This is a genomic window from Bradyrhizobium sp. CCBAU 21365, from assembly GCF_015291305.1.
Lineage (GTDB): Bacteria > Pseudomonadota > Alphaproteobacteria > Rhizobiales > Xanthobacteraceae > Bradyrhizobium > Bradyrhizobium elkanii.
In genome coordinates this window covers 6,626,461-6,740,651 of the sequence record NZ_CP030036.1, presented here as the reverse complement: position 1 = coordinate 6,740,651, position 114,191 = coordinate 6,626,461, and the positions used below count along the sequence as shown (strand labels likewise).

The following is a 114,191-nucleotide window of genomic DNA, read 5'->3' as shown; positions in this document are numbered from 1 at the left end:
GCGTTCTATTTCCTGCTTTCCGCAATCTGGCTCGTAGCCGCCGGCTATCGCCACGCCCGCGCTTAGGGTCAAAGCGAGAAGCCAGGGCTCCGTTCCGATTCAATCGGAACGGAGAGCTGTCCGGCAGCACCGGAGAGCGCGAGCCCGCCATCCGCGCGACGCGACTATTTGTTTTCTGGCGGCGCCGCACTCGCGGAGGCGGGCGTCGAGGCGGCGAGCAGCGGCATCGTCGGCGTGCTTTCGCCGGCGTCCTCGTCGAGGAATTGCTCCACGCCGGCCTGGATCGACGACTTCGCGCTGTCCGGGCCGCGGTCGCTGAGATCGTTGTGCTGGAATTCGGTTCTGACCACCTTGATGCCGAGTCTCGCGCAGGTCTCGTCGTCGGGCACGACGCCCGGATCGGCCTTGAACACCGGATCCCTGGAGCGAAACGAGAGGATCTTGATCCTGCCGTCGGTGATGAAGGGAACGCGCAGATTGTCCAGCGTGACGACCTTCTTGACCAGGTCGGGATGCTGCTTGGCGAAGAACATCGAGATGTCGCCGCCGTTGGAATGGCCGATCAACGTCAGCTGGCGATAGTTTGCGTTCGGATAGAGCTTCTTGAGCTCGTCGATCGCATACATGATGTTGAAGACGCCGCGATTGTACTGCATGCGGCGGCCGACATATTCCTCGCCGACCTTGGTGACCATCGGCGCGTCGGTGTCGAGATCATGCTGAATGCTGATCACGAGGTAGCCGCGCGACGCGAACAAATTGGTGAGGAACGAGTACTCGGTATTCTTGACGGTGTTGCCGTGGCTCAGGATCGCGACCGGCAGCTCGATCATCTCGGCCATCGCCTGCATTTGCCGGTCGCGGCGCACCGCGACCTCGACCGTGACGTTGCGGTCGTCGCGCAGAACGTCGTGGAACGTCAGCGTCGTGTGACGGATGGCCCATCTGTCCGTCGTGAAATAGGCGGCCATCGCCACGATGCACAGGCAAAGGACAATGATGCCCCGTTTCATGTCGACCTCTGATCTTGCCTACGTGACCCGCGCTTCTCGCCCTGATTTCATCGGGCATGCCGCGTGCATCGGCCTCCAGGGGCCAGGCGGGCGCTTGTGCCGCCGAATATCGGGCTAGTTTTACAATCAGATGACGACGCGACGACGGGCCCCGGCGCACGATGACGCGCACCGTTTGCGACGGTCACAAGCGGGTGAGGGGAGCGTGAACTGACGGCGCGCTGCCTGCGGCGCCGTCATTGGACCACGAGAGCGTCTCAGTCCTGATAGGTGTTGCCGTAAAAGCCGCGCGGCTGATAGGCGGGGCGCGGCTGGTAGTAGCCCTGCGGCGCCGGCGCGTAGCCCTGATTGCCGTAGTACTGCTGCTGCTGCTGGCCATAGGCCTGCGCGTCGTAGACGCGGCGACTCGACGGCGGTGCCGGATAGCGGCGATCGGTCGAGCTGCCGTCGGCCGGATAGATGTAGCCGTCGTCGGCGCGGGCCTGCGCCGGATAGTCGCGCGGCTGCGGCGTCAGCACGACCGGGTCGCCGGCGGCGGCGGTGCCGTACTGCTCGTCATATTGCTGCGGCGCGCGGCGGGCGACGGCGGTGCCGTTGCGCCCACGCGGATTGCGCGCCAGCGCGACCTGCGACGAGCCGGTCAGCGTCACGGTGGTGTTGAGCACGCCTTCCTTCTGGACCAGCGAGTAAAGCGTGGTTGCGTTGTCGCGCGACAGCCGCACGCAGCCATGCGAGGCCGGCGTGCCGAGACGGCTCACCGAGTCGGTGCCGTGAATCGCATGCCCGATCTTGGTGAAGAAGATCGAGTGCGGCATCGGCGCGTCGTCGAATTCCTTGGAATAGTGATCCTCTTCCATGCGGAAGGCGCGGAAGCTGCCGTTCGGCGTTTCGCGCGACGGGATGCCGGTCGAGACCGGCCAGTGATAGCGCGCGACGCCGTCGACCGCGACGGTCATCTGCTGGTTGTCCTTGTCGATGGTGATATCGACCTTGGCCTGTGCGGCGCCGGCGGTGAAGAGCATCACGGACGTGAACGCAATGAGGAACGAACGCATTTTACCTTTGGCCTCCAGGCCTGCTCGCGAAGCCGCGGCTCTCCGTCCCCGGCAACAATATGCACGGAATCCGAACTTGGTTCCAGTGGCGGGCCAAGGCCGTGATCAATCGCCATGGTTAATCCCGCGCGCGGCGCAAACAAGGCCGAAGCCGGGCCTGCCCTGTCACGGCGGGCTGACTTTTTCGCGAGCAGGCCGCGACGGCGGCCCAATTGGTCTCCGACGGGCAACCATTTGGCCGCATGGGCGTTTAACAAATTCCCGCTTGGCGGCGCGTTCGCGCCGCGCATCAAGGAATCCAGATGAACAACACCAAGGTGAAGACCGCGGCCGTCGTCCCAGCCGGCCTCTCCGCGCGGCTCCTGCTTGCGGCCGCAGCCCTCGCTTTGACGCTGGTTGCAGTCCCCCATACCGGCCATGCCCAGGGCATCGTCCGCGGCGCGCATGAGGGCGCCTATGAAGGCAACCGGGTTGCTGGGCCGGTGGGCGGCGTGGTCGGCGGCGCCGTCGGCGCCGGTGTCGGTGGCGCCATGGGCGCGGTCAAGGGCGTGTTCGGCATCCCGGATCGCGGCTACCGCCGTGGCCACCGCTGCCGCGGCTATTACCGCCACGGCCATTTCCATTGCTATTGATCGTTGAAGAACCTGTAGCCCGGATGGAGCCAACGGGTCGCGCGAACGCGCGCCCGATGACAGGCTCCGCGAAATCCGGGTTCTGCAGGTTTGGCGACAAGGTCCCGGATTGCGCTTCGCTCCATCCGGGCCACTGAAGCTTTTTCAGTTCTTCAGCCGGTAGCCGGTCCTGAAGATCCACGCCACGATGGCCATGCAGGCCACCAGGAATCCCACGGTCATGCCGAGGCTCAGCGGCACGCTGACATCGGCGATCTCGTAGAAGCTCCAGCGGAAGCCGGAGATCAGGTAGACCACAGGATTGAGCAGCGTGATGGTGCGCCAGCCCGACGGCAGCATGTTCACCGAATAGAAGCTGCCGCCGAGGAAGGTCAGCGGCGTCACCACCAGCATCGGGATCATCTGCAGCTTCTCGAAGCCGTCGGCCCAGATGCCGATGATGAAGCCGAACAGGCTGAAGGTGACCGCCGTCAGCACCAGGAATGTCAGCATCCACACCGGATGCTGGATATGCAAAGGCACGAAAAGCCCGGCCGTCGCCAGGATGATCAGGCCGAGGATGATCGACTTGGTGGCGGCGGCGCCGACATAGCCGATGACGATCTCGAAATAGGAGATCGGCGCCGACAGGATCTCGTAGATCGTGCCAACGAATTTCGGGAAGTAGATGCCGAACGAGGCGTTGGAGATGCTTTGGGTCAGCACCGACAGCATCACGAGGCCCGGCACGATGAAGGTGCCGTAGCTGACGCCCTCGACCTCGGTGATGCGCGAGCCGATCGCGGCGCCGAACACCACGAAATACAGCGAGGTCGACACCACGGGCGAGACGATGCTCTGCAGCAGCGTGCGCCAGGTGCGCGCCATTTCGAACAGATAGATGGCCCGGATTGCGCGGTAATTCATGGCGCCCTCACGAGGCTGACGAAGATGTCTTCGAGGGAGCTTTGTTTCGTATCGAGGTCCGAGATGCGGATGCCGGCATTGCGCAGATCGTTGAGCAGGCTGGTGATGCCGGTGCGGTCGCCCTTGGTATCGTAGTCATAGGTCACGGTGCGGCCGTCGTCGGACAATTCGAGATTGTAGGCGGACAGAACATCGGGAATGGCCTCGAGCTTGTTCTGCAATTGCAGCGTCAGCTCCTTCTTGCCGAGCTTCTGCATCAAGGTCGCCTTGTCCTCGATCAGGATGATCTCGCCCTTGTTGATGACGCCGATGCGGTCGGCCATCTCCTCGGCTTCCTCGATGTAGTGCGTGGTCAGGATGATGGTGACGCCGGAAGCCTGCAGCGTGCGGACCACCTCCCACATGCCCTTGCGCAATTCGACGTCGACCCCGGCGGTCGGCTCGTCGAGGAACAGGATCTGCGGCTCGTGCGACAGCGCCTTGGCGATCATCACGCGGCGCTTCATGCCGCCGGACAGCGTGATGATCTTGTCGTCCTTCTTGTCCCACAGCGACAGGTCGCGCAGCACCTTCTCGATATGGGCGGGGTTCTTCGGCTTGCCGAACAGGCCGCGGCTGAAGCTGACGGTCGCCCACACCGACTCGAACGCGTCGGTGTGCAGTTCCTGCGGAACCAGCCCGATCATCGACCGCGCCGCGCGATAGTCGGCGATGATGTCGTGCCCGCCGATCGTGATGCGGCCCTCGCTCGGATTGGCGATGCCGCAGATGATGCTGATCAGCGTGGTCTTGCCGGCCCCGTTCGGCCCGAGCAACGCGAAGATCTCGCCCTTGACGATATCGAGATTGATGCCTTTCAGCGCCTTGAAGCCGGAGCCATAGGTCTTCGAAAGATTGGATACGGAGATGATCGGCGACATGCAGGGCAGGGAGCGTGAGGGAGGGGCGCGCGCGGATTGGGCACGGGCGGAGCGGATGCGGGTCAAGCCGAGATAGGGACGCACGGTCCGTTCTGCAATCGCTCGGCGAGTGAGAAATTTATTCTGCGGTGTCCGCTCTCCCGGTTGCGGGCTTCTGCAACTGACGTGTCCACGTCGTCATGGCCGGGCTATCGAACGAGGCTGATAGCCTGCCGTGATGGGCGCACTGCCAAAATATCGAAAACAACCCCATGCAAAGGAGTCGGCGGCTGCCGGCGGGCACGGCAACTTGACTCGTCGGGCAAATCAGCGCTACTCTTCTATTATTCCGAAATCATGAGGGTGCCCCTCGCTCGGGGCCATCGCATATGGCATTTGGGGACTACCGCGACTGACGTGGTGTCATGGCCGGGCTATGGGACGTGGCCGACAGCCATATGCGATAGCCCTGCCCGCGCAAGCGGGAGTGGGGACGCAGTTCCGACGCCCTGCTATTTAATCCAATCAGTGCTTCTTCGCCGATTTCGCCGGCTTCTTGGCGGCGGCCGCCGGGGCGGGGTGCGCGGGCGGCTCGGCGTCGGCGAGCTTCGCGACCAGCATGATCTGCACCTGGCTGTTGACCGGCGCGTTGGGACGGGCGGGGTCGAGCAACTGCTCTTCGCCGAGCCCGACCGACTGCAGGCGTTTCGGCGCGATCTTGTAGGTGTTGACCAGGATGTCGCGGATCGCGTCGGCGCGCCGCTGGCTCAGCAGCACGTTGTTGTCGCGCCGTCCGCCCGATTCGATGTGGCCGACGATCAGGAAAGTGTAGGGCAGCAGCGCGGAATGCGTCAGCGCGTCGGCGATCCGTCCGACGGTCGCATAGGACTCCGGCATCACGATCGGCGTGTCGACGTCGAACCTGACATCGACATTGAACGCCGGCAGTTTGGTCAGGTCGGGGGCGATCGGCGGCCGGCTCGAGGGCGGTGGCTCGTTCCTCGATCGCGACTTCGATCGTTCCAGCGTCTGCAGGCGCAACGCCGGGACATCGATCGCGGCGTCGGTCTCGAAATGATTGAGCTTGGCGATGATGTCGTCGCGCGTGACGGCGGTCTGCGCCTGCATCGGCGAGAGCGGCATCGCCAGCACGAGCAGCGCGCCGAGCAGGCCCGACAGACTGATCTCGCGCGTGCCTCGTGCCGACAGCCGCATCATTGATACCCCGCGTCATTGATCGCCTGGGTGCAGTTGCGGCTGAGGCCCTTGGCGCTGACGAGGCAGGGCACCGACTTGCTGGTCTCCTTGGTCGAGCCGCCGCAGACCTTGACGATCTCGCGGGTGCAGGCATTCGCAACGGTGACGCGCGCCGCGATCCGCTTCTGGATCGCATCGAGAGTAGAGAAGTAGCTCTCCTTACACTGCGGCGAGATCACGTCGCGGTTGCGCGACAGGCATTCCTTGAGGCGGTTGGAGTCGAGATTGACGCCGCGGCAGTTGGCGGTGATGTCGGCGCCGCAGGCCTTGGCCAGTTGCGCTGCAGAATCGCCAAAGCTCATCGTCTCCGCGACCGCCAGCGACGGCGCGGTGAGCGCGATGACAAAAAAGAAAAACCTCCCCCGGACCATGGGGCCATCTCAACCCGTGAATTCAACCGGGGTCAAGGGCTACCAACAGAGAAGACCGCCAAAGAAGGTCGCTATGTCACACCCGTTCCACAAAGCTGTCGACCACCTTCTTCTCGCCGGCCTTTTCGAAGGCGATGGTCAGCTTGTTGCCGTCGATCTTCACCACATGGCCGTAGCCGAATTTCTGGTGAAACACCCGGTCATCCAGCGAAAAATCCGACGTCGTGCCGGTGGACTTCGCCACCAGCTCGCCCTCGATCACGACAGGGCCGCGCTTGCTGCGATTGAAGCTTTCGGAGGAAAAGGACGATTGCCGCTCCTCGAAGCCGCTGCCGCCGCGGCCCCCGCCGCCGCGGTTGCGGTTGGCCTGGGCGCGCTGCCAGCCCGGGGTCGAATAGCTCGAGCCGAATGATTCGAGGTTGTCGAAGCGCGATGCGCCATAGCCGCCGCTGCCGCCCCAGCCCGATCCGCCCTTGGATTCGGTGATCTCGACATTGTGCGCCGGCAGCTCGTCGAGGAAGCGCGAGGGGATCGTGGTCGACCAGGTGCCATGGATGCGGCGGTTGGTGGCGAAATAGATTTTTGCGCGGCGGCGCGCCCTGGTCAGCCCGACATGGGCAAGGCGGCGCTCCTCCTCGAGCCCGGCGCGGCCCTGTTCGTCCAGCGTGCGCTGGCTCGGGAACAGGCCTTCCTCCCAGCCCGGCAGGAACACGTTGTCGAATTCCAGCCCCTTCGCCGAATGCAGCGTCATCAGCGACACCGCCTCGTCGCCGGCCTCGCCGTCGCGGTCCATCACCAGCGAGATATGTTCGAGAAACCCTTGCAGGTTCTCGAATTCCTCCATCGAACGCACCAGCTCCTTGAGGTTCTCCAGCCGGCCGGCGGCATCAGCCGAGCGGTCCTTCTGCCACATCTCGGTGTAGCCGCTCTCGTCGAGCACGATCTCGGCGAGCTCGGTATGCGAGGTGACCTCGCGCTGGGCGCGCCAGCGGTCGAACTGCATGACGAGATCGCGCAAGGAGCCGCGCGCCTTCGGCTTCAGCTCGTCGGTCTCGACCACGGCGCGCGCCGCCTCGAACAGCGGAATGCGGCGCTTGCGGGCATGGTCGTGCAGCAGCTGCACGGTGGCGTCGCCGAGCCCCCGTTTGGGCACGTTGACGATGCGCTCGAAGGCGAGATCGTCGGCCGGCGAATTGATGGTGCGCAAATAGGCCAGCGCATCGCGGATTTCGGCGCGCTCGTAGAATCGGGGGCCGCCGATCACGCGGTAGGGCAGGCCGAGCGTGACGAAGCGGTCTTCGAACTCGCGCATCTGGAACGAGGCGCGCACCAGGATGGCGACGTCGTTGAGGTTTTCACCTGCGCGCTGCAGCTCCTCGAGCTCCTCGCCGATCGCGCGCGCTTCCTCCTCCGAATCCCAGGAGCCGGTGACGGTGACCTTCTCGCCGTCGACATCCTCGGTGCGCAGCGTCTTGCCGAGCCGGCCTTCATTATGCGCGATCAGATGCGAGGCCGCGGCGAGGATGTGGCCGGTGGAGCGATAATTGCGCTCGAGGCGGATGACCTTGGCGCCGGGGAAGTCGTGCTCGAAGCGCAGGATGTTGTCGACCTCGGCGCCGCGCCAGCCGTAGATCGACTGGTCGTCGTCGCCGACGCAGCAGATGTTCTTGAGAGCGGTCTGTTCCCTCTCCCCGTCCTTCACGGGGTCGAGACGAGCGGAGCTCGCTCTTAGAGGGTCGGGGTGAGGGGCTCTATCCTCGAGCTCAGCCCGCGGAGAGTCCCCCTCACCCGGCGCGCCTTGCGCGCCGACCTCTCCCCGCAAGCGGGGCGAGGTAAGCTCGCCCGGGATCACCGCCGAGAGTGGCTGGCCCGGCCGCGACGGCGCCTGCGACAGCAGCCGCAGCCACAGATACTGCGCGACGTTGGTGTCTTGATATTCGTCGACCAGGATGAACTTGAAGCGGCTCTGGTACTGCCGCAGCACGTCGGGATTCTCGCGGAACAGCCGGATGTTCTCGAGCAGCAGGTCGCCGAAATCGGCCGCGTTGAGGATCTTCAACCGCTCCTGATAGGTCGCGTAGATCTTGCCGCCCTTGCCGTTGCCGAACGAGGCGGCTTCGCCCGCCGGCACCTGCGACGGCGACAGGCCGCGGTTCTTCCAGCCGTCGATCAGGCCGGCCAGCATCCGCGCCGGCCAGCGCTTGTCGTCGATGTTCTCGGCCTGCAGCAATTGCTTCAGCAGCCGCACCTGGTCGTCGACGTCGAGCACCGTGAAGTTGGATTTGAGCTGCACCAGTTCGGCATGGATGCGCAGGATGCGGCCGCCGATCGAGTGGAACGTGCCGAGCCACGGCATGCCCTCGACCGCCTGGCCGAGCATCTGGCCGAGCCGCAGCTTCATCTCGCGCGCCGCCTTGTTGGTGAAGGTCACCGACAGGATCTCGTGCGGCCGCGCGCGGCCCTGGCTCAGGATATGCGCGATCCGCGTCGTCAGCACGCGTGTCTTGCCGGTGCCGGCGCCGGCAAGCACCAGCACGGGGCCGTCGAGCGTCTCCACCGCCTCGCGCTGCTCCGGATTGAGGCCGTTCAGATATTGCGGGCCGCCTGCCGCCGCCCGCGCACGCGCGGCGATGCCGCCAGCCGCCGGCTGGTGCTCGGGAACGCCGTGATGGGGCAATTTGCTCGGCTCGGTCATTGGCGAATCGTCTCGGCCCCACGATGGCACCGCGGGACGGTGAAGGGGAGCCTTCTTAACAGGGATTGAAGGCCATATAGGGCCTGATCGGCCGTTTTGACAGGTTTTATCGCGGCTGACGGGAACGCTTTTGGCAGCAGCCCACACTCAATCCTGGTTCCGGAAATCGGCGAAAATTTCGCGGTTTCACGCTCAGGAACATGCGTTTCCCGGCCGGATTGTTTCAACAGGTGCGCGCCGGACGGAGGTCCGCGCCAAGGAAACAGCAGGGAAACGAAGCGGAGTTTTGATCATGCTGAGCTGGGTCGTCACGTTCCTGGTCATCGCCCTGATCGCGGGCATTTTGGGCTTTGGCGGCATCGCCGGCGCGTCCGTCGAAATCGCCAAGGCGATCTTCTTCATCGCTGTCATTCTGTTCCTGGTGTCGGCGGTGGTCGGATTGGTGCGCGGCCGCACAAGGGTCTAGCGAGGCAATCGGTTGCGTGCCTGCCGCAGTGACAGCGCAAACCTCTCCCTCTGGGAGAGGTGAAGAGTCCGCGGCGAGATCTACTCCAAACAGCCTACTTCGAGGGCATCGCCACGTTGCGGCCGATGCCCTCGGGACGTGGTACACCCGCATAGCTGTCGACGGTCGCGCGAGCGCGGGCGCGGATATCGGGCGGAAACGGTGCCACCTTGCGCGCTTCCATGTCGATGTGCAGCGTGAGGTTTTCCGAGGTCGCGGAGAGCCAGCCTTCGGTGGCATGACGCAGCTCCTCGAAGGTGTGCAGCCGCTTTTCGTCGGCGCCGAGCAGGTAGACCTGGACCTGCACGGGATCGCCGAGATGAATCTCCCTGAGGTAGCGGACGTGGCACTCGGCGGTGAAGGTCGAGCAGTGCCGCGCCTTCATGTAGTCCGGCCCGATGCCGAGCTGCAGCCACATCTCGTCGATGGCGCGGTCGAACATCACGTTGTAGTACGCCATGTTGAGATGGCCGTTGTAGTCGATCCATTGCGGCTCGATCTGCATCACCGAGGATCTGAACGGGGCCGATGGAAGCGGCATCTCGCTGGTGGCAGTCGCTGAAGTCATGATCCATCCCCGGTTCGTTGGCGTTCGAGCATGAGCTTTTCTGTGACTCCGGCGTCCACTTTTTCAAGTCAGGCTCTCTTGACCCCTTATACAAGCTTTGCCACGGTCGGCTAAAGGTGGGAGGAAATTTGACGTGGCGACAACGATTTCGAGCAATGTGACGCGACCTGAGCCGCAGGCCCTGAAGCGCGCGATCGACGCGCTGGCGGCGCGGTTCGGCAACCGGCTCGTCACGTCGCAGGCGGTGCGCGAACAGCACGCCCATACCACCACATGGCTGCCGACCCAGCCGCCGGACGCGGTCGTGATGGCGCAGGAAACCGCCGACATCCAGGACGTGGTGCGAATCTGTGCCGCCAATCGCGTGCCGGTCATCGCCTTCGGCACCGGAACCTCGCTCGAGGGCCAGGTCAACGCGCCCGCGGGCGGCATCTGCATCGATCTGCGCGACATGAACAAGGTGCTCGAGGTGCATGCCGAGGACCTCGACTGCGTGATCCAGCCCGGCGTGACGCGAAAGGCGCTCAACGAGCATCTGCGCGACCAGGGCCTGTTCTTTCCGATCGATCCCGGCGCCGATGCCTCGCTCGGCGGCATGACCTCGACCCGCGCCTCCGGCACCAACGCGGTGCGCTATGGCACCATGCGCGAGAACGTGCTGGCGCTGAAGGTGGTGCGCGGCGACGGCGAGATCATCACGACAGGCACGCGCGCCAAGAAGTCGTCGGCCGGTTACGACCTGACGCATCTGTTCGTCGGCGCCGAAGGCACGCTCGGCATCATCTCCGAACTGACCATCCGCCTGCGCGGCATTCCCGACACGATCGCTGCGGCGGCCTGTTCGTTCGACACGGTCCGTGGCGCCTGCCAGGCCACGATCCTCGCGATCCAGACCGGCATTCCGGTCGCCCGGATCGAGCTGCTCAATGCCGCGCAGGTGAAAGCCTGCAACAGCTACTCCAAGCTGTCGCTGCCCGAGACGCCGCTGCTGCTGCTGGAATTCCACGGCAGCGAGGTCGAGGTCGCCGAGCAGTCGAAGAATTTCCGCGACATCGCCGCCGAATGCGGCGGCGGCGACTTCACCTGGACCACCAAGCCGGAGGACCGCACCAAGCTGTGGCAGGCCCGGCACGACGCCTACTGGTCCGTCAAGGCGCTGCGTCCCGGCGATAGCATCGGCGTCGTCGCGACCGATGTCTGCGTGCCGATCTCGCGGCTTGCCGACTGCGTCACCGAGACCGAGGACGATCTCAAGCGGCTCAATCTGCTGTCGCCGATCGTCGGTCATGTCGGCGACGGCAATTTCCACTGCTCGCTGCTCTGCGATGCCAACGACAAGGACGAGATGGCGCGCGGCGAGGAGTTCATGCACCGCCTGGTCGAACGCGCCCAGGCCATGGACGGCACCTGCACCGGCGAGCACGGCATCGGGCAGGGCAAGCAGAAATATTTGCAGGCCGAGCTCGGGCCGGAGGCGCTCGACGCGATGCGGGCGCTGAAGCATGCGCTCGACCCGCAAAACATCTTCAATCCCGGAAAGATCGTCCCGGCCGCCTGAGGCGTCGTCACGCCGCGCAGGGGCCGCGAACGTCCGCGCGTGCGTGTCACGCACGGAACTTTTCCGCCCGCCCGGCGTCTCTCTTGTGTTACCGCGACGTGTGCGGTGCGCGGAGGGAGGACGCCGTGATCGGACGGGCAATTGGAATTGCGGTCGTGGTGCTTGCGATGGCGCTGTCGGGCGACGCGATTGCCCGAGGCGGCGGCGGCGGGCACGGCGGCGGCCATGGCGGAGGGCATGGCGGCGGCCATGGCGGAGGGCATGGCGGCGGCCATGGACATGGCGGTGGCCATGGGCACGGTGGTGGCCATGGACGTGGCGGGCATGGCTTCGGCCACATGCATTTCGGCGGCGGCCATCATGGCGGGTTCGGCCGTTCGCATGCGATCTCGCGATCAGGCTTCGCCGGCCATGGCGCCTTCGCATCGCGCGGAGGCGGCAATTTCGGCCGGATGCGCAATGCCGCGATCGCACCAGGCCATATGCGCAATACGTTCAACTCGCTGTCGCGCAGCGGCGCATTGCGCAACGGCCGGCTGTTGAGCAACCCGGCGGCGCGCGCGCAGATCGCCGCGGCCGCGGCGCTCGCCGGCTGGCACGGCGGGGCGGTGGCCAACGGCTGGTGGCAGCATCCCGGCGGCGGCTATGGCTGGGTCGGCCCGCTGTTCTGGCCGTTCGCGTACAACGACATCTACGACTACGCGATCTGGGGCGACGACATCGGATTCTGGGGCTACGGCTATCCGGACATCTATGCCGGCATCTTCGGGCCTTATGGGTATGACGATCTCAGGGGCTATCTGCCGGAGCGCCGGACGGGCCGCCGTTACCGCGGCGGCGGGCGCATCGAGCAGATGTGCGGCAATGACAGCCGTTCGGTCGCCGGCCTGCCGGTGGATCAGATCGCGGATACGGTGCAGCCGACCGAAGCGCAATCAGCGGCGCTCGGCGAGCTCGGCAACGCGTCGCTCGCGGCTGCCCAGGTCATTCGCGCGGCATGTCCTGCGCAGGTGGTGTTGACGGCGCCGAACCGCCTCGCGGCCATGCAGCAGCGGATCGAAGCGATGGTCACCGCGGTCGGAATCGTGAAGTCTCCGCTGGAGAAATTCTACGGTCTGCTCGATGACGAGCAGAAAGCGCGGCTCAACGCGCTCGCCGAGAACCAGCGCAAGGAAGCCGCGGCCCGTGATCCGAACGCGACGGTCGCCCAGAGCTGCGGCGCCGCGCAGCCCGCGATGCAGGAATGGCCGACGGGCGAGATCGACGCGCGGCTGCAGCTCAGCGACACCCAGCGCGGTGCGCTTCAGGTGCTGCAGGACGCCAGCGCCGACGCCGCGCGGAAGCTGAAAGCCGCGTGCCAGACCAACGAGGCGATGACCCCGCCCGCACGTCTTGCCTTCGTTGCCAAGCGGCTCGACGTCATGCTGCAGGCGGTCAAGGATGTCCGCGCCGCGCTTGAGAATTTCTATGCCACGCTCAGCGATGAGCAAAAGGCGCAGTTCGAGGCGATCGGGCCGAAACGATCTGCGTAGAGTGCTGTCGGTTTGCGCGAAAACGCGGCAAGCGAGAGTCCAGCAGTCTCGGCTCTGACGCAATCAGAACCGAAACGGGCTTTATTCCATAAATTCGACATCGATTTGCGCGGGGATCGGCGGCCGGTGTGGCCGCCGGGCCATAGTGTGCACCTCTTGCTCGGCACCGAGTGGCCTCCGCGGTTCACAGGTTGCGCCTAAGCCAGCTATGCTTGCCGTGCTTTTTTCAAGGTGCGGCGATGTGGTGGTTCAACAAGGCCGGGAGCAAGGATATCTGGGACGATCCCGTCGAGCGTCCGCTCGGCGACATCGAGGCGGCGCAGCGGATTCGTGCGATCTGCCGCGATGCCGCCGGCTGTGCCGAGGCGGTCGGCTCGCCCGACAAGCGTCCTCCGAACAAGCAGCAGATCGAGCGTGATCGCTACGAGCGCGCCGCCAAGGTCGCGATGGAGACCGCGATGAAGATCTCCGACGAGCTGGTGCGGGATTCCGCGGTGCGCGAGATCGTCGGTCTCTGCATGAAGGCCAATAACATCAAGACGGGGCGGGCGCTGTTTCGTGCCATCCACGCCGGCTCGATCAAGGCGGAAGTTTTGAGGGAGCATCCGACGCTCGAGGGCGAGCAGGCCTGAGGTCGTCCAGTAGCCCGCATGAGCGAAGCGATATGCGGGAACGGTTTCCCGGGTATCGCTTCGCTCACCCGGGCTACGGACCGATCCCATCAATCTCTACGCCTGCCCGCCGAGCGTGCGGACCGCTTCGTCGACGCTGCGGAAGACGTGGTCCCGCGGCAACACCTCGTAGAGACCGAAGCGCTCGAAGGCGTCCTGCGCGCGCTCGGATTCGAGCCGCGCCACCGCCACCGTCACGCCGTCATCGCGGCATTCGCGGAACAGATCGCGCAGCGCCTGCGCCGCCGTGAAATCGATCTCGATCATGCCGCTGGCCTCGATCACCAGCAGCCGCGGCTTGGGTGTCGCCCCGCTGATGGCCTTGAGCACGCCGCTGTGGAAACTTTCCGCGTTGAGGAACGACAGCGGGGCTTGCAGGCCGACGACGGCAATCCCGGGCGTGCGCTCGCCTGTGACGTGCGGGCCCGTCGGCCACCAGATCGTGGTGCCGGGCACATGGACGAATTCGGCAAGCTGGCCGCGCGTCGTGGTCCAGATGCCGTGCAGCAGCGACAAGGCGATGCCGACGGCGACGCCTTGCTCGATCGGCAGCACGATGATCGCGGCCGCGGTCGCCACCACCAGCAGGAATTCATAGAACGACTGACGGAAGATTGCGACGATCTGCTCCACGCGGATGATGCGCAGCGCCACGAACAGCAGGACCCCGCCGAGTGCCGCGTCGGGCACGTGCCGCAGCAGCGTCGCGCCGAACGCGAGCAGCGCGAGCACGATGGCCGCGGCGAACAGCCCCGAGAGCTGCGTGCGTCCGCCGGTCTCCGAAACGATGCCGGTCCGCGGCGGGCTGGCGTTGACGGGAAAGGCGCCGAACAGCCCGGACAGCACGCTGCCGGCACCGGCGCCGAGGAAGTCGCGATCGACGTCGGCCGGCTTGTCCGGATCGGACAGGAACGAGCGCGTCGTCGCGGCGGTCTGCACCATGACGACGACCGCGATCAGGATCGCCAGCGACAACAGCTTGATCCAGCGCTCCGGCGCGATGTCCGGAAACGATGGCGTCGGCAGCGTCCCGGGCACGGTGCCGACCGCCTTGACGCCCTTGCTTTCGAGATGGCCGGCGATCACGGCGACGGTGGCCACGACAAGGCCGATCAGCGCGCCCGGAATGCGTGCGCTGATCTTCTCCGATCCGGCGACCAGCGCCAGCACGCCGAGGCCGATCGCCAGCGTGTAGAGATTGGTTTGGCCGATCTCTTCAGTGAGCAGCCCGAGCTTGTAGAGCGTCGGGCCGTCCGGCGTGGTCAGGCCGAGCACGCCGGGCAATTGCGAGACCAGGATGTGGACCGAGATGCCGGCGAGGAAGCCCACCGTCACCGGCGTCGACAGCAAATTGGCGATCCAGCCGAGCTTGAACAGGCTGCCAGCGATCATGATCGCGCCGACCATCAGCGCCAGCGCCATTGCCAGCGCCTGATAGTCCGGCGAGCCGGCGGTCGCCATCAGCGCGAGGCCGCCGGCGAAGATCGGCGTGATCGTGGAGTCGGCGCCGCAGGACAGGAAGCGGTTGGCGCCGAACATCGCAAAGCCGAGCGAGCCGGCCATGAAGGCGAAGAAGCCGATCTGCGGCGAGAAGCCGCCGAGCCGCGCGGTCGCCATCTGCTCGGGGATCGCGATCGCGGCGAGCGTCAGCCCGGCGATCAGGTCGCCCGGCAGGTCGCTTGACCGGAACGCCCTGAGCGAACTGAAGATCGGCCAGCTGGCGTGGGTCTGACGATCCTGGCCCATCGGTGTCTCATGAGGATTGCCGCGATTCCGCAATAGTCCGACATCGCGCGGCCAAAATCCAGCGGACGGCAGCCTGCGTCGGCGCGAAGACCTAGCCGATATTCTGCAGCGCCGGGAAGGTTTCCAGCAGCCAGACGCTGACGCTGGACACTGCGCCGGTCAGGAAGCCGATGCCGGTGACCACCATCAGCACGCCCATCACCCGTTCGACGGTGTCGAGATGGCGCTTCATCCGCGCGAACAGCGAGGAGAACTGCTTGACCATGAAGGCCGCGAGCAGGAACGGGATGCCGAGCCCGGCGGAATAGACCGCGAGCAGGCCGGCGCCTTTCGTCACCGTGGCCTCCGCGGCCGCGATCGAGAGGATCGCGGCGAGGATCGGCCCGATGCATGGCGTCCAGCCGAAGGCGAAGGCCAGGCCCATGACATAGGCGCCCCACAGCCCGACCGGTTTCGGCGCGGTCAGCCGTCCCTCGCGCATCAGCAGGCCGATCCGGGTCACGCCGAGGAAGTGCAGGCCCATGATGATGATGACGATGCCGGCCAGGATCGAGAGCTCGGCCGACCAGGCGCGCACCAGCCCGCCGACGAAGGACGCGCTGGCGCCGAGCGCGACGAACACGGTGGAGAAGCCCAGCACGAACATCAGCGCCGCCGTCATCACCGCGCGCTTGGAGGCCGCGGTGGCGCCGTCCTGGTTGACCTGCTCGATGGTCGCGCCGGTCAGATAGATCAGATAGGGCGGCACCAGCGGCAGCACGCAGGGCGACAGGAAGCTGACCAGACCGGCGATCAGGGCCGCCGGGATCGAGACGTCGTGCATCAATGAAACCTTCGCAGATAGCGCTCCTGTCTTGGCGTCTACGCCGCCAACAATCCAGAAGTTTCGTCGTCGCAGCCTTCAACTATGGTCACAGGGTCGTGTGCGGGAGGCCGGGACCCATGACCACCGCTGCACATGGTTGCGGCTGCGGCGTATGGGTCCCGGCCTTCGCCGGGACGACGACGGGGAGGGAGCTGCCCGCTCGCTACCGCTTGCGCGCGGGTCGGCTCGCCGGCGTCTCGAACTCCCGGCCGCGAATGCGCACCAGATCGTCGGCGGAATTTGTCAGCAGCACGACGGTAGCCGCGCGCGCCGTCTCCGCATCTCCGGCGGCGATCGCGTCCAGCACCGCGCGGTGCTCGCGCAGCGCCCGCGGACGGTGCGAGCCCGGCGCTGCGATCGTAAAACTCTGGCGCAGCGTGATCTCGAACATCTGCGCGATCGGCCAGAAGAATTCGTTGCGGGTGGCGAAATAGATCGCCTGGTGGAACGCGATGTCGGCGGCGACGAACTCCTCGTTGGTCTTTGCCGCGTCCATGCCGTCGCATCCAGCGCGGATGCGGGCGACGTCGACCTCCTCGGCATGGGTCGCCGCGAGCGCTGCCGCGGCCGGCTCGACCGCGGCGCGCAGCTGGAACAGCTTGGCGAGATAACGGTCGATCTCCGCGCTCTCGAGGTGCCAGCGCAGCACGTCGGGATCGAGCTGATTCCACTGCTCGGGCGGCCGGACCCGCGTGCCGCTCTTGGGCCGGGATTCGATCAGGCCCTTGCCGGTCAAGGTGCGGATCGCCTCGCGCACCACGGTGCGGCTGACGTCCATCATCTCGCAGATCCGGATTTCCGGCGGCAGCGTTTCGCCGACGCCGATCTCGCCGCGCACGATGCTGCTGCCGACGCGGTCGGTGACCTGGCTGTGCACGCTCCGACGCAACGCGTTGGATGTCTGGAACATCGAGGGCCTCGCTGCGGTTGCAGCCTGCGCCGCCGCCGAGCCGCGCCCTTGCACAACCGTATCCGATTTGTCATACATTATGACAAATCGGCTGCCAAGCTCACGCCGTCAGGCGGGCGGCCAACACAATAAAGATCCGTTCCCGGGAGGAGCTCCATCATGACGTCGAATCGCGTGAGCCGCCGCATTGTGCTGCAGTCGTCGGTCGCCGCGACCGCGTGGCTTGCCGCCGCGCCCGCCATCATCGGCCGCGCCGAGGCCGCGGTGATGAAGATGCGATGCTCGTCGTCGCTTCCGAACGATCCGAAATATGCCAATGGCCGCGTCTACTACGACAATCTGGTCAAGAGCCTGAAGGCGAACGGGCTCGGCGAGCAGATCGAGGTCACCTTCTTTCCCGACAACCAGCTCGGCCAGGAGATCGACGTCATCAACTCGGTGAAGCTCGGGGTGATCGACCTGATGGTGTCGGGCTCGTCGATCTCGGCGAATCTCGTGCCGCTGGTCGGCACCTTCGACCTCGGTTACCTCTTCACCAGCTTCCAGCAGCAGACCAAGGCGTTCGACGCCGGCGCGGCGAAGCCGATCGAGGCTGCGCTGCTCAAGGGCGCCGGCATTCACATCATCGGCTGGGCCTATAATTTCGGCGCGCGCAGCGTGCTGGCGAAGAAGCCGGTGAAGACGCCGGAGGATCTCGCCGGCCTGAAAATCCGCACCTTGCCCAATCCGATCATCACCGAGTGCCTGCGGCTGATGGGGGCCGCCGCAACGCCGCTGGCGTTCGGCGAGATCTACACGGCGCTGCAGGCCGGCGTGCTCGACGGCCTCGAGCACGATCCGCCGACCATCCTGGCGAGCAAGTTCTACGAGACGGCGAAACATTATGCGCTGACCCAGCACATCTTCTCGCCGCTCGCGGTCTATTTCAGCGACACCAGCTTCAACCGCATGGCGCCCAAGCTGCGCGAAGGCTTCCTCGACGCGGCGAACAAGGCCGCGACCGACACCCGCGCGCACGGCCTTGCGGTGGAGAAGGAGGCGCTGGCGGCACTGGTGGAGAAGGGCGTCACCGTCGTCGAATGCGACAAGGAGGCGTTCCGCAAGCGCGTGCTGCCGCAGACCGACAATTTCATCAAGGCGCGGCCCGAGGCCAAGGCCGTCGTCGACCTGATCCGCGCCACGCAGGCCTGAGGTCGGCGCATGTCAGTCGCCGCAGTCGAGGCGAGAAGCAGCGCCGATCGGATCACGGCGCCGCTGCTCGCGGTCAGTGACGCGATCGCCGCGGTCCTGCTCGCTGCCGATCTCGTCGTGGTGTGCGTCTCGGTGCTGGCCCGCTTCCTGTTCAACGCGCCGGTCGAATGGTCCGACGACGTCGCCCGCGGCCTGATGGTCGGGTCGAGCTTCTTCGGCGCCGCGAGCGCGCTCGCGCGCAGCGAGAATCTCGGCGTCGCCTTCTTCGTCAACATGTTGCCGCACGCCCTGCGGCGGATGGTCGACGCGGTCGGTGCGCTGCTCGTCACCATCATCGCCGGCTATGTCGCGTTCAACGCCGTCAAGATGGGCTGGCTGACCACCGGCCAGACCTCCGGCTCCGGCCTGCCGCTGGAATGGACGTTCTATCCGATGGGCGTCGGCGCGGCGTTCATGACGGTCTTCGCGTTCGAGACGTTCTGTGGCCGGCCGCTGCGCGACATGGCGGCAGCCATCGTCGCGACCGCCGTCATCGTCGGCCTTTATCTGGCCTGGGATGCATTCGCACCATCGTCCGTGCCGTCGTCGCAAACGTTGATGCTGATCGGCTTCTTCCTCACGCTGTTCGGCGGACTGCCGATCGGCTTTGCGCTGGCGCTGGCGGCGCTGATCTTCATCTGGGTCGAGGGCACGCTGCCCGGCGTGATCTTCGCCCAGCAGATGGCGCGCGGCATCGACAATTTCGTGCTGCTGGCGATCCCGTTCTTCATCCTGGTCGGCTACCTGATGGAAGCCAACGGCATGTCGGTCCGGCTGATCGAGCTGTTGCAGCGTGCGGTCGGACGGATGCGCGGCGGGCTCAACGTCGTGATGGTGATGTCGATGGTGCTGTTCTCCGGCATCTCGGGCTCCAAGATGGCCGACGTCGCCGCGGTCGGCTCGGTGCTGATCCCGGCGGCGCGGCGCTCGCGGCAGAACCCGGGCGGGGCCGTGGCGCTGCTCGCCGCCTCCGCTGTCATGGCGGAGACCATTCCGCCCTGCATCAACCTGATCATCCTCGGCTTCGTCGCCAACCTCTCGATCGGCGGACTGTTCGTCGCCGGCATGTTGCCGGCCGCGCTGATGGCGCTGGCGCTGATCGCGGTGTCGATCATCTTCGGCAAGCGTCCCGCCGCGAACGTGGAAGCCGAGCCGCGCGCCGCGGTATCGGGGCTCTGGACCGGTGCGATCGCCTCGTTCGGGCTGATCTTCATGATCTTCTTCGGCTTCAAGAGCGGCTTTGCCACCGCGACCGAAATCTCCGCCTTCGCCGCGGTCTATGCCATCGCCGTCGGCAGCCTGCTGTTCCGCGAGCTCGGTGTGAAGAGCCTCGCGCACTGCTTCGTGCAATCGGCTGTGCGTTCGGGGCTGGTGCTGTTCATTGTCGCCGCGGCGCAGTCGCTGGCCTTCATCCTGACGCTGCAGCAGGTGCCGCATGCCGTCGGCGACCTCATGCTGGCGATCTCCGGCAGCCACGGGGTCTGGCTGTTCATGCTGTTGTCGATCCTGGTGCTGGTGGTGATGGGCTCGGTGCTCGAAGGCGCCGCGGCGCTGATCATCTTCGGCCCGCTGCTGCTGCCGGTTGCCGTCAAGCTCGGCATCGATCCGCTGCATTTCGGCGTCGTCCTTGTGATCGCGATGGGGCTCGGGCTTTTTGCTCCGCCACTTGGCCTTGGGCTCTACGGCGCCTGCCTGATCGGCAACGTGCCGATCGAACAGACCATCAAGCCGATCGCGGGCTATCTCGGCCTGCTGTTGCTGTGCCTGCTGGTGATCGCCTTCGTGCCCGCCATCAGCACGGCCTTGCCGCATGCGCTCGGCTATTAGGGGAATGGAAACGTGAAGGTGCTGCTCGCCCATACCCCGCAGATGCGCCGCGATTATTACGGCGAGCGCAGCCTGAACGGTCTGCGCGCGGTCGCCGACGTCAGGCTGCACGAGGGCGAGGAGGCGCTCGACGCGGCCGCACTGGTCAGGGCCGCGGCCGATGTCGACATCATCGTCGCCGACCGCATGACGCAGGGGCGAGGGGAGATTTTCCCGCAGCTGCCGATGCTGCGCGCCTTCGTGCGCTGCGCGGTCGACATCCGCAATATCGACGTCGCCGCGGCCTCCGCCGCCGGCGTGCTGGTGACGCAGGCGAGCGCCGGCTTCGTCCAGTCGGTCGCCGAGCTCGCGCTCGGCTTCATGGTCGATCTGTCGCGCGGCGTCTCACGAGCAACCGCAGACTATCATGCGGGCAGGGCGCCCGAAATCATCATGGGCCGCCAGCTTGCGGGAAGTACGATCGGCATCATCGGCTATGGCAGCATCGGGCGCTATCTTGCCGCGATCGCAAAAGTGCTCGGCATGAATGTGCTGGTCGCCGATCCCTACGTAACGATCGATGATGCGGCGATCCGGCATCTGCCGCTCGACGATCTGCTGGTGCGCGCCGACTTCGTTGTCTGTCTCGCGATCGCCAACGCGCAGACCGAGAACCTGATCGGGCAGGCCGCACTGGCGCGGATGCAAAGGCACGCATTCTTCATCAACCTTTCGCGCGGAAACCTGGTCGACGAGGCGGCGCTGTCGGCCGCGCTGCGCGACGGCCGCATCGCGGGTGCCGCGATGGATGTTGGCCGCGCGCCGGACCAGATGCCGACGCCCGAGCTTGCGAAGCTGCACAATGTGATCGCAACGCCGCATGTCGGCGGCCTGACGCCGCAGGCGATCGAGCATCAGTCATCGGAGACGGTACGCCAGGTCGCGAAGATCGTTGCCGGCGAGATACCCGTCGGCGCGGCCAATGCCGGCCACTGGACGCGGCGGCCTCGGCCATGAAAGTTTGGCGAAGCCCAATGCCGTCCGCGGGGCTGGACAAGAGCTTCGCATCCGGCCCAGACTTGGCTCGCATAACCGCGGCCCCTGAGCGCGCGGACAATCAATGAACGGTCCCGCAACAAACGACGGGCGCCGAGAGGGAACAGGGAGGCATCACATGGCTATTTCACGCCGTGACGTTTTGTTGGGCAGCGCCGGTGCATTGGGCGCCGCATCATTTTCCTTCCCGGCGCCAGCCATCGCACAGTCAGAACCGATCAAGATCGGCTGTCTCGCGGCGATCACCGGTCCGAGCTCGGCGCCGACCGTCGGCTTCAACCGCGGGGTCAATTTCGCGGTCGACGCCATCAACGGCGCCGGCGGGGTGAAGGGCCGCAAGATCGAGCTCGTGATGCGCGACACCCAGGGCGATCCGACCAAGGCGGTGAACGCCACGCAGGAGCTGATCAGCCAGGCCAAGGTGCACGCGATCTGGGGCCCGCTGAACTCGGGCGAGGCGCTGGCGACGACGCCGATCATGGCGCGCGCCAAGATGCCGGACCTGCATCCCTGCGTGGTCGAGACCCTGATCGACCCGGTCAAGTTCCCCAACGCGTTCCGCATCGCGCCGTCGAACAACCAATGGGACGATGCCGTGCGCAATTACTGTCTCAAGATCCTCAAGGTGAAGAAGGTCGCGGTGATCGGCGACACCACCGGCTATGGCGTCACCGCGGTCGGCGCCTCCGTCGCGGCGTTCAAGAAGGACGGTGCCGAGGTGGCCTATCAGGCCAATATCGACGCCACGCAGCCCGACATGACGCCGGACATGCTTCGCGCCAAGAATGCCGGCGCGGAAGCGATCGTGGTGTGGAGCGTCTCGACCGGCATGGAGGCGCGCATGTTCAACACCCGCGCCGCGATGAACTGGGACGTGCCCTTTGTCGGGCATCCCTCGATGGCGTCGGGCGAGCTTGCGAGCCTGGTCGCCAAGCCGGAGAACTGGAAGAAGGTCTACGCGATCGGCTACAAGAGCTGCAGCTATGACGGCGCTGGCAAGCTGCCGCCGAAGAGCGCGGACCTGGTCGCGCGCCTGACCAAGGCCAACATCGCGCTGAACGACACGCTGTTGTGGTGGGTCGCGGGTGGCATCGATTGCATCGAGCTGATCGCCAAGGCGGTCGCCGAAAGCGGCTCCACCGACAGCGCCGGCATCATCAAGTACTGGAACACGCTGTCGACCTATCCCGGCTATTTCGGCAATTACCGCTTCTCGCCGACCGAGCACAACGGCTATTTGACCGAAGAGATCGTGATGTCGGAAGCCTCTACCGCCAAGGACGGCACCTTCGCGCTGGCGCCGGGGTATACATAGAAGGGCGGGGGCGCAGCCGATGCTGGCCTCGATCCTTGCATCCGGTCTCGCGGCGGGCGCGATCTACGCGCTCGTCGGCGTCACCTACAACACGATGTTCTCGACCTCGCGGGTGATGAGCTTCACCGCCGGACAACTCGCGATGCTGGGCGGCGTGTTCGGCTCGATGTTCACGCTGAAGCTCGGCCTGCCCATTGCCGTCGGCTTCGTGCTGACGCTGCTCTGCTGCGCGGTGATCGGAATCATCACCGAATTCGTCGCGGTGCGGCCGGTGCTCAAGAGCCTCGACCAGCATCTCTACGTGCTCTCGACCCTCGCGGTCGCGCTGATGATCCAGCAGATCACCGCGATCAAATGGGGCACCGAGCCGCAGCCGTTCCCGCGCATCGCAGGATTCGGCGAGGGCGTTCTCGATGAGAAGTTCTGGCTGCCGGTCCTCGCCTGCGCCGTCACCATCATCGGCCTCGAATGGCTCTACCGCCGCACCCTGGTCGGCCGCGCGTTCCTCGCCATCGCGGAGGATAATTTTGCGGCGCGGGCGCTCGGCCTGCCCGAGCGCAATCTGCGCGTCGCAAGCTACGCGCTCGCCGGCGTGGTCGGCGGCATCGCCGGATTTTCCGGCGGCCAGTTGCTGCTCGCCTTCTTCGCCAATGGCGCGCTGCTCAACTTCTACGGCTTCGTGCCGGTGGCGCTGGGCGGGCTCGGCAACAACAGAGGCGCGATCATCGGCGGGCTGGCGCTTGGTCTGTTCCAGCAGGCCGCGAACTTCCTGGTCGGCGGCATCTTCTCCTCGGTCGCGGTGTTCACGCTGTTCATCGTGGTGCTGCTCGCCGCGCCGCAAGGGCTGTTCGGCGCTTCGACCGCGCGGAGGGTGTGATGACCACGGTCGCCGCCGCTCCGTCCCGAACCGACAGCGGCGCATGGCGCGCCGCGCTGCCGCACGTCCTGCCGTTCCTCGGCATTCTGGTGGCGGCGGTGCTGCTGCCGTTCGTCAGCAACGATTACTGGGTGCTGATCGGCACCCGCATGGCGATCTACTGGGTGCTGGTGTCGGGCCTCAATCTGGTGGTCGGCTTTGCCGGCCATCTTGCGATCGGATATGTCGCGCTGCTGACGCTCGGCGCCTACACGACGAGCGTGCTGGTTGCCGGCAACGTGATGCCGGCGATTCCGGTGTTCGTCGCCTTGCCGATAGCCGGCCTGATCGGCGCGATCTTCGGTGTGGTCGTCGGTCTGCCCGCCCTCCGCCTGCGCACCTTCTACTTCGCCATGTCGACGCTCGGCTTTGCGACCATCGTGACCCAGATCGCGCTGGCCTGGCAGAGCGTGACCGGCGGCGGCATCGGCATTGCCGGTCCGGAATTCCCGGCGCCGTTCAACACGCCGTGGGGCTTCTACGCCCTCTGCATCGCCTTCGCCGCGTTGACCACCTGGATGAGCGCCAATCTCGCGCGCAGCCGGTTCGGCCGCGCCCTGATCGCGGTGCGCGACGCCGAGGTCGCCGCCGAGGCCAGCGGCATCTCCAAGCCGAAAATGCTGATCGCGATCTTCCTGTTCGCCGGCGCGCTGGCGGCGATCGCCGGCGGATTGTTCGCGACCCTGCAGACCTACATCACGCCCGATGCCTTCACCTTCGATCTCTCGGTGCTGTTCTTCATCGCGATCCTGATCGGCGGCCGCGGCTCGATCCTCGGCCCGATGCTCGGCACCATCATCCTGACCATCCTGCCCGAGATCGCGGCGCCGCTGGCGGCTTGGTCGACCTTCCTCTACGCGGTGCTGCTGCTCGTGATCGTGCTGGTGATGCCGGGCGGCATCGCGGCGTTGCTCGATTTCCGCAACCGCCGTCCGCTCGCCAGCAACCGCGCCATCGTTCCGCGCCCGGCTGCACTCGCCGACATCGTGCGCCGCAGGGACGGCGGCAAGACGCTGCAACTGCGCGGCATCGCGCTGAGCTTCGGCAATGTGAAGGCGATCGACGGTCTCGATCTCGATATCGCGCCCGGCGCGATCCACGGGCTGATCGGACCGAACGGCAGCGGCAAGACCACGACGCTGAACGTGATCTCGGGCTATTATGCCGCCAAAGCCGGCACCATGACGCTTGGCGGCGAAGTCCTGGCCGCGGGCCAACCGGTCAAGCGCGCCGCGTGCGGCGTCGCGCGCACCTTCCAGACGCCGCGGGTGATCGGCGAAGCCTCGGTGCTGGAGAACGTCATGATCGGCGGCTCGATCGAGGGCCGGGCCAATTTCGTCGAGGCGATGCTCGCACTGCCGCGCAACGGCGCCGACGAGCGTCTGCTCGCCGCCAAGGCGCACGCGCTGCTCGGCGTCGTCGGCCTCGAGGCGCTCGCCGACATACGCGCCGATCGCCTGCAGCACAGCGAGCTGCGCTTCATCGAGATCGCGCGGGCGCTGATGCTCGATCCGGACTTCCTGCTGCTCGACGAGCCCGCAGCGGGTCTTTCCAACGACGAGATCGAGCGGCTCGCCAGCCTGATCAAGGCGGTCTGCGGCCGCGGCACCGGCGTGCTGCTGGTCGAGCACCATGCCGATCTGATCTTCGACATCTGCCACCAGGTCACCGTGCTCAATCTGGGCCGGACGCTGGCGGCGGGAACCCCGGCGGAGATTCGCGTCCACAAGGAGGTCGTCAGTGCCTATCTCGGCGGCTGAACCGTTGCTCGCGGTCAATGGGCTGGAGTCCGGCTACGGCAAGATCCGTGTGCTGCACGGCATCGACGTCACGATTGCCGCCGGCGAGGTCGTGGCGCTGCTTGGGCCCAACGGTGCCGGCAAGACCACGCTGCTGCGCGCGATGTCAGGACTGTTGCCCGTCACTGCCGGGCAGGTCCGGTTCGGCGACCGCGACATGACCAACGCGACGCCGCGCGATGCCGCGCGGGCCGGGCTGGTGCATGTGATCGAGGGACATCGCGTGTTCACGCAGATTTCCGTGACCGACAATTTGCTGCTCGCAGGCTATGACCTGCCTCGCGCCGAGCGCGCCGTGCGCATCGAGGAGGCGTTGGCGTTCTTTCCCGAGATCGCCGAGAAGCGGCATGAACGCGGCGGCGCGCTGTCGGGCGGCCAGCAGCAGATGCTGACGGTGGCGCAGGGCCTGGTCCGCCGACCGCGGCTGTTGATGCTCGACGAGCCGTCCGCGGGGCTGTCGCCGGTGCTGGTCGATCGGGTCCTCAACGTCATCGGCCGGCTGCGCGAGCAGGGCACCTCCGTGCTGCTGGTCGAGCAGCTGCTGGAGAAGGCGCTCGCCTGTGCCGATCGCGTCTACGCGCTGGTGCAGGGCGCGATCGCGCTGGAGGCGCCGACCGGAGAGAGCGACCTCGCGCACCGGCTCGAGCGCGCCTATTTCGGTCATGAGAGCCACGCGTTGCAGACCTAGCCAATACAACCTGTGTGCTCGACGCCAGCAGCCGCGCAACTTGTGATCGGATGCGCGTCGGCTGCCATTGTGGCGCAATCTGCACGTGCGCCATAAAATGGCACGACAGGTGCAGGCGGCTTTGCTAAGCTTCACAGCGATACCCGATTGTGGATTATTGTCGCGTTGTTTTTAAGACTTGTTGCGGTTGCCTGCGTCTGCAGCTCTCTTCAAGAGGCCTACGATGCAATGTTTGCGTTGCGGTTGTCAGAACAGGGCGACCAATGAGTATTGCGAAGGGTGCGGCGCCTCTCTCGGAACTACGTGTGGAGCTTGCGGCCACCTCAACGGATCGAGCAGCCGATTTTGCGGAAAGTGCGGCGCTGCGCTGACGACGGCGATTGACGCGACCCAGGCTCAGCCGTCGCACGAGCATTCCCTGAGGAGCCTGCATGCCAAGGGCGGGGAGCGGAAGCGCCTCACGATTCTTTTCGCCGATATCAGCAACTCGACGGGCATCATCGATAGCCTCGGAGACCCCGAACTGGGCATGCGGCGTTTGCAGCCGGTGCTCGACCTGATGAACGAGGCGGTTCACCGCTACGGCGGCGTCGTCAACAAGGCCCAGGGCGACGGCGTCATGGCGATGTTCGGCGCCCCGCAGCCTCATGAGGATCACGCCGTTCGGGGCTGTCTCGCGGCGTTGGCGATGCAGGATGACGTCAAGCGGCTGCATGACGTCGATCTGCAAATTCGCGTCGGCGTCCACACCGGTGAGGTCGTCTTCCAGGCCATCGAGCACGGCATCTATCAAACCTATGACGCCGCGGGCGCGAACGTGCACCTCGCCAGTCGACTGGAGCACCTTGCCGAGCCCGGCACCATTCTGGTCTCGAGGGAAACCTACGCTGTCGCGAAACAGTTCGTGGAGGTGGAGGCACTCGGCGAGCAGGCCATTCGGGGGCTCGCGGCCCCCGTCGAGGTGCTCAGGCTGAGGGGCCTGCAGCATGCGCCGTCGAGCGGTGTATTCCGGACCGGACGACGGTTGAGCCCCTTGACCGGCCGCGCCGACGAGTTTGCGACGCTGACGGCCGAGCTCGAGAACACCCGCAAGGGAGATGGCCGGGTGATCGGCGTCGTGGGCGAAGCCGGCATTGGAAAGAGTCGCCTTTGCTTTGAATTTGCCGAGAGTTGTCGCAGCAAGGGCATCCGCGTCTTTGAGGCGCGTGTGCTCGCGCATGGCCGCGCAACGCCGTTTCAGCCGGTGCTGGCGCTGCTTCGGGATATTTTCGGCCTTCGCATCAAGGAAGAACCGCCGGACGTTTCGCGCCGCCGTGTCTTCGACCGGTTGGCGGCAATGCCCGTCTCCGATCATCTGGCACCCGTGTTGCTGGAATTCCTCGGCCTGGCGGACCCGCACCGGCCCGCGCCGAAACTGGATCCCAAGGCCCGCAAGGCCCAATTGCTCGATTTCGTCGGCGAACTGGTGCGCGCCGCACCTCGTGACAATGTGACGGTCGTCCTGATCGACGATCTGCACTGGATCGATCCGGCGAGCGAGGAGTTCGTCGAGGCACTTGCCGACGCCGTGGTCGGAACCACGACGATGCTCCTGGTCAATTTCAGGGCCGGATTGACCGCGCCGCTGATGCAGCGATCGCATTATCGCCAGATCAACATGGCTCCGCTTGGGCCGGCGGAGGCGCAATCGATTTTGCGCGATCATTTTGGTACCGACCCGTCGCTGGCGCTGTTGAGCAGGAACATCGTCGAGCGCGCGCACGGCAATCCGTTCTTCCTGGAAGAGCTCATGAGCGCCCTTGTCGAGCGCGGCGACTTCGAGGGCGAGAAGGGCGCGTACCGGCTGAAGGGCGGCATCGACACAATCCCGCTTCCGACGACCGTGCAGGCGGTGGTCGCGGCGCGCATCGATCGCCTCGACGAACACGCGAAACGAGCCCTCGAGGTCGCATCGGTAGCCGGGCGCGAAATTTCGCTACCCGTTCTCGACGCCGTTGCCGGACTGGCGAAGCCTGAACTGCTGGAAGCCGTAGGACATTTGCGACGCGCCGAACTGCTCTACGACGTGCCTCCCTTTGAGCAGCGGCTGATCGCGTTTCGTCACCCGCTGATCCAGGAAGTCGCCTATCTGTCGCTGTTGCACGAACGGCGCCGCGAGCTTCACGCCGCCGTCGCGCAGGCGATCGAGAAGCTGTTCAAGGATCGCGCCGAGGAACGGGCATCGCTTCTCGCCTACCACTGGGAGCATGCCGGCGAACATTTGAAGGCGGCGCAGCAGCACATGCGCGCGGCGGTCTGGGTCGGCGCGAACGATCCCAGTCAGGCTTTGCGAAGCTGGAAGAAAGTGCGTGAACTCCTGATGCACCAGCCCCCGTCGCAAATGACCGACTATCTGAAGATGATGGCCTGTGGCCAGATCGTGAATTTCGGCTGGCGCGAGGGAGTTTCCGCCGCCGATGCGCAGGTCTATTTCGAGGAAGCCCGCGGCCTCGCGCTCGCGATGGGGGACCTGCGCGCCAACACGCTGATTCACGCTGCCTACGGCCGGATCTTGGCGAATGGCGGCTCGGCCGACGAGTATGTCCAGCGAGTGCTGGAAGCCAAGGCGCTTGCCGACACCGGCACCGACACCAGCGTCCAGGTCACGCTGAAGGCCATTCTCTGCCACGCGCTCCGGCTCTCGGGCCGGATGTCGCAGGCGCTGCAGATGAACATGGAGGCGGCGGCGCGCGCCTCGGAAATCGTGAAGTCGGACCGGGAGACGCTTGGATTCGACGTCGAGATCTGGCTGACCGCCATGCGCGGGCAAACACTCGTGATGCTGGGGCGCGGGTCCGAGGCCCGGCCGCTGCTCGATCGCGTGCTGCAACTGGATGGCAGCCAGGTCGATGCCATTCACTACGTCATTCCGAGCCTCGCCTATGTCGACCTCGCCTGGTCCGAAGGCGACGTCGGACTGGCCCAGCACCACGCCGATCGCGCCTTCGCGCTCGCGGTCAAAAGCGGCAATCCATATCTGCGCGTCTACGCCCAGGCCAGCCGCGGCCTGTCCCATCTGGTTGCAGGCCGGATCACATCATCGATCGAGGATCTGTCGGCCGCGCTCGACTTCGCGCGAACCCGCAAGGCCGGCCTCGAAAACGAAGCACGGATTCTCGCCGACCTGGCGAACGCGTATCGGTTGAAAGGAGATGCGGCGGCGGCGTTGTCCGCCGTCAACGAGGCGATTGCGGTTGCGGTCAAGCGGCACGCGCGCATTCCGGAATGCCTTGCCCGATCGGTTCGCGCCGATCTGCTGTTGCGCTCCGGGCGCGGCGATGAGGCCGAGGAGGGCGCGAAGGAACTGGACCGCGCGACCGCGCTGCTTCACGAGACCGGCGCAATGATCTTCGCGCCCTTTGTCGGTGGCGCGGGAAAGACGGTCAAAGCGAGTCGAAGTTCGAACGAAGCCAATAATATTTGAGTTGCGAGTGAAATTTGTTCTGATCCCATTCGGATGATCTCATGTTGTTCGCGAACGCGATGGGCGAACCGGTCGGCAAGGGAAGCGCCCGCGCGTGCAGGCACGCGCTCCTTTGCGACATCCTGGCCGATTTCAGGCGTGCGTTTCCCGATCTGCTTTTCGAGCTCGACGAAGGCAGCGCAACCGTCAATGCTCAGGCCTTCATTCGTGGCAACGACCGCGTCGTGCGGATCTATGGCGGACTGGCTCACCACGCGGCGATGAACGCCGACGGCCTGGTTTTCGCCCTGCTTCACGAGGTCGGACACCATCTGTCGAAAGGCGGCCGGCTCGCCGCCAATTCCGAGCTCGGCTGCGAGTGCGCGGCCGACCGCTGGATTCTCGCCAAGGGCGCGGCCCGGCTGCGCAAGCAGACCGGGCGCACGCTCTCGATCGAGCGCGCGGTATCGAGCATCGAGCAATTGACTGCGCTTGCCGCCTGCGACCGGAGAGCTCGCAAGCGTGGCCCAAGCGTGTGCTGGGCCGATCATTGGCCAAGGCGCAAACATGTCCTGGTTCGACCGGAGGCCGCGCCGGCAATTCCGCGGTGTTATCTGTCCGAGTTTTTACGACTGAATCAAATTGCACAAAGGGAGACGACAAATGGGTGCTCTACTTCCCGTCGGCAGCGGTCCCGATGCTGAAATCGTGGACCGGCTGAACCAGCTGTTCAGCGGTACGGAGCTGGCGGCCCTTCGCAGGCACAACAAGAAGGAAAAGCTCTTTGATCCGTATCATCGATTGCGGCGCGTCGCGTTCCGCATCGGAGCTTACCCGAGCAGGGACTACGGCAACGATGACGCCAAGCGGAAATGGTTCTTCTTTCTCCATCATGTATTGCCAGAGGAAACGCAGGACGCGATCAAGAAGATCCTGGGCGATGCGATGACCCGAACCGCGATCAAGGCGGTGAAGTTCTCGGTCGAGGAGAACAGCCAGGTCCGTCATCCCCACCTGTTTCCGAGCAATAGCGAGCCGCTCACGAGTTACCTGAATGGCGCCGGCAATGCATATCTGGTCCATCTGGTCGTGCAGGGACCGATGGATGACAGCGCGGAGGATCCGCCTGGCGACAACGATACCGATAGCGGTGAACAGCCGATCGTCTGGCCGAAGCTTGAGCTCCGCAGGCCATCCTTCGGGCGGAGCAAATCGGGCGGCGCGAAGGGCGCTGCCAAGAAAAAGGCCGTCAGCAAGAAGAAGGTCGGCAAAAAGGCCGCCAAGCGTCCGCGCAAGCGTTGACGAGGCGATCACGGCGGTTGATTGTGGCGGCAAGGGTCGACGGATGCGTCGGCCCTTCTGTCTCCAGGTCGTCCTGAAATCTGGCTGGCGGCAGCGCCCGCTGCCGGCTGCCCAAAGTCCGCTACGGCGCCGGTCCAGCCTGTTCCGTTGCGGATGAAATGCTGCGTCCGATGCGACTTCCCTTTTTCTATGGCTGGATCATCGTCGCGGTGACCTTCGTCACCATGGCGATCGGCGTCAACGCGCGTACGGCGTTCTCGCTGTTCTATCCGCCGATCATCTCAGAATTCGGCTGGGAGCGCGGCATCACGGCCGGCGCCTTCTCGTTCGGCTTTGTCGCCTCGGCGATCGCAAGTCCGCTGATCGGACGGTTGATGGACCGCGGCGGTCCGCGCGCGGTGATGGAGCTTGGCGTGCTCTTGATGGGCTCGGGCCTGCTGCTGGCGCCGCTGACCACGCAGCCCTGGCACCTCTATCTCACGATCGGCGTGCTGGTCGGCGCCGGCAGCGTCTGCCTCGGCTATTCCGGACAATCGTTGTTCGTGCCGAACTGGTTCGTCCGCCGTCGCGGACTTGCGATCGGGCTCGCCTTCGCCGGCGTCGGTATCGGCTCGGTGACGCTGCTGCCATGGGTGCAGCACATGATCGAGCACACCGGCTGGCGCACCGCCTGCACCGCAATGGGGATCGTGGTGCTGGTCGTGCTCGCGCCGATCAATCTCTTGCTGCACAAGCGGCCGGAGGACATCGGCCTGCAGCCGGACGGCGATGCCGCGCCGACGGCGACGTCGGCCAGGCCGGCGTCGAATATCGTCGACCCGGTGTGGGCCGGCACCGACTGGACGCTGCCGCGTGCGCTGCGCACCGCGCGGTTCTGGTGGATCGCGATCGGCTATTTCTGCGGCCTGTACATCTGGTACGCGGTGCAGGTGCATCAGACCAAATTCCTGCTCGACATCGGCTTCAGCTCCAGCGTCAGCGTCTGGGCGCTTGGCGTCGTCAGCCTGCTCGGCATTCCCGGCCAGATCTGGCTCGGGCATCTCTCCGATCGCATCGGCCGGGAATGGGTGTGGGCGATCTCCTGCTTCGGCTTCGTGATCTGCTTCGCCGCGCTCGCCGCCTTGAAATACTGGCCGAACATGGCGCTGATCTATCTCATGGTCTTCACCCAGGGCGCGCTTGGTTATGGCCTGACATCCGTGATGGGACCGGTTGTGCTCGAGATCTTCCAGGGCAAGCATTACGGCAGCATCTTCGGCACCGTGATGCTGGCTGCGCTTGCCGGCGGCGCTGCGGGCCCCTGGATCACCGGCCAGCTCTATGATCTCTCGGGCAGCTACACCAGCGCCTTCCTGCTCGGGATCGCCGTCAGCCTGCTGTCGGCAGTTGCGATCTGGCAGGCCTCGCCCCGCAAGGTCCGCGCCGTCGCCGGACAGATGCACAAGGTCGCAAGCGCGGCCTGACGTGTCAGGCCGACGAAACCCCGATCGCGCGCTGCAGGTCGGTGATCGCGCGCAGGCAGCTGTCGGCGGGGGTGGTTTCCGGATCGATCAGGCGGTGCAGTCGGAAACCATCTTCCAGCGCCAGCACGATCGCTCCGGTCCAGTCCGGATCGAGTCTGCCGTTCCTGCCGCTATTCTTCTGCGCAGTCGTGACGATGTCGGCGATCAGCTTGCGTCGCGCGCGCAGGCGCTTGGCAAGCTCGGGCCGGCGCTTCTCGGCACGGGCCACGAACAGGATCATCTCCATGTGCAGGAGAGGGGAGCGGCCGAGCGGATCCTGCCGGCTGCGATCCATGGTGCGCAGCGCCTCGAGGAAGTCGGCCAGGTTCCTGTGCCGGGCGAGCAAATCGAGATTGCGCCGGATCGATTGCTCGACGTGATCCTCGAGCATCGCGAAGATCAGCTCGTCCTTGCTCTTGAAGTTCGAATAGAAGGCGCCGCGGGTGAAGCCCGCCGCGGCCGCGATCGCCTCGATGCTGGCGCCGCCGATGCCCTGTTCCTCGAACACCCGCGCCGCCGCCTCGAACAGCTTCTCGCAGGTGTCGTCCCGTGTCGGTCTGGTTCGAACCCTTGACATCGGCGCATTTTAGGGCAGAATGCAACTCGATACAAGAGTGTATCGAATTGCATTCGAGAACCAGAACAGCCGCATCCGTGATGATGCGGTCTTGAGGATGACACCAGGGCGCGCCAAGCTGCATGCACCGGCGTAGCGAGCGAACGAGGTCACCATGAACGAGCAAGTTCAGCCGGCGAGCGGCGAGCCGCTTTTCAATCCACTGGCGCCCGAATTCATTCGCAATCCCTATCCGTATTACGAGCGGCTGCGCCGCCTCGATCCGATGCATGTCAATGTGCACGGCGCCTTCGTCGCCAGCCGGCACGCCGAGGCGAGCCTCGTGCTGCGCGACAAGCGGTTCGGCAAGGATTTTGCCGAGCGCTCGATCCGCCGCTACGGTCCGAAGATCATGGAAGAGCCGGTCTTCCGCAGCATGAGCCACTGGATGCTGCAGCAGGATCCGCCCGACCACACCCGCCTGCGCGGCCTTGTCGTCAAGGCCTTCACCGCGCGCCGGGTCGAGGACATGCGTCCGCGCATCCAGCATGTCGTCGACGAGACGCTCGACCGCATCATTCCGCAAGGCAAGATGGACCTGATCGAGGATTTCGCGTTCCGTCTGCCGGTCACGATCATCTGCGACATGCTCGGCATCCCCGAGGAACACCGCGAGGCCTTCTACAACGGTTCGCGCGATGGCGGTCGCATCCTCGAGCCGGTGCCGCTGACGCCCGAGGAAATCAAGCAGGGCAACACCGCCAATGCGATGGCGGCGATGTATTTCCATCAGCTGTTCGAGCTGCGCCGCAAACAGCCCGGCGACGACCTCACCACCCAGCTGGTGCAGGCCGAAGAGGACGGCCAGAAGCTCACCAATGAGGAGCTGACCGGCAACATCATCCTGCTGTTCGGCGCCGGCCACGAGACGACCGTGAACCTGATCGGCAACGGCCTGCTGGCGCTGTTCCGCAACCCGGACCAACTCGCGCTGCTGAAGGCCAATCCCAGCCTGATCATCAATGCGATCGAGGAGTTTCTGCGTTACGATTCCTCGGTGCAGCTGACCGGCCGTGTCGCGCTGGAGGACATCGACGACCTCGGTGGCAAGCGCATCCCGAAGGGCGAGAGCGTGCTGTGCCTGCTCGGCTCGGCCAATCACGACGAGGCTGTTTACCCCGATCACCCCGAAAGGCTCGACATCCGGCGGCCGAACGTCAAGCCGCTGTCGTTCGGCGGCGGCATCCATTTCTGCCTCGGCGCCCAGCTGGCGCGGATCGAGGCCGAGATCGCGATCTCGACGTTGCTGCGCCGGATTCCCGACCTGCGGCTCGATGACGCGGAAAATCCGGAGTGGCGGCCGACCTTCGTCCTGCGCGGGCTGAAGCGGCTGCCGGCGAGTTGGTGACGTTCCCGCGGGACAGCGATCCGCGGCGGGGCCGGCACACGCACGCTTGAACGGGAAATCCACTATCTGTCCGAAGTCCCAGCAGTAAACCGGCTGTGACTTCGCCGTACTTGTCTCTATATTTGGGGCGCTCCGGCCAGAGGTTGGCAAAGGGTTCAGCATGAGGAGGCTGCCGCGGAGCTGGCTCAAAGGGAGACACCGTGCAGACAACGCTGCTCGGCCTGGCAATTGCCTTCATTCTTGCACTGGTCGCGGCGCTGGTCGGTCCGTATTTCGTTGACTGGAACCAGTTCCGGCCGCAGTTCGAGGCGGAGGCGTCCAAGATCATCGGCGTGCCGGTCCGCGTCGCCGGCAATCTCGACGCGCGTCTGCTGCCGGCACCCTCGCTGCGGTTGAAGACCGTCACCGTCGGCGGCGCCAACGACCTCGGCAAGGTCCGGGCCGCCAATCTCGACGTCGAGCTCAGCCTGAGCTCGCTGATGCGCGGCGAGTGGCGCGCGAACGAGCTCACCATCAACGGCGCGTCGCTCGATCTCGGGCTCGACCCGAAAGGGCGGATCGACTGGTCGCCGTCGAGCGGGAGCTTCAACCTCGCTTCACTGGCGATCGACCGGCTCAACCTGACCGGCCGCATCGCGCTGCATGATGCCGCGAGCCGCAGCACGCTCGAGCTGAACGACATTGCCTTCAGCGGCGACGTCCGCTCGCTTGCCGGCGCGATCCGCGGCGACGGCAATTTCATGTTCGACGGCAACCGCTACCCGTTTCGGGTCTCCTCGGGGCAAAGCGCCGATGGTAGCGGCACCCGTCTGCACTTCAGCATCGATCCCGGGCAGCGGCCGGTGTCGGCCGATCTCGACGGCATCCTGACCTTCGAGGCCCGCGCGCCGCGGTTCGAGGGCACACTGACGCTGGCGGGTGCGCCCGGCCAGCGCGGCGGCGATGCGCCGCCATGGCGGATCGCCGCCAAGGTGAAATCGGATTATTCGGCGGCGCGGCTCGACCAGATCGAGGTGAGCTATGGCGCCGAGGATCGTGCGCTGAAGCTCGCTGGCAATGGCGACCTGCGTTTCGGTGCGTCGCCGCTGCTGCGCGCCTCGCTTACGGCGCGGCAGCTCGACGGCGACAAGTTCGCCGCCAAGGATAGCGCCAAGGACAGCAACAATGGCAATGTCGAGCCGGTCCGCGTGCTGCCGGCCATGCGCGTGGTGTTGTCGGGTCTTCCGCAAAGCCCGATACCGGCGCAGGTCGAGCTGGCGTCCGAGCAGATCATGCTCGGCGGCCGTCCGTTGCAGGACATCTCGGCGGAGCTGCAATCGGATGCGAAATCCTGGACAGTGCGCCGGCTGGAATTTCGCGCGCCGGGATCCACGCGGGTCTCGATGAGCGGTGCCAGCGCGCAAGCCGGAGCCGCGAATACCTTCAAGACCGCGCTCAACATCGAATCGTCCGATCCCGACGCGCTGATGACCTGGCTGCAGGGGCGCGGCGACGTCACCTATCGCAGCCAGAGGCCGCTGCGTTTGCGCGGCGACGTCATGGTGTCGCCATCAGGCTTTTCGATCGACGCGATGAAGGCGGAGATCGAAAGCGGCACGCTCGAGGGCCGCGTCGCAGTTACGCACCGCGAGGCAACCAGCGGCTCGAAGGTCGAGGCGCAGTTGAAGGCGGATCGGCTCGACCTCGACGCGACCGCGGCATTGATCCGCTCGCTGGCCGGTCCGCAAGGCGAATGGCCCGACGAGGCGCAGCTGTCGCTCGACGTCGGGCGCGCGGTCTCTTCCGGGCAGGAATTGCGGCCGCTGCTGGCGAAGATCGCCTATAGCCCGAAGAACATCGTGCTCGAGCGCGTCAGGATCGGCCAGCCCGACAATGTCACGCTGGACGGCAGCGGCAATTTCGACCGCGCCAATTCGACCGGCAAGCTTGCCGTCGACGCGACCGCCGCGTCGCTCGGCCGGCTGACCGCTGTGGTTCAGCCGTTCGCGCCGGCGCTGGCCGCGCGGCTTGGCGTGCTCCGCGCGGATGCCGGCCCGGTCCGCGCCAAGTTCGCGCTCGACCTCGGCAAGGGCAAGGCTGCCGATCGCGTCAGCGCGCGCGCGACGCTCGATCTCGACACGCCGCAACTCAAGGGCAATACGGTGATCTCGGCGACGCCGCAGGTGGCTGCGATCCGTGGGCTGGATTTCGATGCACTCCGCAGCAACGAGGTTACAGCGGAGACGAAATTCTCGGCCGGCGATGGCAATGCTTTGCTGGCACTGCTTGGGCTTGACCATGCGGTCGCAGCCGGTGCCGGTTCGACGCAATTCGAGGGCACGGTGATCGGCGCGTGGCGCGCGCCGTTGCGGCTGAAGGCAAGGCTCTGGGGCGCAGGGCTCGACGCGGATGCCGAAGGGACCGCGGAGCCTTGGACCAGGGACGGGGCCAGCGAGAGCAAATCGAGCATCAGCCTCCGCGTTCGCAGCGCCGACATCAGTCCGCTGCTCAATCTGAAACCAGCCGATCCGGTCGCAAACATCCGCCTGTCGTCGAAGCTGACGCTCGCGGGCGACAGGCTGAGCTTCGACGATCTCGACAGCATCATCGCCGGTTCACGGCTGCGCGGCCATCTGGCGCTGATGCTCGCCGATCAGAAAAGCGTCGACGGCGAAGTCGGTCTCGATCAGATCACGCTGGCGCCGATTTTCGCGGCCGCGATCGGCGCGGCCGGTCACGATGCGACGGAGCCGCTCGGCCAGGGGCTCACGAGCGCCTGGCGCGGCAAGGTCACGTTCGAAGCGTTGCACGGTCTGCTGCCGGGGGGCGCCGAGCTGCAGCCGGTCCGCGGCACCATCAGGTCGGACGGGCAGTCGCTGACCTTTGACGGCATCAAGGGCAAGATCGGCGGCGGCGAGGCGACTGCCACCATCGATGCGCGACAGGGCGCCAACGGACTTGCGCTCAGCGCCAATGTGCAGCTGTCCGGCATCGACAGTTCAGCCTTGCGCTACCGCAGTCTCGCGATGCCCAAGGGACGCGCCTCGATGCAGATGACATTGTTGACGCAGGGCCGCAGCGCCTCGGCGTTGACCGGCGCGCTGTCCGGCAGCGGCACCGTGACGCTGGAGGGGCTGAGCCTTCCGGGTCTCGATCCGCGCGCCTTCGAGGTTGCGATCCGCGCCAGCGATTCCGGGCAGGCGACCGACGACACGCGGCTGCGGCAGATCGTCGAACCGGCGCTCGCGGGTGGCGCGCTGTCGATTGCTTCGGCGCAAATCCCCTTCAACATCCGCGACGGCCGCCTCCGGGTCGGCGCCACCACGCTCGCGGCGAACGGCGCCAATGCGATCGTATCCGGCGGCTACGACATTCCGGCCGACCAGGCCGACATTCGCGCCGCCCTGGCATCGACGCAGGTCGGCACGGCCAACAGCCGACCGGAGATCCAGCTGCTTGCCGTGGGTACGCCCGACGGATTGTCGCGCAGCATCGACATTGCAGCGCTGTCGTCGTGGCTTGCGGTGCGCGCGATCGACCGGGAGACCAAGCGGCTCGACGCCATCGAGCGCGGCGAACCGGCGCCGCCGCCGACCCCGACGGCTCTTCCGCATCCGGCCGAGCCGGCGCCGGATGCGTCCAACCCAAATTCGACAGGATTGCCTTCCGCCAACTTGCCGGGGCCCGGCCCCGATCCGCGCCGCGTGCCGGCGAAGCCGAAGATCGTTGCGCCGCGGCCGCCGACTGTCCCGCCGGTCGCCACCGCGCCCGCCATTGCGCCGCCCGCGTCGGTTGCGAGCCAGCCGCAGCTGGCGCCGCTGCCGCCGCCGATCGAGGTCAAACCGGTGCCCGGCGCAGCCAAGTCAAGGCCGCTGCGACCGCCACTGTCGTTGACGCCGCAGGTCGCCAATCCGCCGCCGCGGCCAGCGATGCAGAACTAAGGCATGATCCGGAAAAGTGCGAAGCGGTTTTCCCTCGCGACAAACGCGGGACGCGTTTGCGCGGAGATCATGTTCAAACAAAGAGCTAAAGCGCGATGACGATTCAGCCTAATCACATCGCGCTTTAAACACGCCTTCAAGGGAAGTGGGCATCGGTTCGCCTCGAGAAAGCGCGCCAAACGAAGCGCTGGCTCACGATCGGTGCTCGAGAATATTGATCAGCTTGCCGAAGGGATCGCGGACGAAGAAGCGCCGCACGCCCCATGGCTCGTCCGCCGGTCCGTATTCGATCGCGATGCGGGCTGCCTTCATTCGGCGCAGGGCCTCGTCGAGATCATCGACCTCGATCGAGAGATCAGGTACCGGCGTGCCGGAGCCACCTTCGGAAGCGAAGCTGATTTGAGCCTGCATTGTTTCGGATGAACCGTAAGTCGCAAACCAACCGAAATCCATCAGTGGCTCGAGGCCGAGCAGGTCCCGATAGAACGACCTCGCTGCCGCTGTGTCCGATGCGGCAACGTTCGCGACGATCCGACCTTCATGCTGAAGCCCGCGCGTCGGAACGACCGTCTGCCGATGGCGACGGTCGGAGAGGCCGTCAGGCCTGCTGTCGCGTGTCGACCTGTTGCGGCCTGACATCCGCGGGCACCGCCGGCGTGGCCCGCGAGCGGAAGTAGTCGAGCACGAAGAGCCGGATCGCGGAGGACAGATTGCCCTGCTGACGGTTGTTGTCGATCTCGCCGACCAACTCCGACAGCGTCATGTTCCGCAGACCGGAAATCTCCTTCATGCCATTCCAGAAAGCTTCTTCGAGGCTGACGCTGGTCTTGTGTCCGGCGACGACGATCGAGCGCTTGACGACGGGAGACTTCATGATGCGTCTCCGTTTTCGATGCGGTGCTGATCGAGCACGCGCGCGTTGCGCTCGCCGAGAAATTCGTCACGCGCTCGTTCGGATTTGGTGCGACCGAATAGCGCACGATTGGCTTCGGCCTGCTTCGCTGCTTGTTCGCGCTCACCGCGCTTCTTGAATCGTTTCAGGTTGACCACGTCGCCCATGCTCGTCGTCCTCATCGTCCCCAGAGCGGAATTGGTGATGCATCGTGACGAAAGCAAGAGCGACTGCACTACGCGCCCGGCTCGATATTCATCCCGAATCCCCATTTGATGCTCTGATAGCATCAAAGAATCCGTTTCGCTCTGCGAAAACTAGACGTCTGTACCACGCGCCAGCGCAGAGCTCATAGGTAACGCGCCTTAGTCTTTAGGCGTTATGATCCATAATTATATCACGCGCGCTGACCGTAATTATCCGGACAATGCGCGCTTCGCTTTAGCCCGGGTGTGTCATTTTGTCCGGCTGCACGAGGCGATCGAACTCATCCGCGGAAACAAATCCGAGCCGCAAAGCCTCCTCCTTCAGCGTCGTTCCGCGCGCATGCGCCGACTTGGCGACCTTGGCTGCGTTATCGTAACCGATCTTCGGCGCGAGCGCCGTGACCAGCATCAGCGATCGCTGCATCAGTTCGTTGATGCGCTTTTCGTCGGCGCGTATTCCGACAACGCAATGCTCGGTAAATGAGCGGACAACGTCAGACAGCAACTGAATGGAATTTATCATACAATATGCCAGCACGGGCTTGTACACGTTCAGCTCGAAATGGCCCTGGCTGCCGGCGACGGTGATCGTGGTCTGATTGCCGAACACCTGGCAGCAGACCATGGTCATGGCTTCGCACTGGGTCGGATTGACCTTGCCCGGCATGATCGACGAGCCCGGCTCGTTCTCGGGCAGGATCAACTCGCCGAGGCCCGAGCGCGGGCCCGAGCCGAGCAAGCGGATGTCGTTGGCGATCTTGAACAGGCCGGTCGCCACCGAGTTGATCGCGCCGTGCACCAGCACATAGGCGTCGTTGGAAGCCAGCGCCTCGAACTTGTTGGCCGCGCTGGTGAACGGCAGCTTGGTGATCTTGGCGACGTGGCGCGCGAAGGTTTTCGCAAATCGCGGCTTCGAGTTGAGGCCGGTGCCGACGGCGGTGCCGCCCTGCGCGAGCGGAAACAGATCCTTCACCGCGACGCGCAGCCGCGCGATGCCGCTCTCGACCTGCGCGGCGTAGCCGGAGAATTCCTGGCCGAGCGTCAGCGGCGTCGCATCCTGGGTGTGGGTGCGCCCGATCTTGACGATCCCGGCAAACGCCTTCTCCTTGTTGCGCAACGCGCGATGCAGTTCGGTGAGTGCCGGAATCAGATCGGCGACGATGCGGCTCGCTGCGGCGATATGCATCGCGGTCGGAAACGAGTCGTTCGACGACTGACTCATGTTGACGTGATCGTTCGGATGTATCGGCTTCTTGGCGCCAAGCTCGCCGCCGAGCATCTGGTTGGCGCGGTTGGCGATCACCTCGTTCACGTTCATGTTGCTCTGCGTGCCCGAGCCGGTCTGCCAGACCACCAGCGGGAAGTTGTCGTCGAGCTTGCCTTCGATCACTTCCTTGGCTGCGCGGATGATGGCGCCGGCGCGGCGCGCATCGAGCTGGCCGAGCTCGCGATTGGTCTCCGCGGCCGCAAGCTTCACGATGCCGAGTGCATGGACGATCGCGATCGGCATCCGGTCGTGGCCGATCTTGAAATTCTGCCGCGAGCGTTCGGTCTGCGCGCCCCAATAGCGGTCGGCGGGAACGTCGATCGGACCGAAGCTGTCGGTCTCGCTGCGGGTCTTTGCCTTGGAGGGGATCGTCGATCGAGCCATCATGCTTTCCGTGGATGCTTGCCGTTGCGTCATCAAAATGTGGCCCACCGCGGCAACGCGACAGCGTCCGCGCGAAGAGCACGTTGATGCAGAAGGTAGGCCGGGATGACGATTTGTCATCCCGATCCCGGCAAGCATCCTACAAGGTCGAGGCGTGATCTGCGCTTAGATTATTTCTTGCGGAAGCGGTCCAGCCGCACGACCTCGGCGCCTTCGCTGGGCTTCGCGGGCTCCTGCTCGGTCTCGGCGCTCTCGGCCGTTGTCTGGGCCGCAGGGGCGGGCAGGGGAGAGGCCGGCGCCGTGGCGGGAGGGGCTTCTTCGGACAGTGCGTCCGAGACGTCGAAGCGCAAATCGAACGGCGCGGACGGATCGAGGAAGCGCGTCACCGCGGCGAACGGCACGGTCAGCCGCTCGGGAATCCCGCCGAACGACAGGCCGACCTCGAAGCGATCCTCGGTCACCACCAGATCCCAGAACTGGTGCTGCAGGATGATGGTCATCTCCTCCGGATACTGCGCGAGCAGCCGGGGCGACAGCTTCACGCCGTCGCCGTGCGACAGGAAGGTGATGTAGAAATGGTGTTCGCCCGGCAGGCCATGTTCGGCGGCGTCGGACAACACCCGGCGCAGCACCCCGCGCAGCGCGTCGCGCGCCAGCACGTCATATCGGATGTGATCGGTCGCCATGGTGATCCTGTCGCTTCGAAATGCCCGCCAGGGCGGCGCCGGACCGTCCGACTCGCCCTTCTCCCATGCTACCCTGCCGGGAGCCGGAAATCAGCAGGGCCGGCAGCTGAAATGCGGGCGGGCGCCCGATTGGGAAACAAGGGATAAAGTGGAGGCTTCTGTTGCCAGGTGCCTCCGAACCCCGCCTAGCGGAGCTTAACCCGCTAGGACTTTAAGATGGTCTTTCAAACTGCGTTACGCAGCCTGAGCAACCGGAGCAAAGTTGTCGTTGGCAACTATTGCATTGGCCCGATGTCGGCGGAACCATACCGAGAAAAAACACGCCCTTTACGCCCTCGTCGATCCTATTTCGCCCCCGCCGAAAGCCACCGCGACGGATGGGTTTTGGTGGAGGCGCCGGGTACCGCCCCCGGGTCCGAATGGTTTATTGCGACGGTCATTTATTTCCATAGCCGGCGAACCGGCACCCCCAATATAGCGACAAAGTCTTAGAAAAACAGAGCCGATTCAGGCCCTTTCGGCTGTGAAAACCCGCCGATTTGGGGTGGCCAGGCTTTTGGCCAGGAATCTTGGCTAGGAATCTTGGCGCTGTCCCGGCGCCGTTCTAGGTTCTGCCCATGCCCCCGGAATCCCCGCCGGTTGCCGCCCCGGCGCCGGACGCCTCCGCACCATCTCCGCCCCACCAGCCCGGCCTGCTCGAGCTGTTCCTGGCCTTTGCCAAGATGTCGCTGGCCGGTTTTGGCGGGGTTCTGGTCTGGGCCCGGCGCGCGATCGTCGAGCAGCACCGCTGGATGACCGCGGAGGAGTTCAACGAGGCCTTCGCGCTGTGCCATTTCCTGCCAGGTCCGAACATCGTCAACCTGTCGGTCGTATTCGGCTCGCGCTTTCGCGGCATAGCCGGCGGGCTCGCGGCCTTCGCCGGGCTGGTCGGGCCGCCGATGGTGATCGCGACCATCCTTGCCGCGCTCTATGCCCGTTACGGCGACATCGACGTGCTGCGCCGGACGCTCGCCGGCGTCGCCTGCGCCGCGGTCGGGCTGCTGTTCGCCGTCGTCTTCAAGATGATGATGCCGCTCCTGAAGCGGCGCGATGTCGCGGGCCTCGTCATTCTGGCCGCGGTTTTCGTCGCGATCGGACTGATCCGGTGGCCGCTCCAGATCGTGCTGCTGGTGGCGGTCCCGCTCAGTATTGCGACCACGGTCCTGGCCCGCCGCATGGTGCGGGCATGAGCCCGGACTCCAACCCGATCGCGGCGCTGGTCTGGACCTTCGGCCTGATGTCGCTGTTTGCGGTCGGCGGCGCCAATTCGGCGATTCCCGAAATGCACCGTGCCGCCGTCGACGTGCATCACTGGCTGACCGACAAGCAGTTCGCCGACGTATTCGCGATCTCGCAGCTCTCGCCGGGGCCGAACGTGCTGATCGTGACCTTGATAGGCTACTCGGTCGCAGGCGTCGCCGGGGCGTTGGCCGCGACGGTGGCGATGTGCGGACCGACCGCGCTGCTTGCCTATTATGTGAGCCGTTTCCTCGATCGCTCGCGCGACGCGCGCTGGCCGGCGATGATCCAGGCGGCACTGGTTCCGTTGTCGATCGGTCTGATGGCGGCCTCTGGCCTGATCGTGGCGCAGACCTCAGACCAAAGTTGGATCGCGGTCCTGATCACCATTGTCGCGGCCGCGCTTGCTTTCGCGACGCGGATCAACCCTTTGTGGATGTTGCTGGCCGGAGGCCTCTTGGGTTTCGCTGGCGTTATCTGACGAAAATCGCTAGCAAGGCTTTCGGTCAACGCACCACAAGCCAAGCCATTCAATCAAAACGGGCGGGACAGCCCTGACGGGGGAAGCGAAGTCATGAGCGATACGCCGAGCGAGGCGCCGGTCAAATCGATCTTGCCGAAATGGGTGCGCGGTCCGCAGGACTTTGTCGGCGGGCTCGCCATGATGGCGGTTGCGCTGTTTGCCTTGTGGGCCTCGAGCGATCTGCAGGGCATGCATGGATTTTCGTTCGGCGCCGGAACCGCGCCGCGCATGTTCGCCGTGCTGCTGCTGTTGCTCGGCGGTGGTGTCGCGCTGATGGGAGTTCTGCAGGCCGGCCCGCATATCGCGGCCTATTCCTGGCGCGGCCCGTTGTTCGTATCCGCGGCAATCGTGTTCTTCGCATTGGCGATCCGGCCGCTCGGGCTTGTGGTCTCCGCGTTTGCCGCCTTCATGATCGCGGCGATGGGCTCGCAGGAGACGAAACTGGTCGAGGCCGTCATTGTCGGCGCCTGTCTGACCGTCGGCTGCGCATTGCTTTTCCCCTATGTGCTGGGACTTCCGATGCCGATGTTCCCGCGTTTCCTGATCCAGTGAGGGCGTGATGGAACTGTTCGCCAATCTCGCCCACGGTTTCGCGGTCGCATTCTCGCCGATCAACCTTCTGATGTGCCTGATCGGCGCGCTGGTCGGCACGCTGGTCGGCGTGCTGCCGGGCATCGGCACCATCGCCACCGTGGCCATGCTGCTGCCGATCACCTTCGGCCTGCCGCCGGTCGGGGCGCTGATCATGCTCGCCGGCATCTATTACGGTGCGCAATATGGCGGCTCGACCACCTCGATCCTGGTCAATATTCCGGGCGAGGCGACCTCCGTGGTCACCGCGCTTGACGGCCACCAGATGGCCAAGCAGGGCCGCGCCGGCCCGGCGCTGGCGATCGCCGCGATCGGCTCGTTCTTCGCCGGCTGCGTCGCGACCGTGCTGATCGCCGTGCTCGGCGCGCCGCTGACCAAGCTCGCGCTGGCGTTCGGCCCGGCCGAATATTTCTCGCTGATGGTGCTCGGCCTGATCTTCGCGGTGGTGCTCGCCAAGGGCTCGGTGCTGAAGGCGATCGCGATGATCGTGTTCGGCCTGTTGCTGTCGATGGTCGGCTCCGACATTGAAACCGGCGCCTCGCGCATGGCCTTCAACATCCCTGAGCTCGCCGACGGCCTCGGCTTTGCCACCGTGGCGATGGGCGTGTTCGGCTTCGCGGAGATCATTCGCAACCTCGACCACGGCGCCGAGATGAACCGCAATTTGGTGCAGCAGAAGATCACCGGCCTGATGCCGACCAGGAAGGACATCGCGGATTCCACGCCGGCGATCCTGCGCGGCACCGTGCTCGGCTCGATCCTCGGCATCCTGCCGGGCGGCGGCGCGGTGATCGCGTCGTTCGCGGCCTATACGCTGGAGAAGAAGCTGGCGAAGGACCCGAAGCGGTTCGGCCGCGGCGCGATCGAGGGCGTGGCGGCGCCGGAAAGCGCCAACAACGCCGCGGCGCAGACCTCGTTCATCCCGCTGCTCACGCTCGGCATCCCGCCGAACGCGGTGATGGCGCTGATGGTCGGCGCGATGACCATCCACGGCATCGTGCCGGGTCCGCAGGTGATGCAGAAGCAGCCCGATCTGGTCTGGGGCATGATCGCCTCGATGTGGATCGGCAATCTGATGCTGATCATCATCAACCTGCCGCTGGTGGGCATCTGGGTTCGTCTGCTGCGCGTGCCGTACCGGCTGATGTTCCCCTCGATCGTGGTGTTCTGCGCGATAGGCATCTACTCGGTGAACAACGCGCCGGTCGACGTCGTGCTCGCCGGCGTGTTCGGCCTCGTCGGTTATTGGCTGATCAAGCATGATTTCGAGCCGGCACCGCTGCTGCTCGGCATGGTGCTGGGCCCGCTGATGGAGGAGAACCTGCGTCGCGCGCTGTTGATCTCGCGCGGCGACTGGAGCGTGTTCGTGTCGCGGCCGCTGTCGGCGGTGCTGCTGGCGATCGCGGCCGGTCTGCTGGTGCTTGCCGTGCTGCCGACCTTGCGTGCCAAGCGCGACGAAGTGTTCGTGGAGTCCGAGGGCTAGCGCATGATCCGGAAAGGTGTGGAGCGGTTTTCCGGATAGATCATGCGCAAACAGGGTGCGCCGGCCCTGCGTCGGCGCGCCGCAGGCGGAAGTCGAATCGACACTCGATGTCGCCCCGTGAAATGAAAATGCCGGCCGATTTGGCCGGCATTTTTATTGGTCAAACGTTCCGGGAGGAATTGAGATGATGTCCATTCGCTCGCTTGCGGGCGCATGCCTTTCGGCCATCGTAGCGCTCGGCGCATTCGCCGTGCCGGCGTCCGCGCAAAATTATCCGACCCGCACCATCACCATGATCGTGCCGTTCGCAGCCGGCGGCCCGACCGACGTCATCTCGCGCATCGTCACCGCGCACATGGCGCAGACGCTGGGACAGAGCATCGTGATCGAGAACGTGGTCGGCGCCGGCGGCACCACCGCGACGACGCGCGCCGCACGCGCCGCCAATGACGGCTATACGCTGATCACAGGGCATATGGGCACGCACGCCGCCTCCGTGCCGCTCTATCCGAAGCTGGCCTATCACCCGGAAAAGGATTTCGAGCCCGTCGCGCTGCTCGCCGGCACGCCGATCCTGATCCTTGCCCGCAAGGACTTTCCGCCGAAGGATCTCAAGGAATTCGTCACCTACGTGAAGGCCAATGCCGAGAAGGTCAACGCCGCGCATGCCGGCATCGGCTCGGTCTCGCACGCCTCCTGCGAACTCCTGAACTCGATCCTCGGCATCAAGCCGGTCGGCGTGCCCTTCAACGGCACCGGCCCGGCCATGAATGCGCTGGTCGCCGGCCAGGTCGATTACATGTGCGACCAGATCGTCAATGCGGTGCCGCAGATCAACGCCGGCACCATCAAGGCCTATGCGGTCGCGACCCCGGAGCGCAACCCGTCGCTGCCCAATGTGCCGACCACGACGGAAGCCGGCTTGCCGGCATTCCAGGCCCAGGCCTGGAACGCGATTTTCGCGCCGAAGGGAACTTCGCCCGCCATCATCGCCACGCTGAATGCCGCGGCCATCAAGGCGCTCGACGACGAGAACGTCCGCAGGCGCCTGCTCGAGCTCGGCAGCGTGATCCCGGCGCCGGCCAACCGCACGCCGGAGGCGCTCGCGACCCTCATCAAGAACGAGATCGCGAAGTGGACGCCGGTGCTCAAGCCGGCAACTTAATCCAGCACGATCAAGTGGATAGGACAGGGGCGGAACGCGAGTTCCGCCCCTTGTCGTTTGGCGCGGAGTGCTCACTTTTCAGGGTATAATCGGCGCGTTCAGCCGAATCAGCGTGCCGACCGGCGGCCTCGGCCGCTACATTGGCCGTTCTCTCGAAAGCCCGAAACAGACGCCATGAACCAGTATCACGACCTGCTCGAACGCATCCTCGCCGACGGCGCCGAGAAGCACGACCGCACCGGCACCGGGACGCTGTCGATCTTCGGCCATCAGATGCGCTTCAACCTCGCGGCCGGCTTCCCGATGCTGACCACCAAGCGGCTGCCGCTGAAGGCGATCGTGCACGAGCTGCTCTGGTTCCTCGCCGGCGACACCAACATCAAATATCTCAACGACAACGGCGTCACGATCTGGGACGAATGGGCCGACGCCAACGGCGACCTCGGTCCGGTGTACGGCTCGCAATGGCGGTCGTGGCCCGCGCCGGATGGCCGCAGCATCGACCAGATCGCTGGCGTGGTCGAGATGATCAAGCGCAACCCGGACTCGCGGCGGCTGATCGTCAGCGCCTGGAATCCGGCCGAGGTCGACAAGATGGCGCTGCCGCCGTGCCACTGCCTGTTCCAGTTCTATGTCGCGAACGGCAAATTGTCCTGTCAGCTCTATCAGCGCTCGGGCGACGTCTTCCTCGGCGTGCCCTTCAACATCGCCTCCTATGCGCTGCTCACCATGATGGTCGCGCAGGTGACCGGGCTCAAGCCCGGCGATTTCGTGCACTCGCTCGGCGACGCGCACCTCTACTCGAACCATCTCGAGCAGGCGCGCCTGCAACTGACGCGGCCGACGCGGCCGTTGCCGACGATGGCGATCAATCCGGACGTGAATGATATCTTCGCGTTCCGCTACGAGGACTTCAAACTCGAAGGTTACGACCCGCATCCGCACATCAAGGCCGAAGTCGCGGTCTGATGTCGCTCTTGATCCGCCGCGCGCGGCCCGATGAGGCCGGACTGGTGTTCTCGCTGGTCCGCGAACTCGCCGAATACGAAAAGCTTCTGCATGAGGTTCACGCCAGCGAGGCCGATATCGCCGACGCGCTGTTCGGCGCCAATCCGCGGCTTTATTGCGACATCGCGGAATGGAAGGGCGAGCCTGCCGGCTTCGCGGTCTGGTTCGTCAACTTCTCGACCTTCGCCGGCCGTCACGGCATCTATCTCGAAGACCTCTTCGTGCGTCCGGCGCTGCGCGGCAAGGGCATCGGCAAGGCGCTGCTGGTGCATCTGGCGAAGCAATGCCTCGCCAATGGCTGGTCGCGCCTGCAATGGGCGGTGCTCGACTGGAACGCGCCGTCGATCGCGTTCTACAAGTCGCTCGGCGCCGAGCTGATGGACGAATGGACGATTTGCCGCGTCTCCGGCGAGGCGCTGTCGACGCTCGCGGAAGGGGCGCGCTGATGGAGATCGTGCTCGTCGTTGCGGTCGCCGAGAACGGCGTGATCGGGAAGGACAACGCCATTCCGTGGCGGCTGAAATCCGATCTGCGCCGCCTCAAGGCGATCACGCTGGGCAAGCCCGTCGTGATGGGACGCAAGACCTTCGAATCCCTGCCCAGGCCGCTGCCGGGACGCACCAACATCGTGGTGACGCGCGATGCCAACTACCGTGCGCGCGGCGCCATCGTCACGACGTCGTTTGAAAACGCCCGCGCCATTGCGCTTGGTGACGCGCTGCGGCGTTTCGCCACTGAAATTGCAATCATCGGCGGCGCGGAAATCTATGCGCAGTGGATGGGCATCGCCGACCGGCTTGAGATCACCGAGGTTCACGCCCGGCCGGACGGCGATACATGGTTCGACAAAATCGATGCGAAGGCGTGGGAAGAGGTGGCGCGCGTGCGAAATCCGGCAGGGCCGGACGACAGCGTCGACTTCTCCTATGTGACATATCGTCGGCGCGGCCGGGGTTAACCAATGTTTGCATTGACAATTATGCCCCGGCGCATAGCTCGTCCGGCCAGGAAGCTTGCGTTGTAAGGGCCCTAGCGGTCCCCTATAACCGGGCCGGACATTCGAGCCCGGGCGTCCCGCCCGGACTTGCCGAGGAGATGTTTGATGCCGTGGAAAAATCAAGGCGGGGGGCCCTGGGGCTCGGGTCCGAAAGGGCCATGGGGCACCGGTCCGCAGTCAGCCGGGCCAAGGCCGCCGGATCTTGAGGATCTGCTGCGGCGCGGCCAGGACCGCCTGCAGCAGTGGCTGCCCGGCGGGCATTTCAGCGGCATGGGCGTCGCGCTGGTGCTGGTCGCCGCGCTGGCGATCTGGTTCGCGACCGGCATCTTCCGCGTGCAGTCCGAAGAGCTCGGCGTCGTGCTGCGCTTCGGCAAATATGTCCGCGATGCGCAGCCGGGCCTGCGCTATCACCTGCCATATCCGATTGAGACAGTGCTGCTGCCGAAGGCGCTGCGCGTCAACACGATCTCGATCGGCATGACCCTGATCGACGACCCCGCTCGCCGCGGCCGCACCATGCGCGACGTGCCGGAAGAGAGCCTGATGCTGACCGGCGACGAGAACATCGTCGACGTCGACTTCACCGTGCTGTGGCGCATCAAGCCGGGCGGGGCCGGCGCCTATCTGTTCAACATCCAGAATCCCGAAGGCACCGTGAAGGCGGTTGCCGAAAGCGCGATGCGTGAGGTGATCGGCCGCTCGCAGATCCAGCCGATCCTGACCGGGGCGCGCAACGTCACCGAGCTGAACGTCCAGGAGCTGATGCAGAAGACGCTCGATACCTACAACGCGGGCATCCAGATCACGCAGGTCCAGATGCAGAAGGTCGATCCGCCGGCGCAGGTGATCGACGCATTCCGCGACGTGCAGGCGGCGCGCGCCGACCTGGAGCGCAAGCAGAACGAGGCGCAGACCTACGCGAACAGCATCGTGCCCGGAGCACGCGGGCGTGCCGCGCAGATTCAGCAGGCCGCCGAGGGTTACAAGGAGCAGGCGGTCGCCGAGGCCAAGGGCCAAAGCGCGCGCTTCCTCAAGGTCTATGAAGAGTACAAGAAGGCACCCGACGTGACGCGCGAGCGCATCTATCTGGAGACCATGGAAAAAGTGCTCGGCGGCTCCGAGAAGCTGGTTTACGACGGCGGCCCGGGCCAGAACATCGTGCCCTACCTTCCGCTCGGCGAACTGACGCCGCGGCGTCCGGCGGCACCGGCAACGACCGGCCAGCAGCAGGGAGCCACCCGATGAGGTCTCCCGTCACCGGCATTGTGTCCCTGATCATCCTCTTCATTGTGCTCGCCGTCGGCTATAGCTCGGTGTTCACCGTGCAGCAGACCGAGCAGACCATCGTCTTGCGGTTCGGCGAGCCGGTCGACATCGTCACCGAGCCCGGCCTGCACTTCAAGGCGCCGTGGAATTCGGTGATCAACGTCGACAAGCGCATCCTCGATCTGGAAAACCCGTCGCAGGAGGTGATCGCCTCCGATCAGAAGCGGCTCGTGGTCGACGCCTTCGCGCGCTATCGCATCAAGAATGCGTTGCGCTACTACACCAGCGTCGGCTCGATCCAGGCCGCCAATCTGCAGCTGACCACGCTGCTGAACGCGGCGCTGCGCCGCGTGCTCGGCGAGGTCAACTTCATCACCGTGGTGCGTGACGATCGCGAGAAGCTGATGCAGCGGATTCGCGAGCAGCTCGACAGGGAAGCGGACGGATACGGCATCGAGGTCGTCGACGTCCGAATCCGCCGCGCCGACCTGCCGGAGCAGAACAGCCAGGCCGTCTACAACCGGATGAAGACCGAACGCGAGCGCGAGGCGGCCGAGTTCCGTGCCCAGGGCGACCAGAAGGCGCAGGAGATCCGCTCCAAGGCCGACCGCGAAGCGACCGTGATCGTCGCCGAGGCCAACTCGGCCGCGGACCAGACCCGCGGTGCGGGCGATGCCGAGCGCAACCGCCTGTTCGCCGAAGCCTATGGCAAGGACAAGGACTTCTTCGCGTTCTATCGCTCGATGACGGCCTATGAGAACGGCCTGCGTTCCAGCGACACGCGTTTCCTGCTGCGGCCGGACTCGGAATTCTTCAGATACTTCGGCGGTGCAAGTGGCAAGTTGCCTGAGGCGGCCGCCGCGCCGAAACAGTAACGTCACGACCTGAACATCAGGACTTGGCGGCGATGCGGATGACGCTTCGCCGCCGACCAAAAACAACAAGTATCGAGCGGGAGGCTGCCATCCGATGAAGTCCATAGCGTTCGGCGACTTCCTCATCGGGTTGGGAATCCTGTTCGTGCTCGAAGGCATCCTGTTCGCGGCAAGCCCGGCCTGGATGCGCCGGGCGATGAAGAGCGCGCTGGCGACGCCCGACAACATCCTGCGCATCGTCGGTATCGGCTCGGCGGTCGCCGGGCTTGTGCTGATCTGGGCGGTGCGAAGATAGTCGCCGTTCCGGAGCATGCGAAACATGACCGCCAATGCGCGGTGGCGCATCGGGGAACCTCGAGATTCCCAGGGCGCAATTGCGCTCCTGAGGTTCAGCCCTGTCGGGCTGCCCCGGAACGACAAGCAAGACTGAACATATCGTGAGCCTCTCGCAGCCGGTTTTTCGCCGAAATGCCGGGCTGAGATGCTTGCGCCGTATGCCCGTTCGGGCGCACTCTGTAACCAGCTCATTTGAACCCGTTTGCCTGGAGAAACTCCGACATGACCGCTGCCAGACCAGCCCTGAGCCGCCGCTTCCGCATGATGGGAGCCGCGATCTCGATCGGTGCTGCGAGCATGCTGAGCTCCGTGCCGGCGTTCGCACGCGGTCCTGAAGGCATCGCGGACATCGCCGAGAAGGTGATCGACGCCGTCGTCAACATCTCGACGTCGCAGACCATCGAGGCCAAGGACCGGACGATGCCGCAGCTGCCGCCGGGCTCGCCGTTCGAGGAATTCTTTGACGACTTCTTCAAGAACCGCCGCGGGCCGCCTGGCAAGGGCGGCGACAAGGGCGGCGAGTTCCAGCCGCGCAAGACCAACTCGCTCGGCTCGGGCTTCATCGTCGACACCGCGGGCATCGTCGTCACCAACAACCACGTCATCGCCGACGCCGACGAGATCAACGTCATCCTCAACGACGGCACCAAGATCAAGGCCGAGCTGGTCGGCGTCGACAAGAAGACCGACCTTGCGGTCCTGAAATTCAAGCCGCCGAAGCCGCTCACCGCGGTCAAGTTCGGTGACAGCGACAAGATCCGGCTCGGCGACTGGGTGGTCGCTATCGGCAACCCGTTCAGCCTCGGCGGCACGGTGACCGCGGGCATCGTCTCGGCCAAGAACCGCGACATCAGCCAGGGCCCGTACGACAGCTACATCCAGACCGACGCCGCCATCAACCGCGGCAATTCCGGTGGTCCGCTGTTCAACCTCGATGGGGAGGTGATCGGCGTCAACACGCTGATCATCTCGCCGACCGGCGGTTCGATCGGCCTCGGCTTCGCCGTGCCGTCGAAGACCGTGGCCGGCGTCGTCGACCAGTTGCAGAAATTCGGCGAGCTGCGCCGCGGCTGGCTCGGCGTGCGCATCCAGCAGGTCACCGACGAGATCGCCGACAGCCTCAACATCAAGCCGGCGCGCGGCGCGCTGGTTGCCGGTGTCGACGACAAGGGGCCGGCCAAGCCGGCGGGCATCGAGCCCGGCGACGTCGTCGTCAAGTTCGACGGCAAGGACGTCAAGGACCCCAAGGATCTGTCGCGCATCGTTGCCGACACGGCGGTCGGCAAGGAAGTCGACGTCGTCGTCATCCGCAAGGGCAATGAGGAGACCCGCAAGGTCACGCTCGGCCGGCTCGAGGACAACGAGAAGGTTCAGCAGGTCAACGCCAAGTCGAAGGACGACAGCGCCGAGAAGCCGGTGACCCAGAAGGCGCTCGGTCTCGATCTCGCGGCGCTGAGCAAGGACCTGCGCACCAAGTACAAGATCAAGGACAGCGTGAAGGGCGTCGTCGTCACCGGCGTCGACGGCAACTCCGATGCCGCCGAGAAGCGGCTGTCGGCGGGCGATGTCATCGTCGAGGTGGCGCAGGAGGCGGTATCGAGCGCCGCCGACATCAAGAAGCGCGTCGATCAGCTCAAGAAGGACGGCAAGAAGTCGGTGCTGCTGCTGGTCTCCAATGGCGATGGCGAACTGCGCTTCGTCGCGCTCGGCGTGCAGTAGGCGTGTCGTCCCGGCGAAAGCCGGGACCCATACGCCGCGGCCTCTCTTGTTGAGGAAGTGGGCAACGGCTTTTCTAGGTAACCGGCATCGGTGGTTGATGGGGTGGACGGCCCCCTACGGCATCAGTTGTGCCAGAATGAGGTTGTTGCAAATCTCAGACAAGGGAGCCGTCCGTGAGAGAGATTATCCGCATCGGTATGGATACGTCGAAGCATATTTTTGTGCTGCATGGGGTTGATGCGGCCGAGCAGGTTGTGTTGCGCAAGAAGCTGTCGCGGAAGCAGGTGCTGGATTTCTTCGCCAAGTTGCCGCCGACGGTGATCGGGATGGAGGCCTGCGGAGGCTCGCAGCATTGGGCGCGAGAGCTTGGCAAGCTCGGCCATGAGGTGAAGCTGATGGCCCCGCAACTGGTGAAGCCCTACGTGATGCGGAACAAGAACGACGGGCGGGATGCGGAAGGGCTGTGTGAAGCGATGGGCCGGCCGAGCATGCGCTTTGTGCCGGTCAAGACGGCCGAGCAACAGGCCGCGCTGATGCTGACGGGTATCCGCGATGGATTGATCGCCCGGCGCACCCAGCTTGGCAATACGATCCGTGGCCATGCGGCGGAGTTCGGCCTGATCGCAGCCAAAGGGGTCGACAAGGTCGAGCCGCTGCTGGCGCGGATTGCGCAGGACGAGACGCTTCCCGCCCTGGCGCGCGAGTTGTTTGTCGTGCTGGGCCGCGAGTACGCCAGGCTCGAGGGCGAGCTTGGGGAGATCGAAGCCAAGCTGATGGCCTGGCACCGATCCGATGCCACGGGTCGGCGTCTGGCGCAGATCCCCTCGATCGGTCCAATCATTGCGACGATGCTGGTGATGAAGACGCCGGATCCGCTTGCCTTCCGTTCCGGCCGGCACTTTGCGGCTTGGCTCGGCCTCACACCTCAAGACCATTCCACCGGCGGCAAGACCAGGCTCGGCAAGATTACGCGGGCGGGCGACGAGGACTTGCGACGGCTGCTGGTGATCGGGGCCACGGCGGTGATCCAGCAGGCCAGGCGGGGACGCGGTCATCACTCGCGCTGGCTGCTGGCACTGATCCAGCGCAAGCCGCCGAAGCTTGCGGCCGTGGCGCTCGCCAACAAGGTGGCCCGCATCGCCTGGAAGCTGATGGCAACAGGTGAGAGCTACGATGTGGCACGGATGAATCCCATTCCGGCCACCTAACAGATTGGCCGGCCGGCGGGCTCGCTCGCCGGTCGACCCGGAGCTGCAGGAGCAGATGGAGCGATCGATCGAGCAACGATGCGAGACAATCCGTGGGACCCATCGGCCGTCAACAGGTCGCCTGGTTGTTTGGAACTCGCATCGCGCAACCCATCTTGGCCAGCGATCGACCCGATCGCACTCAACAGGCCGGACATATGGATGCAAGCGATCCGATCTCACCAAAAAGCTCTTGTGCCACGGGGGCCGTCCACATATGGGTCCCGGCTTTCGCCGGGACGACGCCGAGGATCAATTCTCGACGAACTCATCCCGCCGATAACCCTGCGCATACAGCAGCGCGGTGAGATCGCCGTGGTCGATCCGGACTGCGGCTGCGGCCGCGACCGCCGGCTTGGCGTGATAGGCAACGCCGAGGCCCGCAGCCTGGATCATGCCGAGATCGTTGGCGCCGTCGCCCACCACCAGCGTGTCGATGTCGTCGAGATCGAAGGATTCGGTGAGCTCGATCAGGGTGGCGAGCTTGGTGGCGCGGCCGAGGATCGGCTCGACCACTTCGCCGGTCAGCTTGCCGCCCGCGACCTGCAACTGGTTGGCACGGTTCTCCTGAAAGCCGACCTTCGCCGCGACCACCTTGGTGAACAAGGTGAAGCCGCCCGAGATCAGGCAGGTATAGGCGCCGTGCGCGCGCATGGTCATGACCAGTTCGCGCCCGCCCGGCGTCAGCGTGATGCGCTTGTCGAGCACCTCGTCGACCACGCTGACCGGCAGGCCCTTGAGCAGCGCCACGCGCTCGCGCAGCGCGGACTCGAACTCGATCTCGCCGCGCATCGCGCGCTCCGTGATCGCAGCGACATGGGCCTTGAGCCCCGCGAAGTCGGCGAGCTCGTCGATGCACTCCTGGCCGATCATGGTGGAATCCATGTCGGCCAAAAAAAGCTTCTTGCGCCGGGCGATCCGAGCCTGCACGACAATGTCGATCGGCAGGTCGCCGCGGGCCTGGCGAAGGCGGTCCTCGATTGTCTTGATAGCGTCCCTGCTGCTGTCCTCGCTTTCGAACGGAATGTCGACGGCGACTTCGTTGAACAGCCACTGCGCCGGGCCGGGTGAGGGCAGCACGGCCCGCGCACCGTCGATGATGGTGGAGTCGAGCGCGGGGCTTGCAGGATTGCAGATCAGCGTGGCAACGAGGGACATGCAGGCGCATTCGGGATTGTTGAACAAGGCAGTGCTTATCGCAGGGCCGACCGCCAGCGGCAAGTCGGCGCTGGCGCTCGAACTCGCGCAGCGGACCGGCGGGGTCGTGATCAACACCGACTCCATGCAGGTCTATCGTGACCTCCGGATCATCACGGCGCGGCCGACCGCAGGCGAAGAGGCGCTGGTTCCGCACCGGCTCTACGGCCATGTCGACGCCGGCGTGAATTTCTCCGCCGGCGCCTGGGTGGCCGATGCCGCGAAGGTGCTCGGCGAGGTGCGTGCGCAAGGACGGCTGCCGATCTTCATCGGCGGCTCGGGCCTCTATTTCAAGGCGCTGACGCGCGGCTTGTCGGCGGTGCCGCCGATCTCGGCTGATGTGCGCGACGGCGTGCGCGCACGGCTTGAGCAGCACGGCGTCGAGGCACTGCATGCCGAGCTTGCCGAGCGCGATCCGGTGTCGGCCGAACGGCTGAAGCCGCGCGATCGTGCGCGCATCGCGCGGGCGCTCGAGGTGGTCGAGGCCACCGGCCGCCCGCTGCCGGACTGGCATCGCGAGGGCCTGCCGCCACTGCTGCCGCCGGGCGATTTTCATGCGCTGTTCCTCGCGCCGGAGCGCGAGACGCTCTATGCACGGATCGACGCGCGGTTCGGCTCCATGCTCGATGCCGGCGCGCTCGACGAGGTCGCGGCGCTGGCGGCCCGCGGGCTCGATCCGCTGCTGCCGGCGATGAAGGCCCATGGGGTGCCGGCGCTGATCCGGCACCTCAAGGGCGAGATCGGCCGGAAAGAGGCCGCCGAGATCGGCCGGGCCGACACCCGCCATTATGCGAAGCGCCAGTTCACCTGGTTTCGCCATCAGCTCCCTGAATTCGCCTGGGTCGAGCCGGATTCGGCCGGCAAATGGCTGCGAGAGCAAACCCCGTAGCCCGGATGGAGCGCAGCGCAATCCGGGGGACCGGCCCCTCCGCGCGGAGGCTGTCCCGGATTGCGCTGCGCTCCATCCGGGCTACCAGGCAGGCTTCCCGCACGCCCGTCAGCCATGCGCGTTCGCCTGCGCAAAAACACTCGCCGAACGAGCGGAACCTCGGTACAGTACGGAAATCGCGAAAGTGCTTGCCTTGCCTTGACATTCAGGCTTTGGCCGCTATGTTCGCGCAACCTTTGGGAAGACTGGGTCGTCTCGTGCGCAACATTATTACCAAACTGCTTATCGCCGTCGTACCCAGGCACACCGCCGGGGATGGCTAGCGGCCATCCAAATTCGGGCGGTGTGCATGGGGCCTCTGGGGCCCCTTTTTATTGCCCGAAGCCGAACTGACGAGAACTGACAAAAGCCGCGCAAAAACAAGCGCATCCGGAGCGAACCATGACCGACAAGAGCCACGATCCCAATCAGATGACCGGCGCCGCGATGATCGTGCGCGCGCTCATCGATCACGGCGTGCAGCATGTCTTCGGCTACCCCGGCGGTGCGGTGCTTCCGATCTACGACGAGATCTTCCAGCAGAGCGAGGTCGAGCACATCCTGGTCCGTCACGAGCAGGGCGCCGGCCATGCCGCCGAAGGCTATGCGCGCTCGACCGGCAAGCCCGGCGTGGTGCTGGTGACGTCGGGCCCCGGCGCCACCAACATGGTGACGCCGCTGACCGACGCGCTGATGGATTCGATCCCGCTGGTCTGCATCACCGGCCAGGTGCCGACCCACCTGATCGGCAACGACGCCTTCCAGGAGTGCGACACGGTCGGCATCACGCGGCCCGCCACCAAGCACAATTGGCTGGTTCGCGACGTCAACGACCTCGCCAGGGTGCTGCACGAGGCCTTCTATGTCGCCACCACCGGCCGCCCCGGCCCGGTCGTGGTCGACGTGCCGAAGGACGTGCAGTTCGCGACCGGCACCTATCATCCGCCGCGCAAGTCGGACGTGCACATCTCCTACACGCCGCGCGTCAAGGGCGATGCGACCCAGATCCGCAAGGCGGTGGCGCTGCTCGCCAACGCAAAGCGTCCGGTGATCTATTCCGGCGGCGGCGTGATCAATTCGGGTCCCGAGGCCTCGAAACTGCTGCGCCAGCTGGTGGAGGCGACCGGCTTCCCGATCACCTCGACCCTGATGGGGCTGGGCGCCTATCCCGCTTCGGGCCCGAACTGGCTCGGCATGCTGGGCATGCACGGCACCTACGAAGCCAACATGACGATGCATGATTGCGACGTCATGCTGTGCGTCGGCGCGCGCTTCGACGACCGTATCACCGGCCGTACCGATGCGTTCTCGCCGGGCTCGAAGAAGATCCACATCGACATCGACCCGTCCTCGATCAACAAGAACATCCGCGTCGACGTGCCGATCATCGGCGACGCCGGCAACGTGCTCGGCGATTTGCTGCAGGTGTTCAAGGCGGAAGCCAAGAAGCCGGACATCAAGTCGTGGTGGCAGCAGATCGCGCAATGGCGCGCGCGCAACTCGCTGTCCTACCGGAAGAACAACGATATCATCCTGCCGCAATATGCGATCCAGCGCCTGTTCGAGCTGACCCGCGGCAAGGACACCTACATCACGACCGAGGTCGGTCAGCACCAGATGTGGGCCGCGCAGTTCTTCGGCTTCGAGGAGCCGCATCGCTGGATGACCTCGGGCGGTCTCGGCACCATGGGCTACGGCCTGCCGGCCGCGGTCGGCGTGCAGGTGGCGCATCCGGACAGCCTGGTGATCGACATCGCCGGCGACGCCTCGGTGCAGATGACGATTCAGGAGATGTCGACCGCGGTCCAGTTCGAGCTGCCGATCAAGATCTTCATCCTGAACAACCAGTACATGGGCATGGTTCGGCAATGGCAGCAGCTGCTGCACGGCAACCGCCTGTCGCATTCGTACTCCGAGGCGCTGCCGGACTTCGTCAAGCTCGCCGATGCCTATGGTTGCGTCGGCCTGCAGGCGACCAAGCCGTCCGATCTCGACGGCGCGATCAAGGAGATGATCTCGATCAAGCGCCCGGTGCTGTTCGACTGCCGCGTCGCCGCGCTGGAGAACTGCTTCCCGATGATCCCGTCGGGCAAGGCGCATAACGAGATGCTGCTGCCGGAAGAGGCGACCGATGAGGCCACCGCGAAGGCCTTCTCCGGTGGCAAGGCGCTGGTGTGAGGTGAGGGCGGCTCCCATGTTTGATCTCAACGAGCTCGAGCGCGCGCACCGGATCGTCGGCACCGCAGTGCCGGCGACGCCGGCGCACGCCTGGCCGCTGCTGGCCGAGCGGCTCGGCGCCGAGGTCGTGGTCAAGCATGAGAACCACACGCCGACCGGCGCCTTCAAGGTGCGCGGCGGCCTGGTCTATCTCGAACGGCTGAAGCGTGAGCGGCCCGACGTGCCCGGCATCATCTCGGCGACGCGCGGCAATCACGGCCAGAGCCTGGCGTTCGCGGCAGGGCGTCACGGTGTGCAGGCGGTGATCTATGTGCCGCGCGGCAACTCGGTCGAGAAGAACCGCGCCATGCACGCGTTCGGTGCCGAGCTCGTCGAGCACGGCGACGACTTCCAGGCCGCGCGGGAAGAGGCCGAGCGCCGCGCCCAATTCGCCGGCCTGCACATGGTGCCGTCGTTCCACCCGGACCTCGTGCTGGGTGTCGCGACCTACGCGCTCGAACTGTTCCGTACCGCGCCCGATCTCGACATTCTCTATGTGCCGATCGGGCAGGGCTCCGGCATCTGCGGCTGCATCATGGCGCGCGACCTGCTCGGGCTGAAGACCGAGATCGTCGGCGTGCAGTCGACCGAGGCGCCGTCCTACGCGCTGTCGTTTGCGGCGGGAAAGATCGTCACCACCGAGACCAGCAACACCCTTGCCGACGGCATGGCGACGCGGATTCCGGACGCGGATGCGTTCGCGCTGATCCGCAAGGGCGCCTCCCGCATCGTGCAGGTCAGCGACGACGAGGTCGGGCAGGCGATCCGCGCCTACTGGACCGACACCCATAATCTCGCCGAGGGCGCGGGCGCCGCGGCGCTCGCGGCCGCGCTGCAGGAAAAGAACAGGCTCGCCGGCAAGCGGGTCGGTCTGATCCTGAGCGGCGGCAATATCGATTTCGATCTGTTCCGGACCTGGATCGGGACGGATGCTGCGCCGGCCGCCCAGCGGGCGGTGGCGTGAACAGAATGTAAGGGGACGACCATGAACCAGCCCGCATCCGCCTACTTCCTCGAAGAGCGTCACGATCCCAACGAGACGCATACGCTGTCCGTGCTCGTGCAGAACGAGCCCGGCGTGCTCGCGCGCGTGATCGGCCTGTTCTCCGGCCGCGGCTACAACATCGAGAGTCTCACCGTCTCGGAGACCGAGAGCCAGAAACATCTCTCGCGGATCACGATCGTCACCACCGGCACGCCGATGGTGATCCAGCAGATCAAGCATCAGCTCGACCGCATGATCCCGGTCTACCGCGTGGTCGACATGACGCTGACCGGCAGCTCGATCGAGCGCGAGCTTGCGATGGTCAAGGTGCGGGGCGGTGGCGATCACCGCGTCGAGGCGCTGCGGCTGGCGGACGCATTCCGCGCCCGGGTGATCGACGCCACGACCGAGAGCTTTGTGTTCGAGATCACGGGCAATTCGTCCAAGATCAGTCAGTTCATCGACCTGATGCGTCCGCTGGGCCTGGTCGAGGTGTCACGAACCGGGGTGGCCGCGATCACGCGTGGGCCGGAAGGGATGTGAGTCATGTTGGCGCGCGACTGGTATTACACGCAACGGCGGCAGGTCGGTCTCGATACCGCGGTGGCCTCGATCTATGATGTCAGCGAGGACAGCGATGTCCGTGCCCGCCAGGCGCTGTCCATGCTTGGCGTCAAGCCGGGCTGGCGGATCGCCGATATCGGCTGCGGCAACGGCGTGCTGGCCACCGAGGCGGCGCTGATGGGGGCCGAGGTCGATGCCATCGACATCTCGCCGGCGATGATCGGGCTTGCGGAAATCTATGCGCGCGACCGCAAGGCGAAGATCCGGACCCAGCCGGCCGGCCTGCTGTCGTTCGCCTATCAACCGAATTCCTACGACCTCATCGTCAGCGAGTTCACGCTGCACCATCTGCCGGATTTCTGGAAGGCGGTGGCGCTGTCGCGAATCTTCAACGCGTTGAAACCCGGCGCGAACTTCTATCTGCGCGACATGGTGTTCGTCGGCATGCCCGACGGCGTCGATCGCGATGTCGAAGGTTGGGCCGATTTCTCGATCAAGAATCACGGATTCGAGCGCGAAAGCGTGATCACCCATATGCGCGACGAATACTCGACCTTCGGCTGGGTGATGGAGCGCATGCTGACCGAGACCGGTTTCACGCTGGACTCCGTCGACTACCACGCGCCGCTGCACGGCACCTACCTGCTGCGCAAACCGAAGCCCGACGAACAGATCTAGATCCCGACCGAAACGGAAGCAAAAGAAGAATAACAATGAAGCCGGCCGATGTTGGCATCGCCGTCATGGTCGCGGTGATCTGGGGGCTTGCGTTCGTCGCAAGCCGGATCGCGCTCGATGAGTTTTCGCCGGAGCTGATGACGACGCTGCGCTTCGCCATTGCCGCGCTGCCGTGCCTGTTCCTGCGCAAACCCGGCGTTCCCTGGCCGCTTCTGATCGCGATCAGCGCCACGCTGTTCCTCGGCCAGTTCCTCGCACAGGCCTTTGCGATCGCGCATGGCGTTCCGGTCGGGCTTTCCAGCGTGATCGTGCAGAGCCAGGCGCTTTTCACCATCGCCTTCGCCGCGGTGGCCTTCGGGGAAATCCCGACGCGGACCCAGGCGATCGGCATCGCGATCGCCGCGCTCGGCTTGCTGATGATCTGCGGGACGGTCGGTTACGACTTCAGCGTCGCCGCCTTTGCGATCATCATGATCTGCCCGATCAGCTTTGCGATCGGCAATCTTCTGCTGCGGCAGGCGAACGGCGCGCCGATGTTCGATCTGTTCGCCTGGCTGTGCCTGTCCGCCGCGGTGCCGCTCACAGTGCTGACCTTGATCACCAACGGCCCGCAGCCGACCTGGCATGCGCTGACCCATATGTCGCTGACCGGGCTCGTCTGCATCCTCTGTCTCGGCGGCATCTCGACCAGCATCGCCTACTGGCTGTGGGGCCGGCTGCTCAGGGATTATCCGGCGGCGCAGGTGGTGCCGTTCGCGCTGCTGGTGCCGTTCGTCGGCTCCGCCGCCTCGAGCATCGTGTTCGGCGAGGCATTCGGGCGGCTGCGGTTGGCCGGCATGGTCACCGTGATCGCCGGCATCGCCGTGATGCTGCTGTCGAAGCGGCCAAAAGCTATGCCGAAAGTCGCGTGAGGGTGCCATGTCGAATTCGCTGCTGTTCGCCTTTGTCGTGTTCGCCGTCGTGATGTTCTTCACGCCGGGCCCCAACAACATCATGCTGCTGTCGTCGGGGCTGACCTACGGCTTCCGCCGCACGGTGCCCCACATCGCCGGCATCACGGTCGGCTTCGCCTTCATGGTCGGCGCGGTCGGCGTCGGGCTAGGGGCCGTCTTCCTCGCCTATCCGGTGCTGCAGACGATCCTGAAATATGGCGGCGTCGTCTACCTGATCTATCTTGCCGCCGTGATCGCCCTGGCCGAGCCGCCCTCGGCGGACAAGGACGACAGGGGCGGCCGCGGCCCGATGACGTTCTGGGGCGCTGCCATGTTCCAGTGGATCAATGCCAAGGGCTGGGTGATGGTGATCGGCACCATCACGGCCTATGCGGCGATTGCCGCCTTTCCCTGGAACATCGCGATCCAGGTCGGCTTGAGCCTGATCCTGGGCACGGTGTCCTGCGTCGTCTGGGCGCTGTTCGGGACCGCCTTGCGGCCGATCCTGACCTCGCCCCGGGCGATCCGCGCCTTCAATGTGGTGATGGCCATCCTGCTGCTGGCCTCGCTCTACCCGGTCTTCATGGACGCATGATGCCGCACCGCGCCATGCGAGATGAGGGTTTCCCCTGAGGGGAAAAATGCTCTAGACAACGCCGGAAATTCGCGGGCGCCCGGCGGTTCTGACCTTCCGAAAGCCTGATTCATCGGCCGATTTTGGCCCCCTTCAAACGAGGAAACCACGATGCGAGTTTACTACGATCGCGATGCCGACCTGAACCTGATCAAGGGCAAGAAGGTCGCCATCGTCGGCTACGGCAGCCAGGGCCACGCCCATGCGCTGAACCTGAAGGATTCAGGCGTCAAGGAAGTGGCGATTGCGCTGCGCAAGGGTTCGGCCTCGGCCAAGAAGGCCGAGAACGCCGGCTTCAAGGTGATGGAAGTCGCCGAAGCCGCCAAGTGGGCCGACCTCGTCATGATGCTGACCCCGGACGAGCTGCAGGGCGACATCTATCGCGAGCACCTGCACGACAACATGAAGAAGGGCGCGGCGCTCGTGTTCGCCCACGGCCTCAACGTGCACTTCAACCTGCTCGATCCGCGCGCCGACCTCGACGTGCTGATGATCGCGCCGAAGGGCCCCGGCCACACCGTGCGCTCGGAATACCAGCGCGGCGGCGGCGTGCCCTGCCTGATCGCGATCGCCAAGGACTCGTCGGGCAACGCCCATGACCTCGGCCTCAGCTATGCCTCGGCGATCGGCGGCGGCCGCGCCGGCATCATCGAGACCACCTTCAAGGAAGAGTGCGAGACCGACCTGTTCGGCGAGCAGGTGGTGCTCTGCGGCGGCCTGGTCGAGCTGATCAAGGGCGGCTACGAGACCCTGGTCGAGGCCGGCTACGCGCCCGAGATGGCCTATTTCGAGTGCCTGCACGAAGTGAAGCTGATCGTCGACCTGATCTATGAAGGCGGCATCGCCAACATGAACTACTCGATCTCCAACACCGCCGAATACGGTGAGTACGTCACCGGTCCGCGCATCGTCACGGCCGAGACCAAGGCGGAGATGAAGCGCGTGCTCGCCGACATCCAGGGCGGCAAGTTCGCCCGCGACTGGATGCTGGAGAACAAGGTCAACCAGACCTCGTTCAAGGCGACCCGTGCCAAGCTCGCCGCGCACCCGATCGAGGAAGTCGGCGCCAAGCTGCGCGACATGATGCCCTGGATCAAGAAGGGCGCGCTGGTCGACAAGAGCAAGAACTAAGGCGGAAGTTGCAGGGCGAGCGCGGTTCGCTTGCCCTGCACGCCAAAAGCAAAAAGGGTGGGCGCGTTGCCCACCCTTTTTCTTGTCGCAGTGGCGCGGAGGCCTAGCCGGCCGCCATCGGCTGCTTCTCGATCCTGTTGTGCAGCTGCCAGAACCGCACCGTGCGCTGCGCGGTTTCCAGCGAGAGCCGGCGGTAATCGCGCTGCGCGATCTCGAGCGTCGCATCGTCGAGCGGCAGCGGCAGCGGCCGCTTGCGCAGGATGGTTTCGACCGTCGGCCAGTTGAGCCGCGCCGAGCGGCAGGGGATCAGGATCAGGTCGGAGCGAAGGCCGAGCATCAGGCGTTCGATCATTGCGATCGGCATGTCGTTGAGCACGGCGAGCGCGACCGTGACCTCGTCGAGCTTGCCCTCTTCGGCGAACTTGTAGACGGCCGCATCGTCGAGCTCGTTCAGCTGCTTCATCAGCTTGACCAGCTCTTCGGCGATGCCGTAGTTGCGGCGCGGCGCCGCGGCCTCTTCCTGGGCGATGTCGTTCAGCACCTGGCTGATCTCCTCGCGCGCCCTGGGCGACGCGATCGAAAGCAGGCGGGCGCGCACCGTATCCTTGGCGCGCTGCAGCAGGTCGCGCAGCAGCTTGGCCGGAATGTCGATGCGCAGCCCGAGGATCTCGACCAGCTCGTCGTCGCCTTCGGCGCGGGCGACGATGCTGGAATAGCCGTTGTCGGAGAACTGCGCGCCGGCGTTCTTGGCGAGACGCCGGATCACCTTGTCCTCGCCGCGGTCGATGATCACGTCGGTGACGGAAGGCGGCAGGTTTTCCCGCGCGGAGATCGCGAACAGATGGTCCTGGCCCTTGCTGCTCGCGATCTCGCGCAGCGCGTCGTTCGAGAGGCGGCTGGAGTGGGTCAGCACGTCGCCGGCGACGCTGATGTCGTCGTCCCACGCGAGGTGCTGAATCACCTCGAACGGCGCATAGTCGAGCGGCGCGAGCCGCTTGCTGAGCTCGGCCCGCGCACGGGTCTCGACGCGCGCGACCAAGAGGCAGAGCACGTCGTCGAACACCTTGACCTGTTCATCGTTGAGGCGGTCGCCGTCGTTCAGGAACAGATCGGTGACCTGCCGCAGCGTCTGCACGCGCTTGGCTGATGTCCCGTCCCGGACCGCATCCTCGAGTTCGGCAATAATCGATTGTGACGCCTGTTGCGCCATCGATGGGCAACCTTGTTTTTGTTGAATGAACACCTGTCCGCGCACCATGCAGGGCCCGGTCTTACACCTGCGTTAAGGTGGAACCGGTGCAAATACGGTGTGCGTCGCATCCTTAACAGGCTGCGACCGGACTCGATTCAATGCGCGCTTTCGGCTCAGCGGAAGCTGAGGCCGGTGCATTTTAAGAGATCGTTCAGGACGATACGCGCCGCGCGACGCAAAAGATGTCGATCGACGCTGCACGTCCGCGCAATTGCGTCGAGCCGAGCGGCTCGACGACTAAATCCCGGTCCGGCGGCAGCAGGCGGAGCAGATCGCCCGATACCAGCAGCGGACGGCTGGCCTCCTTGCAATGCGCCTGCAGCCGCGCCGTGACGTTCACGCTGTCGCCGAAATAGGCGATCTGCCGCCGCGAGTCCCCGCATTCCGCGATGACGACCGGACCGGCATGCATCCCGGCCCGAAACGCGGGCACCACGCCGAACTCCTTGCGATATTGATCGGCCCGCTTGGCGAGGCGATCCTCGATCGCGAACACGCAATCGAGATACCGCCGCGATCGCCCGTCGGCATTGGCCGGCCAGGTCACGATCACTTCGTCGCCGACATAGGCGTGGACTTCGCCGCCGTGCGACACGATCGGCTCGTCGATGTCGAAGAAGAAGCGCGTCAGCAATTCCTGCACGCGCAGCTCGCCCATCGACTCCGCTAGCGTCGTCGAGCCGACCAGGTCGAGAAACAGCAACACGCGCTCCTCGCGCACCGGCTGCCGATAGCGTCCGAGCACGATGCCGAGCAGCGTATGCCCGCCGATCATCCGGACCAGCTCGTAGATCGTCGTGATCGGGATCGACAGCAGCAGGCCGACGCCAATGATCTTCAGAAAGGTTTCGCGCATCCACTTGGCTTCGAGCCCATGCCCGTAGAGCACGATTTCCAGCACGATCGCGGCGACCGCAACGATGACGGCGAGGATCACAGAGCGGCCGATCAGCTCGACGATGAGTGATTGCCGCCGCAGCCAACCGCCACGTGCGGCCAGACAGAGATGCGTCGCCCAGACGATCACCGTGAGGGCTGCACCGTCGAGGGCGCTGCGCACATAATTCGAGACGGAGGCCTCGTCGGACTCATCGAAGGCATAGCGAAACAGCCCACCGACGAGCAGGCCGAACATCGCCAAGATGATCACAGGCGTCACGGCGCGCCGCATGGTCCCTCCATGCATATGAAATATCCTGCGCGGACCGGGAAGGCCAGCCGCGGCGCGGCCGGCGGTGACGGGATGCATCGCGGCGGCACTCATGCCGCCGCCGACAAGCAGCGCGAACAGCTGCGCACCGCGCAGCGGCTATGGATACAGTATCGTGACGCCAACTGCCTGTATTACGACCTCGGCGAGGGCACTATCACCCGGCTCGATGCCGGCGAATGCATGCGCAGCATGACCGAAGCCCGCGCCAAGGAACTGGAGAATCTTGGCCATCAGTGAGCCATCTTCCGGAGTCAGGACCGAGGTCATGACTGATGGAAAGAGCCAGGACGAATTGACCCAGCTTGCGGATGAGGCGCTGCGCGCCCAGCCCGGCTGCGAGACCGCGCGCGTGCCGGCGATCGCCGCGCTGCCCGATGCGCAGATCGGGCGCAACTGGGAAATTCCGAACGTCGTGCTCGGCGACAGCCTGATCAGCGACGTCGACCGCGCGGTGCTGTCGGTTCATCGCCAGCTCGGCCGCAGGTTTCACCTGGTGTGAGTTGGCCCGATCTCAGCTCGCCCGCGCCTGACGTGGCGCAGGCCGCCCGGCCATGCTGATCATCCTGAGCGCGAACACCGCGGCGAGCGGCAACAGGAACAGCGCGTAGAGCGGCATCTCGGGAATTCGCTTGCCGAACGAGACCATGAACTGCAGCAGCAGATAGTAGCCGCCGATGAGGTGCAGCCTGCGCCAGGCGCACGAGCCCAGCATCGCAGCGGTGCGATCGAACGAGGTCGCGGTCAGCGCGATGATGAAGGCATAGCCGATGCCGCCGAAGATATAGGAGACCGCCGAGGTCGCGGCGGCGAAGCCGGGCGGATCGAGGATCGCGAAGGCTGCTATCGCGACCGCATGGATGGCGTGCGAGGCCGCGAAGGTGACGCCGAGGTAGCGGCGGTTGCGGCGCTGCCAGTGCGTCCATGCGTTCGGCCACAGCCGCGCCAGCGCCGCTGCGGAGAAGGCAAGGCAGAAGAACAACAGCGAGGTCCGCGCCGTGAAGCGGATCACCATCCGCACGCCCTCGACCTCGAATTGCCGCATCGCGGCGATCCAGATCGAAAGCCCGATCAAGGTGAGCGTGAGCAGGCCAAACAGCCGCCAGCCCTCGAACCAGTTGCGACGCGTCGCCATATCCCGCCTCCCGTTTATGTAATCACCAGTTACATTTCGAGCCCGCGCGCGGTCAATCCGTGTAATCACCGCTTACATTCACAAGCGGGTGATGCTAGTGGTGCGCCATGCGCCGCCCCGCCAAAAGCCCGCCCACCGGCCGCCGGCCCGCCAAGCCGCGTCCGGTCGCGACGGGGGCGCAGGCGGCCAGGCCTTATCACCACGGCGATCTCCGCCGGGTTCTGATCGATGCCGCCATGCAACTGGTCGGCGAGGGCGGGCCGGAGGCGGTCAGCGTGCGCGAGGCCGCGCGCCGGGCCGGGGTCTCGCCGGGCGCGCCATTCCGGCATTTCCCGAGCCGGGACGCCCTGATGAATGCGGTCGCGGAGGAGGCGCAACGCCGCTTCCGCGCCGAGATCGAGGCGGCGCTGGCCGAGGCGCCATCAGGCGATCCGCTCGGCCGCTTTCGCTATCTCGGGATCGCCTATCTGCGCTGGGCGATAAAGAACCCGACCCATTTCGAGATCATCTCCAGCCGCCGTTTCTTCGATCACGACCGCTCGGCCGGGGTTTCCAGCGACAATGCCGAGTTGATCGGCCTGACCGAGCGTACGCTGGCGGAGGCATTTTCAGCCGGTCAGCTTGCGACCCGCGACCTCAGGCAGGTCCAGATCGCCGGCCGCGCGCTGGTCTATGGCTTCGCGCGGATGCACATCGACGGCCATTTGCCGCGCTGGGGTGTCGGCGATGCGGAGGTCGAGCAGATGGCTGCCGACATCGTCGATCTCTTCATCACGGGCATCGCGAGCCACGCCGCGACGGCTGCCAAAGTTTAAGGCATGCGCGCTGCCAGCCGCGGCCAGGCTGGGCAAGGCAAATTCATTGCGCGTTCATGACGATTCAATTACGGTTTTGTGACGCGGCCCAGACACCGGCTGTGCCGCATGCCTCCTGGCCGTTGCCAGTCAAGGCGGTGGCATTGCGCCGGGTTGTATTGCGTCCCGCCCATGGCGCCCGCGCCTCAGCAAAACTCCTCCGTTGCCGCACTGGCCGGCGGTCTTGCCGCGCTTGGCATCTGGCGGTTGATGGCGGTCGCGGCACCGCATTTCGGCGCGCTGATCCTGATGCTGCGCACCGAGACCGATTTCGGCTCGCGGCTTTGCTTCCTGCTCACCTGGGGAATTCTGAACTTCCTGTTCATCGCGCTGCTGCGCCGGCCGGCGCTGTCGGGCGCGCTGTCGCTGACACTGGTCGTCGTGCTGGTGCTGTTGTCGCGGTTCAAGCACGACGTGGTGCAGATGACCGCGAACTTCGTCGACCTGATGGTGATCGACCGCGACACCGCGGCGTTCCTGCTGACGATCTTCCCAAGCCTGCGCTGGTCGATCATCGGCGCCGGCCTCGTCACGCTGCCCCTGATGTACGCGCTGTGGTGGCTCGATCCGTTCCGCATTCGCCGGCTGCCGGCTGCGGCGGCGTGCCTTGCCTGCACCGCGGCGCTCTCGGGCTATGCCTTCGCCTGGCCGGATGAAGCCTGGCGCGGCTATTACGACGACGGCTACCTCTCGAAGTTCGCGCGCTCCGGCGTCACGGCCGTGTCCGATTTCGTCGCCTACGGCTTTATGGAGTCGGATCCGGCCGCGAGCGACCAGCTCAAGATGCCCCTGGTCGATGCCTGCCATCCTGCCGGGCGGCGGCCGAACATCATCATGATCCATGATGAATCGAGTTTCGATATCCGCGCCGCCTCCGGCGTCAAGGTGCCGCCGGGCTATGGCGGCCAGTTCAAGTCCTATGACGGCGTCGAGCGCAAATTCCTCGCCGAGAGCAATGGCGGGCCAAGCTGGTTCACCGAGTACAACGTGCTTGCGGGATTGTCCTCGCGCTCGTTCGGCCGGTTCTCCTATTTCGTCACGCGCATTGCATCGGGACGCGTGGCGCGCGGCCTGCCGCTGGCGCTGCGCCGCTGCGGCTACGACACGCTGTCGCTCTATCCCGCATTCGGCGCCTTCATGAGCGCGCGCAACTTCCAAACCACGACCGGCATCCAGCGCTTCTACGACGCGCATGACCTGCACGCGAAGGACGTCGAGCCCGACAGCTTCTTCTACGACAAGGCGCTGAAGCTGATGGCCGAGCAGAAGACATCAGGCACGCCGCTGTTCGCCTTCGTCTATCTCGCCGCCAATCATTTCCCCTGGGGAACCAAATTCCGTCCCGAGTTGCTGTCGTCGTGGAAGCGGCCGGGCAACACGCCCGCGGTCGACGAATATCTGCGCCGGCAGGCGATGAGCGCCAACGACTATGCTGGCTTCGTCGCGGCGCTGAAGAAGAAGTTTCCGGCGCAGCCTTTCCTGATCGTGCGTTACGGCGATCATCAGCCGGAATTCTCGCCGCAGCTGCTCGATCCCGATCTCGACGAGGCCGGCATCGGCAAGAAGCTGATGGATTACGATCCGCGTTACTATGCGACCTACTATGCGATCGACGCCGTCAACTTCGAGCCGGTGAAGAGTCCGGCGGTGATGGACACGATCGACGCCGCTTATCTGCCGCTGGTGATTCAGGAAGCTGCGGGCATTCCGCTCGATCCGTCGTTCGAGGAGCAGAAGGCCATCATGCTTCGCTGCAACGGCGCGTTCTATTCCTGCAAGGACGGCGCAGAAGCGCGCCGCTTCAACCGTCTGTTGATCGACGCGGGGATCATCAAGGGACTTTGAGCATGCTTCGCCCGCCTTCAGTCAAGGCGGAAGCGATCCATTGTCGCCGATCGCAACTGCGCTGCGATTTCGTCGCGAGTTCCTTCTGACAATCGCTCCGCACATCAAAGCGATCGCATCCTGAACTAGACTAACGTCGGTAGACGAAGGTCGCCCGCGCGAAACCGCGCGCATTACTCATTTGTAATTACGTCGCCGAGATTTGGTCACGATTGGGTCGATGATCGGTCGCGCCGCTGCCACGGTCTTCATCAGCGCGCAGCGTCAAGTCAGCCAATCCCGCCCTTCTTGCAGGAGTGTTTGCCCATGCGAGCGCTCGATGTCGCGCGCCTTGTTGCCGCCTTCGGACTTGCTATCCCCCTTGCCATTCCCTCAGCCTCCGCCGCGGAGCCGCCTCGCGACATCAAGGGGCTCTACATGATGACGGACTATCCGGCCGTCACCATCAGGCCCGGCACCACCTCCAACATCTCGCTGCGTCTGCAGAATTACGATCTCGGCCCGCAGCGCTACAAGCTATCGGTCGAGGGCGTGCCGAGCGGCTGGACCGCGATGCTGCTCGGCGGCGGCCAGCCGGTCGCGGCCGCGATGCCGGCGCCCGACTCCAGCGTGCCGCTGCAGCTTCGGCTCGACGTGCCCGCCAACGCCTCGCTCGCCGAGCAGACCTTGACGGTGAAGGCCGAAGGGCAGGGCAGCGAGGCGACGTTGCCGATCGTGGTCGCACTCGCCAAGGAACTGCCGGCGAAGCTGACGGTGACGTCGAAGCTTCCCGAATTGCGCGGCAGCCCGAAATCGAATTTCGAATACACGCTGACCATCAAGAACGACAGCGGCCGGAACCTGGTCGCAAGCTTCGCCGCGGCGGCGCCGCAAAACTTCGAGACCTCGTTCACCGAGGCCTATGGCACACAGGAATTGTCGTCGATCCCGATCGATGCCGGGCAGTCGAAGGACATCAAGCTCAAGGTGCGGCCGCCGAGCGCGATCGATGCCGGGCACTTCCCGGTCAAGGTCACCGTCAACGCCGAGGATGCGTCGGCGCAGACCGAGGTGGCGCTCGACGTTGCGGGCCAGCCGCAGCTTCAGCTCTCCGGCCGTGACGGGCTGTTGAGCGCGCGTGCGGTCGCCGCCGAGCAGAGCACGATCCCGGTCGTGGTCACCAACAGCGGCACCGCGCCGGCCGACAGCATCGAGCTCGCCGCGACGGCGCCGAGCGGCTGGAAGGTCACGTTCCAGCCCGCCAAGATCGAGCGTCTGGTGCCCGGCAAGGATACCGAGGTTCAGGCGCTGGTGACGCCGAGCGACAAGTCGCTTGCCGGCGACTATCAGCTCGCGGTGCGCGCCACCTCGCGCGGCGAGACGGCGTCGAGCCAGTTCCGCGTCACGGTGAGTACATCCACCGTCTGGGGCATGGCCGGAGCCGGCGTGATCGGCGTCGCGCTGCTGCTGATGCTGGGTGCGGTTGCGAGGTTCGGACGACGATGAGCGAGCAGCAGCACCCCGACGCCGCGACGCGGCTCGAAACCGTCATCGCGGCACGCGATCTCTCCAAGCGCTACGGCAAGACCAGCGTCGTCGACGCCATCAACTTCGACATCGCCAAGGGCGAGGTGTTCGGGCTGCTCGGCCCGAACGGCGCCGGCAAGACCACGACCATCCTGATGATGCTCGGGCTCACCGAGATCTCGGCCGGCCGGGTCAGCGTGCTCGGCTTCGATCCGGCGCGGCAGCCCTTGCAGGTCAAGCGGCGGGTCGGCTATCTGCCCGATGCCGTCGGCTTCTACGATCACCTGACCGCGGTGGAGAACCTCGCCTACGCCGCCAAGCTGATGGGTCTGTCGATGGCCGAACGCTCGCGGCGGATCGCGGCGGCGCTCACCCGCGTGCGCCTGCTCGACGTCGCCGACAAGCGCGTCGCGACCTTTTCACGCGGCATGCGGCAGCGGCTCGGGCTCGCCGAGATCATCGTCAAACGCGCCGAGATCGCCATCCTCGACGAGCCGACCTCGGGTCTCGACCCGCAGGCGACGATTGAATTCCTCGACCTGATCAGGGAATTGAAGGCCGAGGGCGTTACCGTGCTGCTCTCGTCGCATATGCTCGACCAGGTGCAGCGGGTCTGCGATCGCGTCGCGCTGTTCCGGGCCGGAAAGATCGCGATGATGGGTTCGGTGGCCGAGCTCTCGGTCCAGGTGCTGGGTGCGGGCTTCGTCGTCGAGGTCGAGGCCGACGGCGCGGGGATCGCGCGGCGGCTTGCGGCGATACCGGGCGTCGGCAATGTCGAGACGCTCGCCGACGACCGCTTCCGCATGACCGCCGACCGCGACGTCCGGGCCGATGCTGCGCGCGCGGTGGTCGCGGCCAATGGCGCGCTGCGGCGGCTCTCGGTCGACGAGCCGAGCCTCGAGGCGATCTACGCCCATTATTTCCAGGCTACCCCGTCAGGAGGCGTGCGCGATGCGGCGTGAGGGTTCAGCATTCCAGGGCGTCGGTGCCGTCTTCGTCAAGGAGCTATCGGACAATATCTCGAGCGTCCGCATGCTGATGCTCGAGCTTCTGATCGTGCTGACCGCGATGGCGGCGCTCTATGAGGCGATCGCTGCGCTCCGCCAGAATACCGCGGAGGATCCGTTCCTGCTGCTGCGGCTGTTCACGGTGAGCCAGGTGCCGCTGCCGTCCTTCGTCGCCATCCTCGGCTTCCTGATCCCGCTGATGGCGATCGGGCTCGGCTTCGACCTGATCAACAGCGAGCACAACCGGCGCACGCTGTCGCGGATCCTGGCGCAGCCGATCTATCGCGACGCGCTGCTGCTCGGCAAATATCTCGCCGGGCTCGCGACGATCGCGATCAGCTTGACCGCGCTGTGGCTGCTGGTGATCGGCCTCGGCCTGATCTTCCTCGGCGTGCCGCCCGGCGGCGAGGAGATCGCCCGCTCGCTGGCCTTCCTGGTGATTGCGGTCTTCTATGCCGGGGTCTGGCTGTCGCTCGCGATGCTGCTCTCGATCGTGCTCCGCTCGCCTGCGACCGCGGCATTGGTGGCGCTCGGCATCTGGTTGTTCCTGACCGTGCTGTGGCCGATGCTGGCACCGGCGATCGCGCAGGCTATCGTGCCGCCCGATCCGCGCTTTGCCGCGCTCGGTCTCGATACGCCGGGCACGGCGATCTGGACCCAGCTGCTGCAGCGCTTCTCGCCGAATGATCTGTTCGGAGAGGCGATGCTGGCCGTGCTGTCGCCGACCACGCGCACGCTCGGCCCGGTATTCCTCGACCAGATCCGCGGCGCGGTGATGGGCGCCCCGTTGCCGTTCGGCCAGAGCGTGATGATCGCCTGGCCGCAGACGGTCGGCCTGATCGCCTGCACCATCGTGCTGTTCGTCGCCGGCTACGTCCTGTTCCAGCGCCAGGAGGTCAGGGCCTGAGGAGGAGAGCGCGGCCGTTCAGTGGGGCCCAATCTTGTCCCACAGCCAGCGCGCGACGGCGTCGGGCGACGATGATGCGTCATTGCCCGACGCGCGCAAATTCGCCTCGCGCATCTCGGCGATGCCGATTTTGCCGAGCAGCGACCGCAGCGCCGCCTTGAGAGCCTCGTCGTCGCGCCGCTTCGGCGACAGCAGCACGATGGCGTCATAGGGCGGGATGGCGTGCCTGTTGTCGGCGAGCGTGACAAGATCGTACTTCGCGATCAGTCCGTCGCTGGTGTAGCCCGCAATCACGTCGACCTCTCCGGAGGCAACCGCCGCATACATGAAATCCGGCTGCATCTGACGCTGGGCACGGAACGTCAGCCCATAAGCCTTCTGGATGCCGGCCCATTCCGGCCGCGAGAAGAATTCATAGTCGCCGGCGATCGACATCGTCGCGGCGCGCGACGCGAGGTCGGCGATCGAATGGATGTCGAGCTCTTCGGCGCGCTTCCTCGGCATCACCAGCGTATAGGCATTCTCGAAGCCGAGCTCGCCGAGCAGCGTGATGTTCTGCTTCGCCAGCGTCATCTGCAACTCGCCCAACAGCTCGGCGCGGGGTTTGATGTCGGTGTGGTGGAACTGGTTGGCCCACAGCGTCCCGGAATAGTCGACATAGACATCGATATCGCCGGCCGTGAGCGCGTCGAAGATCACGTTGGAGCCGAGGCCGGCGCGGGTCGTGGCCGGAAGCCCGGCCGCCTGCAGCCGCTGCGCGATCAACGCCGACAGCACATATTGCTCGGTGAACGTCTTGGCGCCGACGACGATGCCCGCATGCGGGCGCGCGATCGCGGGCACCAGCGTCGCCGCGATCAGGGCGGCAATACCAAGCCCGCCGAGCGCCGTCCGGATGCGGCCGCGATTGCGCAGGCCGTTCTCGATCAGCGCCAGCAATTGGTCGACCACAAGCGCGAGCACGGCCGCAGCGAAGCAGCCGAACAGCACGAATACCCAGTTCTGGGTCTGCAATCCCGCGAAGATATAATTGCCGAGGCTGGTCTGACCGATCGGCGTCGACAAGGTGGCGGTGCCGATCACCCATACCGCCGCGGTGCGGATTCCGGCCATCATCACCGGCAGCGCCAGCGGAAGCTCGACCATGATGAGCGATTGCCGCGGCGTCATGCCGACGCCCTGGGCGGCTTCCAGCACCGCCGGATCGACTCCCGACAGGCCGGTGATGGTGTTGCGCAACACCGGCAGCATCGAATAGAGCGCGAGCGCCAGCACCGCCGGCAGGAAGCCGAAGGCGGAGAAGCTGAAGCCGAGCCACGCCGCGGTCAACGCGGTGAGCGCCAGCAGCAGGGGATAGAACAACGCGAGCAGCGCGAGACCGGGCACGGTCTGCACGATGCTGGCAAGCCCGAGCAACGTCGTGCGCAGCACCGGCCGGTTGCGAGCGATGATCGCAAGCGGCAGGCTGATCACAAGCCCGAGCGCCAGCGCGGCGACGCTGACCCGCACATGATTGCCGAGATAGTCGGGCAGATGCGCGAGCGCCTCGCCCCAGCGCGGGTCGGATAATAAATTCATGCCGTGTCGCCCCGCGGCAGCAAAGCGCCCAGGCGTTCCGCCTGCCGCCGCGGCGTGCGCATCAGTTCACCGACATAGGCGTCGGTGCTGGCCGAGAGTTCCGCCGGGGTGCCCTGGGCCAGCAGCCTGCCGCCACGCATCACCGCGACACGATCGGCCAGCAGCAACGCCTCGGTCATGTCGTGAGTGATCATGACCGTGGTCAGGCCGAGCTCGTGGTGCAGCGTTCGATAATCGTCGCCGAGCGCGTCGCGGGTGAGGGGATCGAGCGCGCCGAACGGCTCGTCCATCAGCACGATTCGCGGCTTCGCAGCCAGCGCTCGCGCGACGCCGACGCGTTGACGCTGGCCGCCGGAGAGTTCGTGCGGCATACGCTCGCGATATTGTGAGGGGTCGAGCCGCACAAGGTCGAGCAGTTCGTCGACCCGCGCCGAGATCTCCGCCTGCGTCCAGCCGAGCAGATGTGGCGTGATGCCGATGTTGCCGGCGACGGACAGATGCGGAAACAGCCCACCGCTCTGGAAGACATAGCCGATGCGGCGCCGCAGCAGGATGGGGTCGACGCGGTTGACATCTTCACCTTCGACGGCGATCCGGCCGTGGTCGGCTTCGATCAGGCGATTGGCGAGCCTCAGCAGCGTCGTCTTGCCGGAGCCCGAGCCGCCGACGATCGCCAGGAATTCGCCCTCGGCCACGTCAAGCGAGACGTCGTCGACCGCCACCACGCGACCGCTGTCAAAACTCTTGCCGACATGCGCGTAGGCAATCAGCGGCGTTGCTGGCATTCCAGGGCGACCTCATGTCTCACCGTCGTGAACGACAGTGATAGCCCATAAAATGGACTTTGACTCGAGGCGCGCGCCTGCGCCGTGTGGTTTCGCAGGCTGTTCCGGTCGAAGCGGATCACCCCCGTCCGGGGCTGTGAGCACACATCACACTTCGTTCTTGGGTACGTACTTGCCCATGATGCATTTATAGCTCTGCAGGTGCCATTCGTGATACGGCCCCTTGGCGAGCCAATCGGCGATGCCGATTTGCGCATTCACTGCGCAGGCGCCCATGGTGATGCCGGATTGGTCACTCGTGGTGACGACCTTTTCCATGCAGAGTTGAGCATTGCAGAGGATGGCGACGAGCGTAACGAGCATGACGGCCTTTATCAGTGGGGTTAACCCGGTCTGACCCGAATCATGCAGGGTTCATGCCACTATCAGCAGCTTTGGCGCCACGGCCGACAAGACCGGGAAAGTACGGCCGGAGCGAATCGTCACGCCCGTCAGCGCGTAGCCGCACGCCCGTAGATACGCTATAGTCGCTGCCCAACTACGACGTGAGATCGGGGCGAGCGAGGAACGTTGCGCGGTCGGGGGCTGCATCGATGATGACGTTACCTGAGTTGGCGGCAGGTGCTTTGGAGAAGTTTCTCGCCACGCATGTCAGCCGCACCTTCGGGGCTTCGCAGGCGCGCTTTGGCGAACTCCTGCCGGCCGCGGCCCGCATCGCGCTGGAATGCATCGGCAACAGCGACGCGCTCTACCACAATGTCGAGCACACGATGCTGGTCACGCTCGCCGGGCATGACATCATCCGCGGCCGCGCGCTGCACACCCACGTCACCGCCGAGGATTACACCCACACCATCATCGCCTGCCTGACCCACGACATCGGCTATGTGCGCGGTCTTTTGAAAGGCGATGGACCCGACGGCTACGTCATCGATGCCTCCGGCAACAAGGTGGTGCTGCCACGTGGCTCGTCGGATGCCGGCCTGATGCCGTATCATGTCGACCGCTCGAAGCTGTATGTGCTCGACAGGCTCGAGGCTGTCCTTCCGCTCGATCGCGAGCGCGTCGCGCGCAACATCGAGGGCACGCGGTTTCCGGCGCCCGAAGGCCAGCAATATGACGATGAGGCGTCGATCGTCCGGGCGGCCGATTTCATCGGTCAGCTCGGCGATCCCAACTACATCAGGAAGGCCAACGCGCTCTATCACGAGTTCGAGGAGGTCGGCATCAACCGCCAGCTCGGCTATGAGTCGCCGGCCGATATCGTCGACCGCTATCCGCAATTCTACTGGAACATGGTTGCGCCGCACATTCAGGGCGCCATCAACTGCCTGAACATGACGGCAAGCGGCCGCCAGTGGATCGCGAATCTCTACAGCAACGTGTTCCGCGCCGAGCGCGAGGTGACGTTGTCCGGCCCGCAAATCTGACGCCGCGGCCTTTCAGCACGGATTGCGCTGCGTTCCCCAGCCGTTCGCGGAGTGTCCACATTTGGGCCTGCTTCGTCGTTGCACGTTTCGTGGAAATCAGCGACTTTGGGCCATGGACCCCTCCAGCGACCGCGTTTTCGACCGTTCAGCATGATCTCCCGTTTCGCTCAATTGATTGCGGCTGCCGTCCTCTGCTGGCCGGCGCTCGCCGTTGCCGCCGGTCCGGTCTACGACGTCGACCTGTACGCGTTGATGTCCGGCACCTGCCGCAATGTCACCGTTGCGGGCCGCAGCTACACCTGCAAGGCAGTCGCCTATTTCCACACCCTGCGCGGCCGTTCCGAATTCACCGTGGTGCTCGACGATCCCTCCGACAAGAGCCACATCATCTCGTTCTCCGGCGAGAGCACCGAGCGCACCCAGGACAATCTGTTCGAGCTCGCGGTCGACCGCATGTTGCTGAAGTCCAGCGACCGCCCGCGGGTGGATGGCCTGCCGGTGCCGCTGGTCGAGATGTCGACAGGCTCGTGCCGTCAGGTCGGAAGCTTCATCACGCGACAGGTGTCCACCATCACCTGCGCCGCCACCGACCAGAACGGCAAGAAATACGAGCTGAGTTTCGAATCGGACGGCTCGCCGATGACGTTGCGGCGGTTGCGGCAATCGACGCTGCCCTCCGAACGGCAGCGGGCACGCCAGATCGCGCAGCTCGAATGCCGTCTCAAGGCGCGCGCCGCTCAAGTGCTGCCGCGGGACACGACGGCCTTCATGATCCGCTGCCTCGGTGAGGGCGACGGCAAGCCGGCCGACGAGCAACGATAGCCGCGCCCCGCGTTCCGGACGAGGCTTGAGGAGAATTTGATGCGTTTGAAACTCACCATCATCGCCGCCGTCGGCGTTTGCATCGCCGGGCCGGCCGCCGCACAGATGTACGATCCGAACTATCCGGTGTGCCTGGAAGTCTATGGCGGGAGGCTGACGCCCGAGTATATCGATTGCAGCTACACGTCGCTTCCGCAGTGTCAGGCGACGGCCTCGGGGCGCTCCGCGACGTGTTCGGTCAATCCGTTCTACAAAGGTCCGAAAAAGCCGCCAAAGCAACGGGGGCAGCGACAACGCCGGTCCGCCAACTAGCGCGCTCAGGCTTGCCGCCTGCCGTCGCTCAAGACTGTATGGCCGTCGTGTCCCCAGTGCGGTTGACTAACTCCGGCAGTTGTGAGGAAACGGTCCGAGCAATAAGGAGAATCCGATGCGCCTGAAACTTTTCGCGATCGCTGCGTTCGCGGTCGCGCTGGCCCGACCTGCCGCCGGACAGGCCTATGATCCGAACTATCCGGTCTGTTTGCATCTCTATAACGGGCCGATGGCCGGAGACCACATCGATTGCAGCTACACCTCGATCCCGCAGTGTCAGGCGACCGCATCGGGTCTCTCTGCGATGTGCATCGTCAATCCCTTCTTCGCACCTCCGCCACCACCCCCGGAACGTCCGGCGCGCCGCGGACGCCATCCCGTTCAGTGAGGCGGGCCCGCGAAACTCGTCCCGTCAAAGCGGCACACGCAAGGCATCGTAGGTGAACAGCCAATCATAGCGCTCGCGCACCCGGTCCGGCTGCCATTCGCGCGAGACGTAGGCATCGGCGCCTTCGGCATCGGCGAGTGCCGGATTGTGGAAGCGCCTGGCATTCTCGGCCGACTTCATCACGATCGTATTGGTCCGCGTCAGCCGCGCGGCCTGATAGCGCTGCAGCGCTTCCTCGGGCGGGAAGCGTTCGAGGCAGCGCGCCAGCACCATGCCATCCTCGATCGCCATGTTGGCGCCTTGCGCCAGGAACGGCAACGTCGGATGCGCGGCGTCGCCGAGCAGGCAGGCGCGCCGGACGACGAAGCGATCGAGCGGGTCGCGACCGAGCAGCGCCCATTTGTAGGGAATATCAAGGCTCGCGATAATGGTGTGGATCTGCGGATTCCATCCGGCAAAGGCTCCGCTGCAGGCCTCGCGCGTGCCACGTTCGGTCCACGACTCGACCGACCAGCTCTCACCCTCGAAGATACCGACGAAGTTCAACAGCTCGCCACGGCACACGGGATAGGTGATGACGTGGCCGCCCGGGCCGATCCAGTTGGTGCCAACGTCGCGTTGCAGGCTCGCCGGTAGCCGTTCCATCGGCACCAGCCCGCGCCAGGCGGCCACGCCCGAGAAGAACGGCTTGGTGTCGCCGCCGATCTGCCGGCGAATTTCGGAGTGCACGCCGTCGGCGCCGACCACGACGTCGCCGCGCCGACGCTCGCCATTGGCAAGGTGCAGCCAGATGCCGTCGCCGTCCTGGCCAAATCCGGTGCAGCGGCTGCCAAGATGCAGCCGCCCCGGCGCCCGGACCTTGAATGCGTCGACCAGCACGCGGTGAAAGTCGCCGCGATGCACCATCCAGTAGGGCGCGCCATAGATCGCGCGCGAGGAGGCGCCGAGGTCGAACAGTTTCCAGGTCCGCCCGGTGCTGAACAGCCTGATCTCCTTGCCCGAGGGCTCGCAGGCGATGGCCTGCATCTCCTGCTCGAGCCCGAGCGCGATCAGGACGCTGGTGCCGTTGGCGCTGAGCTGGACACCGGCGCCGAGCTCGCGCAGCTCGGACGCCTGCTCGAAGATCTCGACTTCGATACCACGCTGCAGCAGCGACAATCCGGCGACGAGACCGCCGATCCCGGCGCCGGCAATCAGGACCGTTGGCTTGCGGTGTGTACTCACGCGAACACCGCTATCTGCGCGTGATCAGGAAGTCGTCGGTGAATTCGCCGCGCGACAGCTTGACCGGGATCTCGCCGTCGCTGCCGATCTCGACGATCTCCGAACCGGACTTGTTATCCTCAGGGGTCAACAGCTCGATGCGCTCGGCAATCCGCTCCGCCTGCCAATCGGTTAGCTTCCAGGCAAACCGGCCGCCGAGATCGCGCATGCCGAATTCGTCGTCGGCGGGCGCCAGCACCAGCGCGTCGCGCGAGATGGCGCCGGGAATCCGCTCCGCCACGGCAATGCTCTGCGGGTTCTCGGCAAAGCGCCGCAGCAGCCTTGCCAGCGCGGCGAGATCCGCCGCCTCGCCGAGGAACAGGAACAGCGGATGAAAATCGCTCGGCATGTATTCAAATCGCAGCATGATTGTCGGTCCGTTGGCTGGGACTACTCGCTGAGCACCTTGATGACGTCCTGGGCGTGGCACAGCTCCACGGTGCCGACGTCGGCGGGCCGGGCAGGGCACTCCAGATAGCGCACCTGCAGCCACTGGCCGTCGTCCATGTTTTCCACCACTTCGGCGACGACGCCGGCCTCCAGTTTCAGCCGCGTCCCCACCTTGATCGCCATCACGTCAATCATCGCTACCCTTGCTACCCTGACCTCGCCCGGAGTTGGCCCTCGCTTAGAAGAACGTGGTGAGATTTTTGGCCAGCAGGATGTTCTGTTCAAGCAATATCTCGCGCCGCGCGATCTTCCAGCCATTGTCGGTCAGGCGCAGCGTGTCGTTGCGGCGGCCGACGAAGATGTAGGTCTCGTACTCGACGCGGTTCTGGTAGACGAGGAAGCGGCTGGTGACGTCGAGCTCGCGCACTGCGCCGACACCCGGCCGCGCGCCCTTGATCTGCACATTGCTGACCATGTGCGTGATGCGCGACAGCGGCTCCTCGGCATAGTGCACGCCGGTCAGGATCTGCTCGACCCGCTTGGTCAATGTCCATTTGTCCTCGTCGAACCAGCTGATGCCTTCGCCGCGTTTGGTGTTCTCGCGCGCGGCCTGCTGGCCGAACTTCACGTTGCGGCGGATCGGCATGAAATAGCTGATGTCGTCGGTGAGTAACTCGAGCCAGTCGCGGAAGCACCGGTCGTCGAGCAAATCGGCCTCGCGATAGTAGAAATCCTCGATATTGGCCTTCAGCCGGTAGTAGGCCGCCGATCGCTCGATCGCAGCGTTGCCGGCGTGTTGTTGTTTGTCCTGATCCTGAACGGTCGTCGTCATTGCTATCTCCTCATCAGGCATCGCACGGTTTTCAGAGCGCCGGCTGGGGTGGAATCGGTCCGCCCTGCTGGGCGAAGCAGCCGACATCGATCACGGTGCCGGACAGCGTTTCCGCTTCCGGCGACAGCAGAAAGGCCACCACATTGGCGATGTCGTCACCGGCGGCGACCCGGCCCGCGGCGGTGCCCGGCGCGCCCTTGCCGAAACGCGCCGCATCGCCGCCGACACGGCCGAGGCTCATGCCGCTGACGATGCCGCCACCGCCGGGAATCACGGTGTTGACGCGGATGCGCTGGTGAAAGAAATCGTAGGCCATCGCCGCGCTCAGCGCGACAACGCCGCCCTTGCTCGCGCTGTAGACCGCCATGTTCGGCTTGCCCCAGCCGGCGCCGGAGCCGATGTTGACGATCGAGCCGCCGCCCTGCGCGATCATGTGCGGGATCGCGGCGCGGCTGGTCAGATACGGTCCCTTCAGATTGACGGCGATGATCCGGTCGAACAGCGCCTCGTCGGTGTCGAGCACGGTGCCGAGCGGACCGATCGCGGCGTTGTTGACGACGCCGTCGATGCGGCCGAACCGCGCCATCGCGTGCGCGACCACCCTGGCGACGTCATTCGCTTGCGACACATCGGCTTCCATCAGTTCGGCGGAGAGCCCTTCGCGATCAAGCTGTTCGCGCATGGCCGGAATGGCGTTCTCCGCGGTACTCGAGACCTGCGCCGCTTCGAGACCGAAGGCGACCACCGCATGGCCGCGCCGCGCGAGGCCGAGCGTGATCGCGCGGCCGATGCCGAAGGTGCCCCCGCTGACGAGGACGGTTTTTGCGGGCGAGGTCATTCTGCGGCCTGCCGGTTGCCGGCGGGTGATCCGAGCAACTCGTGCCAGTCGCCGCCCTGCATGTAGGTGGTCCAGCGGCGGTAGAAGCCGCGCGCGATCTGCTCGGTGACTTGGGTCGAGACATCGCCGCCGAGCGGATGATCGGTGACGTAGGCGCCCATCGACTGCTGATAGTTGAACGGATAGCGCCGCGCCACCGTGCCGGTGCTGGCCGCGGTCGCATAGAGCCAGTTCTCCATGTCGTCCTGCTCGGTCATGCCGGCCGGGCCGGAGTAGCGCATGTAGTAACGGCGCAGATATTCCTTGGCTTCCTTCGGCGCGTCCTTGTCGACCAGGAAGAAGCGCCAGCCTTCGGTCGAGGTCGGGCTGTGCGGATGCCAGGCGCAAAGCCCCCGCGGCTGACGACCATGATAGGACGTGTTGGGGAAGATCGTGCCGACGAACGGCAGCAGCCGCGCTCCTTCGCCGAGCCGCCGCTTGCGCTCCTCGAAACAGTGCCGGAAGTATTTTTCGAGGATCGGGTTGTCGAGGAAGGACTCGATGTATTCGTTGGCCTCCGGCTGGATCGCGCTGTGCACGCCATGGCCTTCCGGAAAGCTGATCCAGACGTGCTGCGCCTTCTCCAGCTCGTCGTCGCGGCGGCCCTTCTTGCCGGCGGCGGCGCTCGGCCCGATGCCGATCAGGTCGACCGAGCGATGGCTTGGGTTGTGATAGGTGTCGCCGAGGAAATTCTCGGCCGCGAATTTCCAGTTGGCGGGGAACACCCATTTGTGGACGCCGATCACTTCGGAGCCGCCCTCGCGGCCGTCGCGGCAGTCGAGCGCCTGGTCGAGATGGACCTTGGCATCGCCGAGATAGGTGATGAAGTCGGGCGCGTCCTTGTCCCAGGTCGCCCAGATCGAGCCCTTGTAGTTGCAGAGCTTCGCCACCGAGACCAGCGAGTTGGCATCGCGGTCGAGCACCCCGTCATACAGCGTCCGGTGCAGCGGAACGCCCTGCAGCTTGCCGTCGGTGGTATAGGTCCAGCTGTGATAGGGGCAGGTGAACAACGACGTGTTGCCCTGCTCGTAGCGGCACACCTTCATGCCGCGGTGCCGGCACGAATTCAGGAAGACGTGGATCTCGCCCTTCTTGTCGCGGCAGAGGATCACGGATTCCTCGCCCATCCGCGATGTGTAGAAGTCGCCGGGATTGGGCACCAGGCTTTCGTGGCCGACCAGCAGCCAGGCGCGGGTGAAGACCTTGTCGAGCTCCTGCCGATAGATATCGGCGTCCACGAAGATCTCGCGGCTGATGAAGCCACCCTTGACGTCAACAAGCTGATCGAAATCGTTGCGAAGCGGCATCGGCTCCTCCTTGTCTCGCCTGCGCGACGGTCAGTCGCGGCGAATGATGGTGCGTCCTACTTGTCGAGCTTGCAGCCGCCGGTTCCCTCGGGGCGGAACGCCTTGTCGCCGGGAATGGCCGCGATCTTCTGGTAGTAGTCCCAGGGATATTTGCTCTCGTCCGGCTTCTTCACGCGGTAGAGCGAGAGGTCGTAGACGACGCGGCCATCTTTCCGGATGTGCGCGGGGCGGCCGAAGAAATCGACCGGCAGCTTGCGCATCTCGGCATTGACCGCCTTGGCCTCGTCGCTGCCGCCGGCCTCGATCGCCTTCAGATAATGGCGCACGGCGGCGTAGGTCGCGGCCTGCAGCTTGGTCGGTTCGCGCTTCTCGATCTCGATGAAGCGCTTGGCGAAGGCGCGGGTGCCGTCGTCGTCATCCCAGTAATATTGGGACGCGATGTACATGCCTTGCGCGTCGCGCAGGCCGATCGAATGGACGTCGGAGATGAAGGTCAGCATGCCGACGATGGTCTGCCCGCCTTGTTGCAGGCCGAATTCGTGGGTCTGCTTCACCGCGTTGACGGTGTCGGCGCCGGTGCCGGCCAGCGCCACCACCTTGGCGCCGGAGCTCTGCGCGGCCAGCAAAAAGGATGAGAAGTCGGTGGTGTTGAAGGGATAGCGCACCGCGCCGAGCACCTTGCCGCCGGCATCGGTGACGGCGCGCGAAGCGTCCTTCACCATCGCGCTGCCGAACGAATAGTCGACCGCGACAAAGAACCATTCCTTGCCGACGCGGCGGCCCAGCTCGCCGACCAGGCCGGCCGACAGCGCGTAGGTGTCGTCGGCCCAATGCGTGACGACGGGCGAGCATTTGTCGCCGGTGAGGTCCGATGTCGCGGCGCCCGAGACCAGCGCGGTGCGGTTGCTCTGCGTCGCAAGGCCGGCGACGGCGAGGCCGACCGAACTCACCGCAAGATCGGTCACCGCGTCGACATGCTCGACGTCGAACCATTGCCGCGCGATCCCGACCGCGACGTCGGGCTTGTTCTGGTGATCCGCCGAGATGATCTCGATCGGCTTGCCCAGCACCTTGTTGTGAAAATCCTCAGCGGCAAGCTTGGCGGCGGTCACCGAGCCCGGCCCACCGAGATCGCGGCCGCTGCCGTAGTCACCCAGCGTCGCAATCCGCACCACGCCGTCCGAGATGCCTGAGCCGTCGGGTGCGGCGTGCGCCAGCGGCGTCGCGAGCATCAGCGTGGCGATCGCGGCGGCGGCCCATCTGCGCGAGGCGTCTGTCTGCGGCAATTCCAATCCTCCCGTCGATTTTTCATATGTCCATCTAGTGGACATTATTCTCATAATTTGCGATAGTATCCGCGCGAGCCGATCGGTCAAGCGCGCTGGATGCAGCGCGCCCCGCCGAATTTGCGGATGTGGACGGATGGCAAAGAAACCGAAGGCGGAAGTTCACGACGCGGAGCAGGGGGCGTCAGGCGTGCGCGCGGTCGACCGCGCCATCGCGATCCTGCAATGCTTCACGCCGGATCAGCCGGCGATGAGCGTGATCGAGATCCAGAAGCGGGTCGGGCTGAGCCGGCCGACGCTCTATCGCCTGCTGCAGACGCTGGCGCAGCGCGACCTGATCCAGGCCGAAGGCGACCCGCAGCGCTTCCGGCTGTCGCACGGCGTGATGAAGCTGGCCCATGTCTGGCTGAACGGCCTCGAAGTGGTCGCGATCGCGCGCCCGGTCGTCGAGGGCCTGCGCGAGGCGACCGGCGAGACCGCAGCGTTGTTCCGCGAGCAAGACGATCGCGGCATCTGCATCCTCGAATGCGAGAGCCGTCACGTGCTCTCGATCAGCCGCGGCGTCGGCCACAGTCTGAGCCTGATCCAGGGATCGACCGGCAAGGCGATGTTGGCCTTCATGGACCCGAAGCGGCAGGGGGCGCTTCTTGCCAGCATTGCAAAGAGCGCGGATCGTGCGCGGCTCGAGGACGCGCTGAGCTTTGCGCGGCGCAACGGCTATGCGACCAGCCATGGCGAGATCTTCGCCGGCGCGGTCGCCGTCTCCGCGCCGTGTTTCGATCACCGCGGCGAGGTCGTCGGTTCGGTCGGCCTCTACGGACCGAGCGCGCGCATCGACGAGCGGAAGCTACTGGAATATTCAAAGCTGGTGCGCGAGGCCGGCCGGCAGATCTCGGTTCTGCTGGGCTATCAGGACGGTGCGCCCATCGCATAGGGCTTCAACACCGCATAAAGCATGTCGTGCGTCGGCGTCGGGACGCCGAGCTTGCGGCCGAGCTCGACCACCTTGCCGTTCAGCCACGGCAGTTCGAGCCGGTTGCCGCGCTCGAGATCGAGCGCCATCGAGGCCTTCATCGCCGGCGGCGCGTGTCCGATGAAGTCGAGCACTTTCGTCAGCGCATCCGGCGGCAGCTTGATGCCGCTGGCGTGCGCGATCGCGATGATCTCCTCGCAGGCCGATACGAAGAGCGGCCGCAAGTCGGGATCGTCGCGCAGCTTGCCGATCGGCAGCCGCGTGACCGCGGTCATGCCGGCATTGGTGGCGAGGCCGACGAACTTCATCCAGAGCTCGGTGTTGATCTGCTCGCTCAAGGTCGCGTCGAAGCCGGCCTTCAGGCAGAGATCGAGCAGCGCCTTGCCGCGCGGCGTGATGCGGCCGTCGAGCTCACCGAAGATCATGCGCATGAAGGTGCCGACCTGGTTGATGACACCGGGCTTGATGATCGACGCCGAGATCTGCGCCACGCCGCCCATCACGGCGTTGCGTCCCAGGATCGAGACCAGCCTGTCGGGCGCGTCGATGCCGTTCTGCAGCGGGATCACCGCGGTGTCGGGGCCGACCATCGGCCTGATGTGTTGGCCGGCGCTTTCGACGTCCCACAGCTTGACGCAGAACAGCACGATATCGACCGGGCCGACGCTTGCCGGATCGTCGGTCGCCTGGGTCGGGACCAGATGGGTTTCGCCGCGGCCGCCCTGAACCTTCAGCCCCTCGCTGCGCATGGCGGCCAAATGAGCGCCGCGCGCGATAAAGGTGACGTCGGCGCCGGCATGCGCGAGCGCCGCACCAAAGCCGCCCCCGACGCCTCCGGCGCCCACCACTGCGATCCGCATGATTGTCTCCTTGTCCGTCGCTTTGGACCGCAGCCTCGACGATGTCGGCGCAATGCGCAACCCGGTTGCGCTATTGCGCAGCCCAGCCTGTCTGAAAATCACGTGACCGCGGCCTTGTTTGTTACGCCATCTTCCTGCGTTGACTTGCCCGCCCGAACCGCTAAGCCATTTCGGAAAGTTCGGGAGGAATGCGTGGCGATGACGGAGCCGACGGCGGTCGCGCTTGACAATGCGACGGTGGCGTTTCGGTTGGCGGATGGACGCGTCTATACCGCGGTCGAGCAGGCCAATCTTTCGGTTGATCATGGCGAGTTCGTCGCCATTGTCGGGCCGACCGGATGCGGGAAGTCGACGCTGCTTAACGTCACGGCCGGGCTGCTCAAGCCCGCGGCCGGAACGGCAAGGATCTTCGACAAGCCGCTGAGCGGCCTCAACCGCGATGCCGGCTACCTGTTCCAGGCCGATGCGCTGTTCCCCTGGAAGACCGCGATCGACAATGTCGCGATCGGGCTCGAGATATCAGGCACGCCGCGCGCCGATGCGCTCGCGCGCGCGCAGAAATGGCTGACCTCGGTCGGGCTTGGCGCCTTCGCCAATCGGTATCCGCACATGCTGTCGGGCGGCCAGCGCAAGCGTGTTGCGCTGGCGCAGGTCCTGATCCGCGATCCGAAGATCCTCCTGATGGACGAGCCGTTCGGTCCGCTGGACGCCCAGACCCGGCAGATCATGGGCAATCTGCTCTTGGAATTGTGGAGCGCCGACCGCAAGGCGGTGCTGTTCGTGACCCATGATCTCGAGGAGGCGATCGCGCTGGCCGATCGTGTCGTGATCATGTCGGCCGGCCCCAGCGCGCGCATCATCGGCGACTGGCGCATCACGCTGCCGCGACCGCGCGACATCGCCGAGATCCGGATGGAGAAGGATTTCCATGCCCTGCACCGCGAGATCTGGGGCGTGCTGAAGGACGAGGTGATGAAGGGCTATGTGCAGTCGACGCAGGCGGGAGCTGCCTGATGTCGCGCATCGCGTTGTTGTCCCTGCAGGTTCTGGTCGCCGTCGTCACACTGGTACTGTGGCAGCTCTTCTCCACTGTGCCGGTGTTCGGCAAGGTGCTGCTGCCGCCGTTCTTCTTCTCCAATCCGGTCGACGTCTTCAGCCAGATTGTAAAGTGGTTCTCGACCGGGGTGATCTGGAAGCATCTCGCGATCACGCTGTGGGAATCCATCCTCGCCTTCGTGATCGGCTCGGCCGGCGGCATTCTGGTCGGCTTCTGGTTCGCGCGGCAACCGCGCGTCGCCGCGGTGTTCGATCCCTATGTGAAGATGGTCAACGCACTGCCGCGCGTGGTGCTGGCGCCGATCTTCGCGCTGTGGTTCGGGCTTGGCGTCTGGTCCAAGGTCGCGCTCGGCGTGACCCTGGTGTTCTTCATCGTGTTCTTCAACGTCTATCAGGGCGTCAAGGAAGTGCCGACCACGGTGCTCGACAATGGCCGCATGCTCGGCATGAACGAGCGGCAGCTGATGCGCCACGTCTACTGGCCCTCGGCGCTGTCCTGGATGTTCTCCTCGCTGCACACCTCGGTCGGCTTTGCGGTGGTCGGCGCGGTGGTCGGCGAATATCTCGGCTCCGCCGCCGGCCTCGGCTATCTGATCCAGCAGGCCGAGGGTGTGTTCGACGTCGCCGGCGTGTTCGCCGGCATGTTCGTTCTGTCGGCCTTCGTCATCCTGATCGACATGGGCGTGACGATGGTCGAAAACCGGCTGCTGGTGTGGCGGCCGACGGCCGTGACGCGGGACTAAAGCATGATCCGGAAAAGTGCGAAGCGGTTTTCCCGCGCGACAAACGCGGGAAGCGTTTGCGCGGAGATCATGCTCAAACAAAGAGCTAGAGCGCGATGACGATTCAACCTAATCACATCGCGCTTTAGTTAGGGCACTTCCGGCGCGGCCTCGATCAAGCCGCGGATCTTCTCCGTCACCTCCGGGTCGATCGGATTGTAGACGATCATGCTGAGGTCGGGCCGGCCGTCGACCGCGAACGCCGAATATTCGAACTTGACCGGGCCCAGGATCGGATGCCGGAGCTGCTTGACGCCTTCGCCGTGCGTTCGCACGTCGTTGTCGCGCCACAGCGCCGCGAATTCCGGACTGAGCCGGCAGAGCTCGTCGACGAACGGTTGCACCTCGGCAGCGGCGCCGGCACGCGCTGCGTCGACCCTGAAGGCGCCGACCACGAAGCGCGCCACACTGGCCCAGTCGTGTTGCGCGGCGCGGACGCGCGGATCGAGGAACATGAAGCGCAGCACGTTGCGCTCGCGCGGCGGCAGCGATCCGTAGTCCGTCAGCATCACGGTCGAGGCCCGGTTCCAGGCGACGATATCCCAGGTCGCGGTGCGTAGCACGGCGGGGCGCGGTTCCAGCGCGTCGAGCACGCGCTGGAGCCGGGGCGTGACGCCTTCGCTCTTCTGGTAGCGCACCTCGGGCGTGCGGCCGAGGCCGAGCAGGAACAGATGCTCGCGCTCGACATCGGTCAGCATCAGCGCACGCGCGATGCGGTCGAGCACATCGGCCGAGGGCGCGCCGCCGCGGCCCTGTTCGAGCCAGGTGTACCAGGTCGCGCTGATGTTGGCGCGCTGCGCCACCTCTTCGCGGCGCAGGCCCGGCGTGCGCCGCCGCTCCGGCGGAAAGCCGAACACGGCCGGATCGAGCTTGCTGCGGCGGTCCTTCAGGTAGGCGCCGAGCAGGTTCTCTTGCGCGAGCGGTTCGCTCATCCTGTTAGCTATTATACCATGATAAGGTCACTACTTTAACAGGATAGCGTGCAGGGCCAGATTTGTCTCCAACGAAACCTGGAGACTTCCTCATGCGTGTGTTCGTCACTGGTGCCACCGGATTCATCGGCACTCCCGTCGTCAAGGACCTGATCGCCGCCGGACATCAGGTTCTTGGCATGACCCGTTCGGACGAGGGGGCGAACGCGATTTCTGCCGTCGGTGCGGAGGCTCTTCGCGGCTCGCTCGAGGACCTTGATAGCTTGCGCAAGGGGGCAAGCGCTTCGGATGCTGTCATTCACCTGGGCTTCGTTCACGACTGGTCCAATTTCGCGAAGAGTTGCGAGATCGACCGCCGCGCCATCGAAGCCCTGGGCTCTGTTCTGGCTGGATCGGACAGGCCATTGATCGTAACCGGGGGCTTGGCGGGGTTGGCCAAGCCCGGCCAGATCGCAACCGAGAACCAAACGATATCGCCGGATTTCCCATTTCCCCGCGTGTCGGAACAGACGGCCCTGTCGCTGAAGGGTGTCCGCGCGTCGGCCATGCGTCTTCCCCAGGTCCACGATCCTGTCAGGCAGGGTCTCATCACCCCCTTGATCGCGGTGTACCGCGAAAAGGGCGCGTGCGCCTATCTCGGCGACGGGCAAAATCGCTGGCCGGCAGCGCATGTTCTCGACGTGGCGCGCCTCTACCGGCTGGCCATCGAACAGGCTGAGCCGAACGCGAGGTATCACGCCGTCGCGGAAGAGGGGGTCTCGATGCGCGATATTGCCGAAACGATCGGACGGCGCCTGAAGCTGCCGGTCAAATCCATCGCCCCGCAAGAGGCGCCGGCCTTCTTTGGCTGGCTCGGCACGTTCGCGGCATACGACACGGCGGCTTCCAGCGAGCAGACGCGCAGGAAGCTTGGATGGCAGCCGACCGGGCCAGGGTTGATTGCCGATCTCGAACAGCTGGTCTATTCCGCGCAGTAGGATGCGTAAGGTGGGTTAGCCGAAGGCGTAACTCACCATTTTCTCCGCGGGTGGGCACAGTTGGTGGGATGCGCTTCGCTCACCCAGCCTACGCAGCCGATCACAGCGGGAAGCATCGCATGTAGGCCGCAAACAGTGTCTCATCGCTGTAGCTCACCAGCTCGTGGGTAACCGCGTCGGCCAATTCGAGGTCGCGGTTCTGCACGCGCAGCCAGGCCTGGGTGTCGGCGGTGATGGTCAGAGCGGCTTCACCGACATGCCGTCCCGGCACGACCTGGAGGTCCTTGCCCTTGATCGCAACGGTCATATCCAGCGCGCTTGCACCGGTGAAGCGCAGATGCGTCACAAAATCCAGACCTCGCGCCCTGCCGCGCTGGAATCCGAGCGAGAGCGAAAAGATATAGGCCTGCAGGCTGCCGGTATGGCGGCCGGACGTGACATGCTGAAGCTTCTTGTGTGGAAAGCGCCGGGTCACGGTGTCCTCGGCGTCGGTATCCGGGATCACGTAGACGAACTCGTCCTTGTCGATCAGCGGCTGCACCACATCGGCGAAATGGGCGTCGCGATCGTGCAGGAAGGGGCCGATCACGTCTTCGCCGGCCGGGCAAGCCGAAATGCAATAGGCCGCCTTGTAGCCAGGCTTGAACGACAGCGATTGCCAGATGTTCAGCGTCTCGGTGCGGGGAACGCGGGCGCGATAATCCCTGGCGTCCTTTGCATCCGCGACCTTCTCCACCCACTGCGTGAAGTTGCCGAGAAAGTCGTGATAATTGTGGGTGTGGCAGGACAGGAAATCGAAGCCGCCGTCCGGCTTGATGGCGCCGACCGGGCAGGCGGCGACGCACAATTTGCACTCCAGGCACGGATTGTAGTCGATCGGGTGGTCATGGGCGTCGACCTCGCAGCCGAGCAGGATGGTGCCGAGCAGGACGAAGCTGCCGAATTTCGGGTGGATGACGCTGCGATGGATTCCCATGCGGCCGAGACCGGCTTCTACCGCGATCGGCTTGTGCTGGACCATCATGATCCTGGGCAGGTCCATCTCCATCGGGAACGCGGCAACCGAGTTGCAGGCCGGGATGCCGTGCTCGTCGAGCGCGCGAACGATGGCACGCGCGGTTTCGTTGACGTGATCGTAAGTGCTGTGGAATTCCTCGTTGGCGACCGAGCGCGAGGGCGAGCGCACCGGCTCGCGGTTCATGTGGCAGACGATCGCGAGCAGGGAGCGGGTCCGGCTATAGACCTTGCGAATGAAGTCCCGCTGCGACGCGATGGCGGCCCGTTCGAACTCGATGATGCCGACATCATCGGCTCCACATCTGCGCGCGATATCCTTGATCAGCTCCGATGAAACTGGGACGTCGCGGACCGGTTCGCTGCTGCGCGCGCGCACAGCCCTGACCGTGGGGTGATCGTCCAGGCTCATGGTTCCGGCTTTCCATAAAATGACGATAATAATACTATGGAGTGGGTGAACTCGAGGCAAGTGAATTATATGTCAAGCGTCATGTAATTGAGCTGCCACCCAAATGATGGATTCGCGTAATGCTCGGACAACGCTTTGCACGCGGGTAATGATGTCAGCTCCGTCATCCTGAGGAGCGCCAACGGGTCCGCGCGAAGCGCGGCCCGATGACAGGCTCCACGCGTTTCGAAGGATGGACGGCCACACTCGGGCCATCGCCCCTTCGAGACGGCCGCTTCGCGGCCTCCTCCAGCGACAAAGGCGAAGCCTTTGCGCGGGGGTGACGGTACGCGCGTCGCGATGACGGCGAACGGACCGGTCGTCAGTCCAGCAGTTTGGTATCATCCGGCGCCTGCGGCGGCGTCTTGATCGCGATGGCCTTGATGGCGCGGCCGTCCAGCTGTCGGAAAGTCGCCTTCTCAAGGCCTCCCGGCTCCTCTATCTTGCCGGCCAATCGAACGGAGGACGTCATGAAAAAATGGCTTGGCAAGCTTGCCGGAACGCTGCTGGCGCTGACCCTGTCCACGGGCCTTGCCGCGGCGCAAAGCAAGATCACCATCGCGGTCGGGGGCGGCGCTTGCCTGTGCTATCTGCCCACCGTGCTGGCCAAGCAGCTCGGCGAATACGACAAGGCCGGGCTTGCGGTCGAACTGGTTGACCTCAAGGGCGGCTCGGACGCGCTCAAGGCCGTGCTCGGCGGCAGCGCCGACGTCGTGTCCGGCTATTTCGATCACTGCGTCAATCTCGCGGCCAAGAAGCAGGAGCTGCAGGCCTTCGTGGTCTATGACCGCTATCCCGGCCTCGTGCTCGTTGTTTCGCCGAAGCACACCGGCGAGATCAACTCGATCAAGGATCTCGCCGGCAAGAAGGTGGGCGTCAGCGCGCCGGGCTCCTCGACCGACTTTTTCCTGAAGTATCTGCTCAAGAAGAACGGCCTCGATCCGGCCGGCACCGCCGTGATCGGTGTCGGCCTCGGCGCCACGGCGGTTGCGGCGATGGAGCAGGGCCAGATCGACGCTGCTGTGATGCTCGATCCTGCCGTCACCGTGCTGCAGGGCAGCTACAAGGACCTCAAGATCCTCAGCGACACCCGCACCCAGCACGACACGCTAGCGGTGTTCGGCGGCGAATATCCCGGCGGGGCCCTGTATTCGACCGCGGCCTGGGTCAACGGCCACGAGAAGGAGGTGCAGGCGCTGACCAATGCGATCATGGCGACGCTGGCCTGGATCCATTCTCACAGCGCGGAAGACATCATGGCCAAGATGCCGGACGAGATCGTCGGCAAGGACAGGGCGCAGTATCTCGCGGCGCTGAAGAACACGATCCCGATGTATTCGGAGACCGGCAAGATGGATCCCAAGGGTGCGGAGGCTGTGCTCGCGGTGTTCAGCGAGGGCTCGCCGGAGGTCGCGAAGGCCGGCATCGACGTCACCAAGACCTACACCAACAAGTTCGTCGATCAGGTCAAGAAGACGACCGGAAGCGGAAAGTAAACGCGTACGGATATGCAGTCTCCGCTCATTTGTCGTGTCACCGCGCTCGACCTTGCCTTGCAGCGGCGTCCGTGGCCGTTCGCGGACCAGCGGCGTGCCGAGATCGATGCGCATTTCGCCGAGCAGCAGCGGCTGAACCCGAACCTGTGGAACGGCCGCGTCCTGCTCGGGCGCGATCCGGTGTTCGCCGGCGAGCGGCTCAGCGCGAGCTATTTCGAGACCGATTTCGCGAGCTTCCTCGCCTGGCGCGACTGGGGCTTTCCGGACCGCGAGGTGTTCAACGGTTTCGGCATGGGCGCGCTGCTCGCGAGCGACGGCGCCTTCGTGTGCGGGGTGATGGGCGAGCAGACCGCGAATGCCGGACGTATCTATTTCCCGTCAGGGACGCCCGACCTCGACGACATCAGGGGCGAGACGGTGGATATCGCCGGCAGCGTGATGCGCGAACTCGAGGAGGAGACGGGACTGTTGCCGTCGGATTGCCGCGGCGACGCTGACTGGCACTGCATCTACACCGGCGTTGCGCTCGCGATGATGCAGATCCTGCGCGTCGATATGCCCGGCGACGCGCTGCGTGCTCGCATCGAGGCCAATTTGGCGCAGCAGGAAGACCCCGAACTCGCCGGCATCCATCTGGTGCGCAGTCGCGCCGATCTCACTCCCGCAATGCCGCGTTTCGTCACCGCGTTCATCGAGACGCAGCTGCCGGCGTAGGCAAAGGAATGCGCAATGACCGAGCAAGCCACCGCTGCCGCTGCATTGACACCGGCAACCGCCGATGGCCCCCAAACGATCAAGGTCATCATTTCGGGTGGATTCGCCGCGGTCTACCGCGACGTGCTGCCTGAATTCGAGCGAAGCACGGGCATCAGCGTGGAGACTGGATCGGGTGCGTCCGAGGGCACCGGTCCGAAGACGATCAGGCACCAGCTTGCGAACGGCACCAAAGCGGACGTGGTTATCCTTTCGCGCGAGGGACTTCACAAGCTCAACGAAGACGGCCGGATTCGTGCCGGATCGGAGGCCGGACTGGCGACGGCACCTTTGGCCGCGGCGGTTCGGGCGGGCTCTTCCAGGCCGGACATCGGCAATGATATCGCGCTCAGGAAAGCCTTGATCGACGCCGGCGAGGTGGTGGCGCCGAGCAGCACGAGCGGGCAGTACGTCCGCGACAAGGTTTTCCCCAGGTTGAACTTGCCGGACACGGTCAGGCTCACCCTCGAGGCGCGCGGAACCGAGGCGGCCGAAGCGCTTAGAGCAGGCAAGGCAAATCTCTCGATCGGTCCGACCAGCGAACTGGTTCAGGAGAGCGGCATCGAAGTTGTCGGTCTGCTGCCGCCAGATCTCCAGCTGGTGCAGACCTTCACGGCCGCGATCGTCAGCGACGCGTTAGCGCCGAAAGCAGCCAAGCGCCTGATCGATTTTCTTGTCTCGGACAGCGATATTTTGCTCGCGGCCATCAAACGGGCCGGCATGGAACGGCCCCGCGGATAAATTGCCGCCGCCAACCGCACGCCCCAGCATCGCGCGTCGGCACCATTCCGCCGAAACTTTGCGCAAGCCTGCGCGGTGCGGACGCAGCCATCGCGCTTGACATCATCGGCCGCTCCCCCTGTGATAGGGCGGCACGACAACAAAAAATGCAGTGCACAATCTCTGGGGAGGGATTCATGCCGGTCAGGAGGGCTGCCCGCTGGCTTGCGGGTCTATCCGTCGCGCTTGCGGCGCTCGGTGTGGCCAATGCAGCGCATGCGCAGGACAAGAAGATCAGGATCGGCGTGATCTTCGATTTGACCGGCCCGCTGGCCGGCGGCGGCTCCGAGCTGCAATATACCGGCGTCAAGATCATGCTCGACCATTACGCCAAGACCGGCGTCGAGGGTTACAAGGTCGAGGCCGTCTATGCCGACGCGCAGAGCAAGCCCGACATCGCGATCAACGAGGCCGTCCGCCTGCTCGAGCAGGAAAAGGTCGACATGGTGATGGGCTTCTTCTCCTCGGCGCAATGCGTGCCGGTGTCGGCGCGGGTCGAGCAGATGAAGAAGTTCATGTGGATCACGACCTGCATTTCCTCCGGCGTGTTCGACGGCAAGAACTACAAATACGTGTTCCGTCCGCAGGCTGCCGGCAACCAGTACGGCATGATGACGACCGATTTCATCGCGCAATACTCCATGTCCAAGTTCGGCAAGGAGCCGAAGGACCTCCGCGTCGCCATCATCCATGAGGACGGCGCCTATGGCGTCGACGTCGCCAAGGGCAATGAGGCCGGCGCCAAGAAAGCCGGCTTCAACATCGTGCTCAAGGAGGGCTATTCGGCGACCGCGCCCGATTTGTCGGCGCTGGTCACGAAGCTGAAGCGCGCCAAGCCCGACGTGATCTTCCATACTGGCTACAATCCGGACATTACCCTGTTGTTCCGCCAGGCTCGCGAGCAGGGGCTGAAGTTCGGCGCCATCGTCGGCCACGGCGCGGGCTACGGCGTCTACGAGAAGCTGAAGGAAGGCCTCGGCGCCGACGCCAACTATCTCTTCAACACCGACCCGATCTCGATCTGGCTTGCCAACCAGAAGAACATGGATCCGAAGCTGCCGCCGGTCATCAAGATGGTCGGCGAGGAGTTTGACCGGCTGAAGCCCGGCGTGCCGATCCGTTCCGCCCATGTCGGCATCGGCGCGGCCAACGCTTATGTCTTCCTCGACGACGTCTTGCCGCGCGCGATCAAGAAGTATGGCGGCGTCGATCCGGATGCGCTGCGCAAGGCCGCGCTCGACACCGACATACCCGAGGGCGGCACCATGCTCGGCTACGGCGTGAAGTTCTACGGCGAGGGAGAGCAGTATGCCGGGCAGAACGCGCGCTCGTTCCCGGTGGTGCTGCAATATATCGACGACAAGTCCTATGTGGTGTGGCCGAAGAGCCAGATGCAGCGCGAGACCGAGCTGCCGTTGCCGGCCGGCACCACCTACAGCTACAAATAGCTCGCTCGCGAAGGGAACTGCCGTGCTCGCCGTCGAAGGCCTGGTCAAGCGGTTTGGCGGCTTTCGTGCCGTCAACAACGTGTCGTTCCGCGTCGAGCAGGGCGAGATCCTCGGTCTGATCGGCCCGAACGGCTCCGGCAAGAGCACGATCTTCAACATGCTGTCGGGCACCTTGCCGCCGACCTCCGGCTCGATCCTGTTCGACGGCCACGAGATCGCGGGGCTCGCCCCGCACCGGATCATCAACCGTGGCGTCGGCCGTACCTTCCAGATCCCGCGGCCGTTCCATCGCCTCAGCATCTTCGAGAACGTCGTGCTCGCCGGCTTCTACGGCCAGGGCCGCCACAGCCGCGGCAAGGCCGAGGAGGCGGCCGAGCGGGCGCTCGCGATGGTCGGTCTGCCGACCGATCGCAACGCCAGCGTCGAGGGCCTGGGCGCCGCGGGCCTGAAGAAGCTCGAACTCGCCAAGGCACTCGCCACCGGCCCGAAACTGTTGCTCGCGGACGAGAGCCTTGGCGGCCTCGACGAGGCCGAGATGGACCAGGCCGCCGACATGCTGCGCCGGATCCGCGACGAGCTCGGCATCACCATCATCTGGGTCGAGCACATCATGGGCGTATTGATGCGCGTGGTCGATCGCGTGATGGTGCTCGATCACGGCGAGAAGATCGCCGAGGGCCTGCCGGCCGATGTCGCCGGCGACGCAAAAGTGATCGAGGTCTATCTGGGCACCGATGCGGATGCGAGCCTCGCGGCCGCGGCGGCAGCCCAGGCGCGGCGCCGGATCGGGGCGTGAGCGCATGCTGGAATTGAAATCGATCGACGCGGGCTATGGCAGCTTCCAGGCGCTGTTCGACGTCAGCCTCGACGTCAAGGCGGGCGAGGCGGTCGGCGTGATCGGCCCGAACGGCGCCGGCAAGACTACCTTGATGCGGGTGATCTCCGGGTTGATCCGCCCGATCAGAGGCACGATCGCGATGGAGGGCACCGACGTCGTCGCGACGCCCCCGCATCGCATAGTCAGCCTCGGGATCGCGCATGTGCCGGAAAATCGCCGGCTGTTTCCGCGGCTCACCGTCGGCGACAACCTGAAGATGGGCGCCTACATGCCCGGTGCCCGCGCGCGTTACGCCGAGCGGCTGGAGTTCGTGTTCGAGCTGTTTCCGCGCATGAAGGAGCGCCAGCACCAGATGGCCGGGACGATGTCGGGCGGCGAGCAGCAGATGTGCGCGATCGGCCGTGCGCTGATGTCGAACCCGAAACTGCTGCTGCTCGACGAGCCGTCGGCCGGGCTCGCGCCGGTTGTGGTGCAGCAGGTGTTCGAGCTGGTCAAGCGCATCCGCTCAAGCGGGCTGACGGTCCTGATCGTCGAGCAGAACGTGCAGCAGGTGCTGCGCGTGGTCGACCGCGCCTATCTGCTGGAAGCCGGCAGCATCCGCGCCGCCGGATCAGCTGCGGAGCTGGCGGCGAGCGACACCATCAAGCAGGCGTATTTGGGTGTGTGAGGGGATGATGACATCACATCTGGCAGGCGTGTTCACCCCGTTTCCCGTCATCCCCGCGCAACGGCTCCGCCGTTGTCGCTGGAGGAGCGGCGTTAGCCGCGTCTCGAAGGATCGACGGCCACCAGCCGGGCCGTACATCCTTCGAGACGCCGCTTCGCGGCTCCTCAGGATGACGGGAACGAGTGACGTCACGGTCTAGGGGGCAGAGCCACCATGCAATCCTTCCTCGACATCTTCGACATCTACCTGCTGGAGGCCGTCATCAACGGTATCCTGCTCGGCGGCGTGCTGGCGCTGCTCGCGCTCGGGCTCAACCTGATCTTCGGCGTCATCGACGTCACCTGGATCTGCTACGCCGAGCTCGTGATGATCGGCATGTACGGCATGTACTATCTCGTGCAGTACTACGGCCTGCCATACTGGGCCGCCGCGCCTCTGGTCATCCTGCTGGTGGCGCTGCTCGGCGGCGCGCTGCATTTCTTCGTGATCGCCCCGCTGCTGACCGCGCCGCCGATCAACCAGCTGCTCGCCACCGGCGGCGTGCTGTTCATCCTGCAGAGCTTTGCCACCGTCGCCTTCGGCATCGACTTCCGCAATCTCGGCATCCGCCTGCCGGTGCTTGCGCTCGGCGAGATGAATTTCAGCTACGCGCGATTGCTGTCGTTCGCCGCCGCGCTGCTCGGCATGATCGGCGTCTATCTGTTCCTGACCCGCACCTTCACTGGCACCGCGATCCGCGCCATCGCGCAGGACCGCCAGATCATGCCGCTGATGGGTGTCGATCCCAAGCGCATCTATCTCGTCACCTCGGCGATCGGCGGCGGGCTCGCCGGCCTCGCCGCCTGCCTGTTGGTGCTGCAATATGACGTGCATCCGTTCGTCGGCCTGTCGTTTGGGCCGATCACCTTCCTGATCTGCGTGCTCGGCGGGCTCGGCAATTTCATCGGCGGCTTCATCGCCGCTTTCGTGTTCGCCGAGATCATCTCGCTCGGCGGCCTGTTCTCCGATCTGGAATGGGGTTACGTGCTGGCCTTTGCCTTCTTCATCGTCATGATGTTCATCCGGCCCGCGGGCCTCCTGGCGAGGCGCTCGTGAACAGGCAAGCCGCCGGCTGGATCATCGCGCTGATCGCGCTCGTCGCGGTGCCTTTCGTGCATCGCGATCCCTATCATCTGCACGTGCTGGTGCTGATCCTGATCTGGTCGTTCGCCTACACCTCATGGTCGATCATGGGGCGCTTCGGCCTCGTCTCGCTCGGCCATGGCGGCTTTATGGGCATCGGCGCCTACATCACCGCGCTGCTGTGGAACCATCTCGGCGTGTCGCCCTGGATCGGCATTCCACTCAGCATGGCGACCGCCGGCGTGCTCGCGCTCGTCGTCGCCTATCCCTGCTTTCGCTTCCGCATCACCGGGCATTATTTCGTGCTGGTGACGCTGGCGCTGTCGGGCATCGTGCTGCAGGTCATCACCGCGACCCGCGACTATACCGGCGGCTCGCTCGGCTACACGCCGCAGCGCGCCCCCAGCGGCAAGGGGCTGCTCGCGCTGCAATTCGACGACAAGACCACCTGGTATCTGATCGCGCTCGCGGCCTGGGTCTTGGGCCTCGTGATCTGGCGGGCGATCGATCGCAGCATGATCCGCCATGCCATGGAGGCGATCTCGGAGGACGAGGATGCCGCCGCCGCGGCCGGCGTCAACGTCACCGCCGAGAAGCTCAAGATCACCCTGATCAGCGCGCTGATGACTGCGCTGTCGGGCGCGCTCTACTGCCAGTACCAGATGTTCATTTCGCCCGACACGGTGAGCGGCATCGCGGTCTCCTTGCAGATGGTGTTCGCGGCGATCGTCGGCGGCGTCTATGTCGCGCTGGGGCCGACGGTCGGTGCCGTCATCACCATCGTGCTGGCCGAGGTGCTGCGCATCTCTTTCGGCACCAAGGCGGTCGGCTGGGACAATCTGGTCTATGGCGTGCTGCTGGTGTTGTTCATCATCTTCCTGCCCAAGGGCATTCTTGGTAGCGTGATCGACTGGATCAAATCGCCCCGCAAGCCGTCGAGAAGCCATGAGCAACAAACCGTCCCCATCGCTCGCCGATGAACTGAAGCCCTTCGTCGCGCCGTTCCGCTTCGACGGGTCGGGCGAATTTCACCTCAAATCGTATCCGACCGCCGAGAAGGGCGGCATCGACAAGGACGCCGGCGGCAGGATCATCGAGGCCAACCGCAGGCGGCTCAACGATTTCCAGGAGAAGCTCTACGCCCAGGACCGCTGGTCGCTGCTGCTGATCTTCCAGGGCATGGATGCCGCCGGCAAGGATTCCGCGATCAAGAGCGTGTTCGAGGGCGTCAATCCGCAGGGCTGCGAGGTTTCCTCCTTCAAGCAGCCCTCGACCAGGGAGCTCGACCACGACTTCATGTGGCGCGCGATGATCGCGCTGCCGGAGCGCGGCCGCATCGGCATTTTCAACCGCTCCTATTACGAGGAGTGCCTGGTGGTGCGGGTGCATCCCGAGGTGCTCGACAAGCAGAAGATTCCGAAGCGCCTTGTCACCAAGGACATCTGGCGCGAGCGCTTCGAGGACATTGCGGCGATCGAGCGCTATCTGTCGCGCAACGGCACCGTGATCCTGAAATTCTTCCTCAACGTCTCCAAGGAGGAGCAGCGCCAGCGCTTCCTCGACCGGCTGGAGGAACCGGCCAAGAACTGGAAGTTCTCGATGGCCGACGTCGCCGAGCGCAAGCTGTGGGCCAAATATCAGGCCGCCTACCAGGACATGATCCATCACACCGCAACCAAAGAGGCGCCCTGGCACATCGTGCCCGCCGACCACAAATGGTTCGCCCGCGTCGTGATCGGCTCGACCATCGTCAACGCGCTCGACAAGCTCGATCTGAAATTCCCCGAGGTCGACAAGGCCGACTTGAGCGAATTCAAGCGCGTCCGCGCGGCGCTGGAGGCGGAAGGCGAGGGCGGGGCGGGCGAGAAGGCGAAGATGGTGGCGAAGAAGTAGGTGCGAAGCAGTCGCGCCGCGTTCTTCTATCGCTCGTGGTCAACTGCGTAAGGTGATCACACTGGTCAGGCTCCTCCCCCGCAAGGGGGGAGGGAACCCTTCCACGGTGCGCCCCTTACGGTGGCGGCTGCCCGTGGGTTAGGTCAACCCACCTGACCATCTTTACCCATTGCGGCGGCTTGCCATAATCGTCTAGAACGACGGCGCACAGCGCGTCCCGGCAACCAACCGTCAATGGTTTTGTCCGAGGATTTCGGCGCTCAACAGGGTCTGGCAATGCTGATTCGCGGCCAAATTGATGGGATTTCGGGGGAGGTGGCCCAAGCTACCGCCACGATCCCGGCTGCGGCGCCCACCCTGCTTATTGGCGGCCTGCTTCTTACCTGCCCCTGAGGGCCGGCTGGGCGTCTGCGCCTGGGCACTCAGGGGTTTGTACGAGATCACCGGACCCTGATAATCGCCCTGAATCATGACGGGCGCAAAGCTTAAAGGAATTTCTGACATGGCCACCGCGAACAAGTCCGAGAAGGACCGCGTCATCATTTTCGACACCACCTTGCGCGACGGCGAGCAGTGCCCCGGCGCCACCATGACCTTCGAGGAGAAGCTCGAGGTCGCCGAGCTGCTGGACGACATGGGCGTCGACGTCATCGAGGCCGGCTTTCCGATCACCTCGGAAGGCGATTTCCAGGCGGTCAGCGAGATCGCCCGCCGCTCCAAGAACGCGGTCATCGCGGGCCTGTCGCGCGCCCATCCGGCCGACATCGACCGCTGCGCCGAAGCCGTGAAGTTCGCCCGCCGCGGCCGCGTCCACACCGTGATCGCGACCTCGCCGCTGCATATGCGGGTGAAGTTGAACAAGACCCCCGAGGAAGTCATCGAGACCTCGGTCGCGATGGTCGCCCGCGCCCGCAACCAGATCGACGACGTCGAATGGTCGGCCGAGGACGGCACCCGCAGCGAGATGGACTATCTGTGCCGGATCGTCGAGGCGGTGATCAAGGCCGGTGCCACCACGGTGAACATCCCCGACACCGTCGGCTACACGGTGCCGGAGGAATACACCCACTTCATGCGGACGCTGATCGAGCGCGTGCCGAACTCCGACAAGGCGATCTTCTCGGTGCACTGCCACAACGACCTCGGCATGGCGGTCGCGAACTCGCTGGCCGGCGTCGTCGGTGGCGCGCGGCAGGTCGAGTGCACCGTCAACGGCATCGGCGAGCGCGCCGGCAATGCCGCGCTGGAAGAGATCGTGATGGCGATCAATGTGCGGAACGACAAGTTTCCGTTCTGGAACAAGATCGACACCACGCAGCTCACCCGCGCCTCGAAGGTGGTGTCCGCTGCCACCTCGTTCCCGGTGCAGTACAACAAGGCGATCGTCGGCCGTAACGCGTTCGCGCATGAGAGCGGCATCCATCAGGACGGCGTGTTGAAGGACGCCTCGACCTACGAGATCATGCGGCCCGAGATGGTCGGCCTGAAGCAGTCCTCGCTGGTGCTCGGCAAGCATTCCGGCCGCCACGCCTTCATCCACAAGCTGGAGGAGATGGGCTACAAGCTCGGCGCCAACCAGCTGGAGGATGCCTTTACGCGGATGAAGGCGCTGGCCGACCGCAAGAAGGACATCTACGACGAGGACATCGAGGCGCTGGTCGACCAGGAGATGGCGGCCGCCCACGACCGCATCAAGCTGACCTCGCTGACTGTGATCGCCGGCACCCATGGCCCGCAGCGCGCGACCATGAAGCTCGACGTCGACGGCCAGATCAAGATCGAGGAGGCCGAAGGCAACGGCCCGGTCGACGCCGTCTTCAACTGCATCAAGCGCCTGGTGCCGCACGAGGCCAAGCTGGAGCTCTATCAGGTGCACGCGGTGACCGAGGGCACCGACGCGCAGGCCGAAGTCTCGGTGCGTCTGGCCCATGAAGGTCGCTCGATGACCGCCCGCGCCGCCGATCCGGACACGCTGGTGGCCTCCGCAAAGGCCTATCTCGGCGCGCTGAACAAGATCGTGATGAAGCGCCAGCGCGACGTGCCGGCCAAGGCCGCGGGCTGACGAGAGAGGTCGACCGACAAAGTTGAAACGCGGCGCCTCGGCGCCGCGTTTTTGTTTGAACGCCCACATTTAGACCCGTCTGAGGTGCGAGCGAAGCGAACCTCGAAGGGCGACGGTGAGGAATTGCGCTCGTAATGACAGCTGCAGGTGACTGGTTGGGATAAAAACCGCTCAACTCAATCATTCTTGGAATCATTTCCTAACAATCCGCTCCATCCCGCACTGCTTTGGAATCTTCCGTGCCCTTCACGGCGCTACGCTGCGGCCTTTCCCGGGGACGCCGTCCATGCCGATCTCCTCCATCGTGACAGACCTTTCGCGCGCCGCCACGCCGGCGGAGACCGCGCTGACGCGCCGGGTCGACCTGACAACGCTTCGCCTGTTCGTCGCGGTCTGCGACGAGCAGAACCTCACCCGCGCCGCGCAGCGCGAGGGGATCGCGGCGTCGGCGGTGTCGAAACGGATGAACGATTTCGAGCTGGCGTTCGGTGTCACGCTGTTCAAGCGGCTCGCCAAGGGCATGGCGCTGACGCCGGCCGGCGAGGCGCTGCTGCATCACGCCCGGGTGACGCTGCTCAATGTCGAGAAGATCGCGGTCGAGCTGTCGGAATATTCGCAAGGCGTGCGCGGCCATGTCCGCATGCTCGCCAATCTCTCGGCGATCGTGCAATACCTGCCCGAGGATCTCTCCGCCTTCTTCGCCGCGCATGAATTGCTCCGTGTCGATCTGCAGGAGCGGCCGAGCGGGCAGGTGGTGCGCGGCATCGAGGAGGGCGCAGCCGAGATCGGCATCTGCTCGGCCGAGGCCGACAGCCGCGCGCTCGAGGCCTTCCATTATCGCTACGACAACCTGGTGGTGGTGATGCGCGCCGACCATCGGCTGGCCGGCCGCGAGACATTGCTATTCACCGAGACACTCGATTTCGACCACATCGGCTTGCACACCGCGAGCTCGATCTATCTGCGCTCGCAATATGCGGCGACGCAAGCCGGCAAGGCGATGCGGCTGCGCATCAACGTGCCCGGCTTTGATGCGGTCTGCCGCATGGTGCAGGCCAATATGGGGCTCGGGCTGATCCCCGACCGCGCCTTCGAGGTGGTCGGCGCCGGCATGGGCCTTCGCGCGATCCCGCTGCGCGACGATTGGGGACGGCGCGAGCTGAAGATCGTGACCCGCGACACCGCGCATCTATCGGCAACCAGCCGCCTGATGCTGGACTATCTGCGCGCGGCGGAGGCGGGAAATACAGCGCGGATAGGCGTGGCGCAGGCGCGCTGAGCCTGACCTTGCACGGGCCTCACTGTCTTGCTGCGGAATCTTCATGCAGCGAGGGACTCCCACTTCACCCTTCGCGGCTTATGTAGCGGATAACTGTTCACCGCAGCGAGGTTGCCGCCGCGCATCAATCGCGATCCGGCGGGCGGCGGACATTAGAGCGTTTTCGAGCGAAGTGGACACCGGTTCGCGTGAAGAAAACGCGTCAAAGCAAGAATCTAGAGCTTCGGTTCCGATTCAATCAGAACCGAAAATGCTCTAGCCGCCATCGAGCGCGGCGAGGCGGTCGGCTTCCGCGATGTCCTCGACGGTGTTGGCGTTGAAGAACGGATCGAGCGGCTCGGTCGGCCACTCGACCGTTGCGAGCGGATAGCGCGCGGTCCAGCGGTCGATCTTGCGCACGTCCTCGACGACCAGCGCCTGGCGCAACTCGTTCCGCAAACGCACGCTCCAGAGGCCGATCACGGGATGCGTCTGCCCGCCGGATGAAGCGACCGCGAGCTCGGCATTCTCGGCCGCGCGTGCTTGCGCGAGGCGCGCGACGAGATCACGCGGCAGAAACGGACAATCGCCCGCGGCGCTGAGCACCCATTGCGCATCCGGCCGGTTGGCGGCAACCCAGTCGAGCGCGGCCAGTATGCCGGCGAGGGGGCCGGGATAGTCGGCGACATCGTCGGCCACGACCGGAAGGCCGAACGCGGCGAAGCGCGCCGGATCGCCATTGGCGTTGATGATCAGCCCACTGCATTGCGGGGCGAGACGGTCGATCACCCGCTGCAGGATGGTGCGGCCCGCGATCTTGCGCATCGGCTTGTCGCCGCCGCCCATCCGCCGCGCGAGGCCGCCGGCGAGCAGCACGCCCGGGACGGCAGTCCCCGGAATATCAGTCATTGTCGGTCTCGCCCTTGCGCTTGTGACGCATCGATTCCTCTTCGACATAGTCGAGGTTCTGGTCGTAGACGATCCGCTCCTGGCCGGACAGCGCGATGAAGCGCTTGCCGCGGGCGCGCCCGACCAGCGTCAGGCCGACCTGCCGCGCCAGATCGACGCCCCATGCCGTGAATCCGGAGCGCGAGACCAGGATCGGGATCCCCATCCGCACCGTCTTGATCACCATCTCCGAGGTCAGCCGCCCTGTGGTGTAGAGGATCTTGTCGGCCGGATCGACATTGTGGCGATAGATCCAGCCCGCGATCTTGTCGACGGCGTTGTGCCGGCCGACGTCCTCGGTGTAGCACACCGGCGTCGCCTCCTTGCACAGCACGCAGCCGTGAATGGCGCCGGCTTCCAGATAGAGCGACGGCATCGTGTTGATGGTGTGCGTCATCCGGTAGAGCCACGAGGTCCGCAGTTCGGCCTTCGGCAGCGCGACCTTCTCGACGGCTTCGAGCAGGTCGCCGAACGCGGTGCCCTGGGCGCAGCCCGAGGTCTGCGTGCGCTTCTTCAGCTTCGCTTCGAAATTGGTGTGGTGCGCGGTGCGCACCACGACGACCTCGAGATCGTCGTCATATTCGACCTCGGTGACGACGTCGTCGTATTTGAGCATGTTCTGGTTCAAGAGGTAGCCGAGCGCGAGGTATTCGGGGTAGTCGTTGATCGTCATCATCGTGACGATCTCCTGCGCGTTGAGGTACAGCGTCAGCGGCCGTTCGACCGGCACCTTGATCTCGGTCGGCGCGCCGGTCTGGTCGACGCCGGCCACGCGCTCCGTCAGGCGCGGATCGTCCGGATCAGGAGCAATGATGGGAGCGGTGGTTTTCTCGGTCACTGCGGGACGTCCGAAAGGGTTCACATGGCAACGGAGCTGGGGATATAAGCACGTTCGGAGACTGACTGGCGACTCTCCGCCGCGTCGCGGGAACTGCCATCGATCGGTCCGGCTTTGAGGATAACGCGCAGTTCGCGATCTGGGTCGAACAAATCTTGTCGATGGCCGAGGACTGAGGAAGATCATGGCGCAGCTTTCGGACGACTGCTTCGCGTTCGGCGGACCGATGATGTCGGTCGACGAAGCCGTCGCGATCATCGCCGCGCGGGTCAAGCCCGTCGGCGAGACCGAAGCCGTTGCCCTGGTGGATGCGGACGGACGCATCCTGGCCGGCGATATTGTCGCGCCGCTTGCGCTGCCGCCGTTCAGGAATTCCGCCGTCGACGGCTACGCGGTATCTGGCGCGGACCTGCCGGCGAGCGGCGAGCGTGCATTCCGCGTTGCCGGGCGGGTGCAGGCGGGCGCGTCGGCGCAGCCGGCGCAGGCGGGCCAGGCGGTGCGGATCTTCACCGGCGCGCCGATGCCCGACGGCACCGACACCGTGTTCATGCAGGAAGACGTGCGGATCGACGATGCGGGAAACGTGATCCTGCCGTCCGGCCTGAAGGTCGGCGCCAATGTGCGTCCGGCCGGCGAGGACATTGCACGCGGCCACGTCGCGCTGGCGTCGGGACGGCGGCTGCGCCCGCAGGATATCGCGGTCGCCGCGGCCTTCGGGCTCACCACGCTCGATGTGGTGCGGCGGCTTCGCGTCGGGGTGTTCTCGACCGGCGATGAACTGGCCGCGCCCGGGAGCGCGCGCACCGAAGCGCAACTGTTCGATTCCAACCGCTTCATGTTGATGGCGATGTTGCGGCGGCTTGGTTGCGAGGTCGGCGATCTCGGCATCCTGCGCGACGAGCGGGCCGAGCTCGCCGCGGCGCTCAAGCAGGTCGCGCGGCGCTACGACCTGATCCTGACCACCGGCGGGGTCTCGACCGGCGAAGAGGACCACGTCAGGGCCGGCATCGAACAGGCGGGCTCGCTGGTGCTGTGGCGGATGGCGATCAAGCCCGGCCGCCCGGTGGCGATGGGAATCATCGACGGCACCCCGCTGATCGGCCTGCCCGGCAATCCGGTGGCGAGCTTCGTCACCTTCGTCCACGTCGTGCGGCCGACCGTGCTGGCGCTGTCGGGGGCTGTGCCGTCCCCCTTGCTGCCGATGCCGGTGCGGGCTGCCTTCAGCTACAAGAAGAAGAGCGGGCGGCGCGAATATGTCCGCGTCTCGCTGCGACGGACGGCGGACGGTGCGTTGGAGGCGACCAAGTTTCCCCGCGAAGGAGCCGGCCTGCTGTCGTCGCTGATCGAGACCGATGGACTGGTCGAACTCGGCGAGCCGGTGATGCGGGTTGAACCTGGCGATGCCGTCGGCTTTCTCGGCTACGCCGACCTGCTGTGAGAGCTGAAACGCGGTCGAGACCGCGCAGCGCGACGGGTGCGCGATAGCAAAATCAGATCGCCCGATAGGCAAACATAAACAACGGCCTACGCGGCAACCCGACGCTGCTAGAGGCGTTCTAAAACTGCTTGCCTCTGGCATACCAGAGAATAGAGTTCGTCGAAGCAGTGCAATTCGCGCAAAGCGTGGTCCCCAAGGCGAGGCTTCATGAGTCGAGACGACGTTCACAAGGTTCGTGCGTTCGAGCACCCCGGACAGGGCAGGAAGCGAGCAAAGGCCACCCCCAAGGGACGCCAGGTCGACCCTGTGGCCGCCCATGAGATCGAGGCGCTGCTCGCCGATCGTCCGAGGCGGCGCGACCTGCTGATCGAGTATCTGCATCGGATCCAGGACAAATACCACCAGATATCGGCGGCGCATCTTGCCGCGCTCGCCGACGAGATGAAGCTGTCGTTCGCCGAAGTGTTCGAGACCGCCACCTTCTACGCGCATTTCGACATCGTGAAGGAAGGCGAGCCTGACATCGCGCCGCTCACCGTGCGCGTTTGCGATTCGCTGACCTGCGCGATGCTCGGCGGCGAACAGCTGTTGAAGGATCTGCAGAACCGCGCCGGCCCCGGCATCCGCGTCGTGCGGGCGCCGTGCGTCGGCCGCTGCGACACCGCGCCCGCTGCCGAGGTCGGCCACAACTTCGTCGATCATGCGACCGTCACCAATGTGCTGGCGGCGGCGAAGAACGGCGACACCCATGTGCACCTTCCGCCATATGTCGACTACGACGCCTATGTGGCGGGCGGCGGATACCAGCTGCTGGCGCGCCTGCGCTCGGGCGAGCTGCCGCGCGAAGACCTGCTGAAGGCGCTCGACGATGCGTCGCTGCGCGGCCTCGGCGGCGCCGGTTTTCCGACCGGCCGCAAGTGGCGCGCGGTGCTCGGCGAACCCGGTCCGCGATTGATGGCGGTGAACGGCGACGAGGGCGAGCCCGGCACGTTCAAGGACCGCTATTATCTCGAGACCGATCCGCATCGCTTCCTCGAGGGCATGCTGATCGGCGCCCGCGTGGTCGAGGCGCCCGAAGTCTACATCTATATCCGCGACGAGTACCCGGCCTGCCGCGAGATCCTCGCCCGCGAGATCGCAAAGCTTCCGCCGGGTGGTCCGACGCTGCATCTGCGGCGCGGCGCCGGCGCCTATATCTGCGGCGAGGAATCCTCGCTGCTGGAATCGATCGAGGGCAAGCGCGGCCTGCCGCGGCACAAGCCGCCATATCCGTTCCAGGTCGGGCTGTTCGGCCTGCCGACGCTGATCAACAACATCGAGACATTGTGGTGGGTGCGCGACATCGTCGAGAAGGGCGCCGACTGGTGGAAGAGCCACGGCCGCAACGAGCGCCACGGCCTGCGCAGCTTCTCGGTGTCGGGACGCGTCAAGGATCCCGGCGTCAAGCTTGCGCCGGCCGGCATCACGCTGCGCGAGCTGATCGACGAGTTCTGCGGCGGCATGGCCGACGGCCATACCTTGCAGGCCTATCTGCCGGGCGGTGCATCCGGCGGCATCCTGCCGGCGTCGATGGACGACATCCCGTTCGATTTCGGCACCCTGGAGAAATATGGCTGCTTCATCGGCTCCGCCGCCGTGGTCGTGCTCTCGCAGGCCGATGACGTCAGGGACGCCGCGCTGAATCTGATGAAGTTCTTCGAGGACGAGAGCTGCGGGCAGTGCACGCCGTGCCGCGCCGGAACCGAGAAGGCGGCGCTGTTGATGCAGCAGCCGGTCTGGAACAAGGAACTGCTCGACCAATTGAGCCAGGCGATGCGCGATGCGTCGATCTGTGGCCTCGGTCAGGCGGCCTCCAATCCGCTGACCTCAGTGATCAAATATTTTCCGGACGGCTTTCGTCCGCAGCAAGCCGCCGAGTAGGCGAGGCCGAGCAGGGCGAATTTCGACGAGGATTTGAATGAGCAACAATCAGAACCTAGGCCTGACGATTCAGTTCGAGCTTGACGGCCAGCAGGTCGAGGCGCGGGCCGGCGAGACGATCTGGCAGGTCGCCAAGCGCCAGGGCACCGAGATCCCGCATCTGTGCTATTCGCCCGCGCCGGACTACAGGCCGGACGGCAACTGCCGCGCCTGCATGGTCGAGATCGAAGGCGAGCGCGTGCTGGCGGCGTCCTGCAAGCGGACGCCGACGGTCGGCATGAAGGTGAAGTCGGCCAGCCAGCGCGCCGTCGCGGCGCAGAAGATGGTGATGGAGCTGCTGGTGGCGGACCAGCCGGCGCGCGAGACCTCGCACGATCCGGACTCGAAATTCTGGCACTGGGCCGAGAAGACCGGCGTGACCGAAAGCCGCTTTCCCGCGACCGAGCGCTGGCACGCCGACACCAGCCATCCGGCGATGCGCGTCAATCTCGACGCCTGCATCCAGTGCGGCCTCTGCGTGCGGGCGTGCCGCGAGGTGCAGGTCAACGACGTGATCGGCATGGCCTACCGCAACCACGACGCCAAGATCGTGTTCGACTTCGACGATCCGATGGGCGAATCGACCTGCGTCGCCTGCGGCGAGTGTGTGCAGGCCTGTCCGACCGGCGCGCTGATGCCGGCGGTCATGCTCGACGACAAGCAGACCCGCGTCACCTATCCCGACAAGAAGGTGGATTCGCTCTGTCCGTATTGCGGCGTCGGCTGCCAGGTCACCTACCAGGTCAAGGACGAGAAGGTGATCTACGCGGAAGGCCGCGATGGTCCCGCCAATCACAACCGGCTCTGCGTCAAGGGCCGCTTCGGCTTCGACTACATCCATCACCCCAATCGCCTGACCAAGCCGCTGGTGCGGCTGCCCGGCGTCAAGAAGGACGCCAACGACCAGGTCGATCCGGCCAATCCCTACACCCATTTCCGCGAAGCATCCTGGGAAGAAGCGCTCGACCTTGCCGCTGCGGGCTTGCGCAAGATCCGCGACGAGAAGGGCGCCAAGGCGCTGGCCGGCTTCGGCTCGGCCAAGGGCTCGAACGAGGAAGCCTATCTGTTCCAGAAGCTGGTGCGCACCGGCTTCGGCTCCAACAATGTCGATCACTGCACGCGGTTGTGTCACGCCTCGTCGGTGGCGGCGCTGTTCGAGGGACTGAGCTCCGGCGCGGTGTCGGCGCCGTTCGCGGCCGCGGCCGACGCCGAGGTGATCTGGGTGATCGGCGCCAATCCGACCGTGAACCATCCGGTCGCCGCCACCTACATCAAGAACGCCGCCAAGCGCGGCGCCAAGCTCTATGTGATGGACCCGCGCCGGCAGACGCTGTCGCGCCATGCCACCAAGCACCTGCAATTCAAACCGGGCAGCGACGTCGCGATGCTGAATGCGATGATCCACACGATCATCACCGAAGGCCTTACCGACGAGCAGTACATCGCCGGCTATACCGAGGGCTATGACGAGCTGAAGGCGAAGATCCAGGAGTTCACGCCGGAGCGCATGTCCCAGATCTGCGGCATTCCGGCGGAGACGCTGCGCGAGGTCGCGCGCGCCTATGCCCGCGCCAAATCGTCGATCATCTTCTGGGGCATGGGCATCAGCCAGCATGTTCACGGCACCGACAACGCGCGCTGCCTGATCGCGCTGGCCCTGATCACCGGCCAGGTCGGCCGCCCCGGCACCGGGCTGCATCCGCTGCGCGGGCAGAACAACGTGCAGGGCGCCTCCGACGCCGGCCTGATCCCGATGTTCCTGCCGGACTACCAGCCGGTTGGCCGCGACGACATGCGCGGCGCCTTCGAGAAGCTGTGGGGGCAGGAGCTCGATCCGGTGCGCGGGCTGACCGTCGTCGAGATCATGAACGCGATCCACGCTGGCGAGATCCACGGCATGTATGTCGAGGGCGAGAATCCGGCGATGTCCGATCCCGACCTGCAGCACGCGCGCGAAGCGCTGGCCAAGCTCGATCATCTCGTCGTGCAGGATCTGTTCGTCACCGAGACCGCGTTCCACGCCGACGTCATCCTGCCGGCTTCGGCGTTCGCCGAAAAGTCCGGCTCCTTCACCAACACCGACCGCCGCGTGCAGCTGGCGCGCGAGGTGATCAAGCCGCCGGGCGATGCGCGGCAGGACCTCTGGATCATCCAGGAGATCGGCAAGCGGATGGGACTGCCCTGGAACTATGCGGGGCCGGGCGAGGTCTTCACCGAGATGGCCGAGCTGATGCCGTCGCTGAAGAACATCAGCTGGGAGCGGCTGGTGCGCGAGGGCGCGGTGACCTATCCGGTCGACGATCCCGACAAGCCGGGCAACGAGATCATTTTCACGACCGGCTTCCCGACCGAGAGCGGCCGCGGCAAGATCGTGCCGGCCAAGGTGATCCCGCCGGACGAGCTGCCCGACGACGAGTACCCGATGGTGCTGTCGACCGGCCGCGTGCTCGAACATTGGCACACCGGCTCGATGACGCGCCGCGCCCAGGTGCTCGACCAGATCGAGCCCGAAGCGGTCGCGTTCATGACCCCGAAGGATATGCGCAAGAAGGGACTCGCGCCCGGCGACTTCATCCGTCTCGAGACGCGCCGCGGCGCGGTCGAGGTCAAGGTGCGCGCCGACCGCGACGTGCCTGAGAACATGGTCTTCATGCCGTTCTGCTACGCGGAGGCGGCGGCAAACCTGTTGACCAACCCGGCGCTCGATCCGTTCGGCAAGATTCCGGAGTTCAAGTTCTGCGCGGTCCGTGCCGAGAAGATCGATATCCGGACCGCGGCGGAATAGCGGTCCCGGAACGAAGCGTGGAGGGCGAGCCGGCCGGCCCGGCTACTCGCTCGCCCGACACGGCACCGCAAGCACCGTCGATCGACATCCGCCGAGAGCATGACAGCGGGCGTCGCCGCGGCGTGGACCCATCTCGCCCTTTGCCCCAAAGCGGACGTGTTTGAGAGCCCGGAAGTTGCCATTTCCATGAAAACTCGCGTATGCATGACGTGCAGGATCGTAGTGTGAGACATTCAAATGGCGATGGAGCTGAGGGGCGCGAGAGGCGAGGGATTTTGCGACGATTGCCGCTGACGGTCGCGTGCTGGATTCCTGGTTTCTGCAGCTGCACCTGGTTGCGGAGGCCGACAAGGCGGCAACGGTGCGGCTGGCGAGCGACGAGGTCACCAGATCGTTGGGAGAGTCGGCAGACGGATACGCGCGACACGACGACATTCGCAATGTCGACATCGTTCCAATCCGTACAGAAATTGGCTCCCTTGCATCTGCGCCGACTGACGTGCACGACGCGTATCTTCGACTCCATCTGCTGAGCCACCGGCTCGTCCAGCCGAATTGCCTGAACCTCGAGGGTGTTTTCGGTCTGTTACCGAACGTTGCCTGGACCACACTCGGTCCCTGTGAGTGCTCTCGTGTACCGGACGCGCGAATGGAAGCACGAAAGCGTGGCCTCGCGTTTGAAGTGACAGGCGTGGATAAGTTTCCGCGCATGACCGATTATGTGACGCCTGCGGAGGTGAGAATTGCAGATGCGGATCGCGTAAGGCTCGGGGCCTACCTGGCTCCGGGCACAACCGTCATGCATGAAGGCTTTTGCAATTTCAACGCGGGTACGCTCGGTCCCTGCATGGTCGAAGGCCGGATCAGCGCCGGTGTGGTTGTGGGAAGCGGCAGCGACGTTGGTGGCGGAGCGTCGATCATGGGCACTCTGTCCGGAGGAGGCAAAGAGAGGATTACAGTTGGCGAGCGCTGCCTGATCGGAGCCAACGCCGGTATCGGCATTTCATTGGGTGACGATTGTATCGTCGAAGCGGGCTGTTATGTCACGGCAGGCGCGCGCATCCTTTTGGAAGATGGCCGAGTGCTGAAAGCCAAGGAACTCTCGGGCCAGAAGGGCCTGCTTTTTCGTCGGAATTCCCAGAGCGGCGCTCTTGAGGCAACCAGACGTACGCCAAATTGGGACGGCCTCAACGCGCAACTTCACAGCTAGTGTCCCGAATCCGAAGTTCGCATCATTTGCCGCACCTTCGGAGCGAACTTCGGATTCGATAAGGACACTAGCAAACTTATGATTCTAGTGTGCTTTATGAATGCGAAGTTCGTGAAAGTGGCTGCCGCGAAATCGCACGAACTTCGCATTCAGCACACTAGTCCCCGTCCGTCAGGGGACGATCACCACTCGGAATGCGATCTGTTTGGCGCGATCGCCGTTCACCACCAGTATGGCCACCGCCACGCCTCATAGAGGCGCCACGACGACACCAGGGGCGGGGCGTATGGATCGACCCGGTCGTCTTCAGGGCGATATTGATATCGTGGAACAATATAATAATCCCACGGAGTTGGCCTTATCACGGGCGTCGGGATAATGACCCTCCTTGGTTCATGAACGACTTGTGCCTTCCGCGCCCGGGCCTCAGCACCAGACGTCCCGAGGTTGCACAGCACGAGGGCCGCTCCGAGAGCGCACGCGACGGTCATTTTCTTCATGCATCGGCCTCCTTGCCTGAGAGTGCAAAAGGACTCAAAGCAAGGCAAGCTAATTCGCGCTCGACCGGCTTGAATGACCGCTTGTGGCCGGTAGCCGACCTTTGCTCAGAAGGGCCAAGCGGAAGCCGGAGCCCGCACCCATGATCGATATGAGTACGTGCCCCGGTTCGGCTCTAACTCGACAGGGTCTCAGTAGTCCCAGAACACCGGCACCCAACGGAAGGCGTCACCCTCGACCGCGACATGTCCGACGGACGGGAACGGCATATGCGTGGCAACCAGCAGCTCGCGGTTCGCCGCCAGTTCCCGCAACAGACTGATCCGGGCGCGGGCCGCCTCTTCGGGGTCGTGCTCGAAGCCGTTGTGCCATTCGGGGTGCGCGAAGCCGACCGCGAACACGAGGTCACCGGCGAATGTCAGCCGGTCGCCGCCGGACGCCAGGCGAACCACGCTGTGACCGGGGGTATGGCCACCGCTGCGGCGGACGACCACTCCGGGCGCCACCTCGTGCTCTTCGTCGAACAGCCGCAACTGGCTCTGGTACTCTTTCCTGAACCGCTTGGCGGTCGCACGAAGCGCGTCCGGGAATCCCGGCGGCATCGAGACGCGGGAGAAATCGGGCGCCTCCCAGAACTTGACCTCGGCAGCCGCCACATGGATCCGCAGGTCCGGACGCAGCCGCTCCTTCACACCCTCGACGAGTAGCCCGCCCACGTGGTCCATGTGCATGTGGGTCAGCACCACGTCGGTCACGGACCCAAGGTCGATGCCGGCCGCCTCCAGTCGCTTGACGGTCTGTCCGGCCTTCGGCAGGTGCAGGTCCGGGTCCGACCCCAGCCCGGCGTCGACGAGG

108 protein-coding genes and 1 other RNA gene (2 of these 109 only partly in view) are annotated in these 114,191 nt (G+C 65.3%); 70 read left to right on the top strand and 39 right to left on the bottom strand.

Annotated features, from left to right (window positions below):
* On the top strand, nt 1-66 hold the 3' portion of the coding sequence (locus XI02_RS31820) for a DUF308 domain-containing protein (RefSeq protein ID WP_172647439.1). It extends 492 nt beyond the left edge of the window; only the last 66 of its 558 coding nucleotides appear in the window; its start codon lies off the left edge, out of view; its stop codon occupies nt 64-66.
* Nucleotides 67-164: 98 nt separating this feature from the next.
* On the opposite strand, the gene XI02_RS31815 is transcribed toward XI02_RS31820, so the two are convergent.
* The gene (locus XI02_RS31815) at nt 165-1,013 is read right to left on the bottom strand and encodes an alpha/beta hydrolase (protein WP_244981067.1); all 849 of its coding nucleotides are present in this window, start codon (nt 1,011-1,013) and stop codon (nt 165-167) included.
* Between the two features lie 257 nt (nt 1,014-1,270).
* The gene (locus XI02_RS31810) at nt 1,271-2,068 is read right to left on the bottom strand and encodes a L,D-transpeptidase (RefSeq protein ID WP_172647440.1); all 798 of its coding nucleotides are present in this window, start codon (nt 2,066-2,068) and stop codon (nt 1,271-1,273) included.
* A gap of 302 nt (nt 2,069-2,370) precedes the next feature.
* Between XI02_RS31810 and XI02_RS31805 the strand changes: the two genes are divergently transcribed.
* On the top strand, nt 2,371-2,700 hold the full coding sequence (locus XI02_RS31805; protein ID WP_172647441.1) for a hypothetical protein: 330 nt from the start codon (nt 2,371-2,373) through the stop codon (nt 2,698-2,700).
* A gap of 144 nt (nt 2,701-2,844) precedes the next feature.
* Here the strand turns inward: XI02_RS31805 and XI02_RS31800 are convergent, their stop codons facing one another.
* The 5 genes from XI02_RS31800 to XI02_RS31780 all read right to left on the bottom strand — a co-directional run bounded on the left by XI02_RS31800 (nt 2,845) and on the right by XI02_RS31780 (nt 8,828).
* Nucleotides 2,845-3,606, bottom strand: a complete 762-nt coding sequence (locus XI02_RS31800) for an ABC transporter permease (RefSeq protein WP_028342160.1) — start codon at nt 3,604-3,606, stop codon at nt 2,845-2,847.
* Complete coding sequence (locus tag XI02_RS31795; RefSeq protein ID WP_018273008.1) at nt 3,603-4,526, bottom strand: ABC transporter ATP-binding protein; 924 nt, start codon at nt 4,524-4,526, stop codon at nt 3,603-3,605. Before XI02_RS31795 ends, XI02_RS31800 begins: the two co-directional genes overlap by 4 nt.
* A 504-nt stretch (nt 4,527-5,030) precedes the next feature.
* A complete protein-coding gene (locus XI02_RS31790; protein WP_069277977.1) occupies nt 5,031-5,723 on the bottom strand; it encodes an OmpA family protein in 693 nt (230 codons plus the stop codon).
* Entirely contained in the window at nt 5,720-6,133 is a 414-nt protein-coding gene (locus XI02_RS31785) for a hypothetical protein (RefSeq protein WP_016841558.1), read from the bottom strand. The genes XI02_RS31790 and XI02_RS31785 overlap by 4 nt, the downstream gene beginning before the upstream one ends.
* Nucleotides 6,134-6,209: 76 nt before the next feature.
* Entirely contained in the window at nt 6,210-8,828 is a 2,619-nt protein-coding gene (locus tag XI02_RS31780; protein WP_069277975.1) for an ATP-dependent helicase, read from the bottom strand.
* Nucleotides 8,829-9,120: 292 nt separating this feature from the next.
* On the opposite strand from XI02_RS31780, the gene XI02_RS31775 reads away from it, so the two are divergent.
* Nucleotides 9,121-9,294, top strand: a complete 174-nt coding sequence (locus XI02_RS31775; protein ID WP_016846258.1) for a DUF1328 domain-containing protein — start codon at nt 9,121-9,123, stop codon at nt 9,292-9,294.
* A gap of 94 nt (nt 9,295-9,388) precedes the next feature.
* Here the strand turns inward: XI02_RS31775 and XI02_RS31770 are convergent, their stop codons facing one another.
* Entirely contained in the window at nt 9,389-9,874 is a 486-nt protein-coding gene (locus XI02_RS31770; RefSeq protein WP_172649119.1) for a thioesterase family protein, read from the bottom strand.
* Between the two features lie 160 nt (nt 9,875-10,034).
* Here XI02_RS31770 and XI02_RS31765 point away from each other — a divergent pair, with 160 nt between their 5' ends.
* The 3 genes from XI02_RS31765 to XI02_RS31755 all read left to right on the top strand — a co-directional run bounded on the left by XI02_RS31765 (nt 10,035) and on the right by XI02_RS31755 (nt 13,623).
* Nucleotides 10,035-11,459, top strand: a complete 1,425-nt coding sequence (locus XI02_RS31765) for an FAD-binding oxidoreductase (RefSeq protein ID WP_172647442.1) — start codon at nt 10,035-10,037, stop codon at nt 11,457-11,459.
* A gap of 125 nt (nt 11,460-11,584) precedes the next feature.
* Nucleotides 11,585-12,991, top strand: a complete 1,407-nt coding sequence (locus XI02_RS31760) for a Spy/CpxP family protein refolding chaperone (protein ID WP_172647443.1) — start codon at nt 11,585-11,587, stop codon at nt 12,989-12,991.
* Nucleotides 12,992-13,230: 239 nt separating this feature from the next.
* Entirely contained in the window at nt 13,231-13,623 is a 393-nt protein-coding gene (locus XI02_RS31755; protein WP_069277973.1) for a hypothetical protein, read from the top strand.
* A gap of 96 nt (nt 13,624-13,719) precedes the next feature.
* Here XI02_RS31755 and XI02_RS31750 read toward each other — a convergent pair whose 3' ends face one another.
* From XI02_RS31750 to XI02_RS31740, 3 genes are all read right to left on the bottom strand, one after another.
* A complete protein-coding gene (locus XI02_RS31750; RefSeq protein ID WP_172647444.1) occupies nt 13,720-15,408 on the bottom strand; it encodes a SulP family inorganic anion transporter in 1,689 nt (562 codons plus the stop codon).
* Between the two features lie 91 nt (nt 15,409-15,499).
* The gene (locus tag XI02_RS31745) at nt 15,500-16,231 is read right to left on the bottom strand and encodes a cytochrome c biogenesis CcdA family protein (RefSeq protein WP_016846251.1); all 732 of its coding nucleotides are present in this window, start codon (nt 16,229-16,231) and stop codon (nt 15,500-15,502) included.
* A gap of 205 nt (nt 16,232-16,436) precedes the next feature.
* Entirely contained in the window at nt 16,437-17,183 is a 747-nt protein-coding gene (locus tag XI02_RS31740) for a FadR/GntR family transcriptional regulator (protein WP_240536896.1), read from the bottom strand.
* A gap of 159 nt (nt 17,184-17,342) precedes the next feature.
* Between XI02_RS31740 and XI02_RS31735 the strand changes: the two genes are divergently transcribed.
* The 11 genes from XI02_RS31735 to XI02_RS31685 all read left to right on the top strand — a co-directional run bounded on the left by XI02_RS31735 (nt 17,343) and on the right by XI02_RS31685 (nt 32,200).
* On the top strand, nt 17,343-18,374 hold the full coding sequence (locus XI02_RS31735; protein WP_018273005.1) for a TRAP transporter substrate-binding protein: 1,032 nt from the start codon (nt 17,343-17,345) through the stop codon (nt 18,372-18,374).
* Between the two features lie 9 nt (nt 18,375-18,383).
* Nucleotides 18,384-20,240, top strand: coding sequence for a TRAP transporter large permease subunit (locus tag XI02_RS31730; protein ID WP_172647445.1), 1,857 nt, complete (start codon nt 18,384-18,386; stop codon nt 20,238-20,240).
* Nucleotides 20,241-20,252: 12 nt separating this feature from the next.
* A complete protein-coding gene (locus XI02_RS31725; protein ID WP_172647446.1) occupies nt 20,253-21,236 on the top strand; it encodes an NAD(P)-dependent oxidoreductase in 984 nt (327 codons plus the stop codon).
* 157 nt (nt 21,237-21,393) lie between these two features.
* Nucleotides 21,394-22,590 carry an ABC transporter substrate-binding protein gene (locus XI02_RS31720; RefSeq protein ID WP_225164325.1) on the top strand — a complete coding sequence of 399 codons (1,197 nt, stop codon included), beginning with the start codon at nt 21,394-21,396 and terminating at the stop codon, nt 22,588-22,590.
* A gap of 19 nt (nt 22,591-22,609) precedes the next feature.
* Entirely contained in the window at nt 22,610-23,467 is an 858-nt protein-coding gene (locus XI02_RS31715) for a branched-chain amino acid ABC transporter permease (RefSeq protein WP_018273004.1), read from the top strand.
* A complete protein-coding gene (locus XI02_RS31710) occupies nt 23,467-25,266 on the top strand; it encodes an ATP-binding cassette domain-containing protein (RefSeq protein WP_172647447.1) in 1,800 nt (599 codons plus the stop codon). The genes XI02_RS31715 and XI02_RS31710 overlap by 1 nt, the downstream gene beginning before the upstream one ends.
* On the top strand, nt 25,247-25,993 hold the full coding sequence (locus XI02_RS31705) for an ABC transporter ATP-binding protein (RefSeq protein WP_018273003.1): 747 nt from the start codon (nt 25,247-25,249) through the stop codon (nt 25,991-25,993). Before XI02_RS31710 ends, XI02_RS31705 begins: the two co-directional genes overlap by 20 nt.
* 223 nt (nt 25,994-26,216) lie before the next feature.
* Nucleotides 26,217-29,456, top strand: coding sequence for an AAA family ATPase (locus XI02_RS31700; protein WP_172647448.1), 3,240 nt, complete (start codon nt 26,217-26,219; stop codon nt 29,454-29,456).
* Between the two features lie 41 nt (nt 29,457-29,497).
* Nucleotides 29,498-30,139, top strand: a complete 642-nt coding sequence (locus XI02_RS31695; RefSeq protein WP_172647449.1) for a hypothetical protein — start codon at nt 29,498-29,500, stop codon at nt 30,137-30,139.
* Between the two features lie 4 nt (nt 30,140-30,143).
* Entirely contained in the window at nt 30,144-30,737 is a 594-nt protein-coding gene (locus XI02_RS31690) for a hypothetical protein (protein ID WP_244620838.1), read from the top strand.
* 170 nt (nt 30,738-30,907) lie between these two features.
* Entirely contained in the window at nt 30,908-32,200 is a 1,293-nt protein-coding gene (locus XI02_RS31685; RefSeq protein ID WP_085964964.1) for an MFS transporter, read from the top strand.
* Between the two features lie 4 nt (nt 32,201-32,204).
* On the opposite strand, the gene XI02_RS31680 is transcribed toward XI02_RS31685, so the two are convergent.
* Nucleotides 32,205-32,816 (bottom strand): TetR/AcrR family transcriptional regulator, encoded by a 612-nt coding sequence (locus XI02_RS31680; protein ID WP_016846722.1) that lies wholly within the window; start codon nt 32,814-32,816, stop codon nt 32,205-32,207.
* A 154-nt stretch (nt 32,817-32,970) separates the two neighbouring features.
* Here XI02_RS31680 and XI02_RS31675 point away from each other — a divergent pair, with 154 nt between their 5' ends.
* Both XI02_RS31675 and XI02_RS31670 read left to right on the top strand, forming a co-directional pair.
* Nucleotides 32,971-34,203 carry a cytochrome P450 gene (locus tag XI02_RS31675; protein WP_172647450.1) on the top strand — a complete coding sequence of 411 codons (1,233 nt, stop codon included), beginning with the start codon at nt 32,971-32,973 and terminating at the stop codon, nt 34,201-34,203.
* A gap of 200 nt (nt 34,204-34,403) precedes the next feature.
* On the top strand, nt 34,404-38,123 hold the full coding sequence (locus tag XI02_RS31670; RefSeq protein ID WP_172647451.1) for an AsmA-like C-terminal region-containing protein: 3,720 nt from the start codon (nt 34,404-34,406) through the stop codon (nt 38,121-38,123).
* A 192-nt stretch (nt 38,124-38,315) separates the two neighbouring features.
* On the opposite strand, the gene XI02_RS31665 is transcribed toward XI02_RS31670, so the two are convergent.
* The 6 genes from XI02_RS31665 to ssrA form a co-directional block, all read right to left on the bottom strand.
* Entirely contained in the window at nt 38,316-38,654 is a 339-nt protein-coding gene (locus XI02_RS31665; protein WP_244981138.1) for a VOC family protein, read from the bottom strand.
* A 67-nt stretch (nt 38,655-38,721) separates the two neighbouring features.
* Nucleotides 38,722-38,997, bottom strand: coding sequence for a ribbon-helix-helix domain-containing protein (locus XI02_RS31660; protein WP_016841077.1), 276 nt, complete (start codon nt 38,995-38,997; stop codon nt 38,722-38,724).
* Nucleotides 38,994-39,182, bottom strand: a complete 189-nt coding sequence (locus tag XI02_RS31655; RefSeq protein ID WP_016841076.1) for a DUF4169 family protein — start codon at nt 39,180-39,182, stop codon at nt 38,994-38,996. Before XI02_RS31655 ends, XI02_RS31660 begins: the two co-directional genes overlap by 4 nt.
* Before the next feature lie 274 nt (nt 39,183-39,456).
* Nucleotides 39,457-40,875: a class II fumarate hydratase gene (gene fumC / locus XI02_RS31650; protein WP_172647453.1), complete on the bottom strand. Its 1,419-nt coding sequence runs from the start codon at nt 40,873-40,875 to the stop codon at nt 39,457-39,459.
* Between the two features lie 167 nt (nt 40,876-41,042).
* Nucleotides 41,043-41,558: an SspB family protein gene (locus tag XI02_RS31645; protein WP_172647454.1), complete on the bottom strand. Its 516-nt coding sequence runs from the start codon at nt 41,556-41,558 to the stop codon at nt 41,043-41,045.
* 147 nt (nt 41,559-41,705) lie between these two features.
* Nucleotides 41,706-42,062: a transfer-messenger RNA gene (gene ssrA, locus XI02_RS31640) on the bottom strand.
* A 113-nt stretch (nt 42,063-42,175) separates the two neighbouring features.
* Here ssrA and XI02_RS31635 point away from each other — a divergent pair.
* The 13 genes from XI02_RS31635 (at nt 42,176) to XI02_RS31575 (ending at nt 54,007) form a co-directional block, all read left to right on the top strand.
* Nucleotides 42,176-42,787: a chromate transporter gene (locus XI02_RS31635; RefSeq protein ID WP_172647455.1), complete on the top strand. Its 612-nt coding sequence runs from the start codon at nt 42,176-42,178 to the stop codon at nt 42,785-42,787.
* Nucleotides 42,784-43,317, top strand: a complete 534-nt coding sequence (locus XI02_RS31630; RefSeq protein ID WP_016841072.1) for a chromate transporter — start codon at nt 42,784-42,786, stop codon at nt 43,315-43,317. Before XI02_RS31635 ends, XI02_RS31630 begins: the two co-directional genes overlap by 4 nt.
* A gap of 93 nt (nt 43,318-43,410) precedes the next feature.
* Nucleotides 43,411-43,911 (top strand): tripartite tricarboxylate transporter TctB family protein, encoded by a 501-nt coding sequence (locus tag XI02_RS31625; RefSeq protein ID WP_016841071.1) that lies wholly within the window; start codon nt 43,411-43,413, stop codon nt 43,909-43,911.
* A gap of 7 nt (nt 43,912-43,918) precedes the next feature.
* A complete protein-coding gene (locus XI02_RS31620) occupies nt 43,919-45,433 on the top strand; it encodes a tripartite tricarboxylate transporter permease (protein ID WP_018272999.1) in 1,515 nt (504 codons plus the stop codon).
* A 184-nt stretch (nt 45,434-45,617) separates the two neighbouring features.
* Nucleotides 45,618-46,598 (top strand): tripartite tricarboxylate transporter substrate binding protein BugD, encoded by a 981-nt coding sequence (locus XI02_RS31615; protein ID WP_016841069.1) that lies wholly within the window; start codon nt 45,618-45,620, stop codon nt 46,596-46,598.
* Between the two features lie 174 nt (nt 46,599-46,772).
* The gene (locus XI02_RS31610) at nt 46,773-47,567 is read left to right on the top strand and encodes a thymidylate synthase (protein ID WP_016841068.1); all 795 of its coding nucleotides are present in this window, start codon (nt 46,773-46,775) and stop codon (nt 47,565-47,567) included.
* Entirely contained in the window at nt 47,567-48,052 is a 486-nt protein-coding gene (locus tag XI02_RS31605; RefSeq protein WP_172647456.1) for a GNAT family N-acetyltransferase, read from the top strand. The genes XI02_RS31610 and XI02_RS31605 overlap by 1 nt, the downstream gene beginning before the upstream one ends.
* Complete coding sequence (locus tag XI02_RS31600; protein WP_069277958.1) at nt 48,052-48,564, top strand: dihydrofolate reductase; 513 nt, start codon at nt 48,052-48,054, stop codon at nt 48,562-48,564. The genes XI02_RS31605 and XI02_RS31600 overlap by 1 nt, the downstream gene beginning before the upstream one ends.
* 144 nt (nt 48,565-48,708) lie before the next feature.
* Entirely contained in the window at nt 48,709-49,848 is a 1,140-nt protein-coding gene (gene hflK, locus XI02_RS31595) for an FtsH protease activity modulator HflK (protein ID WP_172647457.1), read from the top strand.
* Nucleotides 49,845-50,744 carry a protease modulator HflC gene (gene hflC / locus XI02_RS31590; protein WP_016841064.1) on the top strand — a complete coding sequence of 300 codons (900 nt, stop codon included), beginning with the start codon at nt 49,845-49,847 and terminating at the stop codon, nt 50,742-50,744. The genes hflK and hflC overlap by 4 nt, the downstream gene beginning before the upstream one ends.
* Before the next feature lie 94 nt (nt 50,745-50,838).
* Nucleotides 50,839-51,039, top strand: coding sequence for a DUF2065 domain-containing protein (locus XI02_RS31585; protein WP_016841063.1), 201 nt, complete (start codon nt 50,839-50,841; stop codon nt 51,037-51,039).
* A gap of 263 nt (nt 51,040-51,302) precedes the next feature.
* On the top strand, nt 51,303-52,799 hold the full coding sequence (locus XI02_RS31580) for a Do family serine endopeptidase (RefSeq protein ID WP_172647458.1): 1,497 nt from the start codon (nt 51,303-51,305) through the stop codon (nt 52,797-52,799).
* A gap of 173 nt (nt 52,800-52,972) precedes the next feature.
* Nucleotides 52,973-54,007 (top strand): IS110 family transposase, encoded by a 1,035-nt coding sequence (locus XI02_RS31575; protein ID WP_026192254.1) that lies wholly within the window; start codon nt 52,973-52,975, stop codon nt 54,005-54,007.
* A gap of 291 nt (nt 54,008-54,298) precedes the next feature.
* Here the strand turns inward: XI02_RS31575 and serB are convergent, their stop codons facing one another.
* Nucleotides 54,299-55,204: a phosphoserine phosphatase SerB gene (gene serB / locus XI02_RS31570; protein ID WP_172647460.1), complete on the bottom strand. Its 906-nt coding sequence runs from the start codon at nt 55,202-55,204 to the stop codon at nt 54,299-54,301.
* On the opposite strand from serB, the gene miaA reads away from it, so the two are divergent.
* The 8 genes from miaA to ilvC all read left to right on the top strand — a co-directional run bounded on the left by miaA (nt 55,203) and on the right by ilvC (nt 63,312).
* On the top strand, nt 55,203-56,132 hold the full coding sequence (gene miaA / locus XI02_RS31565) for a tRNA (adenosine(37)-N6)-dimethylallyltransferase MiaA (protein WP_172649120.1): 930 nt from the start codon (nt 55,203-55,205) through the stop codon (nt 56,130-56,132). The two genes, serB and miaA, sit on opposite strands and share 2 nt — an antisense overlap.
* A gap of 441 nt (nt 56,133-56,573) precedes the next feature.
* Complete coding sequence (locus XI02_RS31560) at nt 56,574-58,349, top strand: acetolactate synthase 3 large subunit (RefSeq protein ID WP_016841059.1); 1,776 nt, start codon at nt 56,574-56,576, stop codon at nt 58,347-58,349.
* A gap of 16 nt (nt 58,350-58,365) precedes the next feature.
* Nucleotides 58,366-59,352, top strand: coding sequence for a threonine dehydratase (locus XI02_RS31555; protein ID WP_172647461.1), 987 nt, complete (start codon nt 58,366-58,368; stop codon nt 59,350-59,352).
* Nucleotides 59,353-59,373: 21 nt separating this feature from the next.
* Nucleotides 59,374-59,916 (top strand): acetolactate synthase small subunit, encoded by a 543-nt coding sequence (gene ilvN, locus XI02_RS31550; RefSeq protein ID WP_016841057.1) that lies wholly within the window; start codon nt 59,374-59,376, stop codon nt 59,914-59,916.
* A gap of 3 nt (nt 59,917-59,919) precedes the next feature.
* Nucleotides 59,920-60,615, top strand: a complete 696-nt coding sequence (locus XI02_RS31545) for a class I SAM-dependent methyltransferase (protein WP_018272996.1) — start codon at nt 59,920-59,922, stop codon at nt 60,613-60,615.
* 35 nt (nt 60,616-60,650) lie between these two features.
* Entirely contained in the window at nt 60,651-61,526 is an 876-nt protein-coding gene (locus tag XI02_RS31540; RefSeq protein WP_172647462.1) for an EamA family transporter, read from the top strand.
* 7 nt (nt 61,527-61,533) lie between these two features.
* A complete protein-coding gene (locus XI02_RS31535) occupies nt 61,534-62,142 on the top strand; it encodes a LysE family translocator (protein ID WP_018272994.1) in 609 nt (202 codons plus the stop codon).
* Nucleotides 62,143-62,292: 150 nt separating this feature from the next.
* Nucleotides 62,293-63,312, top strand: coding sequence for a ketol-acid reductoisomerase (gene ilvC, locus XI02_RS31530; protein ID WP_018272993.1), 1,020 nt, complete (start codon nt 62,293-62,295; stop codon nt 63,310-63,312).
* Nucleotides 63,313-63,415: 103 nt separating this feature from the next.
* Here ilvC and XI02_RS31525 read toward each other — a convergent pair whose 3' ends face one another.
* Together XI02_RS31525 and XI02_RS31520 are read right to left on the bottom strand one after the other, a co-directional pair.
* Nucleotides 63,416-64,522 carry a DUF2336 domain-containing protein gene (locus XI02_RS31525; RefSeq protein WP_172647463.1) on the bottom strand — a complete coding sequence of 369 codons (1,107 nt, stop codon included), beginning with the start codon at nt 64,520-64,522 and terminating at the stop codon, nt 63,416-63,418.
* 193 nt (nt 64,523-64,715) lie between these two features.
* Nucleotides 64,716-65,735, bottom strand: coding sequence for an adenylate/guanylate cyclase domain-containing protein (locus XI02_RS31520; RefSeq protein ID WP_172647464.1), 1,020 nt, complete (start codon nt 65,733-65,735; stop codon nt 64,716-64,718).
* 9 nt (nt 65,736-65,744) lie between these two features.
* On the opposite strand from XI02_RS31520, the gene XI02_RS31515 reads away from it, so the two are divergent.
* Nucleotides 65,745-66,014 carry a lysozyme inhibitor LprI family protein gene (locus XI02_RS31515; protein ID WP_172647465.1) on the top strand — a complete coding sequence of 90 codons (270 nt, stop codon included), beginning with the start codon at nt 65,745-65,747 and terminating at the stop codon, nt 66,012-66,014.
* 28 nt (nt 66,015-66,042) lie between these two features.
* Nucleotides 66,043-66,276 carry a hypothetical protein gene (locus tag XI02_RS31510; RefSeq protein WP_069277948.1) on the top strand — a complete coding sequence of 78 codons (234 nt, stop codon included), beginning with the start codon at nt 66,043-66,045 and terminating at the stop codon, nt 66,274-66,276.
* A 12-nt stretch (nt 66,277-66,288) separates the two neighbouring features.
* Here the strand turns inward: XI02_RS31510 and XI02_RS31505 are convergent, their stop codons facing one another.
* Nucleotides 66,289-66,909, bottom strand: coding sequence for a hypothetical protein (locus XI02_RS31505; protein ID WP_172647466.1), 621 nt, complete (start codon nt 66,907-66,909; stop codon nt 66,289-66,291).
* Nucleotides 66,910-67,016: 107 nt separating this feature from the next.
* On the opposite strand from XI02_RS31505, the gene XI02_RS31500 reads away from it, so the two are divergent.
* The 5 genes from XI02_RS31500 (at nt 67,017) to XI02_RS31480 (ending at nt 73,028) form a co-directional block, all read left to right on the top strand.
* The gene (locus XI02_RS31500; protein ID WP_194483245.1) at nt 67,017-67,724 is read left to right on the top strand and encodes a TetR/AcrR family transcriptional regulator; all 708 of its coding nucleotides are present in this window, start codon (nt 67,017-67,019) and stop codon (nt 67,722-67,724) included.
* A 171-nt stretch (nt 67,725-67,895) separates the two neighbouring features.
* Complete coding sequence (locus tag XI02_RS31495) at nt 67,896-69,608, top strand: sulfatase-like hydrolase/transferase (protein WP_172647468.1); 1,713 nt, start codon at nt 67,896-67,898, stop codon at nt 69,606-69,608.
* Between the two features lie 306 nt (nt 69,609-69,914).
* Nucleotides 69,915-71,093 carry an NEW3 domain-containing protein gene (locus XI02_RS31490; RefSeq protein WP_172647469.1) on the top strand — a complete coding sequence of 393 codons (1,179 nt, stop codon included), beginning with the start codon at nt 69,915-69,917 and terminating at the stop codon, nt 71,091-71,093.
* Nucleotides 71,090-72,076: an ABC transporter ATP-binding protein gene (locus XI02_RS31485; protein ID WP_172647470.1), complete on the top strand. Its 987-nt coding sequence runs from the start codon at nt 71,090-71,092 to the stop codon at nt 72,074-72,076. The genes XI02_RS31490 and XI02_RS31485 overlap by 4 nt, the downstream gene beginning before the upstream one ends.
* Nucleotides 72,066-73,028, top strand: a complete 963-nt coding sequence (locus tag XI02_RS31480) for an ABC transporter permease (RefSeq protein WP_172647471.1) — start codon at nt 72,066-72,068, stop codon at nt 73,026-73,028. The genes XI02_RS31485 and XI02_RS31480 overlap by 11 nt, the downstream gene beginning before the upstream one ends.
* An 18-nt stretch (nt 73,029-73,046) precedes the next feature.
* On the opposite strand, the gene XI02_RS31475 is transcribed toward XI02_RS31480, so the two are convergent.
* The 3 genes from XI02_RS31475 to XI02_RS31465 form a co-directional block, all read right to left on the bottom strand.
* Nucleotides 73,047-74,606 (bottom strand): ABC transporter permease/substrate-binding protein, encoded by a 1,560-nt coding sequence (locus XI02_RS31475; protein ID WP_172647472.1) that lies wholly within the window; start codon nt 74,604-74,606, stop codon nt 73,047-73,049.
* Nucleotides 74,603-75,391, bottom strand: a complete 789-nt coding sequence (locus XI02_RS31470; protein ID WP_172647473.1) for an ATP-binding cassette domain-containing protein — start codon at nt 75,389-75,391, stop codon at nt 74,603-74,605. The genes XI02_RS31475 and XI02_RS31470 overlap by 4 nt, the downstream gene beginning before the upstream one ends.
* Nucleotides 75,392-75,538: 147 nt before the next feature.
* Entirely contained in the window at nt 75,539-75,754 is a 216-nt protein-coding gene (locus XI02_RS31465) for a hypothetical protein (protein WP_016844293.1), read from the bottom strand.
* 230 nt (nt 75,755-75,984) lie between these two features.
* Between XI02_RS31465 and XI02_RS31460 the strand changes: the two genes are divergently transcribed.
* The 4 genes from XI02_RS31460 (at nt 75,985) to XI02_RS31445 (ending at nt 78,343) form a co-directional block, all read left to right on the top strand.
* Nucleotides 75,985-76,821, top strand: coding sequence for a hypothetical protein (locus XI02_RS31460; RefSeq protein ID WP_026193124.1), 837 nt, complete (start codon nt 75,985-75,987; stop codon nt 76,819-76,821).
* A 150-nt stretch (nt 76,822-76,971) separates the two neighbouring features.
* Nucleotides 76,972-77,643, top strand: coding sequence for a hypothetical protein (locus tag XI02_RS31455; RefSeq protein ID WP_244981068.1), 672 nt, complete (start codon nt 76,972-76,974; stop codon nt 77,641-77,643).
* A gap of 39 nt (nt 77,644-77,682) precedes the next feature.
* On the top strand, nt 77,683-77,955 hold the full coding sequence (locus XI02_RS31450; protein ID WP_018272985.1) for a DUF3551 domain-containing protein: 273 nt from the start codon (nt 77,683-77,685) through the stop codon (nt 77,953-77,955).
* A 115-nt stretch (nt 77,956-78,070) separates the two neighbouring features.
* Nucleotides 78,071-78,343: a DUF3551 domain-containing protein gene (locus tag XI02_RS31445; protein WP_069277938.1), complete on the top strand. Its 273-nt coding sequence runs from the start codon at nt 78,071-78,073 to the stop codon at nt 78,341-78,343.
* 24 nt (nt 78,344-78,367) lie between these two features.
* On the opposite strand, the gene XI02_RS31440 is transcribed toward XI02_RS31445, so the two are convergent.
* From XI02_RS31440 to XI02_RS31410, 7 genes are read right to left on the bottom strand one after another with little or no spacing between them, the layout of a single operon-like run.
* The gene (locus XI02_RS31440) at nt 78,368-79,567 is read right to left on the bottom strand and encodes an FAD-dependent monooxygenase (protein WP_172647474.1); all 1,200 of its coding nucleotides are present in this window, start codon (nt 79,565-79,567) and stop codon (nt 78,368-78,370) included.
* A 10-nt stretch (nt 79,568-79,577) separates the two neighbouring features.
* Nucleotides 79,578-79,973 carry a hypothetical protein gene (locus XI02_RS31435; protein WP_069280631.1) on the bottom strand — a complete coding sequence of 132 codons (396 nt, stop codon included), beginning with the start codon at nt 79,971-79,973 and terminating at the stop codon, nt 79,578-79,580.
* A 23-nt stretch (nt 79,974-79,996) separates the two neighbouring features.
* Entirely contained in the window at nt 79,997-80,179 is a 183-nt protein-coding gene (locus XI02_RS31430; protein ID WP_035632139.1) for a hypothetical protein, read from the bottom strand.
* A gap of 55 nt (nt 80,180-80,234) precedes the next feature.
* Nucleotides 80,235-80,828, bottom strand: coding sequence for a 3-phenylpropionate/cinnamic acid dioxygenase subunit beta (locus XI02_RS31425; protein ID WP_172647475.1), 594 nt, complete (start codon nt 80,826-80,828; stop codon nt 80,235-80,237).
* A gap of 31 nt (nt 80,829-80,859) precedes the next feature.
* Entirely contained in the window at nt 80,860-81,666 is an 807-nt protein-coding gene (locus tag XI02_RS31420) for an SDR family NAD(P)-dependent oxidoreductase (RefSeq protein ID WP_172647476.1), read from the bottom strand.
* Complete coding sequence (locus XI02_RS31415) at nt 81,663-83,012, bottom strand: aromatic ring-hydroxylating dioxygenase subunit alpha (protein ID WP_018272981.1); 1,350 nt, start codon at nt 83,010-83,012, stop codon at nt 81,663-81,665. The genes XI02_RS31420 and XI02_RS31415 overlap by 4 nt, the downstream gene beginning before the upstream one ends.
* A gap of 56 nt (nt 83,013-83,068) precedes the next feature.
* Nucleotides 83,069-84,304, bottom strand: coding sequence for an ABC transporter substrate-binding protein (locus tag XI02_RS31410; RefSeq protein WP_172647477.1), 1,236 nt, complete (start codon nt 84,302-84,304; stop codon nt 83,069-83,071).
* Nucleotides 84,305-84,434: 130 nt separating this feature from the next.
* Between XI02_RS31410 and XI02_RS31405 the strand changes: the two genes are divergently transcribed.
* On the top strand, nt 84,435-85,232 hold the full coding sequence (locus XI02_RS31405; protein ID WP_016844305.1) for an IclR family transcriptional regulator: 798 nt from the start codon (nt 84,435-84,437) through the stop codon (nt 85,230-85,232).
* Here the strand turns inward: XI02_RS31405 and XI02_RS31400 are convergent.
* Nucleotides 85,208-86,131: a ketopantoate reductase family protein gene (locus XI02_RS31400; protein ID WP_244981070.1), complete on the bottom strand. Its 924-nt coding sequence runs from the start codon at nt 86,129-86,131 to the stop codon at nt 85,208-85,210. The two genes, XI02_RS31405 and XI02_RS31400, sit on opposite strands and share 25 nt — an antisense overlap.
* Before the next feature lie 198 nt (nt 86,132-86,329).
* Here XI02_RS31400 and XI02_RS31395 point away from each other — a divergent pair, with 198 nt between their 5' ends.
* Both XI02_RS31395 and XI02_RS31390 read left to right on the top strand, forming a co-directional pair.
* The gene (locus XI02_RS31395; protein WP_172649122.1) at nt 86,330-87,145 is read left to right on the top strand and encodes an ABC transporter ATP-binding protein; all 816 of its coding nucleotides are present in this window, start codon (nt 86,330-86,332) and stop codon (nt 87,143-87,145) included.
* The gene (locus XI02_RS31390) at nt 87,145-87,930 is read left to right on the top strand and encodes an ABC transporter permease (protein WP_069277931.1); all 786 of its coding nucleotides are present in this window, start codon (nt 87,145-87,147) and stop codon (nt 87,928-87,930) included. Before XI02_RS31395 ends, XI02_RS31390 begins: the two co-directional genes overlap by 1 nt.
* A gap of 128 nt (nt 87,931-88,058) precedes the next feature.
* Here XI02_RS31390 and XI02_RS31385 read toward each other — a convergent pair whose 3' ends face one another.
* Nucleotides 88,059-88,901, bottom strand: coding sequence for a helix-turn-helix transcriptional regulator (locus XI02_RS31385; protein WP_016844309.1), 843 nt, complete (start codon nt 88,899-88,901; stop codon nt 88,059-88,061).
* 92 nt (nt 88,902-88,993) lie between these two features.
* Here XI02_RS31385 and XI02_RS31380 point away from each other — a divergent pair, with 92 nt between their 5' ends.
* A complete protein-coding gene (locus tag XI02_RS31380) occupies nt 88,994-89,878 on the top strand; it encodes an SDR family oxidoreductase (protein WP_172647478.1) in 885 nt (294 codons plus the stop codon).
* 100 nt (nt 89,879-89,978) lie between these two features.
* Here the strand turns inward: XI02_RS31380 and XI02_RS31375 are convergent, their stop codons facing one another.
* Nucleotides 89,979-91,304, bottom strand: a complete 1,326-nt coding sequence (locus tag XI02_RS31375) for a 4Fe-4S binding protein (RefSeq protein ID WP_016844311.1) — start codon at nt 91,302-91,304, stop codon at nt 89,979-89,981.
* 361 nt (nt 91,305-91,665) lie between these two features.
* On the bottom strand, nt 91,666-91,797 hold the full coding sequence (locus XI02_RS46070; protein ID WP_256438771.1) for a hypothetical protein: 132 nt from the start codon (nt 91,795-91,797) through the stop codon (nt 91,666-91,668).
* A gap of 16 nt (nt 91,798-91,813) precedes the next feature.
* Between XI02_RS46070 and XI02_RS31370 the strand changes: the two genes are divergently transcribed.
* The 11 genes from XI02_RS31370 to XI02_RS31320 all read left to right on the top strand — a co-directional run bounded on the left by XI02_RS31370 (nt 91,814) and on the right by XI02_RS31320 (nt 103,681).
* Nucleotides 91,814-92,839 carry an ABC transporter substrate-binding protein gene (locus tag XI02_RS31370; RefSeq protein WP_172647479.1) on the top strand — a complete coding sequence of 342 codons (1,026 nt, stop codon included), beginning with the start codon at nt 91,814-91,816 and terminating at the stop codon, nt 92,837-92,839.
* Nucleotides 92,840-92,851: 12 nt separating this feature from the next.
* Complete coding sequence (locus XI02_RS31365; protein ID WP_016844314.1) at nt 92,852-93,553, top strand: NUDIX hydrolase; 702 nt, start codon at nt 92,852-92,854, stop codon at nt 93,551-93,553.
* A gap of 15 nt (nt 93,554-93,568) precedes the next feature.
* Complete coding sequence (locus tag XI02_RS31360) at nt 93,569-94,333, top strand: substrate-binding domain-containing protein (protein WP_172647480.1); 765 nt, start codon at nt 93,569-93,571, stop codon at nt 94,331-94,333.
* A 176-nt stretch (nt 94,334-94,509) separates the two neighbouring features.
* Entirely contained in the window at nt 94,510-95,820 is a 1,311-nt protein-coding gene (locus tag XI02_RS31355; RefSeq protein ID WP_069277924.1) for an ABC transporter substrate-binding protein, read from the top strand.
* Between the two features lie 22 nt (nt 95,821-95,842).
* A complete protein-coding gene (locus XI02_RS31350) occupies nt 95,843-96,616 on the top strand; it encodes an ABC transporter ATP-binding protein (protein WP_172647481.1) in 774 nt (257 codons plus the stop codon).
* A 4-nt stretch (nt 96,617-96,620) separates the two neighbouring features.
* Nucleotides 96,621-97,325 carry an ABC transporter ATP-binding protein gene (locus tag XI02_RS31345; protein ID WP_026193121.1) on the top strand — a complete coding sequence of 235 codons (705 nt, stop codon included), beginning with the start codon at nt 96,621-96,623 and terminating at the stop codon, nt 97,323-97,325.
* A gap of 213 nt (nt 97,326-97,538) precedes the next feature.
* Nucleotides 97,539-98,420, top strand: coding sequence for a branched-chain amino acid ABC transporter permease (locus XI02_RS31340; protein WP_018272975.1), 882 nt, complete (start codon nt 97,539-97,541; stop codon nt 98,418-98,420).
* Nucleotides 98,417-99,427 carry a branched-chain amino acid ABC transporter permease gene (locus XI02_RS31335; protein ID WP_172647482.1) on the top strand — a complete coding sequence of 337 codons (1,011 nt, stop codon included), beginning with the start codon at nt 98,417-98,419 and terminating at the stop codon, nt 99,425-99,427. The genes XI02_RS31340 and XI02_RS31335 overlap by 4 nt, the downstream gene beginning before the upstream one ends.
* The gene (locus XI02_RS31330) at nt 99,393-100,340 is read left to right on the top strand and encodes a polyphosphate kinase 2 family protein (RefSeq protein WP_172647483.1); all 948 of its coding nucleotides are present in this window, start codon (nt 99,393-99,395) and stop codon (nt 100,338-100,340) included. Before XI02_RS31335 ends, XI02_RS31330 begins: the two co-directional genes overlap by 35 nt.
* Nucleotides 100,341-100,842: 502 nt before the next feature.
* Complete coding sequence (locus XI02_RS31325; RefSeq protein ID WP_069277921.1) at nt 100,843-102,402, top strand: 2-isopropylmalate synthase; 1,560 nt, start codon at nt 100,843-100,845, stop codon at nt 102,400-102,402.
* Nucleotides 102,403-102,688: 286 nt separating this feature from the next.
* The gene (locus tag XI02_RS31320; RefSeq protein WP_172647484.1) at nt 102,689-103,681 is read left to right on the top strand and encodes a LysR substrate-binding domain-containing protein; all 993 of its coding nucleotides are present in this window, start codon (nt 102,689-102,691) and stop codon (nt 103,679-103,681) included.
* A 255-nt stretch (nt 103,682-103,936) separates the two neighbouring features.
* On the opposite strand, the gene mobA is transcribed toward XI02_RS31320, so the two are convergent.
* Both mobA and XI02_RS31310 read right to left on the bottom strand, forming a co-directional pair.
* Nucleotides 103,937-104,569, bottom strand: coding sequence for a molybdenum cofactor guanylyltransferase MobA (gene mobA, locus XI02_RS31315; protein ID WP_172647485.1), 633 nt, complete (start codon nt 104,567-104,569; stop codon nt 103,937-103,939).
* The gene (locus XI02_RS31310) at nt 104,562-105,446 is read right to left on the bottom strand and encodes a formate dehydrogenase accessory sulfurtransferase FdhD (protein ID WP_172647486.1); all 885 of its coding nucleotides are present in this window, start codon (nt 105,444-105,446) and stop codon (nt 104,562-104,564) included. Before XI02_RS31310 ends, mobA begins: the two co-directional genes overlap by 8 nt.
* A 184-nt stretch (nt 105,447-105,630) precedes the next feature.
* Between XI02_RS31310 and glp the strand changes: the two genes are divergently transcribed.
* The 4 genes from glp (at nt 105,631) to XI02_RS31290 (ending at nt 112,838) form a co-directional block, all read left to right on the top strand.
* On the top strand, nt 105,631-106,884 hold the full coding sequence (glp, locus tag XI02_RS31305; RefSeq protein ID WP_172647487.1) for a gephyrin-like molybdotransferase Glp: 1,254 nt from the start codon (nt 105,631-105,633) through the stop codon (nt 106,882-106,884).
* Nucleotides 106,885-107,091: 207 nt separating this feature from the next.
* Nucleotides 107,092-108,804 carry an NAD(P)H-dependent oxidoreductase subunit E gene (locus XI02_RS31300; protein WP_172647488.1) on the top strand — a complete coding sequence of 571 codons (1,713 nt, stop codon included), beginning with the start codon at nt 107,092-107,094 and terminating at the stop codon, nt 108,802-108,804.
* 37 nt (nt 108,805-108,841) lie between these two features.
* Nucleotides 108,842-111,628 (top strand): formate dehydrogenase subunit alpha, encoded by a 2,787-nt coding sequence (fdhF, locus tag XI02_RS31295; protein ID WP_016845333.1) that lies wholly within the window; start codon nt 108,842-108,844, stop codon nt 111,626-111,628.
* A 301-nt stretch (nt 111,629-111,929) separates the two neighbouring features.
* A complete protein-coding gene (locus XI02_RS31290; protein ID WP_249778698.1) occupies nt 111,930-112,838 on the top strand; it encodes a DapH/DapD/GlmU-related protein in 909 nt (302 codons plus the stop codon).
* 689 nt (nt 112,839-113,527) lie between these two features.
* Here XI02_RS31290 and XI02_RS31285 read toward each other — a convergent pair.
* Nucleotides 113,528-114,191, bottom strand: partial view of an MBL fold metallo-hydrolase gene (locus XI02_RS31285; RefSeq protein WP_172647489.1) — the 3' portion only. 293 nt of this gene lie beyond the right edge of the window; 664 of the gene's 957 nt are visible here — the last part of the coding sequence; its start codon lies off the right edge, out of view — the gene reads right to left on this strand; it ends in the stop codon at nt 113,528-113,530.

Coding starts and splice junctions, on each gene's coding strand:
- XI02_RS31325 (WP_069277921.1), top strand. CDS start 100,843: ATGGCCACCGCGAACAAGTCCGAGAAGGACCGCGTCATCATTTTCGAC.
- XI02_RS31495 (WP_172647468.1), top strand. CDS start 67,896: ATGGCGCCCGCGCCTCAGCAAAACTCCTCCGTTGCCGCACTGGCCGGC.
- XI02_RS31620 (WP_018272999.1), top strand. CDS start 43,919: ATGGAACTGTTCGCCAATCTCGCCCACGGTTTCGCGGTCGCATTCTCG.
- XI02_RS31330 (WP_172647483.1), top strand. CDS start 99,393: ATGAGCAACAAACCGTCCCCATCGCTCGCCGATGAACTGAAGCCCTTC.
- XI02_RS31435 (WP_069280631.1), bottom strand. CDS start 79,973: ATGCTGCGATTTGAATACATGCCGAGCGATTTTCATCCGCTGTTCCTG.
- XI02_RS31785 (WP_016841558.1), bottom strand. CDS start 6,133: ATGGTCCGGGGGAGGTTTTTCTTTTTTGTCATCGCGCTCACCGCGCCG.
- XI02_RS31675 (WP_172647450.1), top strand. CDS start 32,971: ATGAACGAGCAAGTTCAGCCGGCGAGCGGCGAGCCGCTTTTCAATCCA.
- fdhF (WP_016845333.1), top strand. CDS start 108,842: ATGAGCAACAATCAGAACCTAGGCCTGACGATTCAGTTCGAGCTTGAC.
- XI02_RS31370 (WP_172647479.1), top strand. CDS start 91,814: ATGAAAAAATGGCTTGGCAAGCTTGCCGGAACGCTGCTGGCGCTGACC.
- XI02_RS31695 (WP_172647449.1), top strand. CDS start 29,498: ATGTTGTTCGCGAACGCGATGGGCGAACCGGTCGGCAAGGGAAGCGCC.
- ilvN (WP_016841057.1), top strand. CDS start 59,374: ATGAACCAGCCCGCATCCGCCTACTTCCTCGAAGAGCGTCACGATCCC.
- XI02_RS31815 (WP_244981067.1), bottom strand. CDS start 1,013: ATGAAACGGGGCATCATTGTCCTTTGCCTGTGCATCGTGGCGATGGCC.
- XI02_RS31795 (WP_018273008.1), bottom strand. CDS start 4,526: ATGTCGCCGATCATCTCCGTATCCAATCTTTCGAAGACCTATGGCTCC.
- XI02_RS31405 (WP_016844305.1), top strand. CDS start 84,435: ATGGCAAAGAAACCGAAGGCGGAAGTTCACGACGCGGAGCAGGGGGCG.
- XI02_RS31500 (WP_194483245.1), top strand. CDS start 67,017: ATGCGCCGCCCCGCCAAAAGCCCGCCCACCGGCCGCCGGCCCGCCAAG.
- XI02_RS31360 (WP_172647480.1), top strand. CDS start 93,569: ATGACCGAGCAAGCCACCGCTGCCGCTGCATTGACACCGGCAACCGCC.
- XI02_RS31750 (WP_172647444.1), bottom strand. CDS start 15,408: ATGGGCCAGGATCGTCAGACCCACGCCAGCTGGCCGATCTTCAGTTCG.
- XI02_RS31685 (WP_085964964.1), top strand. CDS start 30,908: ATGCGACTTCCCTTTTTCTATGGCTGGATCATCGTCGCGGTGACCTTC.
- XI02_RS31755 (WP_069277973.1), top strand. CDS start 13,231: ATGTGGTGGTTCAACAAGGCCGGGAGCAAGGATATCTGGGACGATCCC.
- XI02_RS31510 (WP_069277948.1), top strand. CDS start 66,043: ATGACTGATGGAAAGAGCCAGGACGAATTGACCCAGCTTGCGGATGAG.
- XI02_RS31715 (WP_018273004.1), top strand. CDS start 22,610: ATGCTGGCCTCGATCCTTGCATCCGGTCTCGCGGCGGGCGCGATCTAC.
- XI02_RS31535 (WP_018272994.1), top strand. CDS start 61,534: ATGTCGAATTCGCTGCTGTTCGCCTTTGTCGTGTTCGCCGTCGTGATG.
- glp (WP_172647487.1), top strand. CDS start 105,631: ATGGCGCAGCTTTCGGACGACTGCTTCGCGTTCGGCGGACCGATGATG.
- XI02_RS31720 (WP_225164325.1), top strand. CDS start 21,394: ATGGCTATTTCACGCCGTGACGTTTTGTTGGGCAGCGCCGGTGCATTG.
- XI02_RS31625 (WP_016841071.1), top strand. CDS start 43,411: ATGAGCGATACGCCGAGCGAGGCGCCGGTCAAATCGATCTTGCCGAAA.
- XI02_RS31700 (WP_172647448.1), top strand. CDS start 26,217: ATGCAATGTTTGCGTTGCGGTTGTCAGAACAGGGCGACCAATGAGTAT.
- XI02_RS31680 (WP_016846722.1), bottom strand. CDS start 32,816: ATGTCAAGGGTTCGAACCAGACCGACACGGGACGACACCTGCGAGAAG.
- XI02_RS31635 (WP_172647455.1), top strand. CDS start 42,176: ATGCCCCCGGAATCCCCGCCGGTTGCCGCCCCGGCGCCGGACGCCTCC.
- XI02_RS31560 (WP_016841059.1), top strand. CDS start 56,574: ATGACCGACAAGAGCCACGATCCCAATCAGATGACCGGCGCCGCGATG.
- XI02_RS31420 (WP_172647476.1), bottom strand. CDS start 81,666: ATGACCTCGCCCGCAAAAACCGTCCTCGTCAGCGGGGGCACCTTCGGC.
- XI02_RS31390 (WP_069277931.1), top strand. CDS start 87,145: ATGTCGCGCATCGCGTTGTTGTCCCTGCAGGTTCTGGTCGCCGTCGTC.
- XI02_RS31345 (WP_026193121.1), top strand. CDS start 96,621: ATGCTGGAATTGAAATCGATCGACGCGGGCTATGGCAGCTTCCAGGCG.
- XI02_RS31520 (WP_172647464.1), bottom strand. CDS start 65,735: ATGCGGCGCGCCGTGACGCCTGTGATCATCTTGGCGATGTTCGGCCTG.
- XI02_RS31475 (WP_172647472.1), bottom strand. CDS start 74,606: ATGAATTTATTATCCGACCCGCGCTGGGGCGAGGCGCTCGCGCATCTG.
- XI02_RS31485 (WP_172647470.1), top strand. CDS start 71,090: ATGAGCGAGCAGCAGCACCCCGACGCCGCGACGCGGCTCGAAACCGTC.
- XI02_RS31365 (WP_016844314.1), top strand. CDS start 92,852: ATGCAGTCTCCGCTCATTTGTCGTGTCACCGCGCTCGACCTTGCCTTG.
- fumC (WP_172647453.1), bottom strand. CDS start 40,875: ATGATGGCTCGATCGACGATCCCCTCCAAGGCAAAGACCCGCAGCGAG.
- XI02_RS31505 (WP_172647466.1), bottom strand. CDS start 66,909: ATGGCGACGCGTCGCAACTGGTTCGAGGGCTGGCGGCTGTTTGGCCTG.
- XI02_RS31430 (WP_035632139.1), bottom strand. CDS start 80,179: ATGGCGATCAAGGTGGGGACGCGGCTGAAACTGGAGGCCGGCGTCGTC.
- mobA (WP_172647485.1), bottom strand. CDS start 104,569: ATGACTGATATTCCGGGGACTGCCGTCCCGGGCGTGCTGCTCGCCGGC.
- XI02_RS31450 (WP_018272985.1), top strand. CDS start 77,683: ATGCGTTTGAAACTCACCATCATCGCCGCCGTCGGCGTTTGCATCGCC.
- XI02_RS31630 (WP_016841072.1), top strand. CDS start 42,784: ATGAGCCCGGACTCCAACCCGATCGCGGCGCTGGTCTGGACCTTCGGC.
- XI02_RS31300 (WP_172647488.1), top strand. CDS start 107,092: ATGAGTCGAGACGACGTTCACAAGGTTCGTGCGTTCGAGCACCCCGGA.
- XI02_RS31375 (WP_016844311.1), bottom strand. CDS start 91,304: ATGAGCCTGGACGATCACCCCACGGTCAGGGCTGTGCGCGCGCGCAGC.
- XI02_RS31710 (WP_172647447.1), top strand. CDS start 23,467: ATGACCACGGTCGCCGCCGCTCCGTCCCGAACCGACAGCGGCGCATGG.
- hflK (WP_172647457.1), top strand. CDS start 48,709: ATGCCGTGGAAAAATCAAGGCGGGGGGCCCTGGGGCTCGGGTCCGAAA.
- XI02_RS31460 (WP_026193124.1), top strand. CDS start 75,985: ATGATGACGTTACCTGAGTTGGCGGCAGGTGCTTTGGAGAAGTTTCTC.
- XI02_RS31395 (WP_172649122.1), top strand. CDS start 86,330: ATGACGGAGCCGACGGCGGTCGCGCTTGACAATGCGACGGTGGCGTTT.
- serB (WP_172647460.1), bottom strand. CDS start 55,204: ATGTCCCTCGTTGCCACGCTGATCTGCAATCCTGCAAGCCCCGCGCTC.
- XI02_RS31655 (WP_016841076.1), bottom strand. CDS start 39,182: ATGGGCGACGTGGTCAACCTGAAACGATTCAAGAAGCGCGGTGAGCGC.
- XI02_RS31515 (WP_172647465.1), top strand. CDS start 65,745: ATGCATATGAAATATCCTGCGCGGACCGGGAAGGCCAGCCGCGGCGCG.
- XI02_RS31355 (WP_069277924.1), top strand. CDS start 94,510: ATGCCGGTCAGGAGGGCTGCCCGCTGGCTTGCGGGTCTATCCGTCGCG.
- XI02_RS31385 (WP_016844309.1), bottom strand. CDS start 88,901: ATGAGCGAACCGCTCGCGCAAGAGAACCTGCTCGGCGCCTACCTGAAG.
- XI02_RS31810 (WP_172647440.1), bottom strand. CDS start 2,068: ATGCGTTCGTTCCTCATTGCGTTCACGTCCGTGATGCTCTTCACCGCC.
- XI02_RS31585 (WP_016841063.1), top strand. CDS start 50,839: ATGAAGTCCATAGCGTTCGGCGACTTCCTCATCGGGTTGGGAATCCTG.
- XI02_RS31425 (WP_172647475.1), bottom strand. CDS start 80,828: ATGACGACGACCGTTCAGGATCAGGACAAACAACAACACGCCGGCAAC.
- XI02_RS31555 (WP_172647461.1), top strand. CDS start 58,366: ATGTTTGATCTCAACGAGCTCGAGCGCGCGCACCGGATCGTCGGCACC.
- XI02_RS31610 (WP_016841068.1), top strand. CDS start 46,773: ATGAACCAGTATCACGACCTGCTCGAACGCATCCTCGCCGACGGCGCC.
- miaA (WP_172649120.1), top strand. CDS start 55,203: ATGCAGGCGCATTCGGGATTGTTGAACAAGGCAGTGCTTATCGCAGGG.
- XI02_RS31730 (WP_172647445.1), top strand. CDS start 18,384: ATGTCAGTCGCCGCAGTCGAGGCGAGAAGCAGCGCCGATCGGATCACG.
- XI02_RS31320 (WP_172647484.1), top strand. CDS start 102,689: ATGCCGATCTCCTCCATCGTGACAGACCTTTCGCGCGCCGCCACGCCG.
- XI02_RS31525 (WP_172647463.1), bottom strand. CDS start 64,522: ATGGCGCAACAGGCGTCACAATCGATTATTGCCGAACTCGAGGATGCG.
- XI02_RS31445 (WP_069277938.1), top strand. CDS start 78,071: ATGCGCCTGAAACTTTTCGCGATCGCTGCGTTCGCGGTCGCGCTGGCC.
- XI02_RS31660 (WP_016841077.1), bottom strand. CDS start 38,997: ATGAAGTCTCCCGTCGTCAAGCGCTCGATCGTCGTCGCCGGACACAAG.
- XI02_RS31605 (WP_172647456.1), top strand. CDS start 47,567: ATGTCGCTCTTGATCCGCCGCGCGCGGCCCGATGAGGCCGGACTGGTG.
- XI02_RS31615 (WP_016841069.1), top strand. CDS start 45,618: ATGATGTCCATTCGCTCGCTTGCGGGCGCATGCCTTTCGGCCATCGTA.
- XI02_RS31770 (WP_172649119.1), bottom strand. CDS start 9,874: ATGCCGCTTCCATCGGCCCCGTTCAGATCCTCGGTGATGCAGATCGAG.
- XI02_RS31600 (WP_069277958.1), top strand. CDS start 48,052: ATGGAGATCGTGCTCGTCGTTGCGGTCGCCGAGAACGGCGTGATCGGG.
- XI02_RS31380 (WP_172647478.1), top strand. CDS start 88,994: ATGCGTGTGTTCGTCACTGGTGCCACCGGATTCATCGGCACTCCCGTC.
- XI02_RS31340 (WP_018272975.1), top strand. CDS start 97,539: ATGCAATCCTTCCTCGACATCTTCGACATCTACCTGCTGGAGGCCGTC.
- XI02_RS31780 (WP_069277975.1), bottom strand. CDS start 8,828: ATGACCGAGCCGAGCAAATTGCCCCATCACGGCGTTCCCGAGCACCAG.
- XI02_RS31740 (WP_240536896.1), bottom strand. CDS start 17,183: ATGTTCCAGACATCCAACGCGTTGCGTCGGAGCGTGCACAGCCAGGTC.
- XI02_RS31775 (WP_016846258.1), top strand. CDS start 9,121: ATGCTGAGCTGGGTCGTCACGTTCCTGGTCATCGCCCTGATCGCGGGC.
- XI02_RS31470 (WP_172647473.1), bottom strand. CDS start 75,391: ATGCCAGCAACGCCGCTGATTGCCTACGCGCATGTCGGCAAGAGTTTT.
- XI02_RS31800 (WP_028342160.1), bottom strand. CDS start 3,606: ATGAATTACCGCGCAATCCGGGCCATCTATCTGTTCGAAATGGCGCGC.
- XI02_RS31790 (WP_069277977.1), bottom strand. CDS start 5,723: ATGATGCGGCTGTCGGCACGAGGCACGCGCGAGATCAGTCTGTCGGGC.
- XI02_RS31490 (WP_172647469.1), top strand. CDS start 69,915: ATGCGAGCGCTCGATGTCGCGCGCCTTGTTGCCGCCTTCGGACTTGCT.
- XI02_RS31415 (WP_018272981.1), bottom strand. CDS start 83,012: ATGCCGCTTCGCAACGATTTCGATCAGCTTGTTGACGTCAAGGGTGGC.
- XI02_RS31455 (WP_244981068.1), top strand. CDS start 76,972: ATGATCTCCCGTTTCGCTCAATTGATTGCGGCTGCCGTCCTCTGCTGG.
- XI02_RS31645 (WP_172647454.1), bottom strand. CDS start 41,558: ATGGCGACCGATCACATCCGATATGACGTGCTGGCGCGCGACGCGCTG.
- XI02_RS31805 (WP_172647441.1), top strand. CDS start 2,371: ATGAACAACACCAAGGTGAAGACCGCGGCCGTCGTCCCAGCCGGCCTC.
- ilvC (WP_018272993.1), top strand. CDS start 62,293: ATGCGAGTTTACTACGATCGCGATGCCGACCTGAACCTGATCAAGGGC.
- hflC (WP_016841064.1), top strand. CDS start 49,845: ATGAGGTCTCCCGTCACCGGCATTGTGTCCCTGATCATCCTCTTCATT.
- XI02_RS31480 (WP_172647471.1), top strand. CDS start 72,066: ATGCGGCGTGAGGGTTCAGCATTCCAGGGCGTCGGTGCCGTCTTCGTC.
- XI02_RS31545 (WP_018272996.1), top strand. CDS start 59,920: ATGTTGGCGCGCGACTGGTATTACACGCAACGGCGGCAGGTCGGTCTC.
- XI02_RS31580 (WP_172647458.1), top strand. CDS start 51,303: ATGACCGCTGCCAGACCAGCCCTGAGCCGCCGCTTCCGCATGATGGGA.
- XI02_RS31465 (WP_016844293.1), bottom strand. CDS start 75,754: ATGCTCGTTACGCTCGTCGCCATCCTCTGCAATGCTCAACTCTGCATG.
- XI02_RS31400 (WP_244981070.1), bottom strand. CDS start 86,131: ATGCGGATCGCAGTGGTGGGCGCCGGAGGCGTCGGGGGCGGCTTTGGT.
- XI02_RS31540 (WP_172647462.1), top strand. CDS start 60,651: ATGAAGCCGGCCGATGTTGGCATCGCCGTCATGGTCGCGGTGATCTGG.
- XI02_RS31745 (WP_016846251.1), bottom strand. CDS start 16,231: ATGCACGACGTCTCGATCCCGGCGGCCCTGATCGCCGGTCTGGTCAGC.
- XI02_RS31735 (WP_018273005.1), top strand. CDS start 17,343: ATGACGTCGAATCGCGTGAGCCGCCGCATTGTGCTGCAGTCGTCGGTC.